At 61.9% G+C, this 113,016-nt stretch carries 106 protein-coding genes, 2 tRNA genes and 1 pseudogene (2 of these 109 only partly in view); 57 read left to right on the top strand and 52 right to left on the bottom strand.

Annotated features, from left to right (window positions below):
- The 5 genes from miaB to lnt all read left to right on the top strand — a co-directional run.
- On the top strand, positions 1-1,401 hold the 3' portion of the coding sequence (miaB, locus tag AB5Y64_RS08025) for a tRNA (N6-isopentenyl adenosine(37)-C2)-methylthiotransferase MiaB (RefSeq protein WP_010673772.1). Its footprint begins 33 nt before the window's first position; the window shows 1,401 of its 1,434 coding nt (coding positions 34-1,434); its start codon lies off the left edge, out of view; it ends in the stop codon at positions 1,399-1,401.
- 50 nt (positions 1,402-1,451) lie between these two features.
- Entirely contained in the window at positions 1,452-2,510 is a 1,059-nt protein-coding gene (locus tag AB5Y64_RS08020; RefSeq protein ID WP_010673771.1) for a PhoH family protein, read from the top strand.
- Positions 2,507-2,971, top strand: a complete 465-nt coding sequence (gene ybeY, locus AB5Y64_RS08015; protein WP_039041101.1) for an rRNA maturation RNase YbeY — start codon at positions 2,507-2,509, stop codon at positions 2,969-2,971. The genes AB5Y64_RS08020 and ybeY overlap by 4 nt, the downstream gene beginning before the upstream one ends.
- A gap of 95 nt (positions 2,972-3,066) precedes the next feature.
- Positions 3,067-3,948: a CNNM family magnesium/cobalt transport protein CorC gene (gene corC, locus AB5Y64_RS08010; RefSeq protein WP_010673769.1), complete on the top strand. Its 882-nt coding sequence runs from the start codon at positions 3,067-3,069 to the stop codon at positions 3,946-3,948.
- A 180-nt stretch (positions 3,949-4,128) separates the two neighbouring features.
- A complete protein-coding gene (lnt, locus tag AB5Y64_RS08005) occupies positions 4,129-5,658 on the top strand; it encodes an apolipoprotein N-acyltransferase (RefSeq protein WP_039041102.1) in 1,530 nt (509 codons plus the stop codon).
- 85 nt (positions 5,659-5,743) lie between these two features.
- Here the strand turns inward: lnt and AB5Y64_RS08000 are convergent, their stop codons facing one another.
- Complete coding sequence (locus AB5Y64_RS08000; RefSeq protein WP_039041127.1) at positions 5,744-6,232, bottom strand: zinc ribbon-containing protein; 489 nt, start codon at positions 6,230-6,232, stop codon at positions 5,744-5,746.
- A 242-nt stretch (positions 6,233-6,474) separates the two neighbouring features.
- On the opposite strand from AB5Y64_RS08000, the gene leuS reads away from it, so the two are divergent.
- The 16 genes and pseudogenes from leuS (at position 6,475) to AB5Y64_RS07920 (ending at position 21,899) form a co-directional block, all read left to right on the top strand.
- Positions 6,475-9,051 (top strand): leucine--tRNA ligase, encoded by a 2,577-nt coding sequence (leuS, locus tag AB5Y64_RS07995; protein WP_039041103.1) that lies wholly within the window; start codon positions 6,475-6,477, stop codon positions 9,049-9,051.
- A gap of 114 nt (positions 9,052-9,165) precedes the next feature.
- Positions 9,166-9,648: an LPS assembly lipoprotein LptE gene (gene lptE / locus AB5Y64_RS07990; protein WP_010673765.1), complete on the top strand. Its 483-nt coding sequence runs from the start codon at positions 9,166-9,168 to the stop codon at positions 9,646-9,648.
- A 27-nt stretch (positions 9,649-9,675) separates the two neighbouring features.
- Positions 9,676-9,783 (top strand): annotated as a pseudogene (locus tag AB5Y64_RS07985) (DNA polymerase III subunit delta); the annotation flags it as partial.
- Positions 9,784-9,818: 35 nt separating this feature from the next.
- Complete coding sequence (gene holA, locus AB5Y64_RS07980) at positions 9,819-10,853, top strand: DNA polymerase III subunit delta (protein WP_039041105.1); 1,035 nt, start codon at positions 9,819-9,821, stop codon at positions 10,851-10,853.
- Positions 10,847-11,500 carry a nicotinate-nucleotide adenylyltransferase gene (nadD, locus tag AB5Y64_RS07975; RefSeq protein WP_039041106.1) on the top strand — a complete coding sequence of 218 codons (654 nt, stop codon included), beginning with the start codon at positions 10,847-10,849 and terminating at the stop codon, positions 11,498-11,500. The genes holA and nadD overlap by 7 nt, the downstream gene beginning before the upstream one ends.
- A gap of 212 nt (positions 11,501-11,712) precedes the next feature.
- A complete protein-coding gene (gene rsfS / locus AB5Y64_RS07970; protein WP_010673762.1) occupies positions 11,713-12,054 on the top strand; it encodes a ribosome silencing factor in 342 nt (113 codons plus the stop codon).
- Between the two features lie 21 nt (positions 12,055-12,075).
- Positions 12,076-12,543, top strand: coding sequence for a 23S rRNA (pseudouridine(1915)-N(3))-methyltransferase RlmH (gene rlmH, locus AB5Y64_RS07965; protein WP_005298242.1), 468 nt, complete (start codon positions 12,076-12,078; stop codon positions 12,541-12,543).
- 64 nt (positions 12,544-12,607) lie between these two features.
- Positions 12,608-14,521, top strand: a complete 1,914-nt coding sequence (mrdA, locus tag AB5Y64_RS07960; RefSeq protein WP_010673761.1) for a penicillin-binding protein 2 — start codon at positions 12,608-12,610, stop codon at positions 14,519-14,521.
- Complete coding sequence (gene rodA, locus AB5Y64_RS07955) at positions 14,518-15,621, top strand: rod shape-determining protein RodA (RefSeq protein WP_039041107.1); 1,104 nt, start codon at positions 14,518-14,520, stop codon at positions 15,619-15,621. Before mrdA ends, rodA begins: the two co-directional genes overlap by 4 nt.
- Positions 15,621-16,619, top strand: a complete 999-nt coding sequence (mltB, locus tag AB5Y64_RS07950; RefSeq protein WP_039041108.1) for a lytic murein transglycosylase B — start codon at positions 15,621-15,623, stop codon at positions 16,617-16,619. The genes rodA and mltB overlap by 1 nt, the downstream gene beginning before the upstream one ends.
- Positions 16,561-17,490: a septal ring lytic transglycosylase RlpA family protein gene (locus AB5Y64_RS07945; protein ID WP_039041109.1), complete on the top strand. Its 930-nt coding sequence runs from the start codon at positions 16,561-16,563 to the stop codon at positions 17,488-17,490. The genes mltB and AB5Y64_RS07945 overlap by 59 nt, the downstream gene beginning before the upstream one ends.
- A gap of 165 nt (positions 17,491-17,655) precedes the next feature.
- Complete coding sequence (locus AB5Y64_RS07940) at positions 17,656-18,885, top strand: D-alanyl-D-alanine carboxypeptidase family protein (protein WP_039041110.1); 1,230 nt, start codon at positions 17,656-17,658, stop codon at positions 18,883-18,885.
- 279 nt (positions 18,886-19,164) lie between these two features.
- Positions 19,165-19,428, top strand: a complete 264-nt coding sequence (gene ybeD, locus AB5Y64_RS07935; protein ID WP_010673756.1) for a DUF493 family protein YbeD — start codon at positions 19,165-19,167, stop codon at positions 19,426-19,428.
- Positions 19,429-19,521: 93 nt separating this feature from the next.
- Complete coding sequence (gene lipB / locus AB5Y64_RS07930) at positions 19,522-20,214, top strand: lipoyl(octanoyl) transferase LipB (protein ID WP_010673755.1); 693 nt, start codon at positions 19,522-19,524, stop codon at positions 20,212-20,214.
- Between the two features lie 85 nt (positions 20,215-20,299).
- A complete protein-coding gene (gene lipA, locus AB5Y64_RS07925; protein ID WP_039041111.1) occupies positions 20,300-21,265 on the top strand; it encodes a lipoyl synthase in 966 nt (321 codons plus the stop codon).
- Positions 21,266-21,410: 145 nt separating this feature from the next.
- Positions 21,411-21,899 (top strand): GNAT family N-acetyltransferase, encoded by a 489-nt coding sequence (locus tag AB5Y64_RS07920; RefSeq protein ID WP_039041112.1) that lies wholly within the window; start codon positions 21,411-21,413, stop codon positions 21,897-21,899.
- Positions 21,900-21,932: 33 nt separating this feature from the next.
- On the opposite strand, the gene nqrE is transcribed toward AB5Y64_RS07920, so the two are convergent.
- The 6 genes from nqrE to AB5Y64_RS07890 form a co-directional block, all read right to left on the bottom strand.
- Positions 21,933-22,532 (bottom strand): NADH:ubiquinone reductase (Na(+)-transporting) subunit E, encoded by a 600-nt coding sequence (gene nqrE / locus AB5Y64_RS07915; RefSeq protein ID WP_010673752.1) that lies wholly within the window; start codon positions 22,530-22,532, stop codon positions 21,933-21,935.
- A 191-nt stretch (positions 22,533-22,723) separates the two neighbouring features.
- Positions 22,724-23,017: a hypothetical protein gene (locus tag AB5Y64_RS07910; protein ID WP_010673751.1), complete on the bottom strand. Its 294-nt coding sequence runs from the start codon at positions 23,015-23,017 to the stop codon at positions 22,724-22,726.
- 306 nt (positions 23,018-23,323) lie between these two features.
- A complete protein-coding gene (locus tag AB5Y64_RS07905; protein ID WP_039041114.1) occupies positions 23,324-23,827 on the bottom strand; it encodes a GNAT family N-acetyltransferase in 504 nt (167 codons plus the stop codon).
- Between the two features lie 39 nt (positions 23,828-23,866).
- Positions 23,867-25,048 (bottom strand): MerR family transcriptional regulator, encoded by a 1,182-nt coding sequence (locus AB5Y64_RS07900; protein WP_368203604.1) that lies wholly within the window; start codon positions 25,046-25,048, stop codon positions 23,867-23,869.
- A 150-nt stretch (positions 25,049-25,198) separates the two neighbouring features.
- Positions 25,199-26,929 (bottom strand): single-stranded-DNA-specific exonuclease RecJ, encoded by a 1,731-nt coding sequence (recJ, locus tag AB5Y64_RS07895; RefSeq protein WP_324032033.1) that lies wholly within the window; start codon positions 26,927-26,929, stop codon positions 25,199-25,201.
- Positions 26,895-27,599, bottom strand: coding sequence for a disulfide isomerase DsbC N-terminal domain-containing protein (locus AB5Y64_RS07890; protein ID WP_039041117.1), 705 nt, complete (start codon positions 27,597-27,599; stop codon positions 26,895-26,897). The genes recJ and AB5Y64_RS07890 overlap by 35 nt, the downstream gene beginning before the upstream one ends.
- A gap of 259 nt (positions 27,600-27,858) precedes the next feature.
- Here AB5Y64_RS07890 and mscL point away from each other — a divergent pair, with 259 nt between their 5' ends.
- A complete protein-coding gene (gene mscL / locus AB5Y64_RS07885) occupies positions 27,859-28,269 on the top strand; it encodes a large-conductance mechanosensitive channel protein MscL (RefSeq protein ID WP_010673746.1) in 411 nt (136 codons plus the stop codon).
- A gap of 72 nt (positions 28,270-28,341) precedes the next feature.
- Here mscL and xerD read toward each other — a convergent pair whose 3' ends face one another.
- Positions 28,342-29,241 (bottom strand): site-specific tyrosine recombinase XerD, encoded by a 900-nt coding sequence (xerD, locus tag AB5Y64_RS07880; protein ID WP_368203603.1) that lies wholly within the window; start codon positions 29,239-29,241, stop codon positions 28,342-28,344.
- 183 nt (positions 29,242-29,424) lie between these two features.
- Between xerD and fldB the strand changes: the two genes are divergently transcribed.
- The 5 genes from fldB (at position 29,425) to AB5Y64_RS07855 (ending at position 33,821) form a co-directional block, all read left to right on the top strand.
- Positions 29,425-29,943, top strand: a complete 519-nt coding sequence (fldB, locus tag AB5Y64_RS07875) for a flavodoxin FldB (protein ID WP_041212516.1) — start codon at positions 29,425-29,427, stop codon at positions 29,941-29,943.
- Positions 29,944-30,453: 510 nt separating this feature from the next.
- On the top strand, positions 30,454-31,854 hold the full coding sequence (locus AB5Y64_RS07870; RefSeq protein WP_039041120.1) for a TldD/PmbA family protein: 1,401 nt from the start codon (positions 30,454-30,456) through the stop codon (positions 31,852-31,854).
- Positions 31,854-31,961, top strand: coding sequence for a hypothetical protein (locus AB5Y64_RS07865; RefSeq protein ID WP_039041121.1), 108 nt, complete (start codon positions 31,854-31,856; stop codon positions 31,959-31,961). Before AB5Y64_RS07870 ends, AB5Y64_RS07865 begins: the two co-directional genes overlap by 1 nt.
- Positions 31,961-33,301 (top strand): TldD/PmbA family protein, encoded by a 1,341-nt coding sequence (locus tag AB5Y64_RS07860; RefSeq protein ID WP_039041122.1) that lies wholly within the window; start codon positions 31,961-31,963, stop codon positions 33,299-33,301. The genes AB5Y64_RS07865 and AB5Y64_RS07860 overlap by 1 nt, the downstream gene beginning before the upstream one ends.
- A 142-nt stretch (positions 33,302-33,443) precedes the next feature.
- Positions 33,444-33,821, top strand: coding sequence for a VOC family protein (locus AB5Y64_RS07855; RefSeq protein WP_010673739.1), 378 nt, complete (start codon positions 33,444-33,446; stop codon positions 33,819-33,821).
- 71 nt (positions 33,822-33,892) lie between these two features.
- Here AB5Y64_RS07855 and AB5Y64_RS07850 read toward each other — a convergent pair whose 3' ends face one another.
- Entirely contained in the window at positions 33,893-34,819 is a 927-nt protein-coding gene (locus AB5Y64_RS07850; protein WP_039041123.1) for a L,D-transpeptidase family protein, read from the bottom strand.
- Between the two features lie 443 nt (positions 34,820-35,262).
- Here AB5Y64_RS07850 and yegQ point away from each other — a divergent pair, with 443 nt between their 5' ends.
- The gene (gene yegQ, locus AB5Y64_RS07845; protein WP_039041124.1) at positions 35,263-36,627 is read left to right on the top strand and encodes a tRNA 5-hydroxyuridine modification protein YegQ; all 1,365 of its coding nucleotides are present in this window, start codon (positions 35,263-35,265) and stop codon (positions 36,625-36,627) included.
- Position 36,628: 1 nt separating this feature from the next.
- Positions 36,629-36,877 carry a YfhL family 4Fe-4S dicluster ferredoxin gene (locus AB5Y64_RS07840; RefSeq protein WP_010675358.1) on the top strand — a complete coding sequence of 83 codons (249 nt, stop codon included), beginning with the start codon at positions 36,629-36,631 and terminating at the stop codon, positions 36,875-36,877.
- A gap of 199 nt (positions 36,878-37,076) precedes the next feature.
- On the opposite strand, the gene AB5Y64_RS07835 is transcribed toward AB5Y64_RS07840, so the two are convergent.
- Entirely contained in the window at positions 37,077-37,469 is a 393-nt protein-coding gene (locus AB5Y64_RS07835) for a DUF1090 domain-containing protein (protein WP_039041125.1), read from the bottom strand.
- A gap of 160 nt (positions 37,470-37,629) precedes the next feature.
- Between AB5Y64_RS07835 and AB5Y64_RS07830 the strand changes: the two genes are divergently transcribed.
- Positions 37,630-37,983: a DsrE/DsrF/TusD sulfur relay family protein gene (locus AB5Y64_RS07830; RefSeq protein WP_010675361.1), complete on the top strand. Its 354-nt coding sequence runs from the start codon at positions 37,630-37,632 to the stop codon at positions 37,981-37,983.
- Positions 37,984-37,986: 3 nt separating this feature from the next.
- Here AB5Y64_RS07830 and AB5Y64_RS07825 read toward each other — a convergent pair whose 3' ends face one another.
- From AB5Y64_RS07825 to rlmE, 16 genes are all read right to left on the bottom strand, one after another.
- On the bottom strand, positions 37,987-39,198 hold the full coding sequence (locus tag AB5Y64_RS07825; protein ID WP_039041126.1) for an MFS transporter: 1,212 nt from the start codon (positions 39,196-39,198) through the stop codon (positions 37,987-37,989).
- Positions 39,199-39,340: 142 nt separating this feature from the next.
- On the bottom strand, positions 39,341-41,479 hold the full coding sequence (gene pnp / locus AB5Y64_RS07820) for a polyribonucleotide nucleotidyltransferase (protein ID WP_029314766.1): 2,139 nt from the start codon (positions 41,477-41,479) through the stop codon (positions 39,341-39,343).
- Between the two features lie 180 nt (positions 41,480-41,659).
- Complete coding sequence (gene rpsO, locus AB5Y64_RS07815) at positions 41,660-41,929, bottom strand: 30S ribosomal protein S15 (RefSeq protein ID WP_010675364.1); 270 nt, start codon at positions 41,927-41,929, stop codon at positions 41,660-41,662.
- 135 nt (positions 41,930-42,064) lie between these two features.
- Positions 42,065-43,015, bottom strand: coding sequence for a tRNA pseudouridine(55) synthase TruB (gene truB, locus AB5Y64_RS07810; protein ID WP_010675365.1), 951 nt, complete (start codon positions 43,013-43,015; stop codon positions 42,065-42,067).
- A gap of 1 nt (position 43,016) precedes the next feature.
- The gene (gene rbfA / locus AB5Y64_RS07805) at positions 43,017-43,451 is read right to left on the bottom strand and encodes a 30S ribosome-binding factor RbfA (RefSeq protein ID WP_010675366.1); all 435 of its coding nucleotides are present in this window, start codon (positions 43,449-43,451) and stop codon (positions 43,017-43,019) included.
- A gap of 55 nt (positions 43,452-43,506) precedes the next feature.
- Positions 43,507-46,209 (bottom strand): translation initiation factor IF-2, encoded by a 2,703-nt coding sequence (gene infB / locus AB5Y64_RS07800; protein WP_039040285.1) that lies wholly within the window; start codon positions 46,207-46,209, stop codon positions 43,507-43,509.
- 20 nt (positions 46,210-46,229) lie between these two features.
- Positions 46,230-47,732, bottom strand: coding sequence for a transcription termination factor NusA (gene nusA, locus AB5Y64_RS07795; RefSeq protein ID WP_039040286.1), 1,503 nt, complete (start codon positions 47,730-47,732; stop codon positions 46,230-46,232).
- Positions 47,733-47,746: 14 nt separating this feature from the next.
- Positions 47,747-48,205, bottom strand: coding sequence for a ribosome maturation factor RimP (gene rimP, locus AB5Y64_RS07790; RefSeq protein ID WP_039040287.1), 459 nt, complete (start codon positions 48,203-48,205; stop codon positions 47,747-47,749).
- Positions 48,206-48,371: 166 nt separating this feature from the next.
- A tRNA-Met gene (locus AB5Y64_RS07785) sits at positions 48,372-48,448 on the bottom strand.
- A 91-nt stretch (positions 48,449-48,539) separates the two neighbouring features.
- Positions 48,540-48,624: transfer RNA gene (locus AB5Y64_RS07780), tRNA-Leu, on the bottom strand.
- Between the two features lie 7 nt (positions 48,625-48,631).
- The gene (gene secG, locus AB5Y64_RS07775; protein ID WP_010633113.1) at positions 48,632-48,958 is read right to left on the bottom strand and encodes a preprotein translocase subunit SecG; all 327 of its coding nucleotides are present in this window, start codon (positions 48,956-48,958) and stop codon (positions 48,632-48,634) included.
- Positions 48,959-49,723 carry a triose-phosphate isomerase gene (gene tpiA, locus AB5Y64_RS07770; RefSeq protein WP_368203598.1) on the bottom strand — a complete coding sequence of 255 codons (765 nt, stop codon included), beginning with the start codon at positions 49,721-49,723 and terminating at the stop codon, positions 48,959-48,961. It abuts the gene before it with no gap.
- Positions 49,724-49,854: 131 nt separating this feature from the next.
- A complete protein-coding gene (gene glmM / locus AB5Y64_RS07765) occupies positions 49,855-51,189 on the bottom strand; it encodes a phosphoglucosamine mutase (protein ID WP_368203596.1) in 1,335 nt (444 codons plus the stop codon).
- An 18-nt stretch (positions 51,190-51,207) separates the two neighbouring features.
- Positions 51,208-52,053, bottom strand: a complete 846-nt coding sequence (gene folP / locus AB5Y64_RS07760; RefSeq protein WP_323920324.1) for a dihydropteroate synthase — start codon at positions 52,051-52,053, stop codon at positions 51,208-51,210.
- A gap of 84 nt (positions 52,054-52,137) precedes the next feature.
- On the bottom strand, positions 52,138-54,090 hold the full coding sequence (ftsH, locus tag AB5Y64_RS07755) for an ATP-dependent zinc metalloprotease FtsH (RefSeq protein WP_042865085.1): 1,953 nt from the start codon (positions 54,088-54,090) through the stop codon (positions 52,138-52,140).
- Between the two features lie 45 nt (positions 54,091-54,135).
- On the bottom strand, positions 54,136-54,765 hold the full coding sequence (gene rlmE / locus AB5Y64_RS07750; protein ID WP_010675375.1) for a 23S rRNA (uridine(2552)-2'-O)-methyltransferase RlmE: 630 nt from the start codon (positions 54,763-54,765) through the stop codon (positions 54,136-54,138).
- A gap of 97 nt (positions 54,766-54,862) precedes the next feature.
- Between rlmE and yhbY the strand changes: the two genes are divergently transcribed.
- Positions 54,863-55,159: a ribosome assembly RNA-binding protein YhbY gene (gene yhbY, locus AB5Y64_RS07745; protein WP_039040291.1), complete on the top strand. Its 297-nt coding sequence runs from the start codon at positions 54,863-54,865 to the stop codon at positions 55,157-55,159.
- A gap of 105 nt (positions 55,160-55,264) precedes the next feature.
- Positions 55,265-55,858 (top strand): PilZ domain-containing protein, encoded by a 594-nt coding sequence (locus AB5Y64_RS07740; RefSeq protein ID WP_039040292.1) that lies wholly within the window; start codon positions 55,265-55,267, stop codon positions 55,856-55,858.
- 47 nt (positions 55,859-55,905) lie between these two features.
- Here the strand turns inward: AB5Y64_RS07740 and greA are convergent, their stop codons facing one another.
- From greA to pomA, 3 genes are all read right to left on the bottom strand, one after another.
- On the bottom strand, positions 55,906-56,382 hold the full coding sequence (gene greA, locus AB5Y64_RS07735) for a transcription elongation factor GreA (RefSeq protein WP_010675378.1): 477 nt from the start codon (positions 56,380-56,382) through the stop codon (positions 55,906-55,908).
- Between the two features lie 145 nt (positions 56,383-56,527).
- Positions 56,528-57,421 carry a flagellar motor protein MotB gene (locus AB5Y64_RS07730; RefSeq protein ID WP_039040293.1) on the bottom strand — a complete coding sequence of 298 codons (894 nt, stop codon included), beginning with the start codon at positions 57,419-57,421 and terminating at the stop codon, positions 56,528-56,530.
- A gap of 8 nt (positions 57,422-57,429) precedes the next feature.
- Positions 57,430-58,188: a flagellar motor protein PomA gene (gene pomA / locus AB5Y64_RS07725; protein ID WP_039040294.1), complete on the bottom strand. Its 759-nt coding sequence runs from the start codon at positions 58,186-58,188 to the stop codon at positions 57,430-57,432.
- A gap of 234 nt (positions 58,189-58,422) precedes the next feature.
- Here pomA and xseB point away from each other — a divergent pair, with 234 nt between their 5' ends.
- The 3 genes from xseB to dxs are packed head-to-tail and all read left to right on the top strand — an operon-like array spanning position 58,423 to position 61,452.
- A complete protein-coding gene (xseB, locus tag AB5Y64_RS07720; protein WP_010675381.1) occupies positions 58,423-58,674 on the top strand; it encodes an exodeoxyribonuclease VII small subunit in 252 nt (83 codons plus the stop codon).
- Positions 58,675-59,565: a (2E,6E)-farnesyl diphosphate synthase gene (gene ispA / locus AB5Y64_RS07715; RefSeq protein WP_039040295.1), complete on the top strand. Its 891-nt coding sequence runs from the start codon at positions 58,675-58,677 to the stop codon at positions 59,563-59,565.
- 21 nt (positions 59,566-59,586) lie between these two features.
- Positions 59,587-61,452 carry a 1-deoxy-D-xylulose-5-phosphate synthase gene (dxs, locus tag AB5Y64_RS07710; protein ID WP_039040296.1) on the top strand — a complete coding sequence of 622 codons (1,866 nt, stop codon included), beginning with the start codon at positions 59,587-59,589 and terminating at the stop codon, positions 61,450-61,452.
- 221 nt (positions 61,453-61,673) lie between these two features.
- Here the strand turns inward: dxs and AB5Y64_RS07705 are convergent, their stop codons facing one another.
- The 14 genes from AB5Y64_RS07705 to glyA all read right to left on the bottom strand — a co-directional run bounded on the left by AB5Y64_RS07705 (position 61,674) and on the right by glyA (position 75,911).
- The gene (locus AB5Y64_RS07705) at positions 61,674-62,615 is read right to left on the bottom strand and encodes an ABC transporter permease (RefSeq protein ID WP_029314771.1); all 942 of its coding nucleotides are present in this window, start codon (positions 62,613-62,615) and stop codon (positions 61,674-61,676) included.
- Positions 62,616-62,618: 3 nt separating this feature from the next.
- Positions 62,619-63,593, bottom strand: coding sequence for an ABC transporter permease (locus tag AB5Y64_RS07700; RefSeq protein ID WP_039040297.1), 975 nt, complete (start codon positions 63,591-63,593; stop codon positions 62,619-62,621).
- A gap of 96 nt (positions 63,594-63,689) precedes the next feature.
- Positions 63,690-65,246 (bottom strand): ABC transporter substrate-binding protein, encoded by a 1,557-nt coding sequence (locus tag AB5Y64_RS07695; RefSeq protein WP_010675386.1) that lies wholly within the window; start codon positions 65,244-65,246, stop codon positions 63,690-63,692.
- Between the two features lie 58 nt (positions 65,247-65,304).
- A complete protein-coding gene (locus AB5Y64_RS07690) occupies positions 65,305-67,029 on the bottom strand; it encodes an ABC transporter ATP-binding protein (protein WP_010675387.1) in 1,725 nt (574 codons plus the stop codon).
- A gap of 645 nt (positions 67,030-67,674) precedes the next feature.
- Positions 67,675-68,163 carry a phosphatidylglycerophosphatase A gene (locus AB5Y64_RS07685; RefSeq protein ID WP_010675388.1) on the bottom strand — a complete coding sequence of 163 codons (489 nt, stop codon included), beginning with the start codon at positions 68,161-68,163 and terminating at the stop codon, positions 67,675-67,677.
- Positions 68,160-69,119 carry a thiamine-phosphate kinase gene (thiL, locus tag AB5Y64_RS07680; RefSeq protein ID WP_039040298.1) on the bottom strand — a complete coding sequence of 320 codons (960 nt, stop codon included), beginning with the start codon at positions 69,117-69,119 and terminating at the stop codon, positions 68,160-68,162. The genes AB5Y64_RS07685 and thiL overlap by 4 nt, the downstream gene beginning before the upstream one ends.
- Before the next feature lie 57 nt (positions 69,120-69,176).
- The gene (nusB, locus tag AB5Y64_RS07675) at positions 69,177-69,590 is read right to left on the bottom strand and encodes a transcription antitermination factor NusB (RefSeq protein ID WP_010675390.1); all 414 of its coding nucleotides are present in this window, start codon (positions 69,588-69,590) and stop codon (positions 69,177-69,179) included.
- A 14-nt stretch (positions 69,591-69,604) separates the two neighbouring features.
- Positions 69,605-70,075 (bottom strand): 6,7-dimethyl-8-ribityllumazine synthase, encoded by a 471-nt coding sequence (gene ribE, locus AB5Y64_RS07670; RefSeq protein ID WP_010675391.1) that lies wholly within the window; start codon positions 70,073-70,075, stop codon positions 69,605-69,607.
- Between the two features lie 133 nt (positions 70,076-70,208).
- A complete protein-coding gene (ribBA, locus tag AB5Y64_RS07665; RefSeq protein WP_039040299.1) occupies positions 70,209-71,318 on the bottom strand; it encodes a bifunctional 3,4-dihydroxy-2-butanone-4-phosphate synthase/GTP cyclohydrolase II in 1,110 nt (369 codons plus the stop codon).
- Between the two features lie 137 nt (positions 71,319-71,455).
- A complete protein-coding gene (locus tag AB5Y64_RS07660) occupies positions 71,456-72,109 on the bottom strand; it encodes a riboflavin synthase (RefSeq protein WP_039040359.1) in 654 nt (217 codons plus the stop codon).
- A gap of 55 nt (positions 72,110-72,164) precedes the next feature.
- The gene (ribD, locus tag AB5Y64_RS07655) at positions 72,165-73,274 is read right to left on the bottom strand and encodes a bifunctional diaminohydroxyphosphoribosylaminopyrimidine deaminase/5-amino-6-(5-phosphoribosylamino)uracil reductase RibD (protein ID WP_039040300.1); all 1,110 of its coding nucleotides are present in this window, start codon (positions 73,272-73,274) and stop codon (positions 72,165-72,167) included.
- Positions 73,275-73,551: 277 nt separating this feature from the next.
- Positions 73,552-74,001 carry a transcriptional regulator NrdR gene (gene nrdR, locus AB5Y64_RS07650; protein ID WP_010675395.1) on the bottom strand — a complete coding sequence of 150 codons (450 nt, stop codon included), beginning with the start codon at positions 73,999-74,001 and terminating at the stop codon, positions 73,552-73,554.
- Between the two features lie 134 nt (positions 74,002-74,135).
- Positions 74,136-74,570 (bottom strand): hypothetical protein, encoded by a 435-nt coding sequence (locus AB5Y64_RS07645; protein WP_052224829.1) that lies wholly within the window; start codon positions 74,568-74,570, stop codon positions 74,136-74,138.
- A gap of 87 nt (positions 74,571-74,657) precedes the next feature.
- On the bottom strand, positions 74,658-75,911 hold the full coding sequence (gene glyA / locus AB5Y64_RS07640; RefSeq protein ID WP_010675397.1) for a serine hydroxymethyltransferase: 1,254 nt from the start codon (positions 75,909-75,911) through the stop codon (positions 74,658-74,660).
- A gap of 341 nt (positions 75,912-76,252) precedes the next feature.
- Here glyA and AB5Y64_RS07635 point away from each other — a divergent pair, with 341 nt between their 5' ends.
- The 11 genes from AB5Y64_RS07635 to AB5Y64_RS07585 all read left to right on the top strand — a co-directional run bounded on the left by AB5Y64_RS07635 (position 76,253) and on the right by AB5Y64_RS07585 (position 87,813).
- Positions 76,253-76,540, top strand: coding sequence for a hypothetical protein (locus tag AB5Y64_RS07635; protein ID WP_010675399.1), 288 nt, complete (start codon positions 76,253-76,255; stop codon positions 76,538-76,540).
- A gap of 149 nt (positions 76,541-76,689) precedes the next feature.
- Positions 76,690-77,358, top strand: a complete 669-nt coding sequence (gene torD, locus AB5Y64_RS07630) for a molecular chaperone TorD (RefSeq protein WP_039040303.1) — start codon at positions 76,690-76,692, stop codon at positions 77,356-77,358.
- A gap of 7 nt (positions 77,359-77,365) precedes the next feature.
- Positions 77,366-77,734, top strand: coding sequence for a hypothetical protein (locus tag AB5Y64_RS07625; RefSeq protein ID WP_039040304.1), 369 nt, complete (start codon positions 77,366-77,368; stop codon positions 77,732-77,734).
- A 106-nt stretch (positions 77,735-77,840) separates the two neighbouring features.
- On the top strand, positions 77,841-79,628 hold the full coding sequence (locus AB5Y64_RS07620) for an EAL domain-containing protein (protein ID WP_039040305.1): 1,788 nt from the start codon (positions 77,841-77,843) through the stop codon (positions 79,626-79,628).
- A gap of 175 nt (positions 79,629-79,803) precedes the next feature.
- Positions 79,804-81,750 (top strand): acetate--CoA ligase, encoded by a 1,947-nt coding sequence (gene acs, locus AB5Y64_RS07615; RefSeq protein ID WP_039040306.1) that lies wholly within the window; start codon positions 79,804-79,806, stop codon positions 81,748-81,750.
- Between the two features lie 283 nt (positions 81,751-82,033).
- A complete protein-coding gene (gene aroQ, locus AB5Y64_RS07610) occupies positions 82,034-82,483 on the top strand; it encodes a type II 3-dehydroquinate dehydratase (RefSeq protein ID WP_039040307.1) in 450 nt (149 codons plus the stop codon).
- A gap of 36 nt (positions 82,484-82,519) precedes the next feature.
- Positions 82,520-82,981, top strand: a complete 462-nt coding sequence (gene accB, locus AB5Y64_RS07605) for an acetyl-CoA carboxylase biotin carboxyl carrier protein (protein ID WP_010675405.1) — start codon at positions 82,520-82,522, stop codon at positions 82,979-82,981.
- A gap of 15 nt (positions 82,982-82,996) precedes the next feature.
- The gene (accC, locus tag AB5Y64_RS07600) at positions 82,997-84,337 is read left to right on the top strand and encodes an acetyl-CoA carboxylase biotin carboxylase subunit (RefSeq protein ID WP_039040308.1); all 1,341 of its coding nucleotides are present in this window, start codon (positions 82,997-82,999) and stop codon (positions 84,335-84,337) included.
- 268 nt (positions 84,338-84,605) lie between these two features.
- Complete coding sequence (locus AB5Y64_RS07595; protein WP_039040309.1) at positions 84,606-84,854, top strand: YhdT family protein; 249 nt, start codon at positions 84,606-84,608, stop codon at positions 84,852-84,854.
- The gene (gene panF / locus AB5Y64_RS07590; protein ID WP_039040310.1) at positions 84,844-86,301 is read left to right on the top strand and encodes a sodium/pantothenate symporter; all 1,458 of its coding nucleotides are present in this window, start codon (positions 84,844-84,846) and stop codon (positions 86,299-86,301) included. The genes AB5Y64_RS07595 and panF overlap by 11 nt, the downstream gene beginning before the upstream one ends.
- A gap of 87 nt (positions 86,302-86,388) precedes the next feature.
- Positions 86,389-87,813 carry a PTS transporter subunit EIIC gene (locus AB5Y64_RS07585; RefSeq protein WP_039040311.1) on the top strand — a complete coding sequence of 475 codons (1,425 nt, stop codon included), beginning with the start codon at positions 86,389-86,391 and terminating at the stop codon, positions 87,811-87,813.
- Here the strand turns inward: AB5Y64_RS07585 and AB5Y64_RS07580 are convergent, their stop codons facing one another.
- Positions 87,814-88,686 carry a LysR family transcriptional regulator gene (locus AB5Y64_RS07580; protein ID WP_039040312.1) on the bottom strand — a complete coding sequence of 291 codons (873 nt, stop codon included), beginning with the start codon at positions 88,684-88,686 and terminating at the stop codon, positions 87,814-87,816. It abuts the gene before it with no gap.
- A gap of 100 nt (positions 88,687-88,786) precedes the next feature.
- On the opposite strand from AB5Y64_RS07580, the gene AB5Y64_RS07575 reads away from it, so the two are divergent.
- The 3 genes from AB5Y64_RS07575 (at position 88,787) to AB5Y64_RS07565 (ending at position 92,037) form a co-directional block, all read left to right on the top strand.
- Positions 88,787-89,803 (top strand): zinc-binding alcohol dehydrogenase family protein, encoded by a 1,017-nt coding sequence (locus AB5Y64_RS07575; protein ID WP_368203589.1) that lies wholly within the window; start codon positions 88,787-88,789, stop codon positions 89,801-89,803.
- A 531-nt stretch (positions 89,804-90,334) separates the two neighbouring features.
- On the top strand, positions 90,335-91,213 hold the full coding sequence (gene prmA, locus AB5Y64_RS07570; protein ID WP_039040314.1) for a 50S ribosomal protein L11 methyltransferase: 879 nt from the start codon (positions 90,335-90,337) through the stop codon (positions 91,211-91,213).
- 275 nt (positions 91,214-91,488) lie between these two features.
- A complete protein-coding gene (locus AB5Y64_RS07565; protein WP_039040315.1) occupies positions 91,489-92,037 on the top strand; it encodes a sugar O-acetyltransferase in 549 nt (182 codons plus the stop codon).
- Between the two features lie 20 nt (positions 92,038-92,057).
- On the opposite strand, the gene AB5Y64_RS07560 is transcribed toward AB5Y64_RS07565, so the two are convergent.
- The 3 genes from AB5Y64_RS07560 to AB5Y64_RS07550 form a co-directional block, all read right to left on the bottom strand.
- A complete protein-coding gene (locus AB5Y64_RS07560) occupies positions 92,058-93,086 on the bottom strand; it encodes a methyl-accepting chemotaxis protein (protein ID WP_324606584.1) in 1,029 nt (342 codons plus the stop codon).
- A gap of 588 nt (positions 93,087-93,674) precedes the next feature.
- The gene (locus AB5Y64_RS07555) at positions 93,675-94,223 is read right to left on the bottom strand and encodes an NAD(P)H nitroreductase (protein WP_010675416.1); all 549 of its coding nucleotides are present in this window, start codon (positions 94,221-94,223) and stop codon (positions 93,675-93,677) included.
- A 107-nt stretch (positions 94,224-94,330) separates the two neighbouring features.
- Positions 94,331-96,358 carry an FAD-dependent oxidoreductase gene (locus AB5Y64_RS07550; RefSeq protein ID WP_368203586.1) on the bottom strand — a complete coding sequence of 676 codons (2,028 nt, stop codon included), beginning with the start codon at positions 96,356-96,358 and terminating at the stop codon, positions 94,331-94,333.
- 321 nt (positions 96,359-96,679) lie between these two features.
- On the opposite strand from AB5Y64_RS07550, the gene sppA reads away from it, so the two are divergent.
- Entirely contained in the window at positions 96,680-98,524 is a 1,845-nt protein-coding gene (gene sppA / locus AB5Y64_RS07545; protein ID WP_039040317.1) for a signal peptide peptidase SppA, read from the top strand.
- Positions 98,525-98,586: 62 nt separating this feature from the next.
- On the opposite strand, the gene AB5Y64_RS07540 is transcribed toward sppA, so the two are convergent.
- The gene (locus tag AB5Y64_RS07540; protein WP_039040318.1) at positions 98,587-99,144 is read right to left on the bottom strand and encodes an NUDIX domain-containing protein; all 558 of its coding nucleotides are present in this window, start codon (positions 99,142-99,144) and stop codon (positions 98,587-98,589) included.
- A complete protein-coding gene (locus AB5Y64_RS07535; RefSeq protein WP_039040319.1) occupies positions 99,141-99,944 on the bottom strand; it encodes a DUF2989 domain-containing protein in 804 nt (267 codons plus the stop codon). The genes AB5Y64_RS07540 and AB5Y64_RS07535 overlap by 4 nt, the downstream gene beginning before the upstream one ends.
- Positions 99,945-100,155: 211 nt before the next feature.
- Between AB5Y64_RS07535 and AB5Y64_RS07530 the strand changes: the two genes are divergently transcribed.
- Both AB5Y64_RS07530 and AB5Y64_RS07525 read left to right on the top strand, forming a co-directional pair.
- Positions 100,156-101,589, top strand: coding sequence for a glyceraldehyde-3-phosphate dehydrogenase (locus AB5Y64_RS07530; protein WP_039040320.1), 1,434 nt, complete (start codon positions 100,156-100,158; stop codon positions 101,587-101,589).
- A gap of 60 nt (positions 101,590-101,649) precedes the next feature.
- A complete protein-coding gene (locus AB5Y64_RS07525; protein ID WP_010675423.1) occupies positions 101,650-101,943 on the top strand; it encodes a YeaC family protein in 294 nt (97 codons plus the stop codon).
- 250 nt (positions 101,944-102,193) lie between these two features.
- On the opposite strand, the gene ansA is transcribed toward AB5Y64_RS07525, so the two are convergent.
- Positions 102,194-103,201 carry an asparaginase gene (gene ansA, locus AB5Y64_RS07520; RefSeq protein WP_010675424.1) on the bottom strand — a complete coding sequence of 336 codons (1,008 nt, stop codon included), beginning with the start codon at positions 103,199-103,201 and terminating at the stop codon, positions 102,194-102,196.
- A 489-nt stretch (positions 103,202-103,690) separates the two neighbouring features.
- On the opposite strand from ansA, the gene gltS reads away from it, so the two are divergent.
- Positions 103,691-104,890, top strand: coding sequence for a sodium/glutamate symporter (gene gltS / locus AB5Y64_RS07515; protein ID WP_039040321.1), 1,200 nt, complete (start codon positions 103,691-103,693; stop codon positions 104,888-104,890).
- A 230-nt stretch (positions 104,891-105,120) separates the two neighbouring features.
- Here the strand turns inward: gltS and AB5Y64_RS07510 are convergent, their stop codons facing one another.
- Positions 105,121-106,992 carry a methyl-accepting chemotaxis protein gene (locus tag AB5Y64_RS07510; RefSeq protein ID WP_039040322.1) on the bottom strand — a complete coding sequence of 624 codons (1,872 nt, stop codon included), beginning with the start codon at positions 106,990-106,992 and terminating at the stop codon, positions 105,121-105,123.
- Positions 106,993-107,244: 252 nt separating this feature from the next.
- Between AB5Y64_RS07510 and prfB the strand changes: the two genes are divergently transcribed.
- Positions 107,245-108,343, top strand: a protein-coding gene (gene prfB / locus AB5Y64_RS07505) for a peptide chain release factor 2 (protein ID WP_102948437.1) whose coding sequence is annotated in 2 segments (ribosomal slippage) — positions 107,245-107,319 and positions 107,321-108,343 — 1,098 coding nt in all. Because the reading frame shifts where the segments join, the coding sequence is not laid out codon by codon here.
- A 77-nt stretch (positions 108,344-108,420) separates the two neighbouring features.
- Positions 108,421-109,899 (top strand): lysine--tRNA ligase, encoded by a 1,479-nt coding sequence (gene lysS, locus AB5Y64_RS07500; protein ID WP_223302609.1) that lies wholly within the window; start codon positions 108,421-108,423, stop codon positions 109,897-109,899.
- Between the two features lie 105 nt (positions 109,900-110,004).
- On the opposite strand, the gene AB5Y64_RS07495 is transcribed toward lysS, so the two are convergent.
- On the bottom strand, positions 110,005-110,817 hold the full coding sequence (locus tag AB5Y64_RS07495; protein ID WP_039040324.1) for a PhzF family phenazine biosynthesis protein: 813 nt from the start codon (positions 110,815-110,817) through the stop codon (positions 110,005-110,007).
- A gap of 198 nt (positions 110,818-111,015) precedes the next feature.
- Here AB5Y64_RS07495 and AB5Y64_RS07490 point away from each other — a divergent pair, with 198 nt between their 5' ends.
- Positions 111,016-112,803: an assimilatory sulfite reductase (NADPH) flavoprotein subunit gene (locus AB5Y64_RS07490; protein ID WP_039040325.1), complete on the top strand. Its 1,788-nt coding sequence runs from the start codon at positions 111,016-111,018 to the stop codon at positions 112,801-112,803.
- Positions 112,803-113,016, top strand: partial view of an assimilatory sulfite reductase (NADPH) hemoprotein subunit gene (gene cysI, locus AB5Y64_RS07485; protein WP_039040326.1) — the 5' end (the start) only. It continues 1,499 nt past the right edge of the window; the window shows 214 of its 1,713 coding nt (coding positions 1-214); it begins with the start codon at positions 112,803-112,805; its stop codon lies off the right edge, out of view. The genes AB5Y64_RS07490 and cysI overlap by 1 nt, the downstream gene beginning before the upstream one ends.

Genomic DNA, 113,016 nt, shown 5'->3' with positions numbered 1-113,016 from the left:
TGCCAGATGAACGAGTACGACTCGTCCAAGATGGCGGACCTGCTGGATGCCAGCAATGGCTACACGCTTACCGAGGAGCCGGAAGAGGCAGATGTGCTGCTGCTCAACACCTGTTCCATCCGCGAGAAGGCCCAGGAGAAAGTGTTCCACCAGCTCGGTCGCTGGAAGAAGCTCAAGGCGAAAAAACCGGGGCTGGTGATCGGGGTGGGCGGCTGCGTCGCCTCCCAGGAAGGGGAGAACCTGCGCAGCCGGGCGCCCTATGTGGACATCGTCTTCGGACCCCAGACCCTGCACCGCCTGCCGACCATGATCAAGCAGGTGCAGGAGGGGCGCGGTGCCCAGGTGGACATCGCCTTCCCCGAAATCGAGAAGTTCGACAACCTGCCCGAACCCCGTGCCGAGGGGGCGACCGCCTTCGTTTCCATCATGGAAGGCTGCTCCAAGTACTGCTCCTTCTGCGTGGTGCCCTACACCCGTGGCGAGGAGGTGAGCCGACCGCTGGATGACGTGCTCTATGAAATCGCCCAGCTCGCCCAGCAAGGGGTGCGCGAAGTGAACCTGCTCGGCCAGAACGTCAACGCCTACCGGGGGCCGACCTTCGACGGGGAGGTCTGCACCTTCGCCGAGCTGCTGCGCCTGGTGGCTGCCATCGACGGCATCGACCGCATTCGCTACACCACCAGCCACCCGGTCGAGTTCACCGACGACATCATCGAGGTCTATCGTGATACCCCCGAGGTGGTCAGCTTCCTGCACTTGCCCATCCAGAGCGGCTCGGATCGCATCCTGACCATGATGAAGCGCCCGCACACCGTGCTGGAGTACAAGTCCAAGATCCGCCGCCTGCGCGCCGTGCGTCCCGACATCACCATGAGCTCCGACTTCATCGTCGGCTTCCCGAACGAGACGGACGAAGACTTCGAGGCCACCATGAAACTCATCGAGGAGATCAACTTCGACATGAGCTTCAGCTTCATCTACAGCCCGCGCCCCGGCACCCCGGCCGCGGACCTGCCGGACGACGTCGACATGGAAGTGAAGAAGGCCCGCCTGACCCGACTGCAAAACCGCATCAATCACCAGTCCATGCTCATCGGCCGCGCCATGCTGGGCTCGGTGCAGCGCATCCTGGTGGAGGGGCCCTCCAAGATGGATCCCATGCAGCTCAGTGGCCGTACCGAGAACAACCGGGTGGTCAACTTCGAGGGGCCGCACCGCCTCATCGGCGGCTTCGCCGACGTGGAGATCACCGACGTACGCCCCTACTCCCTGCGCGGCCGCTTCATCCGCGGCGAGGACGAAATGAACCTGCGCATCGCCACGGCCCCGAGCGAGATCCTCGCCCGTCGTCCTGACAACGTACCCGATGATCTGGGCGTTGCGGCCTTCAGACCCCATTGATGACTCTCTCCCCCGCCCCCTGGCGGGGGAACAACCGATAAGAGGACACCTTGAGCCGACACATCTCCACCCTGAATCTGCATCTGGAACCCGCCGACAACCAGCGCCTCGCCAGCCTGTGCGGACCCTTTGACGACAACCTCAAGCAGCTGGAGCGCCGTCTCGGCATCGAGATAAGCTACCGGGACAACCACTTCCAAGTGATCGGCAAGCAGGCCCAGGTGGAGGCGGCTGCCGTCATCCTCAAGCACCTCTATGTGGAAACCCAGCCCCTCAAGGGGAGCAAGGTGAGCGACATCACCCCCGAGATGGTGCACCTGGCGGTGCAGGAGTCCCGCGTGCTGGAGCAGGACGACGAACCCGCCCCTTCCCTGCCGTATGGCAAGGAGGTCACGGTCAAGACCAAGCGCGGTCTCATCAAGCCCCGCAGCCCGAACCAGGCCCAGTACATCGCCAATATCGTGCGCCACGACATCAGCTTCGGCATCGGGCCCGCCGGGACCGGCAAGACCTATCTCGCCGTGGCCGCCGCCGTGGATGCCCTGGAGCGCCAGGAGATCCGCCGCATCCTGCTGACCCGCCCGGCGGTGGAAGCCGGTGAGAAGCTCGGCTTCCTGCCCGGCGATCTTTCCCAGAAGGTGGACCCCTACCTGCGCCCCCTCTACGACGCCCTGTTCGAGATGCTGGGCTTCGAGCGGGTGGAGAAGCTGATGGAGCGCAACGTCATCGAGGTGGCGCCGCTTGCCTACATGCGAGGCAGAACCTTGAATGACGCCTTTATCATCCTGGACGAGGCCCAGAACACCACCACGGAACAGATGAAGATGTTCCTGACCCGCATCGGCTTCAACTCCAAGGCGGTGGTGACCGGCGACATCACCCAGGTGGACTTGCCTCGCAGCACCAAATCCGGTCTGCGCCACGCCCTGGAGGTGTTGCAGGGGGTCGATGGCCTCTCCTTCAACTTCTTCGAGTCCAAGGACGTGGTGCGCCATCCCGTGGTGGCCCGCATCGTGCAGGCCTACGAGGCATTCGATGCCCAGCAGGCGGCCGAGAAGAGCGCAGCCACTCCCCGCAACGAGAACACCAGCAAAGAGAGTGCCCAATGAGCGTGACCCTGGATCTGCAACTGGCCTGCGCCAGCCCGGACGGCCTGCCGACCGAGGCCCAGCTGCAAGGCTGGCTCGACGGCACCATTCTGGGCTTCCAGCCCGAGGCCGAGGTGACGGTGCGCCTGGTGGACGAGGCGGAGAGCCGCGAGCTCAACCACACCTATCGCGGCAAGGACAAGCCCACCAACGTGCTCTCCTTCCCCTTCGAGGCGCCACCGGGTCTCGAACTGCCCCTGCTCGGGGATCTGGTGATCTGCCGCCAGGTGGTCGAGGCCGAAGCCGTCGAACAGGGCAAGCCCCTGATGGCCCACTGGGCTCACATGGTTGTGCATGGCAGTCTGCATCTGCTAGGTTATGACCATATCGAGGACGAGGAAGCCGAAGAGATGGAGCAGCTCGAGCGCGACATCATGCAGGAACTGGGCTTCGCCGATCCTTATCTGAACGACGAAGAGTAACGAACCGGATGGTCATCGTCTTGAAACAGCCGATGCCCATCCTCATATAGCCACAACGATTTCAAGTGTGTTCATACGAGTAACCAAGAGAGAAAATGACCGACGATCACCCTAGTACCGGCTCGCCGAAGAAAACCTGGCTCGACAAACTCAGCCAACTCTTCCAGGGCGAGCCAAAAGACCGCAACGATCTGGTAGAGGTCATCGCCGATGCCGAAGAGCGGGACCTCATCGATCAGGACACCAAGGACATGATCGAGGGCGTGCTCGAAATTGCCGAGCTGCGCGTGCGTGACATCATGATCCCCCGCTCCCAGATGGTGACCATCGAGAAGTCCCAGCCGGTGGACGAGTTCCTGCCAGTCATCATCGAATCCGGCCACTCCCGCTTCCCGGTGATCAACGAAGACAAAGATCACGTGGAGGGCATCTTGCTCGCCAAGGATCTGCTGCCGTTCGGGTTTGGCGGCCAGCATGCCAGCGAACCGCTCCAGCTGGAGAAGATCCTGCGTCCCACGGTGATCGTGCCGGAGAGCAAGCGGGTCGATCGCCTGCTCAAGGAGTTCCGGGAAGAGCGCTACCACATGGCCATCGTGGTGGACGAATTTGGCGGTGTCTCCGGTCTCGTGACCATCGAGGACATTCTGGAGCTCATCGTCGGCGAGATTGACGACGAGTTCGACGATATCGAGGACGAGCCGGAAGAGATCCGCCGCATCAGCAAGCGAGTCTTCTCGGTGAGCGCGCTGACCGAGATCGAGGACTTCAACGACTTCTTCGGCACCCAGTTCAGCGATGAAGAGGTGGACACCGTCGGCGGTCTGGTGATGCACGCCTTCAGCCACCTGCCCAAGAAGGGTGAAGAGATCGAACTCGACGGCTACCTGTTCAAGGTGATGCACGCCGATCGCCGTCGCCTGCAACAGTTGCAGGTAAAGATCCCCGAGCATCATGCAGCGGCGCAGCCGGAGTCCTGATCCCGCCCAGCCCCACGCATATCACGCGCCCCTCTCGTCAGGGGCGCTTTTTTTACCTCTCTCCCGCCGCGCGACCGCCCCTGGGCCCACGCCGACCGCGAGGCTCGCCGTTGACCCGGTTTGCGGTTAAGATGTCGGCCATTGTGTTTCCATTCAGTCCAATTCGAGCCCCGATCCCCCGTGAAATCGAAACTCCTGACCAGCCTGTTTGCCATTGCCAGCGGCGCCATCGCCGTGTTGGCCTTCTCCCCTTTCGGCTACTGGCCCCTGGTGATCCCCTCCCTGCTCGGCCTTTACGCCCTGCTGGACAAGGCCACCCCCAAACAGGCAGCCTGGCGAGGCTTCGGCTACGCCATGGGTCTGTTCCTGCCCGGGCAGTGGTGGATCCACGTCAGCATGACGGAGTTTGGCGGCATTCCGCTGCCAGCCGCCTTCGTGCTGCTGGCCGGGCTCTGCGCCTATCTCTCCCTCTACCCGACCCTGGCCTGCTGGCTCTTCGCCCGCTTTTTTGCCGGCCGCCACTGGAGCCGCTGGCTGCTCGCCTTCCCGGCGCTCTGGCTGATGGCCGACTGGCTGCGGGGCTGGGTGATGACCGGCTACCCCTGGCTCTGGTTCGGCTACACCCAGATAGACGGCCCCCTCAAGGGCTTCGCTCCCCTTCTCGGGGTGCAGGGCATCACCCTCGCCCTGCTGCTCACCGCCTCCTCCCTCTGGCTGGTATGGCAGCACCGCAAGCCGGCCTGGCTGCTGCTCCCCGTCGCCCTGGTGGGCGCCGCCCAGGGGCTGATGCAGCTCAACTGGGTGACCCGGGGTGAACCGGTCAAGGTCGCGCTGGTGCAGGGCAACATCGAGCAGTCCCTCAAGTGGGATCCGGAGGCCCTGGTGCCGACCGTGCGCAAGTATCAGGATCTCAGCCGCGAGAACCAGGATGCCGACATCATCGTCTGGCCGGAGTCCGCCATCCCGGCCATCGAGAAGGAGATGGGTACCTATCTGGAAAGCCTGGACAAGGCGATGAAGGTGAACGACACCGGCCTGCTGGCGGGGATCATCCATTACGATCTGAAACAGCAGCGCTTCTTCAATACCGTGCTCGGCATGGGGGTACAGGATGCTGAGGGCAAGGAGTCCTACTACTACGAGCACAAGAACCGCTACTACAAGTACCACCTGCTGCCCATCGGCGAGTTCGTACCCTTCGAAGATCTGCTGCGTCCCATCGCCCCCTTCTTCAACCTCCCCATGTCCTCCTTCAGCCGGGGTGACGAGGTGCAGCCGAACCTGATCGCCAAGGGGCTCAAGTTTGCAGCCGCCATCTGTTACGAGATCATCTTCCCGGACGAGGTGCGCCGCAACGTGCAGCCGGATACCGACTTTCTGCTGACCGTCTCCAACGACGCCTGGTTCGGCACCAGCATCGGCCCCTGGCAGCACATGGAGATCGCCCGCATGCGCGCCCTCGAGCTGGCCCGCCCGCTGCTGCGCGACACCAACACCGGCATCACCATCGTCACCGAGATAGACGGCAGCATCATCGCCCAGATCCCGCAGTTCGAGGCTGGAGTATTGCGTGCCGAGGTACGCCCCGCCCACGGCCAGACCCCCTATCTGCGTTTTGGCAGCTGGCCCATGTATGGCCTGGCCGCCGCCCTGCTGGGGCTGGCCCTGTGGCTGCGCCCCCGCGCCCACCCCTGGGCGCGCAAGGGCTAAGACCACACAACCCCGATAAACAAAAGTGGCGCCCTTGGGCGCCTCTTTTTATGGTTTGGCTTATGGCTTGGCACAGTCTGGCGGCTCAAGGAGACAGCGGCTCGCGATGATACTCATCGGCCCCGCACTCGGGGCAGGTGCCAAGCTGCTCCGGGTGCAGCACGGTATGGCGCCACTCGCAGTGATCGCACACCAATACTCCGAGCCCCACCCAGTCGCCGGCCCGGTAGACCCCCTTGTGCTCCAGCTCGTCCGCCAACTCCTGCCACTCCACCTGGGTGCGGTCGGTCACGTCTGCCAACCAGGACCAGGCGGTGTCTTTGAGCGCCAGCATGAAGGCAGACTCCTCCACCTGATCATCCTTGCGCCCTTCGTCATAGTTGCCCAGATCCCGCTTCACATACTCGGCGATCAGCGCCAGCTCGTCCTGGGTCAGATCCCCGGCCGCCTCCAGATAGGCCTGCACCTTGGCGATCATCCGGTTGAGGCGCTCTCCCTGAAACGCTTCCGTCTCTTCCCACTGCTTCTTGAGCTGGGCGATAAAGGCTTCATACCCTTGTCGACGTTTGTCCATGGCCATCACTCCTCTGCTGAATCCCGATCGAGCCAGACCCTGACCTCGGGCTCGGCGGATACGGGCGGCGGTTGCCATTCTCACTTCGTTGCGACTCTCGCGGCTCTGCAAATCCTCGCGGGTACCGGACCTGGCCCGAGACCGGGCGGATGCTGGCGGTTGTTGCCGCCGCAGGATATGGGTATTCTATCGGGATTTCCCAGCCGTTTTATCTATTCATTTCACAGATCCGGATGTCACCAATGCAAGAGCAATACGTTCCCCAATCCATAGAACCAGCAGTGCAGAAGCACTGGGATGCCAAGAAAACCTTCAAGGCGGTGGAGAAAGTAGACAAGGAAAAGTTCTACTGCCTCTCCATGTTCCCCTATCCGTCTGGTCGTCTACACATGGGGCACGTTCGCAACTACACCATAGGTGATGTGATCTCCCGTTATCAACGGCTCAATGGCAAGAACGTGCTGCAACCCATCGGTTGGGACGCCTTCGGCCTGCCGGCAGAAAACGCCGCCATCAAGAACAACACGGCGCCGGCCCCCTGGACCTACGAAAACATCGAATACATGAAGAACCAGCTGAAGATGCTGGGTCTGGGCTATGACTGGGATCGGGAGCTGGCCACCTGCAAGCCGGACTACTATCGCTGGGAGCAGTGGTTCTTCACCAAGCTCTACGAGAAGGGTTTGGTCTACAAGAAGACCTCCTCCGTCAACTGGTGCCCGAACGACATGACGGTGCTGGCCAACGAGCAGGTAGTGGACAACTGCTGCTGGCGCTGTGACACCCCAGTGGAACAAAAAGAGATCCCTCAGTGGTTCATCAAGATCACCGACTACGCCGAAGAGCTGCTGAACGATATCGACAATCTGGAAGGCTGGCCGGAGATGGTCAAGACCATGCAGCGCAACTGGATTGGCCGCTCCGAAGGGGTCAACATCAGCTTCAATATCGACGGTCAGGCCGAGCACCTCGAGGTCTACACCACCCGTCCGGACACCTTCATGGGTGTGACCTATGTGGGCATCGCCGCCGGTCACCCGCTGGCGCTGCAAGCAGCCCAGAACAATCCGGAGCTGGCCGCCTTCATCGAAGAGTGCAAGAACACCAAGGTAGCCGAAGCTGAACTGGCCACCATGGAGAAGAAGGGCATGGCAACCGGCCTCTACGCCATTCACCCGCTGGATGGCCGCAAGGTGCCCGTCTGGGTCGCCAACTTCGTGCTGATGAACTACGGCACCGGCGCCGTGATGGCGGTACCGGGTCACGACCTGCGTGACCACGAATTCGCCACCAAGTACGGCCTCGAGATCAAGCCTGTCATCAAGCCGGTTGATGGTGACGTCGACGTGAGCGAAGCGGCTTATACCGAGAAGGGCGTGCTGTTCAACTCCGGCGAGTTCGACGGCCTCGACTTCCAGGGTGCCTTCGATGCCATCGCCAACAAGCTGGAAGGGCTCGGCAAGGGCAAGCGCACCGTCAACTACCGTCTGCGCGACTGGGGGGTTTCCCGTCAGCGCTACTGGGGCGCCCCCATCCCGATGCTGACCCTGGCGGATGGTACCGTGGTGCCGACCCCGGAAGATCAACTGCCGGTACTGCTGCCGGAAGACGTGGTGATGGATGGCATCCAGAGCCCGATCAAGGCCGACGCAGAGTGGGCCAAGACCACCTACAACGGCCAGGAAGCGTTCCGCGAGACCGATACCTTCGACACCTTCATGGAGTCCTCCTGGTACTACGCCCGCTACTGCTCCCCGGACTACGACAAGGGCATGCTGGATCCGGCGGCTGCCAACCACTGGCTGCCGGTGGATCAATACATCGGCGGCATTGAGCACGCCTGTATGCACCTGCTCTACGCCCGCTTCTTCCACAAGCTGCTGCGTGATGCGGGCCTGGTGAACAGCGACGAGCCGTTCAAGCGCCTGCTCTGCCAGGGCATGGTGCTGGCTGACGCCTTCTACTACAAGGATGAGAAGGGCGGCAACGTCTGGGTCAGCCCCCTCGACGTCAAGGTGGAACGTGACGACAAGGGCCGCATCACCAAGGCGGTCGACCTCGAAGGCCGTGAAGTGATCCACTCCGGCATGACCAAGATGTCCAAGTCCAAGAACAACGGCATCGACCCGCAACTGATGGTGGAGCGTTACGGCGCCGATACCGTCCGTCTGTTCATGATGTTCGCCTCTCCGGCCGAGATGACCCTGGAGTGGTCCGACTCCGGCGTAGAGGGTGCCCAGCGCTTCCTGCGTCGCCTGTGGCGCATCACCTTCGAGCACGTATCCGGTGGCGCCGTTGCCGCACTGGACGTCGCCGCCCTCACCAGCGACCAGAAAGCCGTGCGCCGCGAGCTGCACAAGACCATCGCCAAGGTGAGCGACGACGTGGGTCGCCGTCAGACCTTCAACACCGCCATCGCTGCCATCATGGAGCTGATGAACAACCTGGCCAAACTGGGCAGCGACGCTCAGGATCGCGCCCTGATGCAGGAAGCGCTGGAAGCGGTCGTGGTCATGCTCTACCCCATCACCCCGCACATCGGCTTCGAGCTGTGGAAAATGCTGGGCAAGGAAGGGGACATCGATGTCGCGGCCTGGCCGGTGGCTGACGAAGCGGCCATGGTCGAGACCGAGAAGCTGGTGGTGGTGCAGATCAACGGCAAGATGCGCGGCAAGCTGACCGTGCCGGCCGAGATAAGCCAGGCCGACGTCGAGAAGCTGGCCATGGCCGATGCGTCCGTACAGAAGTTCACCGACGGTCTGACCGTGCGCAAGGTCGTGTACGTTCCGGGCAAGCTGCTCAACATCGTGGCCAACTGATGACGCCTCCCCTGGCGGCGGCCGACGGTCTGGCCGCCAGGGGCTGACGACACACGGATGATGACGGCGGGCCCTGCGCCCGCCGCTCTTCCCTTCATGCAAAGAGGATTTTTTATGGGCACCATCTTCACGCGCTGGATGGCCATCGTGCTGGCAGGACTGTTGCTGCAGGCCTGCGGTTTTCAGATGCGGGGCACCGCCATTCCCCCCGAACTGATGACCATGAAAGTGGTCGGTGACAACAAGAGCGACTTCTACCGACTGGTCACCACCCGTCTCAAGGCCGCTGGCGTGCAGCTCGCCGACAAGGAGGGCATCCCGGTGCTGACCCTGGCCGGGGTACGTAGCCGCAGCCAGGTCGCCTCGGTCGACTCCATCGGCCAGGACCGCGAATACCTGCTCAGTTACAGCACCCAGTTCACCGTGGTCATGCCGGGCAAACCGACCCAGGTCTTCCCCATCACCTTCAACCGCAGCTTCCTGAACAAGCCGGATGCGGCACTCGCCTCCTCCCGCGAGCAGGAGCAGCTGGGCAAGGAGATGCAGGAGCAGGCCGCCAACCTGGTTATTCGCCAGCTCAGTCAGGTCAAGTTCTGATGGGCGTATCTTGATGAGAGGGTGTTGATGAGAGTCTATCCCGAGCAGTTTGCGGATCATCTCAAGGCAGGGCTCAAGCCCTGCTATCTCATTTTCGGGGACGAGCCCCTGTTCAAGAATGAGCAAGCCATCGACCGTGCATCCTTCCCCCTCAACCAGGCCAGGTTCTGATGCGGATTTACCCTGAACAACTCGCGGACCATCTCAAGGCAGGGCTCAAGCCCTGCTATCTCATTTTTGGGGACGAGCCCCTGCTCAAACTGGAAGCTGTCGACGCCGTGCGTCAGGTGGCACGCAAACAGGGCTTCGATGAGCGCCACAGCTTCGTGGTGGAACAGGGGCTGGACTGGAACCAGGTCTACGATGCCTGCCAGGCCATGAGCCTGTTCTCGGCCCGCCAGATCATCGAGCTGGAGCTGCCCGCCAAGATCGACAAGGATCTCGCCGCCCGCATCAGCGATATTGGCAAGCAACTCCACCCCGACCTGCTGCTGGTGCTCTCGGGCCCCCGCCTCAACCAGACCCAGATGAAGGCGGCCTGGTTCGACAAGCTGAGCCAGAGCGGCACCTATGTGCCGGTCAACCACCCCGAGCCCCGCTTCTTCCCGCGCTGGATGAGCGCCCGCTTTCAGCGCTTCGGCCTCAAGGCACTGCCGGATGCGGTCAACTTCATGTGCCACGCCTACGAGGGCAACCTGCTGGCCGCGAGCCAGGAGATCGAGAAGCTGACCCTGCTCTCCCCGCCCCAGCCCATCAGCGTCGCCTATCTGCAGGAGACCATCATCCGCCACGCCCACTTCACCCCCTTCCAGCTCGTCGATACCCTGCTGGAAGGAAAGGTGAACCGGGCCCAGCGCATCCTGCTGGCCCTGCGCGCCGAAGGTACCGAACCCGGCATGCTGGCCTGGACCCTGTGCCGCGAACTGGAGCAGCTCACCGAGCTGGCGCTGGCCGCCCGCGCCGGACAGCCCCTGGTGGAACATTTCAGCCGCCTGCGCATCTGGCAGAGCCGTCAGCAGCTCATCCAGCAGGCGCTGACCCGGCTTCCCTTCCCCAAGATCCGGCAACTCTGGCAACTGATGGCCCAGCTGGACCATGCCCAGCGCCATTTCGACACCGAGCAGGCCTGGCTGATGCTGCAAACCATCGCCCTCGGCTTTCGTGACGGTACCCCGCTCCCCCTGCTGGAGACGGAATCATGCTGACACCGCCCATCGGGATCCTCGGCGGCACCTTCGATCCCATTCACATCGGCCACCTGAGGCCCGCCATCGAGGCACGGGACGCCCTGGGTCTGGCCGAGGTGCGCCTGCTCCCGAACCATATCCCGCCCCACCGGGCCAATCCGCTCTGCTCCAGCGAGCAGCGGCTCGCCATGGTCCGGCTCGCTGCGGCGGACAACCCGGGATTCGTGGTGGATGAGCGGGAGCTCAGGCGCGACACCCCCTCCTGGACCATCGACACCCTTGTCGAGTTGAGGAGCGAGCTGCCGGACACCCCGCTCTGCTTTTTGATGGGGATGGATTCCCTGCTCGGCCTGCCGGGCTGGCACCGCTGGCAGGAGCTGCTCGATTACGCCCACCTGGTGGTGAGCTGCCGCCCAGGCTGGCAACCGGATTATCCCGTCCAGGTGGCCGCGCTGCTGGCCCGCCACCAGACCCGGGACATTCAGGATCTCCATGGCCAGCGCCACGGTCATGTCTGGCTTTGTGACAACCTGCCCGTCGAGCTGTCGGCCACACGCCTGCGTGCCCTGCTCGCGGCAGGCCAGGATCCCAAATACCTGCTGCCCAACCCGGTCGCCGACTATATCCGGCGCCACGGGCTCTACCGCTCATCGGCAACGCAGTAAACGGCGCCACGCAGGCGGATCAGCCGACACGTCCGGGCGCACCGGGCCCGGCCCTGACTATTGCCAAGCCGGGTTGCACACTATAGTGATCGTCAAGGGGCCCCTCCCCCACGGGACGGCTCCCCGGGCAATGCTCCCTTTGCCAGGCTGGGAAACGGGAGTGACCATGATATAATCCGCCGCCCTCTGGCGCCGGAAGATAGGAGAAGACATTGCAAGGCCAAGAATTGCTCGCCTTTATCGTCGACAAGATCGATGACATGAAAGGCCGCGACATCATCACCCTCGATGTGCGCGGCAAATCCAGTATCACGGACACCATGATCATCTGCTCCGGCAACTCCAATCGTCACGTCAGTGCCATCGCCCACAACCTCGCCAGCGAGGCCCGTCATGCGGGGCTCGACCTGCTGAGCGTGGAGGGGGAGCTCACCGGTGAGTGGGTGCTGGTGGACATGGGGTCGGTCATCGTCCACGTGATGCAGGATGAGTACCGCGACTTCTACCAGCTGGAAAAACTCTGGAGCGGCGCCGCCCAGGTCAATTCGCAATAAAGGGCGACAGCGTAACCAAAGATGAAGATCCAGTTGATTGCCGTGGGCACCAAGATGCCTGCCTGGGTAGAGCATGGCTTCGAAGAGTACCGTCGCCGCTTCCCCAAAGACATGCCGTTCGAGCTGGTCGAGATCGGCGCAGGCAAGCGCGGCAAGAATGCCGACATTCCCCGCATCCTGCAAAAGGAAGGGGAAGCCATGCTGGCCGCCGCCGGCCGCTCCCGCATCGTGACCCTGGACATTCCGGGCAAGCCCTGGACCACGGAGCAGCTCGCCGTGCAACTGGAAGCCTGGAAGCTGGATGGCCGGGATGTGGCGCTGCTGGTGGGTGGCCCGGAGGGGCTCTCCCCCGAGTGTAAGGCTGCTGCGGAGCAGAGCTGGTCGCTCTCGCCCCTGACCCTGCCCCATCCCCTGGTGCGGGTGCTGGTGGCCGAGAGCCTCTATCGCGCCTGGAGCATCACCACCAATCACCCTTATCACAGAGAGTGACCCATGCCGACCCTGAGCATGCATTTCTCCTCTCTCACCCGCACGTCAGCCACAAGGTAACGGCATGCTGAAGAATCGCATTGAAATGCGCGATCACAGTGCCGAGGGACGTCTGTTCTTCCGGCGCACCCTGGTCGCCTACATCGGCATGGTCACCCTCATGCTGGTGCTGCTGGCTAACCTCTACTACCTGCAAGTAGAGTCTTACGAAACTTATCAGACCCGATCCAACGACAACCGCATCCGTGTGGTACCGGTGGCGCCGCCCCGTGGCCTCATCTACGACGCCAACGGTGTCCTGCTGGCGGAAAACCGCCCTGTCTACAGCCTGGAGATCGTGCCCGAAGAGACCGAGAACCTGGAGAAGACCGCGGACGACCTCATCACCCTGCTGGCCCTGCCGGAGGGGACCAAGGAGAAGTTCCTGGCCGAGGTCAAACGTCAGCGCCGCTTCAAGCCCGTGCCCCTGTTCGAGAAGCTGACCGAATACCAGGTCGCCCTCTTCTCGGTCAACCAGCACAACTACCCGGGGGCCAGCATCGAGGCCTACCTCAAGCGCTACTACCCGTTCGGCGATACCCTGACCCATGCCCTGGGCTACGTGGCCAAGATCAACACCCGTGACGTGGAGCGCCTCGAGAAGGAGGAGAAGCTCGCCAACTATGCCGCCACCAAGGACATCGGCAAACAGGGGGTGGAGAAGTACTACGAGGATCAGCTGCACGGCGTGGCAGGTTATCAGGAGGTCGAGGTGAACAACCGCGGCCGGGTGGTGCGCACCCTGAAATTCCAGCCCCCCGAGCCCGGCAAGGACATCTACCTCAACATCGACATCCGCTTGCAGTTGAAGGCCCAGGAGCTGCTGGCCGGCCGCCGGGGCGCCATCGTGATGATGGAACCCAACACCGGCGCCATCCTGGCCATGGAGTCGAGCCCGAGCTACGACCCCAACCTGTTCGTGACCGGCATCTCCAGCGCCAACTACTCGGCGCTGCTCAACGATCCCGCCCGGCCGCTGGTCAACCGCACCACCCAGGGCATCTATGCCCCCGCCTCCACCGTCAAGCCCATGATGGCGGTGATGGGGCTCAACGAGGGGGCGATCACCCCCAATTACCGCTACTTCGGCGGGCCCAGCTTCTCCATCCCGGGCACCACCAAGAAGTTCCGGGACTGGCGCCGCTGGGGCCACGGCTGGCTCGACGTCTATCGCGCCATCGAAGTGTCGGCGGATACTTATTTCTACGATCTCGCCTACCGGGTCGGCATCGACAAGATCAACAGCTACATGACCAAGTTCGGCTTCGGCCAGTACAGCGGCGTGGACCTCTATGAAGAGACCCGGGGCGTCATGCCCTCCCGGGACTGGAAGATGGCCCGCTGGCGTCAACCCTGGTACCAGGGGGACACCATCTCCATCGGCATCGGCCAGGGCTACTGGAGCGCCACCCCGATCCAGCTCGCAAAGGCCATCAGCATCCTGACCCAGAACGGTCACGACGTGACGCCGCACCTGCTCAAGAGCACCGCCTCGTCCGATGGCGTGGTCAACGCCCCCATCAACCCGAACGTGGCCATCGCCGCCAAGAGCGATACCTACTGGCAGGTGGCCAAGGACGGCATGTGGCGCGTAATCAACGGCCACGAAGGGACGGGGCGCCGCGCCTTCGCCAATACCCCCTACAAGGCGGCGGGCAAGTCCGGCACCGCCCAGGTGGTGGGCCTGAAAGAGAACCAGGTCTACAACGCGGCCACCACCAAGGTGGAACACCGCGACAACGCCCTGTTCGTCGCCTTCGCCCCCTTCGAGGCACCCAAGGCGGTCGTCGCCCTGGTGCTGGAAAACGCCGGGGGCGGCAGCGCCATGGCGGCACCGGTCGCCCGCCACATGCTGGATGCCTATCTGCTCCCGCCGGAACCCCAGTTGCCACCGGCACCGGAAAAGCCGTCCCAACCGAGTGAGGTCGTTTCCCAATGAGTAATTCTGCCCGCCAGCAGAGCATCTGGTACAAGCTGCACATCGACCTGCCGCTGCTGCTCGGCCTGCTGACCCTGATGGCCCTCTCCATGGTGGTGCTCTACTCCGCCTCGGGCCAGGATCTCGACTCCATCGTGCGCCAACTGGTGCGCGGCGCCCTGGCCTTCGGTCTGATGATCGGCATTGCCCAACTGCCGCCCTCCCTCTATGCCCGCTGGTCGGTGCCCCTGTTTGCGGTGGTGGTGCTGCTGCTCATCGCGGTGGACGTGTTCGGCCATATCGGCAAGGGGGCCCAGCGTTGGCTCGATCTCGGCTTCATGAAGTTCCAGCCCTCCGAGGTGATGAAACTCTCCATGCCCATCATGGTGGCCGCCTGGCTCAGCCGGCACTCCCTGCCGCCAAAGTTCAGCCATGTGATGATCGCCCTGGTGATGGTGCTGCTGCCCACCCTGCTGATCGCGGCCCAACCCGATCTCGGCACCTCCATCCTGGTGGCCGCTTCCGGCTTCTTCGTCATCTTCCTGGCGGGGATCAGCTGGTGGCTCATCGGGCTCGCGGTCTTGCTCATCTGCGCCTTCATGCCGGTACTCTGGTTCTTCCTGATGCACGACTACCAGCGCCAGCGGGTGCTGATGCTGCTGGACCCGGAGAAGGACCCGCTCGGTCGCGGCTATCATATTATCCAGTCCAAGATTGCGATCGGCTCCGGCGGCGTGTTCGGCAAGGGGTGGCTGCAAGGCACCCAGTCCCAGCTCGAATTCCTGCCAGAGCGCCACACCGACTTCATCTTCGCCGTCTTCAGCGAGGAGTTCGGTCTGGTGGGAGTGGCCCTCTTGCTGGTCATCTACCTCTACATCATCAGCCGCTGCCTGTTTATCTCCATGCAGGCCCAGAACAGCTTCGAACGCCTGCTGGGGGGCGCCCTGACCCTGACCTTCTTCGTCTATGTGTTCGTCAACATGGGCATGGTAAGCGGCATCCTGCCAGTGGTAGGGGTTCCCCTGCCACTGGTGAGCTACGGCGGCACCTCCATGGTGACCCTGATGGCGGGCTTCGGCGTTCTGATGTCCATCCAGACCCACAGGCGGCTGCTCGCCTGATGCGGCTCGGCTGGCTGGCTCTATCTCTGTGCACCCTGACGGCGGGTGCTGCCGTCTCGCCGGCCCGGCTCAGCCTGCTGGCCGAGCAGCAGCAGGTGCCGCTGGCAGAGTTGCAGGCCGCCGCCGCCCAGGCCAGCCTGCGCCAGGAGGTACTGGACACCATCCGCCGCCCCTGGGAAGCCAAGCCCTGGCACCGCTACAGGCCGCTGTTCGTCACCCCGGAGCGCATCCGGGACGGAGTGGGATTCTGGCAGCGCCATGCCGCCACCCTGGCACAGGCCGAGCAGACCTACCAGGTCCCCGCCTCCCTCATCGTCGCCATCATCGGCATCGAGACCTTTTACGGTCGACAGATGGGCCGCCATCCGGTGCTCGACAGCCTTTACACCCTGGGATTCCACTACCCCGAACGGGCGGATTTCTTCGCCAAGGAGTTTGCCCAGCTGGTGCTGCTTGCCCGGGAAGAGAAGTGGCCGCTCACCACCCTCAAGGGCTCCTATGCCGGCGCCATGGGCATGGGCCAGTTCATGCCCTCCAGCTACCGCCACTACGCGGTCGACTTCGACGGAGACGGCAAGCGGGATCTCTTCGCCAACCCGGCAGATGCCATCGGCAGCGTGGCCAACTACTTCGCCCTGCACCACTGGCGCTGGGGCGAGCCGGTGGTGGAGCCCGCCTTGATCGGATTGGCGCCAGTAGGTACCCTGCTTGCATCCGAGCCCGAGCTAAGACACCGCTGGGCAGAGCTGGCCGCTGCGGGCATTGAAGTCGCCACACCGCCGTCACCCGAGACGCCGGTAAAACTGCTGGCGATGGAGCAGGCCGAAGGACCGGAATACTGGGTCGCGCGCCACAATTTTTACGTGATCACCCGCTACAATCGCAGCCCTCTCTATGCGATGGCGGTGCATCAACTCAGTCAAGCAATCCAGGACGCTTATGCATTACAGCCACAAACTTCTTCCCCTCAGCCTGACCTTGTTGCTGGCCGCCTGTAGCAGCCAACCCGAACCCCAGCCGCTGCCGCCAGAGCCCGTCCCCCAGGAGAAACCCCAGGTCATCGAGATCCCCCAGGCGACCGGCGCCATTCCCCGCCCCGAACCCATGAGCGAGAGCGGCAACCGGGACTACTGGATCGGCAAGCAGAAGTTTGAGGTGTGGCGCGACATCAAGCACTACAGCGAGGAAGGCACTGCCAGCTGGCTCTCCCGGGATCTGGACGGCAACAAGACTGCCAACGGCGACGTGCAGGACAGCACCCTGTTCAGCGCCGCCCACCGCAACCTGCCCCTGCCAAGCTACGTGCGGGTCACCAATCTGGACAACGGTCTGGAGACCATAGTACGCGTCAATGATCGCGGCCCCTTCGGCAGCGATCGCCTCATCGATCTCTCCCACGCCGCCGCCGCGCAGCTGGAGATGGTGGAAGGGGGTGAGGCCCGGGTGCGCCTCGAACTCATCACCGATCAGCCGGATCAGATGGTGGAGATGGTGCCCATGACCCCGATGACGCCCATGGAGCCTGCGGCGCCAGCAGCCAATTCCTTCGTCAACGAGACGCCGGCCCCCACAGCACCGGCCAAGGCCGCCCCTGCTCCTGCTCCTACCGCCACGGCGACCACCACCGTCTCCTCCCCCAAGGCCGGTGCGACCCAGGGCAAGATGATCCAGGTGCTTGCCAGCGGCTCGCAGGCGCGAGCCGAGGCCATGGGCAAGGTGATGACCCAGCGCTATGGCGTGCCGTACCAGGTGGTGGCACATGGCGCCGTCTTCCGCGTCCTGCTCGGGCCCGTGGCCAGCGACAAGCAGGCCCCCCTGCTCGAGCAGATCCGCCAGGGTGGGTTGGAGCAGGCCTTCATCGTGCCCTGATACCCGCCCCGACCTCGCGCCGGGATACGACGCGAGGTCGGGGACCATCCCATAAAATCCCGTCCAGGTCGCATCTCGGACTATGACCGACACGCACATCTGGTATAGTGGGGCCCGCTTTTTTTCAACTTGGGTACATCCCATCCAGGCACCAGGAATTTCAAGATGTCCAAATTTGCCCGCTCCGTTATTCTGGCCTCCCTGTTAAGCGCCACCGCTCAGGCCAACCAGCCTGTTCCGACCCCGGATTCGGCCCTGCCGAGTGCCCAGCCGGTCCCCACTTTGAACAGCGCCCCCATGGTGGTGCCTGCCGCGCCCGAGATCTCCGCCAAGGCCCATATTCTGATCGACTACTTCTCCGGACAGGTGCTGGCCGAGCAGAACGCCGACGAGCGTCTGCCCCCCGCCAGCCTGACCAAGATGATGACCTCCTACATCGTCGGCGACGAGCTGCACAAGGGGAACATCAAGGGCACCGACATGGTGACCATCAGCCAGAACGCCTGGTCCAAGAACTACTCCGACTCCTCCAAGATGTTCATCGAGGTGGGCAAGCAGGTCTCCGTCGATGATCTCAACAAGGGCATCATCATCCAGTCCGGCAACGACGCCTGCGTCGCCATGGCCGAGCACCTGGCGGGCAGCACCGACTCCTTCGCCAGCCTGATGAACGCCTGGGCCGCCAAGCTCGGCATGAAGGACTCCCAGTTCAAGAACCCCCACGGCCTGGATGAAGAGGGCCACTACAGTACCGCCCGCGACATGGCCCGCCTGGGTCAGGCTCTGATCCACGATCAGCCGGAGGAGTACAAGATCTACTCCCAGAAGTCCTTCGTGTTCAACGGCATCACCCAGCACAACCGCAACCGCCTGCTGTGGGACCAATCCCTGCAGGTTGACGGCATCAAGACAGGCCACGTCAGCCAGGTCGGCTACAACCTGGTCTCTTCCGCCACCAACAACGAAGGCATGCGCCTGATCGCCGTGGTCATGGGGGCCAACAGCGAGGCTTCCCGCGCCGCCGAGAGCAAGAAGCTGCTCACCTACGGCTTCCGCTTCTTCCAGAGCCTGACCCCCTACAAGGCGGGCACCGAACTGGTCACCCAGAAGATCTGGATGGGCGACAAGTCTGAAGTGAAGCTGGGGGTCGACAAGGACGTCTCCGTGCTGGTCACCCGTGGCCAGGGCAACAACCTCAAGGCGGACTTCCAACTGGAGAGCGAGCTGAAGGCGCCCCTGGCCAAGGGCCAGCGCGTCGGCACCGTGTACCTCAAGCAAGGGGACAAGGAGATCAAGCAGGTTCCCCTGGTTGCCCTGGAAGAGGTGCAGGAAGGTGGCCTGATGAGCCGCCTGTGGGATTACCTGGTGATGCTGGTCTCCAGCTGGTTCAAGTAACAGACCCCTCCTCAAGCAGCGGCGCCAACAGGCGCCGCTGCTGTCTTTTGCGGTCTGTCCAGTCAATAACCCTGTAATCTGCAGGTTCCGCCGACTGACGATTTGTGGTAAAAAGCAGCATTTCCACGTCTTGCCACACCGCCGGGTCTTGATCCCGAGGCGGCTCATGCCCATATAGACTGGGAACTGCCCCCTGGGGGCAGATGAGGGGACCGTTTCGGCGGCCCTCAAAGACGTAAAGATGACGTCGCTTCCCGGCGACCCAGAAAGGTGAAGTAGATGAATACCAAGTTTGATGAACTGCTGGAGTTCCCCTGCAAGTTCCCGTTCAAGGTGCTTGGCGTGGCCGATCCCGCCCTGCCCGACATGGTGGTGGAAGTGCTGCAGCAACATGCTCCCGGCACCTACAGCCCGACCGTTCAACCGAGCTCCAAGGGCAACTATCACTCGGTACGGGTGACGGTCACCGCCCAGAGCAAGGAACACATCGAGGCCATGTATACCGCCCTTGGCAAGATCGAGCTGGTTCGTTACGTCCTGTAAGTTGCCTCTCTCGCCCCGCCACCGGGGCGACTGATTATTTGCCGCCCGGTCGCAGCGGCGACCGTACCGACACCGCGCCGCCAGTGAGGAAAGATGTCACTCGAAACGCCCGCCGAGCCACAACCGTCAGCCGGCCAACTGCTCGTCAGACAGCTGGGCCGTCGCCCCTACCAGCCGGTGTGGGACGCCATGAAGGCGTTCACCGACAATCGCACCCCCGACACCCCGGACGAGTTCTGGGTGGTGGAGCATGACCCCGTCTACACCCAGGGTCAGGCCGGCAAGGCCGAACACCTGCTCGCCCCCGGCAACATCCCGGTGGTGCAGAGTGATCGCGGTGGCCAGGTGACCTATCACGGCCCGGGCCAGCTGGTGCTCTACGTGCTGGTGGATGTGCGCCGCAGCAAGCTCTCTGTACGGGAGCTGGTGACCTGCCTCGAAACCGCCATCATCAACACGCTCGCCAAAAGCAATATCGAGGCCTACGCCAAGGCCGATGCCCCGGGCGTCTACGTGAAGAGCGATCTGGGTATGGAAGCCAAACTGGCGTCCCTGGGTTTGCGCATTCGCAAGGGGTGCTCGTTCCACGGGTTGGCCCTCAACGTCAACATGGACATGACTCCCTTCCTGCGCATCAATCCGTGCGGCTATGCGGGCATGGCCATGACCCAGACCAGCGCCCTGGGCGGCCCGCAGAGCGTCGCCGAGGCACAGTCCCTGCTGGTGACGGAGCTGGCCCGCCTGATTGGCTACCAAGAGATCACGAATACCGAAGAGGCGGCATGAGCAACCCCATGCCCCGTGGTCACGAGGGAGCCGCAAGGCCCCTGGTGACCGTCAACCAGACAATAACAAACACCGAGAGTGAATCATGAGCAAACCCGTTCGTATGGAGCCGGGCGTCAAGCTGCGCGATGGCGACAAGATGGCCCTGATCCCGGTGAAATTCATGCCGGATCCCAACGAGGAAGTGCTGCGCAAGCCGGAGTGGATGCGGATCAAGCTGCCGCCGTCGAGCCAGAAGATCGAGCACATCAAGAGCACCCTGCGCAAAAACAAGCTGCACTCTGTGTGTGAAGAGGCTTCCTGCCCCAACCTGGCGGAGTGCTTCAACCACGGCACCGCGACCTTCATGATCATGGGCGCCATCTGTACCCGCCGCTGCCCCTTCTGCGACGTGGCCCACGGCCGTCCGTTGCCGCTGGATCCGGAGGAACCGAAGAAGCTGGCACTCACCATCAAGGAGATGAACCTCAAGTACGTGGTGATCACCTCGGTGGACCGCGACGATCTGCGGGACGGCGGTGCCCAGCACTTCGCCGACTGCATCCGCGAGATCCGCGAGCACAGCCCCCAGACCCGCATCGAGATCCTGACCCCGGACTTCCGTGGCCGGATGGAGCAGGCGCTGGAGGTGTTCCGCGAGACCCCGCCTGACGTCTTCAACCACAACCTGGAAACCGCCCCGCGCATGTACCGGGTTGCCCGTCCGGGTGCCGACTACAAGTGGTCCCTGGAGCTGCTGCGCCGCATCAAGGAGATGCACCCCCACGTGCCGACCAAGTCCGGTCTGATGATGGGCCTTGGCGAGACCAACGAGGAAATCGTCGAGGTACTCAAGGATCTGCGCGAGCACGGCGTCAACATGCTGACCCTGGGCCAGTACCTGCAACCGAGCCGCCACCACCTGCCGGTGAAGCGTTATGTGCCGCCCGCAGAGTTCGACGAACTCAAGGATGTGGCCATGGATCTCGGCTTCAGCCACGCCGCCTGCGGTCCCTTCGTGCGTTCCTCCTACCACGCAGACCTGCAAGCCAAGGGGGAAGAGGTCAAATAAGCCTCTTTTCCTGCTGGCAGAAAAAAGAGCGCCCCTGGGCGCTCTTTTTTTATCGCCGTCACCTCGCAGGCAGCGGTTGTTCCTTTGTGATTGGCGCCGTTCTGGCGTAACGTGGCCACTCCCCTTCTCTGGAGTGCTGTGCCGGATGCCGACTCTCACCGTTCGCCTGATCCCCCTGCGTGACGCAGACTTTCCCGCCTATCGCGACTACTTCATCGAGGATTACGCCCAGGATCTTGCCAGCAACCACGGGATGGCGCTGCCTGACGCCCACCGTCAGGCCGACGCCTCGTTGCAGCAGCTCCTGCCACTGGGTGTCGCCACCCCGGGTCATCACCTGCTCGCCATGGTACCTGAAGCCTCGAACGCGCCGGGCGAGCCTCTGGGCTATCTCTGGCACGCCATCGACGGCGCCGCCGGCACCACCTTCATCTACGACTTCTATGTGACACAGCCCCATCGTGGTCGCGGCCTCGGCAAGGCTGCCATGGCCGCCCTGGAGGCGCAGCTCACCCCCCTAGGCATCCACCAGATCAAGCTGAGGGTGGCCCATGACAACCCGAGGGCACTGGCGCTCTATCAGGCGCTGGGCTTCACCATCACGGGTTACAACATGGCAAAGCGTCTGGATTAAGCACCTTCATTGGGCCACCACCCGGCCCATGGCTCAGAGCGAGATGCCGGAAAAAGACATGAAGCCGAGGGACATCAGCCCGGCCACGATGAAGGTAATGCCGATCCCCCGCAGCCCCTCGGGCACATCCGAATACTTCATCTTCTGGCGCAACCCCGCAATGGCGACGATGGCCAGCAGCCAGCCCAGCCCTGAGCCCGCCCCGTAGACCACGGATTCGATGAAGTCGTAATCCCGCTGGGCCATGAACATCACCCCGCCGAAGATGGCGCAGTGCACCGTCAGCAGCGGCAGATAGATGCCGAGCGCGTGATGGAGCGCCGGGAAATGTTTGTCGAGCACCATCTCCATCACCTGCACCAGCGCCGCCAGCACCCCGATATAGACGATGAAATCGAGAAAGCCCAGATCAAACTCCCCGAGGAAGGTACTCTCGGGACGCAGGATATGGCGGTAGATCAGGTTGTTGAGGGGGATGGCGATCACCATGACCACCAGCACCGTCATGCCCAAACCGAAGGCGGTGTTGATGTTTTTCGAGACGGCCAGGAAGGTGCACATGCCAAGGAAGAAGGCCAGCGCCAGGTTTTCCACAAAGATCGACTGGATGAAGAGATTGACGTAATAGTCCATGAATGAGTTCACCACTTGGTTGCAATAAGAGCATGTCCGCGCCCGGCCAACGGCCAGTCGCGAAGATGACGTTTACAGAGAGAGCTGGCGCAGCACCCGGTAATGACCACGGCAGCCGCCAGACTGCCGAGCAGCCCGGTCAGCGTTACTCAATGACGGGGATCAAACGGGCGGGCGCCCGGCTGGTGAACCTAGTCGCCCTGGCAGAAGCGATATTGCAGGTGGTGGCAGCGAAGCCGCCGTGTGTGCAGAGCGCCGAAGTAATCGGGCCGCTGCCTGAGATAGATGAGAGGCAGGAAAAACAGCAGGCCGCAGAGCAGGCCGAGGATCTCGTGCTGGAACCAGGCCAGCAGCATCTGGTAGAGCTCGGCATGAGCGGCCCCTTCCAGTCGCCGTCCCTGCTCGAAACCGAGCCGCCACTGGGAGGCGGGCGGCAGGCTGACGTTGTCGGCAAGCCCCGGGTTCGCTGGCTCATGGAACAGCATCGGCCGCTCCTGCCCTTGCGTCTCCATTCCCGGCGTTGCAACGACCCCTGCCGCCGCCGCAGCGGCAAGCCAGAGAAGGCAGGCGATGGCAAGCACCATCGGCCATGACGAGGGGCGGCGAGAGGATGACAAGGGGGCGGTCCGTCAAGAAAAATTACAGGTGGAATATATCACAATACCGTCACTTATTGCATTTTCCACCATGAGATATCAGAAAGGTTGATATTAAACACCGCCCCATTTCCTAAAACCGACAAGGTTGCACCACCTTGAGAAAGCGACTTGCATCTTCCTCAAGGTGAGGGCTCACCCCTGCTGGAAGGCCTGGTGGTAGCGCACTTCACCACTGGGCATGGCAGCGCCGAACGAGCGGGCCATGAAGTACTCGGGCGGCACGCCGGGCAGCGTCAACCCCGGCTCGGGCACGAAACCGAAACGGCCGTAGAAGCCAGGATCCCCCAGCACCACGCAGCCAGCCGCTCCCATCCCCTTGAGCTCGGCCAGACCCACCTCCATCAGCCGTGACCCCAGCCCCTTGCCGTGCAGCGCAGGAGAGACCGAAATGGGACCAAGACCATACCAGTGCGGGCAGCCATCGCTGATGGTCACCGGCGAGAAGCAGAGGTGACCGACCACCTGCCCCGCCTGCTCCGCCACCAGCGACAGGCTGAGTGCCCCGGCCTGGCGCAAAGCGCGCACGATCAGCTGTTCGTTGTGATCGGTATGGGGGGCATTGAGGAACGCGGCCACGGTCAGCGCTTCAATGGCGTCGTGATCGGCGCCTGTTTCGGGCCGAATGATGATGTTCATAGGTTTTCTCCGTTTGTTATCTTGCAATGGATGGCCTGATCAGACTGCCTGCAGGCAGCAGATCACATAGCCGTAGCTGCCCAGGTGTTGGCGGTGGATGGCCACTTCCCGGCTCAGATCCTGCCAGGCTGGGCTATCCCCCAGCTCGGCACTGTGGCGCGCCAGATTGCGCTCGATGGGATCCAGATAGTTGTGCCAGGCCCTTTGCGGCAACTCGGTGTGCCACAGGCAGCGATAACCCGCCTCCTTCACCGTTTTGAGCAGGCCCGCCAGGGTCTGCATGGCGGGATAATCCCGCTGCCAGAACGCCAGCGCCTCCTCTGGCGGCGTGTCCGTCAGCCACACCAGGTCGCTCAGCACCAGGCAGGCAGCAGGGCCGGCAAGGTACGGCTGCCATGCCTGCAAGGCGTTGGCCACCCCTATGGTGTAGGCGCTCCCCTCGGCCCAGATGAGATCGGCGGGGGCCAGGTCTGCCGGCAGCGCCGCCATGTTGGCGCACAGGGTAGTGACCTGACTCAGCCCCGCCGCACTGGCCGATCTCGCCACGGCGGCCAGCGCCTCCTCGTCCAGATCGATGGCCACGATGGGGGCGTCCGTCACCTGTGCCAGCGCCAGGGTGGCGGCGCCGCGCCCGCAGCCCATGTCGAGGATCCGGCGAGGCTGGCTGGGCAGCGCGGCAAATTGCTGCTGGGTGAAGAGGCTATCGCCCGGCCCCCAATAGCTCATGCCATCCAGCAGCAGCTTGAAATCCCGGATGTAACGTTCATGTTCATTCATGTCTTTGCTGAGCCACTGGAGGTGGTAACGCTCTTTTTCACTGAATCCCTGCTTCATCACCCAGGCAAAGTAAGCCTGCGGGGCTTGATGCTGCAGTTGCTGCTGCCAGACCTTGAACTCGTCGCCGGAGTGCGCACGCAAACCGGCGAGATCCGCCAGCAGATCACGGGCGCGTTGCATCCGCGCCAGCTCTTCATCCAGCTCCCTGACCCGGGCTTCCAGTGTCGCCTGCTCCAGCTCGCCCGCCAGACAGGCGAGGCACTGCTTGAGGCTGAGCCCGCCGGCCTGCAGGGCCTGTACCATCCGCAGCCGCTGCAGATCGTCATCGTCGTAGTGGCGATAGCCGTTGACGCCCCTCGTGCCCGCAATCACCCCCAGCTTCTCGTAATAGAGCAGGGTGGAGCGGGCCAGGCCGCAGCGCCGGGCCAGTTCGGATATTTTCATGACAACCACTCGCTGAGGGGTCCGTGACCCGATGAAGGGAAGCTTAAACTGTGAAGCAATAGACGGGTCAACGACAACATCCGGGTTCACACCATAAAAAAACGGCCACCCTGAGGTGGCCGTCATCGACAGCAAGAGAGACTCGCGGGATCAGAGGCCGGCGGCTTCCAGATGCTCCACCAACAACTGCACGCTGCGGTTGCCACGCCACTCGTTGACGTCGAGCCGGTAGACCAGTCGCACCCGCTTCACCGAAGCGTCGGGCCAGCGCTGCAAGTCGACGCCAAAGGCGATGGCATCCACCGCGTGACCGGAATCCGTGGTCAGCATCATCTTGAGGTGCTTCTCCCCCACCAGCCGCTGCTGCACCAGCACGAATTCCCCGTCAAACAGCGGCTCGGGAAAGGCCTGACCCCAGGGGCCGGAGGCGCGAATAAGCTCCGCCAGCTCGAGGGTGAGCTCGTCCGGCAGCAGCTCGCCATCGGTGAGCAGCACCCCGGTCAAGAGCTCAGGGGTCACCAGCTCGCCGATGACCGCCTCGAAGGCCCGGCCGAAGGCCTCGATATTGGCCTTGGGCAGGGTCAACCCGGCCGCCATGGCGTGGCCGCCAAACTTGCCCATCAAGCCGGGGTGGCGGGTATCGAGCAGTTCCAGCGCATCGCGCAGGTGCACCCCCGGGATGGAGCGCCCGGAGCCCTTGAGCTCGGTCTCGCTGCTCTCGGCAAAGGCGATGACCGGGCGGTAGTACTTCTCCTTCACCTTGGAGGCCACCAGCCCCACCACCCCCTGATGCCACTCGTTTCGGTGCAGCACGATGCCGGAGGGCACCTCGCCGTCACGAAAACGGATCTGCTCCAAAGTGGCGAGCGCCTCCTGCTGCATCCCCTGCTCGATCTCCTTGCGCTCCTGGTTGAGGCTGTCCATTTCGGAAGCGAGCTGGCGCGCCAGGTTGATGTCCTCGCTCAGCAGGCAGGCGACCCCGAGGGACATGTCATCGAGCCGGCCCACCGCGTTGAGGCGCGGCCCCAGCGCAAAGCCGAGATCGGCAGCGCACAGGCGACGACCGTCGCGGCCCGACACGTCCACCAGCGCCTGGATGCCGGGGCGGCAGCGGCCGGCCCGGATCCGCTGCAAGCCCTGATGAACCAGGATGCGGTTGTTGCCATCCAGCGCCACCACGTCGGCCACAGTGCCGAGGGCTACCAGATCGAGGTAATCCGCCACGTTGGGGGCGCGCAGCCCCTGGCGCTCATACCAGCCGCTCTGGCGCAGATGGGTGTTGAGAGCCGCCATCAGATAGAAGGCGACCCCGACCCCGGCCAGGGACTTGGAGGGGAAGTCGCAGCCATGCTGGTTGGGGTTCACTATCGCGTCGGCGTCAGGCAGCTCCTGACCCGGCAAATGGTGATCGGTAACCAGTACCTGCATGCCTGCCGCCTTGGCCGCCGCCACCCCGGCGATGCTGGAGATGCCGTTGTCCACCGTGATCAGGAACTCGGCGCCGCGGGCCACCGCCAGCTCGACGATCTCCGGGGTGAGGCCATAGCCGAACTCGAAGCGGTTGGGCACCAGAAAATCGATGTGGTGCCCCCCCATGGCGCGCAAGGCCAGCACGCACAGGGCCGAGCTGGTGGCGCCGTCGCAGTCGAAGTCACCGACGATGAGAATGCGTCTTTGCGCCGTCAGCGCCTCGGCCAGCAGCGGCACCGCCTGCGCCATGCCGAACAGACGCTGGGGCGGCAGCAGCTGGTTGGCGCTGCGCTCCAGCAGGGCAGGGTCTTCTACCCCGCGGCTGGCGAAGATCTGGCGAAGCAGCGGGTGCAGGGTGGCGGGCAGATGGGAATCATCAACTCGCGGACGACGACGGATTTGCAGGGGCATTGATGTGATCCAGTATCTTGAGCAGTTGTTCGGGGCTCTGGTAACCGCGCACCAGGTCGCCATTGGGCAGGACCCAGCTCGGTGACGCCTTGATCCCGAGCCATTGGCTCAGGCCGATATGATGGGCAAGGATCGCATTACAGCCGCTCTCAGGCAAACGATCGCTGAAGTTGAGTTCGCGCAGCAGCCCGGGATCGCACCAGCTAGCCTGATCCGAGGCGGCGACAGGCGCAGGCAGCAGTTGCACGCTCACGCCCCTCGCCTGCAAGCGGGGCAACTCCTCCAGCGCGATGCGGCAAGGACCGCAGGCGAGATCGGTAAACAGGGTGAGGCGGTGGCGTTCAGGGGTGGCCTTGAGCCAGAGCCGGGCCTCCCCTATCTGGGAGAGCGCCAGCCTGCGTTGCTGCTGCTGGCTGAGCCGGGTGAGGTTTCTCATGTCGTGGGCCAGATCCAGCATGGAGCCCTGCAGCACATAGTCTCCCCTGGCATCGCTGTAGAGCAGTCCCTGGGCCGTGCCCAGCAGATAGAGGCCCGGCATGGGGGTCTCGTCCACCAGGTAGACCTGCACACCGAGGCGCTGCTCTATGGTCTGTTTCAACACATGGGGGTCCATCCCCGCGCTGGCCGCAAAAGCGCACAGCAGCATCATTCCCAGCAGTAAATATCGCATCAGCTCATTCACTTGGCATGATTGAAGGGTCTCATAAGGTAACCCAGACAATTCCCTCTCCCAAAGACCTTAATTAGTGATCGATTAATAACGTCCGAAAGAAAAAATCACGGGATGACAGGTTGCCAATCGGGCTTGAGCCCCGCAAGCTAATCAGGACGACGGGAGACATCTTTAGTCATCCCTCTGTTTTGCTGATGTTTTATTATTCAAATCGACGTGCGATCAGGTGGCACGTCGTCCATTTCTAGGGGGAAAAATGAGTCTGATTCAAGAGTTCAAGGCCTTTGCATCCAGGGGCAATGTGATCGACATGGCGGTCGGTATCATCATAGGTGCCGCCTTTGGCAAGATTGTCTCCTCCTTCGTGGGAGACGTGATCATGCCCCCCATCGGGCTGATCCTGGGGGGCGTGGATTTCAGCGATCTCGCCGTGACCCTGAAGGCCGCTGAAGGGGATGCCCCTGCCGTGGTCATCGCCTACGGCAAGTTCATCCAGACCTGTATCGACTTCCTGATCATCTCCTTCGCCATCTTCATGGGGCTCAAGGCCATTAACACCCTGAAGAAGAAGCAGGAAGAGGAAGCCGCTGCCCCGGCCGGCCCCACCAAGGATCAGGAGCTGCTGACCGAGATCCGCGACTTGCTGAAATCCCAGCAGGGGAAATAACCGTTTCCTCCCTGTCGTGTGCTGAAAAAAACCGCCTTCGGGCGGTTTTTTGTTGCAAGGCCGATGAGGTGCTCAGGCTCTGGGGTGGTGCTGGCCGTGCAGTGCCTTGAGCCGCTCGTTGGCCACGTGGGTATAGATCTGGGTGGTGGAGAGATCCGCGTGGCCCAGCAGCATCTGCACCACTCGCAGATCGGCGCCGTGATTGAGCAGGTGGGTGGCGAAGGCGTGACGCAGGGTGTGGGGGGAGAGTTCCCCCCTGATGCCGGCTCTCAGGGCATAGAGCTTGATGCGGTGCCAGAAGGTCTGGCGGGTCATCATCCGGGCCCGCTTGGAGGGGAACACCACGTCCGAGCTGGTGCCACCCAGCAGCAGGGTGCGCCCCTCCCGGTAGTAGCGCTCCAGCCAGTGCACCGCCTCCTCCCCCATGGGGACCAGGCGCTCCTTGTTGCCCTTGCCCACCACTCGCACCAGCCCCTGGCGCAGGCTGACGTGTTCGGCGGTCAGCCCCACCAGCTCGGACACCCGCAGCCCGGTGGCGTAGAGCAGCTCAAGCATTGCCTTGTCCCGCAGCTCCAGCGGGTCGTCCACCAGGGGCGCTTGCAGCAGCGCCTCCACCTCGGCTTCGCTCAGATCCGATGGCAGCTTTTTGGGGAGCTTTGGCCCCTCCAGCAGCACGGTGGGATCGTCGCTGCGCAGCTTCTCGCGATTGAGATACTGGTAGAAGCGGCGCAGGGCCGAGAAGAAACGGGCCGTACTGCTGGCCGCGAACTGATGGTCCACCCGCCAGGCGAGGTAGTGCTGGATGTCGTCCAGCCCCGCCAGCAGCAGGGAACCGCCTTGCTCATCGAGCCAGAGGGCAAATTTTTCCAGGTCGGTGCGATAGGAGCTGACCGTGTTGTCGGAGAGCCCCCGCTCCAGCCAGAGGGCGTCGAGAAACGGCTCGATCAGGGGATGGGATTCTGCTTTGCTCATGGTGGGCCGCGCTCAGGGAAACAGGTCGCCATTGTAACGTGCCGACCCACCCGGGCCGCAAGGCAAGGCTGCACATCCCCTCAGGCGGTGAAGAGCCCGGCGCAATCTGCTAGACTGGCGCCCTCCCCCCGGGCGCCGCTGTGCCGGTCACGCCCCTTGCCGACTGCGATCAAGAGAAGAGCGATGAAGATAGGTTTGTTTTATGGCTCCACCACCTGCTACACCGAGATGGCCGCCGAGAAGATCCGCGCCCTCATCGGCCCCGAGCTGGTCGATCTCCACAACATCAAGGATGTGCCCCTCGCCCGCATGCAGGAGTACGACATCCTGATCCTAGGCATCTCCACCTGGGACTTCGGCGAGCTGCAGGAGGACTGGGAATCCCGCTGGGAAGACATCGCCGACCTGCATCTGGAGGGACGCATCATCGCCCTGTTTGGCATGGGCGATCAGCTGGGCTATGGGGAGTGGTATCAGGATGCCCTCGGCCTGCTGCACGATCAGCTGGTCCCCAAGGGGGTCAAGCTGGTGGGCTACTGGCCCAACGAGGGGTACGAGTTTGACGCCTCCAAGGCGCTCATCGACGATGGCCGCCACTTCGTCGGGCTGGCCCTCGATGACGCCAACCAGTACGACCAGACCGAGTCCCGCATCGAGCAGTGGGTCGACCAGATCCTGAGCGAGATCCACGAACTGCTCTGATCCTGGCCGCCTGGATGTTCGACGACGCCAGCCAATGGACGACCAGACCGACCCCGTATCGAGCAGTGGGTCGACCAGATCCTGAGCGAGATCCACGAACTGCTCTGACCCTGGCCGTCTGGATGTTCGACGACGCCAGCCAATGGACGACCAGACCGACCCCGTATCGAGCAGTGGGTCGACCAGATCCTGAGCGAGATCCACGCACTGCTCTGATCCTGGCCGCCTGGATGTTCAACGACGCCGGCCAATGGGCGACCAGACCGACCCCGTATCGAGCAGTGGGCCGACCTCATATAAAACGAGCGCCATGAGCGGCGCCAACCTCCCCTGCCGGTAGCCTGCGCTCGGGCTGCCGGGCGCATAAATCGCACCGATTTTCTCGTTTGGTATCATCGGCTGACGCTATAGCGACTTTTTGCTTCTGGTCTGCAACAATGAGGTCGACACCCCATAACAACACAACGCCGGGTGTCGGAAGCAAACGGACAGACCAGAAAAGGATATTCTATGACTTCATTCTCCCTGTTGGCCCCCGCCATCGCCCGCGACGTGCTCGATCACGCGCTGGCGCTGGGTGCCGACTTCGCCGAGCTGTTTGTGGAGCGCAAGCGCCGCAGCCAGCTCAGCCTGCTCTCCAGCCAGATAGAGAACATCAGCGGTGGTCTCGACTTCGGTATCGGCGTTCGCCTGTGCTACGGCCACAAGGTGCTCTACGGCTACACCAATCTGGCCGATCGCAACGAGCTCTTGCGCATCGTTACCCTGCTGGCGGCCAAGGACAGGCGTGACCCCGTGGTCACCGCCACTGCCTTTGACTTCACCCGCCTGACCGACCGCAACCCCATCGCTCTGCCGCTGTCGGCCGACAAGCTGCTGGAGCAGAAGATCGCCTACCTGCATGCCATGGACGCTACGGCCCGCGCCGAGAACGACAAGGTGAGCCAGTTCTCGGGCAACGTGCTCGGCTGGGAGCAGGAGGTGGAGATCTTCAACAGCGAAGGGGTGCAGGTGAGCGATCGCCGCCACTACAACCGCATCATGGCCCAGACCATCGCCCTGGACGGGGGCGAGCAGAGTGTAGGTTATGAAGCCCCCGGTGCCATGAAGGGATGGGAGCATGCCGAGAGCATCGATCCCCGCGAGCTGGCTCTCACCGCCACCCGCCAGGCACTGGTGAAGCTGGGTGCCGCCCCCTGCCCGAGCGGCAAGCTGCCGGTCATCATGGAGAGCGGCTTTGGCGGCGTCATCTTCCACGAGGCGTGCGGTCACCTGCTGGAGACCACCTCGGTGGCCAAGAAGGCCTCCGTGTTCCACGACAAGATGGGCCAGCTCATCGCCAATCCGGCGGTCAGTGCGGTGGACGAGGGCTTGCAGGGCAACGCCTGGGGCTCCATCAACGTCGATGACGAGGGGATGGCGACCCAGCACACCCAGCTCATCAAGGACGGCGTGCTGACCGGCTTCCTGGTGGACAGAATGGGGGCCCTTCGCACCGGCTACGCCCGCACCGGTTCCGGGCGCCGGGAATCCTACAAGTTCGCCCCTGCCTCCCGCATGCGCAACACCTATATCGAACCGGGCAACTACAGCCTCGACGACATGCTGGCAACCGTGGAGCACGGCATCTATGCCAAGCGGATGGGGGGGGGCTCTGTGCAGCCCGGTACCGGCGAGTTCAATTTCAACGTGCAGGAGGCCTACCTCATCGAGGGGGGCAGGATCACCCGGCCCCTCAAGTCGGCCACCCTGATCGGCACCGGCCCGCAGGTATTGAAGGAGATCTCCATGGTGGGGCGCGATCTGGCCCTCTCCGCCGGCATGTGCGGCTCGGTCTCCGGATCCATTCCCGCCTCGGTCGGCCAACCGCCGCTCAAGGTTGACAGCATTCTGGTCGGAGGGAACGCCTGATGAACATCCATTACACTCTGTGCGGTTCCATCTCCCGCCTCATTCGCGTTTCAGTCAGCCCGTCGCCGCTCAAGGTTGACAATATCCTGGTCGGAGGGAACGCCTGATGAGCCAACTCGACATGAACCAACTGCTTGCCCGTCTATTGGACCAGGTCGCCGATCTGGGTGCCGAGGCAGACGTCATCGCCAATCAGGAGAAGGCCTTCTCCCTCAAGGCCGACAAGGGCGAGCTCAGTGAATACAAGGTCACCAGCAGCCAGCAGATCGGCATTCGCCTCATCAAGGAAGGCCGGGTCGGCATCGCCTATTCCGAGTCCCTCGACGCGTCGGCCCTGGACGCCATGGTGCAGGATGCGCTCGATGCGAGCCGCTTCGCCAAGGTGGACCCGGATCAGCGCATCACAGTGCAGCAGAGCAGGCTCATCACCGACTGCGCCGAGATACATCAGGCCGACACCACGGCGGTGGAAGAGAAGATCGCCCTGACCCTGTGCCTCGAGTCCGACATGCTGGCCCTGCCGGACGTGACCGGCGCCCCCTACAACGGCTTCTTCGAGGGGGAGAGCCGCCTCTGGCTTGCCAACAGCCAGGGCAGCCTCTGTGAACATCAGGAATTCAGCGTCGGCTGCCACAGCTCCGCTCTCATCGAGCGGGAGGGCCGCCAGTCCATGCACTACCAGGGACAGTACGCACGGCGCTTCGACGAGTTGGAGAGCCAGCCTCTCATCCGCCAGATCCACGCCGTGGCCGATGGCCTGCTGATGGGTGAGGCGGTGCCGAGCGGTCGCTACAGCGTCATCTTCAGCACCCACTGCTTTGCCAGCCTGTTTGGCTGCTTCCAGTCCGCCCTGTCTGGCAAGTGGGCCCAGCAGGGGATCAACCCCTGGCGCGACAAGCTGGGCCAAAGCGTGGCGTCTCGCTGGCTCACCCTGGAGAGCCGTGCCTATATGCCGGGGGGCATGAAGATCAAGGCGTTTGACGGCGAAGGAGCCGCCACCTCGGATCTCCTGCTCATCGGCGAGGGGGAGCTCAAGACCCTGCTGCACAACAGCGCCACCGCCCGCCACTTCGGCGTGACGAGCAACGGTGCAGCCGCCCGCAGTGCCCGCAGTGCCCTGGACGTGGCCCCTCGTCACCTGGTGTTCGGGCTCGGCCCCCACGACGAGGCCGAGGTACAAAGCGGTGAGTACCTGGAGCTGGTCAAGCTGGACGGCTTGCACTCCGGGGCCGATGCGGTGAGCGGCGACTTCTCGTTCGGCGCCTCCGGCTTCCTCTGCCGAAATGGCGAGCGCGTGGCGCCGGTACGCGGCATCACGGTGGCAGGCAACTTCTATCGCCTGCTCGGGGAGCTGGAAGCGGTCGGCAACCAGCTGCACCACGACGATGGCAAGGACTTCTATGCCCCGCTGATCCGCTTTGGCGGGCTCAGCATTGCCGGCAAATAAGAGGGGGAGCCTTACTCGGCTCTTCCCCCTTCAAGCGGCGCCATCAGGCGCCGCTTTTTTTATCCATGGCGCCCCCCGACAGCCACTTCTAACCTCAAAGAGCCACCGACCGCGTTGGCCGGGAACTCTGGAGAATACGACGATGGACAACACCCTGGTCTGGGCCGATATTCCGACACGGGATCTGGATCGCGCCATGGACTTCTACTCGGCCCTGCTCGATGTGCAGGTCACCCCCATCCAGGAAGAGACCATGCGCTTTGCCATGCTGCGCCACGACGGCAGCAACGCGGCGGCCTGTCTCGGCCCCATGGACAAATATCACCAGCCCGGCGGTGCCGGTCCCCTCATCTATCTCTCCCTCGGTGACAGGCTGCAGGAGGCGGAGCTGCTGGTCCCCCGGCTCGGCGGGCGGGTGCTGGAGCCTCTGCACAGCATCGGCAGCGGTCATGGCTCCAGAGTCATCATCGAGGATACCGAAGGCAACTGGCTGGCCCTCTATGCCCCACCAGCCAGCTGACGTCCGGATACGCAGAAACAACAACGGCGACCTGATGGTCGCCGTTGTTGTTTAACTGTACTTGCCGGCCATTACGCCTCTGGATTGAGGCGGGTCGGGATGCCGGTACGCTGTTCCAGCACCTGCTTGACCACGTTGGAATCGCTGTCAGCGTGGGCGATGAAGCGGGTGGTCGCCGGGGTCATGGGCAGCGGCACGGAGGCGGTGGAGTTGAACTCTTCCTCGGTGCGCGACAGCGGCTCGTGCACTTCCATGTAGCGACCGCCATCCGGCTCGACCGTGGTCTTGACCGGCTGGTTGACGAACTGGACGCGGGTGCCGACCGGCACGTGATCGAACAGGAACTTGATGTCGTCGGCGCGCAGGCGCACGCAGCCGCTGCTCACCCGCAGACCGATGCCGAAGGTGGCGTTGGTGCCGTGGATGGCGTACAGGTTCCCGATGTAGAGCGCGTGCAGGCCCATGGGGTTGTCCGGGCCGGCCGGCCAGACCGCGGGCAGGGTCTTGCCCTGGGCGGCGTAGCGGCGACGGATATTCTCGGTCGGGGTCCAGGTCGGGTTGGCACGCTTGCGCTCAACCTTGGTGATCCAGTTCTCAGGGGTGTTGACCCCGAGCTGGCCGATGCCGATGGGCAGCACATGCACCACGTTCTTGCCCTTCGGGTAGTAGTAGAGACGCATCTCCGCCACGTTGATGACGATCCCTTCGCGGGGAGCGTTGGGCAGGATCAGCTGATGGGGAATGATCAGCGTGCTGCCCGCCTTGGGCAGGTAGGGGTCGACGCCCGGGTTGGCTTCCATGATGTTGGTCAGACCCAGCTGGAAGTCGGAGGCGATCTGCTCCAGCGGACGGTTGTCTGCGGGCACCACGTATTCCTGGTTCTCACCGATCAGGCGGCTGTTGGCTGCAGGCAGCTGGTATTCAACGGCGGCGGCCTGCTGGCTGACCAGCGCCAGCGTACATAAAAGAGCCGAAGCGGCAATGCGAAGGGGATTCATAAAATTCCTGTATGGTTTCCTGTTCCTGTGGGCCTTTGCCCTGCTCATCATCGGTCTCTTGTGGGCCCGTCACCGGGGACCAACAACCGAGCGCGCATTCTTTCCCGAGCAGGGCAAAATTTCAACTTGGAGATGGTCTTTTTCGCCGAAAAGATCCATTTCACAGCCAACTCGGGGGCATCTTTCACCCCTTGCACTCTAGCAACCCCAGTCTGAGCGTAAAATGAACATGGCGCAGGCATGCCAAGGCCGCCCCAAATTGCATGACGAGGCGGTCACGAGTACAATCTCGCACCCCGTATATCCGGAGTATCGAGTCACCTCCTGCTCCGATGTACCCCCATCGGATGGGCGTGCGTCGAAGACGGTCGCGCCACCGATGAACCCACACGACGCCATCAGGTGGCGCCGTCCTGATTTGCAATCAGATAAAAGAGTCCAACATGTTCAGACCAGAATTGCTCTCCCCTGCCGGGACCCTCAAGAACATGCGCTACGCCTATGCCTATGGCGCAGACGCCGTCTATGCGGGCCAGCCGCGCTACAGCCTGCGGGTGCGCAACAACGAATTCGATCACGAGAATCTGCAGCTCGGCATCAACGAGGCCCATGCCCTCGGCAAGCAGTTCTATGTGGTGGCCAACATCCAGCCCCACAACTCCAAGCTCAAGACCTTCATCCGCGACATGCGCCCCGTGGTGGAGATGAAGCCGGACGCCCTCATCATGTCCGACCCCGGCCTCATCATGATGATGCGCGAAGCCTTCCCCGACATGCCTATCCACCTCTCGGTGCAGGCCAACGCGGTCAACTGGGCCACGGTGAAGTTCTGGCATCAGATGGGCCTGACCCGTGCCATCCTCTCCCGCGAGCTGTCTCTCGACGAGATCGAGGAGATCCGCATGCAGGTGCCGGAGATGGAACTGGAAGTCTTCGTCCACGGGGCGCTGTGCATGGCCTACTCCGGCCGCTGCCTGCTCTCCGGCTACATCAACAAGCGTGACCCCAACCAGGGTACCTGCACCAACTCCTGCCGCTGGGAGTACAAGGTGCACGAGGGCAAGGAAGATGACGTGGGCCAGATCGTCCACCGCCAGGAGCCCATCGCCGTACAAAAGGTGGATCCGACCCTGGGCGCAGGCAAGCCGACCGATGCCCTGGTGCTGCTGGAGGAGTCCAACCGCCCGGGCGAGTTCATGACTGCGTTTGAAGACGAGCACGGTACCTACATCATGAACTCCAAGGATTTGCGCGCCGTCGAGCACGTCGAGCGCCTGACCAAAATGGGCGTTCATTCCCTGAAAATCGAAGGCCGTACCAAGTCCTTCTACTATTGCGCCCGTACCGCCCAGGTCTATCGCAAGGCCATCGACGATGCGGTGGCTGGCCGTCCGTTCGATCCGACCCTGATGGGCACCCTCGAGAACCTGGCCCACCGCGGCTACACCGAGGGCTTCCTGCGCCGTCACAACCACAGCGAATACCAGAACTACGACTACGGTTACTCCGTCTCCGACACCCAGCAGTTCGTCGGCGAGATCACCGGTCGCAACGGTGACATGGTCGAGGTCGAGGTGAAGAACAAGTTCCTGCTGGGCAACAGCCTGGAGCTGATGACCCCCCAGGGCAACCTCAGCTTCAACCTGGAGCAGATGCAGAACCGCAAGGGCGAGCTCATCGACACCGCACCGGGTAACGGCCACGTGGTCTACGTGCCGGTTCCCAAGGAGATCGACGTGAATTACGGCATCCTGCTGCGCAACCTCGGCGAGCGCGAGGATACCCGTCAACCTCACTCGGCGGCCTGAGATGGCACTGCTCATCACCGACAAGTGCATCAACTGTGACATGTGCGATCCGGAGTGTCCGAACCAGGCCATCACCCTGGGGAGCAAGATCTACGAGATAGACCCGGATCGCTGCACCGAATGCGTCGGCCACTATGAGAAGCCGACCTGCATCAGCGTCTGCCCTATCGACTGCATCATCTGGGATCCCGCCCATGTGGAGACCGAAGATCAGTTGATGGAGAAGTTCGTGCGGATGCACAGGCAGTAGCTGTAGCACCTGCATCAGCGTCTGCGCCCCATGGACGGCATCCTCCGGGATCCCGTCCATAGGGTGGAGACCGAAGATCAGTTGATGGAGAAATTCGTGCGGATGCACAGGCAGTCAGGGTCTGACACTCGTGGTGTGCATTATCCAGAAATAGAAAAAGCCGGGCATGCCCGGCTTTTTCTATTGCGCTGCCCTTCCCTCAGGGTTTGACCAGTTTTTGCAGCGCCTCGAGTTCGCGCTGGGCTTCCAGCAACTCGGCCTGGGACTCCTCCAGCTTGGACTGCTTCTTGGCAATCTTGTCCGGCTTGCCCGATACCCGTGCGCTCTGCAACTCGGCCAGCCGCTCTTCCACTTCTTCCCTCTGCTTGACTACCTTGCGTTGCTGCTCCTCAAGGAGCCCGGCATCGGTACAATGGGCCTCCAGGTTGCGCAGTGCCCGCTCAAGGCCGGCTACCTGCTCCTGGTTGTTGTGCGCCCTGGCGAACGCAAGCTGATCCGTCACGGCCTGCTGTCTGGCCTTGCAGCCGATGTTTTCACTACCATAGGCTTGTCCGGCCAACAACAATAAGCCTATTCCGGCGATCTTCCACATAACAACCTCTTTGTTCTGTCATACTGGATGGCCGTCCATGAGACCTGACTCCCTGTGTGAGGTCAAGACACACGGTGCCGGGCTACGACAGAGTGTGCTCTGCATCATGCCGGGCCGCTTTCGCCGAGGCTACAATGGCCCTTTCAATCAGGAGAGCCACATGACCCAACACATTCTCATCATTGCCAACGGCGCCCCCTATGGCAGCGAGTCCCTGTTCAATGCCCTGCGCCTCGGCATCGCCCTCAAAGAGGAGGGAAAGGTAGACCTCAACCTCTTCCTGATGTCGGATGCCGTCACTGCGGCCCTCGCCGGGCAGGCTCCGGCCGAGGGCTACAACCTGCGCCAGATGCTGGAGATACTGCTGGCTCAGGGCACCCGGATCCGGCTTTGCAAGAGCTGCACCGATGCGCGCGGCATCACCCCGCTACCCCTTGTCGAGGGCATAGAGATAGGCACCCTCCCCTTGCTGGCCCAATGGACTCTGGCCGCCGACAAGGTGCTGACCTTCTAGCCGTCAGGGCCCGGCCCGGACCAGCGCAGGGCGCGAGGTCCGGGTACTCAGACCATAGAGCATCAGGATCACCAGGCAGAGCAGCGCCATGAGGGCGTAAAGCCAGCTCCCGCCCCAGTGGGCCAGCACCCAGCCTCCCAGCAAGGCCCCCATGGCCACCCCGAGTCCGGAGACGGAGGCCGCCCCGAAATAGCTCCCCTTCAAATGACCAGGCGCCATCTGATCGATCAGCACATTGAGCAAGGGGAAGAGGATGCACTCCCCGACGCTCAGGAGGATCACCGCCACTATCCAGTGCCACCAGATGGCGGTATCCCCCAGCGCAAACTGCAACTGGGCGCCGAGAAAGAGCGCCACCCCGAGTTGCAGCTTGCGCCGCGTGGACCAGCGGGCAGTCAGGTGCAGCAGGGGGAACTGCAGCATCACTATGGTCAGCGCATTGGTCGTCACCAGCCAGCCGATGAGCCGCTCCACCTCCGGCGTCCCCGCGCGGGTCAGATACTGGATGAGGGGCGACTCGAACTGGGCGTAGACCAGCATCAGCAGCAGATTGGCCATGATCAGCAGCAGAAACCCCCTGTCCTGCCAGAGCACCCGCAGCACAGCACGCATGCCGGGCCCGGCCGCCTGGCTGGTGTGGCAACCCGCCAGCCTGAACCCGATGACAAAGACGATACCAAGCAGCAGATAGCTGGCACTGAGCAACAGGAAGGTCTCCTGACGCGCGCTCAGGCCATAGGTGACGCCGAGCAGAGGACCGATGGCCGCCCCCAGGTTGAGCAGGAAATAACGCAGGTGCAGCGCCAGCTCACGGGCTTTGGGCTCGGCCAGATTGTCGGCCATCAGTGCCTTGCCCGGTGAGTCGATGAGACCGTAGGAGAGTCCGCTGCCGATCACCCCGAGTGCCAGCCAGCCCACCTGGTGGGAGAGGCCGAGCAGGGCCACGCTGGCGGCGGAAACCAGGCAGCCGAACAGCAGGATGTTGCGCCGCCCCCATTTGTCCGAGAGCCAGCCGCCATAGAAGCTGACGAGAGTGGAAAGCGCCGCCGTGGCCCCCAGGATGGCGCCTATCAGGGTCGCCGAAAGTCCGTAGTCACGGTAGAGCAGGATGGAGAGAAAGGGCCAGACCATGAAGAAGGTGGTACGCACCATGAAAGTGCCCAGGATGACGATCCAGACCAGGGAAGGAAACTGTCTGAGGTAGGCCCATGACATGCTGCAATTCCTTTTGCCAACGAAGCGGGGTCGTCCCTTATATCAAGGGGCGCCAAAAGGAACAAGGAGACAATCTGCGCCATGCCGGGCGACAGGCACAAAAAAGCCGACCCAAGGGTCGGCTCTTTCACATACGGCAGCCTTATTCGGCAGCCGGCTCTTCGACGGCAACGGCAGCAGGAGCAGCAGCCGCTTCGGTCGGTGCGTTCGCTTCCTTGATGGAGAGACGCACACGGCCCTGACGGTCCACTTCCAGTACCTTCACCTTCACCACGTCACCGATTTTCAGGAAGTCGGCCACGTTCTGCACGCGGGCATCGGTGATCTGGGAGATGTGCACCAGACCGTCTTTACCCGGCAGGATGTTGACGAAGGCGCCGAAGTCAGCCAGGCGCACGACCTTGCCTTCGTAGATGCGGTTCACTTCGATCTCGGCGGTGATGGCCTCGATGCGGCGGATCGCTTCCATGGCGGCTTCGTTGGCCACGGCGGAGATGCGAACGGTACCGTCATCATCCAGCTCGATGTTGGTGCCGGTCTCTTCGGTCAGTGCACGGATCACGGAACCACCCTTGCCGATCACGTCCTTGATCTTCTCAGGATTGATCTTGATGGTGTGGATGCGCGGTGCGAAATCGGAGATCTGAGCACGGGGAGCCTGGATAGCTTCGTCCATCACTTTCAGGATGTGCAGACGAGCGCCACGAGCTTGCTTCAGGGCAATCTCCATGATCTCTTTGGTGATGCCTTCGATCTTGATGTCCATTTGCAGCGCGGTCACACCTTCGCTGGTACCGGCTACCTTGAAGTCCATGTCGCCCAGGTGATCTTCGTCACCCAGGATGTCGGACAGCACGACGAAACCTTCTTCTTCCTTCACCAGACCCATGGCGATACCGGCAACGGAGGCCTTGATCGGCACACCGGCATCCATCAGCGCCAGGGAGGAACCACAGACAGACGCCATGGAGGAGGAGCCGTTGGATTCGGTGATTTCAGAGACCACGCGCACCACGTACGGGAACTCGGCGGCGCTCGGCATCACGGCAGCAACGCCGCGCTTGGCCAGACGGCCGTGACCGATCTCACGACGCTTCGGGCTGCCCATCATGCCGGTCTCGCCGACGCAGTAGGGCGGGAAGTTGTAGTGCAGCATGAAGCGATCGGCGCGGTTGCCGGTCAGCTCGTCGATGTTCTGGGCGTCACGCTCGGTACCCAGCGTGGCCACCACGATGGCCTGAGTTTCACCACGGGTGAACAGGGCAGAACCGTGGGCACGGGGCAGGATGCCGGTACCGACGGAGAGGGCGCGGATCATTTCCGGATCGCGACCGTCGATACGCGGCTCACCACGTACTACGCGACCACGGACGATGCGGCTCTCCAGGCTGTGGAACTCTTCGCCGATCTTCTTGGCATCTTCTTCCACGCCGGATGCGATGACTTGCTCGACCACGCGGCCCTTGATGGCTGCGATGGTTTCGTAACGAACAGCCTTCTCGGTGATGCGGTAGGCTTCACCCAGTTCAGCTGTGGCCAGTTCGGCAACTTTGGCTTTCAGCGCTTCGTTGACGGCAGGCGGGGTCCAGTCCCAGGGCTTGGTACCGACGTCGGCAGCGAATTCGTTGATGGCGTTGATCACGGTCTGCATCTGCTCGTGACCGTAGACCACGGCGCCCAGCATCACCTCCTCGGAGAGGATGGCCGCTTCGGACTCCACCATCAGCACCGCATTGGCAGTACCGGCAACCACCAGATCCAGATCGCTCTGGGGCAGTTCGGTGGTGGTCGGGTTCAGCACGTACTGGCCGTTCATGTAACCCACGCGGGCTGCACCGATCGGGCCGCCGAACGGGATGCCGGAGATGGCCAGGGCCGCGGAGGCACCGATCATGGCAACGATGTCGGGAGAAACGGCCGGGTTCACGGACATGACGGTGGCAACCACCTGAACCTCATTGAGGAAGCCTTCCGGGAACAGCGGACGGATGGGACGGTCGATCAGACGGGAGATGAGGGTCTCACCCTCGCTCGGACGGCCTTCACGACGGAAGAAACCACCCGGGATACGACCAGCAGCATAGGTACGCTCCTGATAGTTGACGGTCAGCGGGAAGAAATCACGGCCGTGATCGGCCTCTTTCTTGCCAACGACAGTCACGAAGACACAGGTATCGTCCATGCTGACCATGACGGCCGCAGTGGCTTGACGGGCCATCACACCGGTTTCCAGTGTGACGGTGTGTTGACCGTACTGGAATGACTTTACAATAGGATTCACGTGAGTTTCCTTTTAACAATTTGGCGCTTTAAATTCGCGTGCAAGTATACTTGATTCGCATCAAAAGGTAAGCGCGGACGTCAATTCTGTGAGGCAGGCAACGGCCTGCATCCTGTTTGAAACGGGCAATAAAAAAGGGGAACCTCGCGGTTCCCCTTTTTTGCGAAATCTGATGGTCGATTAACGACGCAGACCCAGCTTGGCGATCAGAGCAGCGTAACGCTGAACGTCTTTACGCTTCAGGTAGTCCAGCAGCTTACGACGCTGGGAAACCATGCGCAGCAGACCGCGACGACCGTGGTGATCCTTGGCGTGCTCCTTGAAGTGACCTTGCAGATGGTTGATCTGGGCAGTCAGCAGGGCAACTTGCACTTCGGGGGAACCGGTGTCGTTGGCGCCACGAGCGTTGTCGGCAACGATTTGAGCTTTGATCTCAGCATTTAGAGACATGGTATTACTCCAGTAGAGTGTTTAAAGGTTCACAGCCAATCTCTAATTCAGCCGTGAAATGAGGGCGGTATCATAATCGTCCCCGCCCCTTTTCGCAACGGGAAAGACGCGTGACAGACCGATACCGCCTGAGGATCACTCCTCGTCGTGGTAGCGAACCAGACGCTTGGGCGCCACGCGCCCCTCGTCATCGATCTCGCCAACCCCGATGAATTCGCGCTCCGGGCCAACCGTCATGCGGACCTGGCCACTTTGGGGGCTACCTGCCACCTGCACGGCCTGACCCTGGTTCACATAGGCGGCCACGGCGACCAGCATGTTCACCTCGGGCAGAGAGGCCACGGCGGTGTCCATCGGCAGCAACAGGGGATCCAGCTGCTCCCGCGGCGGAATGCTTTCGGCCTTGGCCTGCTCGAAGATACACTCGAGCTGCTCCAGGGTCAGCATCCGCTCATAGGGGTAGCTCGCCACCTGGGTGCGACGCAGCTGGGTGACGTGAGCGCCACAGCCCAGCACTTCCCCCAGATCGTCCACCAGGGAACGGATATAGGTACCCTTGCTGCAATGCACTTCCAGCTTCACCTCGTCCCCCTCGAAGCCGAGCAGTTTGAGTTCGAAGATGGTGATGGGACGGGCTTCCCGCTCGATCTCGATCCCTTCACGGGCATATTCGTAGAGCGGGCGGCCGTTGTGCTTGAGGGCGGAGTACATGGACGGCACCTGCATGATGGGGCCGCGGAACTGGTCCAGCGCCTCGATCAGGGTACCCACGGCCACATTCACCGGGCGGGTGGAGACCACCTCGCCGTCGGAGTCGCTGGTATTGGTGCGCTCGCCCAGCTTGGCGGTCACCTCATAGCGCTTGTCCGCTTCCAGCAGATACTGGGAGAACTTGGTGGCCTCCCCGAGGCAGATCGGCAACATGCCGGTGGCCAGGGGGTCCAGGGCGCCGGTATGGCCAGCCTTGGCGGCGTTGTAGATCCGCTTGACCTTCTGCAACACATCGTTGGAAGTCAGGCCGGTCGGTTTGTCCAGCAGCAGGATGCCGTGTACGTCACGGCCTTTGAAACGACGTCTACGAGACATCTCAGGCGTTATCCTCAGTCGTGTCATCCGGTGCGGATTGCTCTTCGTCACGACCGGCTTCAGTCATGCGACGCTTGTCTTCACGCACAGTGTTGGTCACCAGGTTGGAGAGGCGCATCCCCTCGACCAGGGTCTGGTCGTAGTAGAAACGCAGCTCGGGCACCACCCGCAGACGCATGGCGCTGCCCAGCAGGCTGCGGATGTAACCGGCAGCCTCGGTCAGGCCCTTGAGCCCTTCCTTGATGCGCTCGGCGTCATTCTCCAGTTGCAAGAAGGTGACATAAACCTTGGCATAGTTGAGGTCCTTGGAGACCTCCACGTCGGAGACGGTCACCATGCCGATGCGCGGGTCTTTCACCTCGCGCTGCAGGATCAGCGCGATTTCACGCTGGATCTGCTGTCCGACCCGACGGGTCCGGCTGAATTCTCTGGCCATATTCTATCCTGCGATAAAAGGGGGCCGCGGCCCCCTATTTTGTCTAACGCTCGGCTTACAGAGTCCGTTGGATTTCAACGGTCTCGTACACCTCGATCTGGTCGCCTTCGCGCACGTCGTTGTAGTTCTTGACCGCGATACCACACTCGTAGCCGTTGCGAACTTCGTTGACGTCATCCTTGAAGCGGCGCAGGGATTCCAGCTCGCCTTCATAGATAACCACGTTGTCACGCAGAACGCGAATGCGGTTGGAACGCTTGACCACACCTTCGGTGACCATACAGCCGGCAACGGCGCCGAACTTCGGCGACTTGAAGACGCTACGCACTTCAGCCAGACCGATGATCTCCTGACGATACTCAGGAGCCAGCTTGCCGCTCATGGCCTGCTTCACTTCGTCGATCAGGTCATAGATGACGGAGTAGTAACGCAGATCCAGGCTCTCGGATTCGATGACCTTGCGCGCAGAAGCGTCGGCACGGACGTTGAAGCCCACCAGAATGGCGCTGGAAGCCGCGGCCAGGGTCGCGTCGGTTTCGGTGATGCCACCTACGCCGGAACCCACGATCTTCACCTTCACTTCGTCGGTGGAGAGTTTGACCAGCGCATCGCAGATCGCTTCCACAGAGCCTTGTACATCGGCCTTGATCACCACGTTCACTTCGGACACTTCGCCCTCGGTCATGTTGGCAAACATGTTTTCCAGCTTGGCCTTCTGCTGGCGAGCCAGCTTGACTTCGCGGAACTTGCCCTGACGGTAGAGCGCCACTTCACGGGCTTTCTTCTCGTCACGCACGACCGTGGCTTCGTCACCGGCAGAGGGAACACCGGACAGACCCAGAATTTCCACTGGCAGAGAGGGACCTGCTTCCTTGATCTCGCGACCCAGTTCGTCACGCATGGCGCGAACCCGGCCGTATTCGAGACCGCACAGCACGATGTCGCCCTGACGCAGAGTACCTTCCTGTACCAGCACGGTGGCAACCGGACCACGACCTTTATCCAGGAAGGATTCGATCACGACGCCGTTGGCCATGCCGTCAACCACGGCTTTCAGCTCCAGGACTTCGGCCTGGATCAGGATGGCTTCCAGCAGGTCGTCGATGCCTTCGCCAGACTTGGCGGAGACGTGCACGAACTGGCAATCGCCACCCCAGTCTTCGGACATGACGTTGTAACGGGCCAGCTCGGTCTTGACGCGATCCGGATCCGCTTCAGGCTTGTCGATCTTGTTCACCGCAACAACCAGCGGCACACCGGCCGCCTTGGCGTGCTGGATAGCTTCGATGGTTTGCGGCATCACGCCGTCGTCAGCTGCAACAACCAGCACCACGATGTCGGTCGCCTTGGCACCGCGAGCACGCATGGAGGTAAACGCCGCGTGACCCGGGGTATCCAGGAAGGTGATCATCCCGCTGTCGGTCTGTACGTGGTACGCACCGATGTGCTGGGTAATGCCACCGGCTTCGCCCGCGGCGACCTTGGCTTTACGGATATAGTCCAGCAGCGAGGTCTTGCCGTGGTCGACGTGACCCATGATGGTCACGACCGGCGCACGCGGCTTGGCTTCGGAGGTCTCGTCACGATCGCTAAGTACCGCCTCTTCCAGCTCGTTCTCACGGCGCAGCACTACCTTGTGACCCATCTCCTCGGCGACCAGCTGAGCGGTCTCCTGGTCGATCACCTGGTTGATGGTGGCCATGGCACCCATCTTCATCATCACCTTGATGACTTCAACGCCCTTGACGGCCATCTTGTTGGCGAGCTCCGCCACTGTGATGGTCTCGCCGATGACGACGTCACGGTTGACCACGGCAGCCGGCTTGTTGAAGCCGTGTTTCATGGCATTCGGCATGGCCATCTTGCCACGCTTGCCTTTGCGGGCACGGGGATCGCGGGAGTTGCGGTCATTGCGGTCGTCTTCGCGACGGCCGACTTTCTTCGGCGCCTTGGCAGCGGCAGCCGTGCGACGGCTGGTCTCTTCCTTACGATCCAACTCATCTTCGGCCGCTTGCGCGTGCTTGTTGGTGGTCAGATGGTAATCGCTGCTCTCTTTGGCGCGAGCCGCTTCTTCTTCAGCCCAGCGGGCCGCATTCTGTTCCGCCATGATGCGAGCCTCTTCGGCTTTCTTCGCGGCGAGTTCTTCAGCTTTTTGCAAAGCTGTCTGTTCCTGTTGGCGCTTCAGTTCTTCTGCTTCGCGCTTGGCCATCTTTTCTGCCTCTTGCTGAGCTGTGCTACCGGCTGCTTTGGCGGGCTGTTGAGCCTGTCGAGCCTTCTGTTGTGCCTCGATCCGCGCCTTTTCCTCAGCTTCACGACGAGCCTGCTCAGCCTCACGGCGAGCCTTCTCTTCAGCGTCGAGGCGGGCCTTCTCTTCGGCCTCGCGACGAGCTTTTTCTTCTGCTTCCAAACGCGCTGTTTCCTCGGCTTCCGCCTGGCGCTGTTCATCTTCCAGCGCCGAGCGTCTTACATAGGTGCGAGACTTGCGCACTTCTACCTGCACTTCCTTGTTCTTGCCACCAGACCCCTGAACACTCAGAGTGCTCTTGGTCTTGCGCTGCAAGGTCATGCGAGCAGGTGCGGTGACCTCGTCACCTCCATGCTGTTTCTTCAGATGTGCCAGCAGAGTCTGTTTCTCAGACTCGCTGACCATGTCGTCGGCCTTGCTCTTCACGATGCCGGCATCGACAAACTGCTGGAGAAGACGATCAACCGGCGTGTCGATGTCAGTGGCAAGTTGCTTAACTGATACTTCTGCCATTCATTTTCCTCCGTTTGACCTTATTCAGACTGCTCTTCTCCGAACCAACAGATATTGCGAGCAGCCATAATGAGCTCACCAGCCTTCTCGGCGGTCAACTCTTCGATGTCGGCAAGGTCATCGATACCTTGCTCTGCCAAATCTTCCAGGGTGCCGACACCGCGAGCGGCCAGGGCATAGGCCATTTCACGGCCAAGGCCGGAGAGATTGAGCAGTTCTTCGGAAGGCTCGACGCCTTCAAAGGATTCTTCTTTGGCCAGGGCCTTGGTGGTCAGGGCATCCTTGGCACGCTTGCGCAGCTCTTCGACCATGTCTTCATCCAGACCGTCGATGGCCAGCAGCTCGTTGACCGGGACGAAGGCGATCTCTTCCAGGGTGGAGAAGCCCTCTTCCATCAGCAGGCCGGCGAAATCGTCGTCGATATCGAGGGTGCTGGTGAACAGCGTCAGGATGCGGTCGTTCTCGGCCTGGTGCTTGGCACGCATGTCCTCGACGGTCATCACGTTCAGTTCCCAACCGGTCAGCTGGGAGGCCAGACGCACGTTCTGACCGTTGCGGCCGATGGCCTGGGCCAGGTTGGCGGCTTCCACGGCGATGTCCATGGTGTGGTTGTCTTCATCAACGATGATGGAAGCCACATCGGCTGGCGCCATGGCGTTGATCACGTATTGGGCCGGGTTGTCATCGTACAGCACGATGTCGGCACGCTCACCGCTCAGCTCGGCGGAGACGGCCTGAACGCGGGCACCACGCATGCCGATACAGGCACCGATCGGGTCGATACGACGATCGTTGGTCTTGACCGCGATCTTGGCGCGGGAACCCGGATCACGGGCGGCGCCCATGATTTCGATCATCTCTTCGCCGATTTCCGGCACTTCGATGCGGAACAGCTCTTTCAGGAAGTCCGGGCTGGAGCGGCTGACGAACAGCTGGGAACCACGGGCTTCCGGACGCACGGCGTAGAGCAGGCCACGGATACGATCGCCGGGACGGAAGGTCTCACGGGGCAGCATGTCGTCACGGAAGATCACGGCTTCGGCATTGCTGCCCAGATCCAGGATCACGTTGTCGCGGTTGCTCTTCTTGACCACGCCGCTGATGATGGTGCCTTCCTTGTCCTTGAACTGGTCAACGACCTGGGAACGCTCGGCCTCGCGCACTTTCTGCACGATGACCTGCTTGGCGGTCTGGGTGGTGATACGGTCGAAGGTCACAGAGTCAATCTGGTCTTCAACATAGTCGCCGATCTGGATATCCGGCTGCTCGATCTGAGCGGCTTCGAGAGTGATTTCCCCGTACGGGTTCTCCATGGAAGCCTGATCGGCCACCACGACCCAACGGCGATAGGTGTCGTAGTCACCGGTCTTGCGATCGATCTCGACACGCACTTCAATCTCGCCTTCGTATTTTTTCTTGGTCGCAGTCGCCAGCGCAGTCTCCAGAGCCTGGAAAATCTTCTCGCGGGGGACAGCCTTCTCGTTGGACACAGCGTCAACGACCAGCAAAATCTCTTTATTCATATCCGATAGCCTCGTTAACCAAAGTTCGGCACTATGTTCGCTTTTTGGATATTGGTGAAAGCCAACACCTCGTTCTTACCATCTACCGTCAGAGTGATCATGTCCCCCTGCACGGCTTTGATTACGCCTTTGAACTTGCGGCGGTTGTTTGTTGCCATCCGAAGCGTTACCGCCGCCTCCTGGCCAACGTATTTTTCGAACTGGGCGACCTTGAACAGTGGACGATCCAGACCCGGGGAAGACACCTCAAGGTAGTACTCCTCGGTGATGGGATCTTCGACATCCATGATGGCGCCGACCTGGCGGCTCACCTCGGCACAGTCTTCCACCGTCACGCCTTGCTCCGAGTCGATGAAAACGCGCAAGGTCGAGTGCTTACCCGCACGGATAAACTCGATACCCCACAGTTCAAAACCCAAGGCAACGACCGGAGCCTCGAGCAGATCGGTCAAACGTTGTTCCAACGTAGCCAAAGTCACCCTCCGAAAAACGAAAAAAGGGCATATAGCCCAGATAGAAATAGATTCAGAGTAAATTGCACATAACAAAAAGCCCCGATGTCAAATCGGGGCTTGGCGCTTTACCCTGATTGTCGCCTCGCAGCGACCGCCTTCCTGAGCGTAGGAAATGCGTGAAATTTGGTTGCGGGGGCCGGATTTGAACCGACGACCTTCGGGTTATGAGCCCGACGAGCTACCATGCTGCTCCACCCCGCGTCCGAAATCGTGCGAGATTATAGCCACTTCACTCTCGTGAGACAAGACTCAGCGGCTATAACATCCCGGTTACCCGGGTTCACTGCTTAATTGGTGCCGTGGGCGGGACTCGAACCCGCACACCCTAGAGCACTACCCCCTCAAGATAGCGTGTCTACCAATTCCACCACCACGGCAAAACTCTTATTCGGGAACGTCAGTATCTTTCTTCACTGGCGCTTTGCTCTGTTCAACTTGTTGAGTCTGTTGCAGATTTTCCCATTCACTACCCTGCTTGACCTTGTTGCTGGACATGGAACCCAGAACCAGACTAATCAAGAAAAACAGAGTAGCCAAAATCGCTGTTGTGCGGGTCAGGAAGCTGCCTGAACCACCGGAGCCGAACACTGTGTTCGATGCCCCTGCGCCGAAGGAGGCGCCCATATCAGCCCCTTTACCTTGCTGAATCATCACCAGACCAATCAGAGCCAGCGATACCAGCAGATAAACGACCAAAAGAATCTCGTACATTTAACTTGCACCCTTTGCCGCTTCAACTATTCCTAAAAACGCCTTGCCATCAAGACTTGCCCTGCCTATCAGACCGCCATCAATATCGGGCTGCGCAAACAAATCTTGTGCATTGGTCGGTGTCACGCTCCCACCATAGATGATTCTGACTTTTTCACCTATTACCGGAGTATCCTCCGCCAAGCGACTGCGAATAAAGGAATGAACCTCTTGTGCCTGCTCGGGTGTGGCGCATTTACCTGTACCTACAGCCCAGATTGGCTCGTAGGCGATGATAGCATTATCGAAAGCCATCGCGCCATTTTTCTCTATGACGATGTCCAGTTCCTCGGCAATCACCTCAAAGGTTCTTCTTGCCTGCCTCGCCGCGCCTGACTCACCCAGACAAAGTATGGGTATCAGACCTGCTGCTCGGACTGCCGCAAACTTCTCTGCGACGATAAAACTGGTCTCACCAAAGAGACGCCTGCGCTCGGAGTGGCCAACAAGTACATATCGGCAACCTGCCTCGACCAGCATCTCACACGAGATTTCACCCGTATAAGCGCCCTGTCTGTGCTGACTCACGTTCTGAGCCCCCAGCTTCACTCTTCCCTGCTCACCGAGCAGTTCGGCCGTGAAACCGAGATGCACATGGGATGGACACAAGACCACATCTACGTCTTCATCAATGCGCTCTGTGCATTGACTCGTAAACTGCTCTAACTGCGACCTACTACCGTGTAACTTCCAGTTGGCTGCTACAAACGGCTTGCGATGTCCCATCGGCAACTCCCTTGCGAAAGCGGGGCTGATAATATCCAGAGGATGCTCAGCTGACAAGTGCTATTTTCAAATTTTCGAATCGTTTGAACAAGATACAACCAAGGCGGCTAAAAAGCCGCCTTGGTTGTTCATTAAAACGCCGATTCGACCTGTTTGGCGATGCGCTCTGCCATATCGCGCACCTGCTGTTCGTGTTCACCTTCGACCATGACCCGGATCAGGGGCTCGGTGCCGGATTTGCGCAACAGCACCCGGCCACGGCCGGCCAGTTCCAGCTCCACTGCCGCCACTTCCTGCTGAACGGCACTGGAGGTCAGCGGATCCTTGCCTTCGGCGAAGCGCACATTGACCAGCACTTGCGGGAACTTGCTCATGCCCGAACGCAATTTGGCCAGCGGCATCTCGGCACTGCGCATGGCCGTCAGCACCTGCAGGGCGGCGACGATACCATCCCCCGTGGTGGTCTGATCCAGGCAGATGATGTGACCGGAGTTTTCGCCCCCGATGCGCCAGCCCTTCTCGTTCATCATCTCAAGCACGTAGCGGTCACCCACCTTGGCACGGGCAAAGGGGATACCCAGGGTCTGAAGCGCCAGCTCCAGCCCCATGTTGGCCATCAGGGTGCCCACCACACCGCCCTTGAGGCGGCCATGGCGCAAGGCATCCCGGGCGATGATGTAAAGGATCTCATCCCCGTCGATGATGTAACCTGTGCTGTCCACCATCACCAGACGGTCGCCGTCACCGTCGAAGGCGACGCCGAGATCGGCCTTGCATTCTTGGACCTTGGCGGCCAGCGCCTCCGGTGCGGTGGAACCGACGCCGTCATTGATGTTGAGCCCATCCGGGCTGCAGCCAATGGCGATGACTTCGGCACCCAGCTCGCGGAAGACGGAAGGGGCGATGTGATAGGTGGCGCCATGACCGCAATCCACCACCATTTTCAGCCCTTCCAGGCTCAGATTGGAGGGGAAGGTGCTCTTGCAGAATTCGATATAACGACCGGCCGCATCATCGATGCGCAGCGCCTTGCCAAGCTCCGCGGACTCTACACACTTGAGTTCGTTGTCGAGCTCGGCTTCGATGGCCAGCTCGACATCATCGGGCAGCTTGGTGCCGTCGGCGGAGAAGAACTTGATGCCGTTGTCGTAATAGGGGTTGTGGGATGCACTGATGACGATACCGGCTTCGGCACGGAAGGTGCGAGTCAGGTAGGCAACCGCCGGGGTGGGCATGGGTCCCATCAATATGGCTTTGAGACCGGCGGCGGAGAGCCCCGCCTCCAGTGCCGACTCCAGCATGTAACCGGAGATACGGGTATCCTTGCCGATCAGCACCTTCTTGGTCCCTTTCTTGGAGAGCACCTTGCCGGCGGCCCAGCCCAGTTTCATGACGAAATCCGGGGTGATCGGGTATTCACCCACCTTGCCGCGCACGCCGTCGGTGCCGAAGTACTTTCTGGTCATTGTCTGTTTCTCGTTTTTCTATTTGGATATGAAATCTTGTCCCGTCATGGTCATCCAGCCTGTACGCAAGACATCCATGGTGGCCCGCACGTCGTGCACCCGGATGATCCTGGCGCCATGTTGCAACCCGATCAGGGCACAGGCCAGACTACCAGCCAACCGCTCGGCTACCGGGCGGTCAAGCAGGTTGCCTATCATAGACTTTCGTGACATGCCCACCAAGAGCGGAAGTTGGTAATCGAGCAGTGACGCCTGCTGGGCCAGCAGCTGATAGTTGTGCACCAGCGTCTTGCCAAAGCCATAGCCTGGATCCAGTACCAGATGCTCACGCGGGATACCGGCCCCCAGACAAGCGGCAATCCGCTCGTCAAAGAAGGCTCTCACCTCCCCTACCAGATCGTCATAGTGCGGCTCCACCTGCATGGTGCGGGGCTGCCCCTGCATGTGCATGAGGCATACCGGTACGCCAGCCTCGGCGGCTGCGCCCAGCGCTCCCGGCTCTTGCAAGGCGCGGACATCATTGATGAGGTGACCGCCTGCTGCACAACCCTCCCGCATGACAATCGCCTTGGAGGTATCGAGGGAGATCATCACATCCAGCTCGGCGACCATGCGCTCCACCACGGGGATGACCCTGTCCAGCTCTTCTTGTTCGCTGACGTCGGGGGCACCGGGGCGGGTCGACTCGCCACCTATATCGATAAGGGTGGCCCCATCGGCCACCATGTCGCGGGCATGACCCAACGCCAGATCGATCTGCTTGAAGCGGCCACCATCTGAAAAGGAGTCCGGCGTCACATTGAGAATCCCCATGACATGGGGACGGTCGAGAGAAAGGGTACGTCCCTTGCTGATTAACTGCATTGCTTCAACTACCTCCAACAAGAGCGGCAAACTCTTCGTGCAAAGAAAAACCCCGGGCAAGCCCGGGGTTTGTATCATGGCAACTTATTTGGCCGGAACATCGTTCGCCTTGTCGATGTCGCTCAGAGGTGCATTGCCCTCTTCAGCCGGCGCCTTGGCCTCCGGCCCGTTGTTCACGCTGGCACCACCTTGCGGGGTGTCACCGTGCTCATCATGCCAGTTGCTGGGAGCACGGACCTCGCGACGCGCCATCAGATCATCGATCTGCTTGGCATCGATGGTCTCATACTTCATCAATGCATCTTTCATGGTGTGCAGCACATCCATGTTGTCCAGCAGGATCTGCTTGGCACGATCGTAGTTGCGATCGATGACCTGCTTGACCTCGGCATCGATGATGCGGGCGGTATCGTCAGACATGTGCTTGGCCTTGGCCATGCTGCGGCCGAGGAAGACTTCACCGTCCTCTTCTGCGTAGAGCATGGGGCCGAGACGCTCGGACATGCCCCACTGGGTCACCATCTTGCGGGCGATGTCGGTGGCACGTTCGATGTCGTTGGATGCACCGGTCGATACCTTCTCGGCACCGTAGATCAGCTCTTCCGCCAGACGACCGCCATACAGGCTGGAGATCATGGACTCCAGATGCTGCTTGGAGTGGCTCCAGCGGTCCTGCTCCGGCAGGTACATGGTCACACCCAGCGCACGGCCGCGCGGAATGATGGAGACCTTGTAGACAGGATCATGATCCGGCACCACGCGACCAATGATGGCGTGACCCGCTTCGTGATAGGCCGTCATCTCCTTCTCGGACTCTTTCATCACCATGGAGCGACGTTCTGCCCCCATCATGATCTTGTCCTTCGCCTTTTCGAACTCCAGCATGGAGACCACTCGGCGGCTCTCGCGAGCAGAGAAGAGGGCAGCCTCGTTCACCAGGTTGGCCAGATCGGCACCGGAGAAACCAGGGGTACCACGGGCAATCAGCGCCGGATTGACATCATCCGCCAGCGGCACCTTGCGCATGTGTACCTTCAGGATCTGCTCACGACCGCGAACATCCGGCAAGCCGACCACGACCTGGCGGTCGAAACGACCCGGACGCAGCAGCGCAGGGTCCAGTACGTCGGGACGGTTGGTGGCGGCGATGACGATGATGCCTTCGTTGCCTTCAAAACCATCCATTTCAACCAGCATCTGGTTCAGGGTCTGCTCACGTTCATCGTGACCACCACCCAGACCGGCGCCACGCTGGCGACCGACCGCATCGATCTCATCAATGAAGATAATGCAGGGGGAGGATTTCTTGGCCTGTTCGAACATGTCACGCACCCGGGAGGCACCGACACCCACGAACATTTCCACGAAGTCCGAACCTGAAATGGTGAAGAACGGCACCTTGGCCTCGCCTGCAATGGCTTTGGCCAGCAGGGTCTTACCGGTACCAGGAGGACCTACCAGCAGGACGCCGGTCGGGATCTTGCCACCCAGCTTCTGGAATTTGGTCGGGTCACGCAGATAGTCGACCAGCTCCTTGACCTCTTCCTTTGCCTCGTCACAACCGGCTACGTCGGCAAAGGTAGTCTTGATCTGATCTTCGCTCATCAGGCGAGCCTTGCTCTTGCCGAACGACATGGCACCCTTGCCGCCACCGCCCTGCATCTGACGCATGAAGAAGACCCAGACACCGATCAACAACAGCATCGGGAACCAGGAGATGAAGATGGACGTGATCAGGGACGGTTCTTCCGGCTTCTCACCCATCACCTTGACGTTATGGTTGAGCATGTCGTTGAGCAGTTGGGGATCCGGCGCAGGAATGATGGTGGTGAAACGTTCACCGGTGCGCTTGACGCCATTGATGACCTTGCCATCCATCCGCACTTCACGGATCTGCTCCTGGGTCACTTCTTTCACGAAGCTGGAATAGTCCAGCTGGCGACTGGTGGTATCGCTGGGGCTGAAGCTATTGAACACCGACATCAGCACGACGGCGATGACCAGCCACAGGATTAGGTTTTTCGCCATGTCACTCAAATCAATGACCTCGCAGACTGACAGTTAACGATGAGGGTTAGGGTACTACAGTTTAAAACCGGTAGCCACAATGTAGACTTCTCGTGAACGGGCACGGGACGAGTCTGGTTTTCGAATCTTGACGACAGAGAAAAGTCTACGTATTTCATTGAGATAGGCATCAAACCCCTCCCCCTGGAACACCTTGACTACAAAACTGCCATTACTGCTCAGGACCTGATTGCACATGTCCAGCGCCAGTTCCACCAGGTACATGGCACGGGCCTGATCCACCTGCTGGGTGCCGCTCATGTTGGGCGCCATGTCCGACATGACGACATCCACCTTGTCGGGGCCGACTCGCTCAAGCAAGGCGCCGAGTACAGTTTCCTCCCGAAAGTCCCCTTGCAGGAAATCGACACCGGCAATGGAATCCATCGGCAAAATATCGCACGCAATGACGCGCCCCTTGTCACCGACCTGGTCGATGGCAAATTGGGACCAGCCACCGGGAGCAGCCCCCAGGTCCACTACCGTCATCCCCGGCTTGAGCAGCCGGTCTTTGCCCTGGATCTCATCGATCTTGAAAACGGCGCGAGAGCGCAGTCCCAACTTCTGGGCTTTCTTGACGTATTGGTCGTCGAAATGTTCTTTTAACCAGCGGGTTGAACTGGGGGAACGTTTTTTCTGGGTCATGATTGTCGACTTTAAAAAACCACAAGGGTTATTAGTATTAAGGGCTAAGTGGGGGTAGAATACGCCCCTTTCAACCCTGACTTATGAAGAAATTGCCATGATTCTCAACAATAAACAGAAACAGTATCTCAAGGGCCTGGCCCACAGTCTGAAGCCGGTCGTCCTGCTGGGACAACACGGTCTGACCGAAGGGGTGCTGGCCGAGATCGATCTGGCCCTGAACCACCACGAGCTGCTCAAGGTTAAGGTTGCGTCTGAAGATCGTGAGATGAAACAGCTGGTGATGGATGCCATCGTTCGCGAGACCGGCGCCATCAAGGTACAGAGCATGGGCCATGTACTGACCATCTACCGTCAGGCCAAAGAGCCCAAGATCCAGTTGCCGCGCAAGTAACAGGAAAGAGCATTCGCTCTTTCCTTCATTTCCCTTCTTCCCAAGTCGCTTGCCAAAATAGTGGTCAGGCCCTTAACCTGCGATGAATAGTCGCGGACACCCACTATGGACAAGCATCAGCTCCTCACCGATGAAGAACTGGCCATGCTGCGGGACCTGGGAAACGATGAAGACATTGCCACCAGCCAATACCTGCGCGGCATCCTGCCCCTTCCTCTCCAAAGCCTGTTGCAGCGAGCCAAGCCTCTGACACTCGAAGCCCGCATCGCCGGCTACCAATTGCGTTTCCCGCTCCACTGCACCCAGGCAGAGGAGGGCCATACCGAGCTGCGCATCGCCGCGCCGACCATTACCGAGCTGGGCTCACCCCATCTGCGCGCCTGGCGACTCGACGAAAAGGCCGTGCTCTGCACCGAAGACGCGGAGTACGAGGTATACAGCCTCTCCCTTGGCGGTCTCATCGTGGCCGGCTTGCCGGACTCCTCTGCCAAGGGAGATCCACTTGGCGGATACCTTCGCATCGAGGGTCTCCCTCCCCTGGCCATGACAGGCACCCTCATCAGGCACGTGGATGCCAATCAACATCACCATGACTGGGCCGTCCAGTTCCGACTGGGCAAGGAGGATCAGGAACAATTGCGGGACTGGCTCTTCCAGCGCCACCAGGACGCCTTCGTCCAGGCCTATCAGGGTGACTAAAGACAACAGGGGAGCCCGGCTCCCCTGTCTCTTTCCCCGACGTTCAATCAGAGATAGGCAACTTCCAGGATCTCGTACTCCACATCGCCACCCGGCGTCTTGACGATGGCAACGTCATCCACTTCCTTGCCGATCAGGGCGCGGGCAATGGGGGAGTTCACGGAGATCATGTTCTGCTTGATGTCCGCCTCGTCGTCTCCCACGATGCGGTAGACCACTTCCTCTTCCGTTTCACTTTTGAGCAGGGTCACGGTTGCACCGAAGATGACGCGGCCATTGTTGGCAATCTTGGTGACATCGATAATCTGGGCATTGGAGAGCTTGCCTTCGATTTCCTGAATGCGGCCTTCACAGAAACCCTGCTGCTCGCGGGCGGCATGGTATTCGGCATTTTCTTTCAGATCGCCATGTTCACGGGCATCAGCAATCGCTTCGATAATCTGGGGACGCAGCTCGGTCTTGAGATAATCGAGCTCTTGACGCAGCTTTTCAGCGCCGCGAACAGTCATCGGAGTATGATTCATAGTCGAAACCTGGGTTGCTTTATAAAGAGAAGCTGCGGCAATCAAAAGAGAGCCGCAGCTGTCGGTTCGGATGGGGCATCTTAATATGAAGCCGCCACAAAATCCATGTCAGCCCCTGCGAGCGGGATCCCGCTTTGGGCCAGCGTTACTTGGATTCCGAGACGCCAAGCGGAGCCGACACCGTCGGTTTGCCCTGCATGATGGCGATCTCGACACGTCGGTTCATGCGCCGATTCTCCGGGCTGTTGTTGGGCACCAGCGGCTGGGAATCCGCCATCCCTTGCACCACCAGACGATTGCCGTCAAAACCGGGCACCTTGATCATCTGGTGGGCAACCGCCACCGCCCGCTGGGATGAAAGCTCCCAGTTGGACTGGAACAACTCGTCCTCGGTGGCCACATTGTCGGTGTGGCCGGAGACGGTGATCTCCCCCGGCACATCCTTGAGCAGCGCAGCCACCTTGCGGATCACCGGCCAGAACTGGGGTTGCAGGAAGGCGGATCCCGCCGGGAACGCCGCTTTCTCGCGAATGCGAATGATGATCTGCTGACCCAGCGCCTCTATCTCGATGGCCCCGTCCTGGATCTGGGCCTGCATCTGTTCGGCCAGCGCCTTGGCCAGGGTATTGGACTGCTCCTGCGCCTTCTGGGCCTGCTGGGCGGTGTCACCACCGCTCTGCTGCCCTTCGGTCTTGTCATGCCCCCCCGCCTTGTCCGCATCCCCGGGCTGAAAATCCAGCTCGGTCTGGGTCATGTCGATGGTCTGCTGCATGATGGTGTCGATGGGCGTAGGTTCAGGCCGGCCGGGGCGAAACTCCTGGGCGATGACCGAGGTCCCCTTGGGAATATCCTTCACCTCCAGGATATTCTGCACCCCGAACGCCTTCTCCATGGAGCCGGCGATCTGCTTGAACTTCTGCACATCCATCTCCGCAAAGGAGAGCAGCAGCACGAAGAAGCACATCAACAGGGACATGAGATCGGCGAAGGTACCCATGTAACCGGGCAGGCCGGGGGGCGGACACTTGCACTTTGCCATGGGGCCTCCTATTCGACCCCGTTGTTGCGTTTGGACTGGCTCAGGTAGTTCTGCAGCATCGCCTGGATCACGCGGGGGTTCTGGCCATCCTGGATGCCCATGATGGCGTCGAGTATCAGGGTGCGACTCAGTTGCTCCTCACCGCTGCGCAGCTCCAGCTTGTCGGCGATGGGGATGGCGATCATGTTGGCCTCGATGGCGCCATACAGGGTCGTCAGCAAGGCCACCGCCATGGCCGGGCCGATGGACTTGGGATCGCTCATGTTCGCCAGCATGGCCACCAGCCCCACCAGGGTACCTATCATCCCCATGGCGGGGCCGAGATCGCCGAGGGAGCGGAACACCTTGACGGCGATGACGTGGCGCTCCGAGGTCAGTTCTATGTCTTTTTCCATCACGGCCCGCACCACGTCCGCGTCATGGCCGTCCACCAGCATGTCGATGCCCTTCTTCATGAAGGTATTGGGGATCTCTGCCGCCTCCAGGGCCAGAAAGCCCCCCTTGCGGGCCGCATCCGCCAGTTCCACCGCCTTGGTGATGAGATCGTCGAGCTTGTCCCCCTTGTACATGAAGGCCTTGCCCGCGACCTTGAAGGCCATCAGAAACTGGCTGAGGTTGAATTTCATCATGCAGATGAACACGGACCCCAGTATGGTGATGTAGACCGATGGCATGTCCACATACATGCTCATGGGGCCGCCCAGCAACATGCCGTACACCACGACCCCGAACCCCAGCACTAAGCCTATCAGACTCCCTAAATCCACATCCCTACTCCTGTCGCCGAACGTGCCGTCTCATTATATTGCGTTGAATTTTCTGCTATTGCGTCCCCGGCAGCAAGCCCGGTACACCGCAATCGCCGATCGGCAATGCGTGGTTGCATGCCCGTTCTTATCGGCCAGGGTCAGGATAGTTTGAGGACGCCGCGTTTTTCTGCCTCCCCCCTGTGGCCGGTCGATGTTAAGATGAGCCGTTTTTTTCAATCCCCGAGGATGGACATGGCCAGTAAAAAAATCGACCGTCTGAGTTTTGATGCCACCCTGGAAGAGCTGGAAACCATAGTGCATCAACTCGAACAGGGCTCGCTCCCCCTCGAGGAGGCACTCAAACAATTCGAACAGGGCATCCATCTGGTGCGTGCCGGCCAGCAGAAGCTGGAACAGGCCGAACAGAAGATCCAGATCCTCCTGACCCAGGCCGATGGCAGCGAGCAAGCGGTCCCCTTTCGAGCAGAACAAGGAGAGGAGTGAGTGACCCTGGACGATTTCTCCCGCCTGCATCGGCGCCGCATCGACGACTGCCTCTCGGCACAGCTTGACGCCCTGCCCGCCATGGCGCCACGTCTGCGGGACGCGATGAAATACGGCCTGCTGCTCGGTGGAAAACGGGTGCGCCCCTTCCTGGTCTATGCCGTCGGCGAGATGCTGGGCGTCAAGAGCGAACTGCTGGATGGCCCCGCCGCCGCCGTGGAGTGCATTCACGCATACTCCCTCCTGCACGACGACCTGCCCGCCATGGACGACGACGATCTGCGTCGTGGTCAGCCCACCGTACACAAGGCCTTCGATGAAGGCACAGCCATCCTGGCGGGCGATGCCCTGCAGACCCTGGCGTTTTCCATTCTGGCCGACCACCCCATGCCCGATACATTGATGGCCAACCGGGTGCGGATGCTGAGTGCCCTGGCCCGCGCGTCCGGCTATCTCGGCATGTGCGGCGGTCAGGCACTGGATCTGGACGCCGAAGGGCGCCGGATCAGCCTCGCCGAGCTGGAGCAGGTGCACCGCCACAAGACCGGGGCCCTCATCGAGTGCGCCGTGACCCTCGGCGCCCTGTGCAAGGCTGACGTGGAACCCGCCACCCTCACCGCCCTGCAAACCTTTGCCGCCGCCATCGGACTCGCCTTCCAGGTGCAGGACGACATCCTCGACATCACGGGCGATACCGCCACCCTGGGCAAGCCGCAAGGCTCGGATCTGGCGCTGGAAAAGAGTACCTATCCGGCCCTGCTCGGACTCGACAATGCCCGTGAGCTGGCTCGCGAACTGCATGACAAGGCCTTAACAGCCCTGCAATCCTTGCCCTACAATACCGACATTCTGGAAGCGTTTGCCGATTACATCATCGAGCGAACCCACTAAACGCTGGATAACAGTAACAATATGAGCGTTGATATTAGCGATTTCCCCAACCTGGCCCTCGCAGACACGCCGGTCGATTTGCGATCCCTCCCCTTCGAGCGGCTGCCCGTGGTGTGCAACGAGCTGCGCGAGTATCTGCTGCGCTCGGTGAGCCGCTCCAGCGGCCACTTCGCCTCCGGCCTTGGCACCGTCGAGCTGACGGTCGCCCTGCACTATGTCTACAACACCCCCTTCGATCGGCTGGTGTGGGACGTGGGCCACCAGGCCTATCCCCACAAGATCCTGACCGGACGACGGGAGCGCATTCACACCATTCGCCAGAAAGATGGCCTGCACCCCTTCCCCTGGCGGGAAGAGAGCGAGTACGACGTGCTCAGCGTGGGCCACTCCAGCACCTCCATCGGAGCGGCGCTCGGCATGGCGGTGGCGGCCGAGAGCGAAGGGCTTGGCCGCAAGGTGGTCGCGGTCATCGGTGATGGCGCCATCACCGCCGGCATGGCCTTCGAGGCCCTCAATCACGCCGGCGATGTCCACAAGGACATGCTGGTGGTGCTCAACGACAACGAGATGTCCATCTCCGAGAACGTGGGAGCCCTGAACAATCACCTCGCCAGGCTGATGTCCGGCAAGCTCTACACCACGATTCGCGAGGGGGGCAAGAAGGTGCTGGCGGGGCTGCCGCCGGTCAAGGAGCTCGCCAAGCGGGCCGAGGAGCACCTCAAGGGCATGGTGGTACCGGGCACCCTGTTCGAGGAGTTCGGCTTCAACTACATCGGCCCCATCGACGGTCACGACATCCATGCCCTGGTCGAAACCCTGCGCAACATGCGCAATCTCAAGGGTCCCCAGCTGCTGCACGTCAAGACCAAGAAGGGCAAGGGCTACGAGCCAGCGGAAAAAGATCCCATTGGCTATCACGCCGTCCCCAAATTCAACCCGGATGACTGTGCCCTGCCCAAGAGCGCCGGTGGCAAACCCACCTTCTCCGCCATCTTCGGTCAGTGGCTGTGCGATATCGCCGCCAAGGACGAGCGCGTGGTCGGTATTACCCCCGCCATGCGCGAAGGCTCCGGTCTGGTGAAATTCAGCCAGCAATATCCGGATCGCTACTTCGACGTGGCCATCGCCGAGCAACATGCGGTCACCTTCGCCGCCGGTCTCGCCATCGCCGACCAGAAACCCGTGGTCGCCATCTATTCGAGCTTCCTGCAACGGGCCTATGACCAGCTGATCCACGACGTGGCGCTGCAGAACCTGCCGGTGCTCTTCGCCATCGACCGGGCCGGTCTGGTGGGGGCCGACGGCCCGACCCATCAGGGGGCGTTCGACATCAGCTTCCTGCGCACCGTGCCCAACATGGTGGTGATGACCCCGTCCGACGAGAACGAGTGCCGCCAGATGCTCTACACCGGCTATCTGTGCAACGGGCCAGTGGCGGTGCGCTACCCCCGTGGCAGCGGCACCGGTATCCAGGCCGAGAGCGAGATGCAGGCCCTGCCCCTCGGCAAGGGACGCGTCGTTCGCGAGGGCAAGGGGACCGCCATCCTGGCGTTTGGCACCCTGCTGCAACAGGCCAGAACGGCCGCCGAGGCGCTGGATGCCACCCTGGTGGACATGCGCTTCGTCAAACCCATGGACGAGGCGCTGGTGCTCTCTCTGGCCGCCTCCCACGATCAGTTCGTCACCCTCGAGGACAACGCCATCATGGGCGGTGCAGGCTCTGCGGTGAACGAGTTGCTGATGGGCTGCAAGCAGTGCAAACCGGTGCTCAACCTCGGCCTGCCGGACCGCTTCATCGAGCAGGGCACCCAGGATGAGATCTACGCCCTGCTGGGGCTGGACAGCGTGGGCATTCAGACCCGCATCGAGAGCTGGCTGCAGGCCTGACAAGGGTTATCGCAAGCAATAAACAAGGGCGCCTGATGGCGCCCTTTTTTGTTAATCACTGTGCCAGACCAAACCTGTTCACGCCCTGTCGCGAGAAGGCCGTCAACAAGGTTACAAGCCGCTCAGGAACCGAGACATACGTGAGCACTCCTTGGTTCCACATAAGCGAGCAGCACATGAACCTTGATCACGGCCTCGCAGCCAGTTCGTGGAGAGGTTTATCAGCCCTTGTAGATCTTCGGGTTGAACACATCCCGCAGCCAGTCACCCAGCAGGTTGATCACCAGCACCAACACCACCAGGCAGAGGCCCGGGAAGGCGGTGATCCACCAGGATCCGGAGAAGATGTAGTTGAAGCCCACGCTGATGAGCGACCCCAGGGACGGTTGATCAACCGGCATCCCCAGACCCAGGAAGGAGAGGGCCGCCTCGCTCATGATGGCGTTCGCCACCTGCACGGTGGAGATGACCAGGATGGGCGACAGGCAGTTCGGCAGAATGTGGCGGAACATGATGCGCGGGGCGCGGAACCCCATCACCTGAGCCGCTTCCACATACTCCTTCTTCTTCTCCGCCAGCACGGAGGCGCGCACCGTCCGGGCATACTGGGGCCACTCGGCGATACCGATGATCACCACCAGCATCAGGATGGCGAACTTCGAGTAGAACTCGGAGCCAAAGGTCGCCTGGAAGATGGCGGAGATGATGATCGCCACCATCATGGTGGAGAACGACAGCTGCACATCGGCAAAGCGCATCAGCAGGTTGTCGATGCGACCGCCAAAGTAACCGGCCATCAGACCGATGACGATACCGAGCACCAGCTGCAGCCCCACCGCGAACAGACCAATGGTCAGCGAGATGCGGGCGCCATAGAGGATGGTGCTCCAGATGTCGCGTCCCTGGTTGTCGGTCCCGAGCCAGAAGCGGGCCTCGCCCCCTTCCAGCCAGGAGGGGGGCAGCTCCGCATCCATCAGATCGAAGCTGGTCTGGTCATAGACGTTGTGCGGTGCGATCCAGGGTGCCAGCAGAGCCGCCAGCACGAAGACCACAAACACCGCAAAGCTGAACATGGCTACCTTGTCCCGCAGGAAGTAGTAGACGATGTCGGAATTTTTAAAACGTGCCCAACGGCTTGGGCTTGCAGTTACAGCGTTAGTCATCTGTTACCCCTTGGCGGTCAGGTTGACGGTCGGGTTGATCAACCCGTAGAGCAGGTCGACCAGGGTATTGGTCACCACGAAAATGAGGCCGACGAAGATGACGTAGGCAGTGATCAGCGGCGTATCGACCCGGTGGATCGCCTCAAGGAAGAGGAAGCCTGTCCCCGGCCACTGGAACACGCTCTCGGTCAGGATGGTGTAGGCCACCATGGTCCCGATCTGCACACCGCCCACCGTGATGACCGGCAGCATGGTGTTCTTCAGGGCGTGCTGGTAGTAGACCTTGTTGTTGTCCAGCCCCTTGGCACGGGCAAACTTGACGTACTCGGAGGAGAGCTGCTCCAGCATCTCCGAGCGCACCAGCCGGATGAACAGCGGCAGCATGATGGAGGAGAGGGAGACAGCTGGCAGCACCAGGTGCAGGATACCGTCCCAGGTGAAGAAGCCCGACTCCCAGCCCAGCAGGTTGTAGGTCTCGCCACGGCCATAGGCCGGCAGCCAGCCCAGCTGGATGGAGAAGAGGTACATCAGCATGATGGCGGTCAGGAAGACCGGGATCGAGATGCCGATGCTGCTCACCGCCATGATGACTTTGGTGAGGATGCTGCGCGGTCTTATCGCCGAATAAACCCCCAGCGGAATGGAGACCACGACGATGATGAGCGCGGCGGCAAACACCAGCTCAAGGGTAGCCACCAGCTTGTCGAGGATAACCTCGAGGGCTGGTCGCTTGAAGAAATAGGAAGTGCCCAGATCCCCGTGTACCGCGTTCTTCAAGAAGCGGCTGTATTTCACGAGGAAGGGATCATTGAGTCCCATCTTGTCGCGCAGCTCCTGGCGCACGGACTCGGAGACGGATTGTCCCACCAGCTCGCGCAGCGGATCCCCCAGGTTGTCCTGGATGGAGAAGGCGACCAGGCTGATGACGAACATCACTATCACGGCCTGATAGAACCGTTTCAGCAGGAATGTAAACATGCTTGTCCTTCTACGTGGCCTGTGTCTTGGCACAGGCTTCTGTTAATGGCGGGGCAACCATGGGTGCCCCGCCGGGTCCTTCCTTAAACGCTTCGCTTACTTGTTGACCACCAGGTCACCCAGGTAAGGGAAGTTCATCACGTTGACCACCGGCTTGATGTCGACGTTCTTCTTGGCGCCATAGGCCAGGTCTTCCCAGTGCAGCGGCACATAGGCGGCGTCGTCGATCAGCATGGCTTCCACCTTCTGCAGGATGGCGGCACGCTTGGCAGGATCGGTCTCGGTGTTGGCTTCCATCACCATCTTGTCAGCTTCCGCGTTGGCATAACCGCCGCAGTTGTACTGACCCATGCCGGTCTTGGCATCCTTGGTGAAGGTCAGGAACTCGAAGAAGTTCGCACTGTCTTCGGTGTCGGAGTGCCAGCCGATCAGCTGCATGTCAGCGGCGCACTTGTCAAACTCCGGCCAGTACTGGGCCACCGGCATGGTCTTCAGATCCACCTTGATGTTGATCTTGGACAGCATGGCGGAGACAGCCTGGGCAATCTTGACGTCGTTGACGTAGCGGGCAGCCGGGGAGATGAAGCTCATCTTGAAGCCCTTCTCGTAACCGGCTTCCTTCATCAGCTCCTTGGCCTTGGCCAGATCATACTGGGGCTTGAGCGCCTCGTTGTAGCCTGCGTAGCCTTTCGGGCTCAGCTGGCCGGCCGGGGTACCGAAGCCTTTGTTGATCTTGTCGACGATGCCCACCTGGTTGATGGCGTAGTTGATCGCCTGACGCACGCGCTTGTCTTTCAGCGCCGGGTTGGTGTTCTGGTTCAGCTCGATGATGATGGCACGGGTACCGGACAGGGTGACCAGCTGGGAATCCTTGCCGTTCTTCACGCGCTCCAGATCGTTCGGGGCAACCGGGTAGATCATGTCCACGTCGCCGCCCAGCAGGGCTGCAACACGGGTGGCGTCTTCCTTGATCGGTACCACGGTCAGGTTCTCGACGTTGCCCTTGGAGGCCTTGTCCCAGTAGTTGGCGTTGCGCACGTATTCCAGCTTCACGCCCTGCTCGCGGAACTTGACGCTGAACGGACCGGTACCGGAGACATTGGTGGAGGCGAAGGAGTCACCGTTCTTCACGATCTCGGCCTTGTCCTTGCCCGCCTCGGTCTTGCCGCTATAGAACTTGGAGTCCATCGGGAAGATGTAGGTGACGGTCTGCAGCACCAGCGGGAACGGCTTGGCGGTGACGAGATCCACGGTGAAATCATCCACCTTCTTGGCTTCGGCGATGGGGTCGAAGATCGCCTTGAAGTCCGGGGAGGCCTTCAGACGGTTGACGGTCCATACCACGTCATCGGCGGTGAAGTCGTTGCCGGAGTGGAACTTCACACCCTTGCGCAGGTGGAAACGGACGGTCTTGTCGTCGATGCGCTCATACTTCTCGGCCAGACGCGGCTCGAACTGCAGATCCTGGGTGTAACGCATCAGGGGGTCGAACACCAGGTGAGACATCTCCAGGGTCTGACCGGAGAGCTGCTCCTGCGGGTCCAGCGAGGTGGCGTCGGACGCGACGGCGACCTTGATGTCGGCAGCAGAAACGTTGAACGCGAGACCAGCGGCGAACAGCGCCATGGCGATCTTGGATAATCCTTTCTTCATGTCTTTCTCCATGCTTTTGGCTTTTTATTGACAGACAAACCGGCGAACCGGTGCTTTCCTAGCTTGCGATTTCCAGCCCCTCGCGGGACATTCCCTTGAATTCCGGCATGAGGGAGATCAGCTTGCGGCTGTACTCATGCTCGGCATTGGTGAACAGTTTCTCGGTCTCGGCCACTTCCACCAGATGACCGTGCTGCATCACACCGATGCGGTCGCACATCTGGCGGATGACCGGCAGATCGTGACTGATGAACAGCATGGTGAGCCCAAGCTCCTGTTGCAAGTCTTTGAGCAGGTTGAGGATCTGGGCCTGCACCGAGACATCCAGCGCCGAGGTGGGCTCGTCGCAGATGAGGAAGCGCGGGCGGGTTGCCAGGGCGCGGGCAATGGAGATGCGCTGGCGCTGACCACCGGAGAACTCGTGGGGATACTTGACCCCGGCGCCGCGGCCCAGGCCCACGTGATCCAGCAGGTCCCCGACGATCTGCTCTATCTGCCGCTCGCTCTCGGCGAGGCGGTGGAAGCGGATCGGCTCGGCGATGATGTCACGCACCTTCATGCGCGGGTTCATCGAAGAGTACGGGTTCTGGAACACCATCTGCATCTGGCGGCGCAGGGGGCGACGCTCGTGCTCCCCTTTCAGGGCGGTGAGATCGATCCCCTCGAAGACAATCTTGCCGGTATCGGGCGGATAGAGCCCGGTGATGGCACGGGCGATGGTGGATTTGCCGGAGCCCGACTCCCCCACCAGACCGAAAGTCTCACCCTCGAAGATTTCGAAGCTGATGTTGTTGCAGGCCCGCACGTACTGGCGGCGGCTCGGGAAGATGGAATCCTTGGTGACGAACTTCAGATCCACGTTCTCCACCCGCAGCAGCGCGCCTTCATAGGTGCGCTCGTCCTGACTCTGGCCGAGCCAGTGGGTCTTGAGATCGATGCTGGTATCCGCCGCACCGGCATCCTCGATATAGGAGACCAGGGGGAAGCGTACCAGCTTCACATCCGAGCGGGGCACCGCCGAGATGAGGCTGCGGGTATAGGGGTGATTGGGGCGGCCCAGCACCTGTTCGGTGGTGCCGAACTCCACCAGATCGCCGCGGTACATCACCGCCACCTTGTCGGTGACGTTGGAGACCACACCCATGTCATGGGTCACCAGCATGCAGCCTACCTGGCGCTCTTTGCACAGGTTGCGGATGAGCTGGAGGATCTGATCCTGGATAGAGACGTCCAGCGCCGTGGTCGGCTCATCGGCGATGATGAGCTCGGGATCCCCGGAGAGGGCGATGGCGATCACCACCCGCTGGCGCATGCCACCGGAGAACTGGTGAGGATACTGCTTGATGCGCACGTCCGGGTTCGGGATCCCCACCGCCCCCATCAGCTCGAGGGCCTTGGCAAAGGCCGCCTCGCGGGACAGGTCGGTGTTGGCGAGGATGGTCTCCACCAGCTGCTGCTCCACGGTGAACAGCGGATTGAGGGAGGTCATGGGATCCTGGAAGATGAAACCGATGCGCGAGCCGCGAATGGCCCGCATCTCGTTCTGGCTCTTGCCGGAGATGAGCTCGCCGTTGAGGTAGATATCGCCACGGGCGATGCGACCGGGCGGGCTCAACAGATCGATGACGGCGTTGCCGATGGTGGATTTGCCAGCGCCGGACTCACCGACGACGCCGACGATCTCGCCCTTTTCAACAGAAAAAGAGAGATCCTTGACCGCGGCAAGCACCCCGTAGCGGGAGGGGTACTCGATCCGCAAGTTTTTGACTTCAAGCAAGGACATGGTTACCTCTGCGGGGGACATCCGTCCCAAATAATTCGTCCGTAAATCAGCCGCAGATGCTGGTTGTGCCTTGGTACTGCTCGAGAGCCGTTGTTGTGTAATTAACGCTCAATCCATGAGGCAGCCAAACCAGCGATCCGGGCGGGTTTTTTGCATTTTTTTGGAATAACCCGCGAGTAAGTTAGTCGGTTTGCCCGCGGGTGTAAATGATCCAGTTATACAATTTCGCAATACTTTGCCCAGAGAATGCCGGCACCCTGGGGTTAAAATGTCGATAAAAGTCACATTACCAGAGATTACGCTGGCAATGCGAGACCATCAACCAATTATGTTTCAACAAAATAGCAACAAACCATCTTATTCACTATCAGCATTATGCTGACCAGCTTCGAATGAGTAGTGAATATTTATGTGAAATGATTTTTTGACGGCAGCATATCCGGAGTAAGGAAAAATAGGCAGAGCTAAATAGGGACAATGCAGAAGGATCAACCTGGGCCACAGGCCCGCCGGCACGGCAAGCCGGGAGGGATTGCATACAAAAAAACGCAGGCCCCTCAGGGCCAGCGTGTGCGGTATATCCGGCCTCTTTGCAAGAGGAGATGAGTGAAAAACAGCGAGAGGGCGTTCGGGAGCCGCCTCCCCTCACCAGTGGGCAAGCAGTTGCATGCAGGCCAGGGCGAACAGGCCGGCGATGAGATCGTCCAGCATGATGCCAAGCCCGCCGTGAATGCGGCGATCGAACCAGGAGATGGGCCAGGGCTTGAGCACGTCGAACAGGCGAAACAGCACGAAGCCCGCCAGCACCCACTCCCAGCCGGCCGGGGCCGCAATCATGGTGACCCCGAATCCGATGACCTCGTCCCAGACGATGGCCCCGTGATCCGGCATCCCGATGGCGTCGGTGGCGCTCTGGCAGATGCGGATGCCCGCCACGAAACCCACCACCAGCAGGGCGATGAACCAGGAGGTCGGCAGCCCGCTCACCAAGAGATAGAGCGGGATGGCTGCCAGGGTCCCCATGGTGCCCGGCGCCTTGGGGGAGAGGCCGGAGCCAAACCCCACCGCCAGAAAGTGGAGCGGGTTTTTAAGGTTCAGCCGCGTCAGCTCGGGCTTTATCTTGAAAGACATCATGCGAAGTGATCCCAGCCCTTGAGGTGCAGTTCGACGGGTTGTTCGTCCTGCAGGTAGTCGATGCCAGGCTCCCCGGCCAGGATGCGACCGATGCGGGTGAACTTCACGCCACAATTGGCCAGCGCCGTGTCCAGGGCGCCGTGATGCTCCTGGGGCACGGTGAAGCAGAGCTCGTAGTCGTCGCCCCCGGCCAGAGCCAGCTGCCAGGCATCCATGGCCGGCACCGCATCCTGCAACACGGGGGAGAGGGGCAGCAGGTTGAGATCGATCTGGGCTCGCACGCCGGACGCCTTGAGGATATGGCCGAGATCGGACGCCAGGCCGTCGGAGAGATCCAGGGCGCTGCTGGCCAGCCCGCGCAGGGCCTGACCGGCCAGGATGCGGGGATGGGGATGGTCGAGGCGCGGCAACACGGCCGCCAGTTGGTTCTCGTTGAGGGTGCGCTTGCCCAGCAGGTGGGAGAGCGCCAGGGCGGCATCTCCCAGGGTACCGGTCACGTAGACCCCGTCACCGGCCTTGGCGCCGCTGCGCATCAGGGCGCGACCTGCCGGGACCGATCCTTTCACCGAGACGGTGATGGAGAGGGGTCCGCGGGTCATGTCTCCCCCCACCAGCGCCACGTTGTAGTACTCGGCGAGCTCGAGGAACCCTTCGGCGAAACCGGCGACCCAGCGCTCGTTGATGGCGGGCAGGGTCAGGGCCAGGGAGACCCAGCGCGGCTCGGCACCCATGGCGGCCAGATCGGAGAGATTGACCGCCAGCGCCTTGTAGCCGAGATCCACCGGATCCATGTCGGGGAAGAAGTGCACGCCGCTCACCAGGGTGTCCGTGCTCACCGCCAACTGGGCGTCGGGGGGCAGGGTCAGCAGGGCACAGTCATCTCCAGGGCCCATCACCACGTCCTTGCGGGCGTGGGGGACCTTGAAGTACTTCTCAATCAGCTCAAATTCACCCATACAGTAAAAAGCCAGCAATAAGCTGGCTCCTCTCTTAATTGCTGACGGACAGCAGGATCAGCGCTTGGGCAGCGTCTTGATCACCTTGTCCAGGACGCCGTTGACAAACTTGTGGCTGTCATCGGCGGCGAAGGCTTTGGCCAGCTCGATCGCTTCGTTGATCACCACGCGCGGCGGCACATCTTCACGACGGGTCAGCTCGTAGGTCGCCAGACGCAGGATCGCCTTGTCCACCATGTCCACTTCTTCCAGCGGACGGGAGAGGAAAGGCGCGAACACCTTGTCCAGCTCGTTGCAGTGGACCGCAACCCCGAACAGCAGATCGCGGAAATAGTTCAGGTCCACACCCTTGGTGTCCTGATCGATCTTGAACTGCTCTTCGATGTCGCCCACGTTGGCCTGGGTCATCTGCCACTGGTAGATGGCCTGGGTGGCGCAATGGCGGGCCTTACGGCGCTCGGACGGTTTCAATGCATTTCTCCTCGTTACACGTCCAGTTGTTTCAGGACGTTGATCATTTCGAGCGCGCTCAGTGCAGCCTCTGCACCCTTGTTACCCGCCTTGGTACCGGCGCGTTCGATGGCTTGTTCAATGTTTTCGGTGGTCAGCACGCCGAAGGCAACGGGAATGTCGTATTCCATCATTACCTGGGCCAGACCCTTGCCGTTCTCGCTCGCTACCAGTTCGAAGTGGTAGGTACCGCCGCGGATGACGGTGCCGAGTGCGACGATGGCGTCGTATTGACCGCTCTTGGCCAGCTTCTTGGCCGCCAGGGGAATTTCGACGGCCCCCGGTACGCGCACCAGGGTCAGATTGCTCTCCTGGACCTGACCTTGACGCTTCAGCACGTCCAGCGCGCCGTTCACCAGGCTGTCATTGATGAAGCTGTTGAAACGGGCAACGACAATAGCAACACGCGCCTCGGGAGCGGCGATATTTCCTTCGATAATCTTCATTGGAAATCCTGTCTCTGTGCAATCAATTAGGGGCCGGGCTCAAAAGTGCACGCATTCTAGCACAACAGAGCCGCGACAAAAAACCATGGCCGCAACGGGCGGCCATGGTGATGAATTCAACCGTACGCAGCGCTTACTCGCCGACGTACTCCACCACTTCCAGACCAAAGCCACCGAGGGCATGGTACTTCTTGGGAGAGCTCAACAGGCGCATCTTGCCGACCCCCAGCGCCTTGAGGATCTGGGAACCGACGCCGACCCGGCGCGAGGTGCCCTGCCACTTGGCCCCTTCCGGTGCCAGCCCCTTGTCGGCGGCTTCAAAACCCTTGACCCGGGCCAGCAGCTCGGCGCCATGGGCTTCCGCCCCCAGGATCACCAGCACCCCGCCCTCGTCGGCGATGCGGGCCATGGATTTGGGCAGCGGCCAGCTGCGGGCGCTGTGGCGGTCGGTGAGCAGCAGATCGCTCAGCACGTCGTGCAGGTGCACCCGTACCAGGGTCGGCTGGTCGGCCTTCACGTCCCCTTTCTTCAGGGCGAAGTGCACCTGGTTGTCGATGGTGTCGCGGAAGGTGACGAGGTCGAACTCGCCGTATTCGGTGGGCAACTTGCACTCGGCCACCTTCTCTACCGTGGTCTCGTGCTGGTTGCGGTATTCGATAAGGTCGGCAATGGTGCCGAGCTTGATGCCGTGCTGCTCGGCGAAGATCTCGAGATCCGGGCGCCGGGCCATGGTGCCGTCTTCGTTGAGGATCTCGACGATGACGGAGGCAGGCTCGAAGCCGGCCAACCGGGCCAGATCGCAGCCCGCTTCGGTGTGGCCGGCGCGGGTCAGCACACCGCCATCCTGCGCCATCAGCGGGAAGATGTGGCCGGGCTGCACCAGATCGGCGGCCTTGGCATGGGGCGCCACCGCAGCCTGCACGGTGACGGCGCGGTCGGCGGCGGAGATGCCGGTGGTCACCCCTTCCGCCGCCTCGATGGAGACGGTGAAGGCGGTGGAGAACTGGGCATTGTTGCGATCGACCATCAGCGGCAGCGCCAGCTGCTTGCAGCGATCCCGGGTCAGGGTCAGGCAGATGAGGCCCCGACCGTAGCGCGCCATGAAGTTGATGTCTTCCGGGCGGACACAGGAGGCGGCCATGATCAGGTCCCCTTCGTTCTCCCTGTCTTCGTCATCCATCAGGATCACCATCTTGCCAGCCTTGATATCGGCAATGATTTCCTGGGTCGTGCTCAGCGCCATGGGCTACTCCATCAACATGCTTGGGGATTGAGCCAGTCGGCTCGACTTGATACTGCGTATTGTGCTCTAGATGGGGGCACGCGGCCCCGTTTCAATCCGCGCGGGATCACAGAACCGCGTTTTCCCGTCAAAACGGCTCACAAGAATCCGGACTGGGCCAGCTTCTCCAGGGTCAGGGTAGAGGCACTGCTCTCCTCGCGCTTGCCCGTCATCAGCCGCTCCAGATAGCGGGCTATCTGGTCCACCTCGAGATTGACCCGGTAGCCGGGTTTCCAGCGGGCGATGGTGGTCTCCTGGGCGGTGTGGGGCACTATGGTCAGCCGGAACAGATCCCCCTGCACGGCGTTGACGGTGAGGCTGATGCCATCCACTGCAATGGAGCCCTTCTCGGCGATGTAGCGGGAGAGCTCCCCCGGCGCCTTGATCCAGTATTCGATGGCGCGGCCGCTGGACGATTTGCTCTTCACCTCGCCGATGCCGTCCACGTGGCCGGAGACCAGGTGGCCGCCGAGGCGGGAAGTGGGCATCAACGCCTTTTCGAGGTTGACCGGATCCCCCACCTTGGCGGCAGAAAAACCGGTGCGGGAGAGGGTCTCCAGGGAGACATCGGCGGTATAGCTGTGATCCCCGAGCGCCACCACGGTGAGGCAGACGCCGTTGGTGGCGATGGAGTCGCCTAGCTTGACGTCACTGAAGTCCAGGGTCGGCGCGTGCACGGTGAGGGCCATGTCCTCCCCCTGGCGACGCAGCTCGGCCAGGGTTCCCACCGCTTCGATAATTCCGGTAAACATGCAGATCACCTTGCTGATGACGGGGGCGACGGATGCCCCCGTGAACATTGAAAAATCAGGCTATTTTCGCAGTGATGCGAATATCCTGGCCAAGCATGCGCACATCCTTGAGGTTGAGTTTGGGGGCCTGGAACAGCCGGGTCAGCCCCGGCAGATGGAACAGGCCGCGCCCCTCATCCCCCATCAGTTTGGGCGCCTGATAGAGCACCAGCTCGTCCACCAGCCCCTTCTCCAGCAGGGCGCCGCACAGCCGCGGCCCCGCCTCCACCAGTACCGAGTTGACATTCTGTTTGGCCAGCAGCATGAAGAGGCTGACCAGATCCAGCTTGCCATCCAGCAGCGGCACTTCCAGCTGCTGCACCCAGGCGGGCCACTCACCGGATGCCTTGTGGCGGGCCAGCAGTACCGGGCTCTCGCTCTGGAACAGGGGCAGATCCGGGGTGAGCCGGTTTTGCGAATCCACGATGACCCGCAGCGGCTGGCGCAGGGTCTCTTTGGGATAGACCGCCTTGACCGAGGGGGGCAGCTCGTCCCAGCGCACGGTGAGGGAGGCGCCATCCGCCAGCACGGTTTCGGCGCTGGAGAGCACCGCATCGTGACGGGCCCGCAGCCGCTGCACGTCCCGGCGCGCCTCCGGAGAGGTGATCCACTGGCTCTCGCCACTCGCCATGGCGGTGCGACCATCCAGGCTCGCCCCCAGCTTGACCGTCACCAGCGGAAACGCGGTGCGCATCCGCTTGAAGAAACCAGGATTGAGGGCCTCGGCTTCTGCGGCCAGCAGGCCGAAATCGGTCTTGATCCCCGCCTCGGAGAGCATCCGCAGGCCACGCCCGCCCACCTGGGGATTGGGATCCACCATGGCGGCGACCACCCGGGTCACCCCGGCCTTGATGAGCGCTTCGGCGCAGGGGGGCGTGCGACCATGATGGGAGCAGGGCTCCAGGGTCACATAGGCGGTGGCACCGCGGGCCTCTTCCCCTGCCGCGTGCAGAGCATAGACCTCGGCATGGGGCTCACCGGCCCGCTTGTGCCAGCCCTCCCCCACCACCACGCCGGCCTTCACCAGCACGGCACCGACGCAGGGGTTGGGGGCCGTGGTGTAACGGCCGCGCCGGGCCAGTTCGAGGGCCCGGCTCATCCATTGGTAATCGTCTTGACTAAACATCCGGGCTCCTGTGTCCAGCAACCTGTCCCCGGTGGCACGGCCATCCGATGGGACAAGAAAATAGGGTGTACGCGCTTGCCGCACGCCTTCTCGGGCAGATCGGCCATGGCATCTGACGCCATGGCGACGGGCACACACATCGCAGGATGCGGCCGCACGCCCTCATACTTTTTCACCAGTGCAACGATGCGCTGTCTAGATGTCTCACTGGTGTAACAACTGGCGCTGCCGCAACGGCAGCCCCTCTCTGATTCACATAGGGAGCCGCAGGCCGGCGTTACTTCTCCAGCTTGGCGATCTCTTCCCCGAATTCGCGAATGTCTTCAAAGCTGCGGTAGACGGAGGCAAAGCGGATGTAGGCCACCTTGTCCAGGCTCTTGAGCTCATCCATCACCAGATTGCCCACCAATTGGGAGGCGACTTCACGCTCACCGGTGGCCCGCAGGCGGGACTTGATGTGGTTGACCGCCTTCTCGATGGCCTCCATGCTCACCGGCCGCTTCTCCAGCGCCCGCAGAATGCCGGCCCGCAGTTTGTCTTCGTTGAAGGGCTCTCGGGAGCCGTTGGACTTGATGACGCGGGGCATGACCAGTTCGGCCATTTCGAAGGTGGTAAAACGCTCGTGACAGAGCAGGCATTCGCGACGGCGGCGCACCTGATGGCCCTCGGCCACCAGACGGGAATCGATCACCTTGGTATCAACGGCACTACAGAAAGGGCAATGCATCTGACCTCCGGCGTGGATGAAAATGGGCGCGGGCCCCGGGGGCTGGCGCTAGGCCGGCCAGTGTAACACGGCCATCCAGAGCCGGTAAAAGCCCATGAAAACAAGGGACAACCTGCCAGGCCTTCGGGCAGGACTCAGTCGTCATAGGGCAACGCCTCGGGGTCGCAATCCTGGTAATCGGGGGCAGGATCCGCCGCGAACCGGCGAGCAGCCACATGGCTGTGACCCAGCATCAGCGCCTTGCCCACCCGGTGCATGCCATCCATCACCCGACCGGCGCTGTCGAGCAGGATGGGATAGGCGAGATCCGCCGCCATCATGAGCTGGCAATGCGCCACCACGCTGCGCACCGTGGGCGTGGCGTCGCCATGGCCGTACCAGTGGTCGCGGTCAAGCTCGGCAATCTCGCCGAGTGCCACCGCCTGCACCGGCAGGTTGCGGCTCAGCCGGATCAAGCGGCGCACATCCCAGGCCAGCAGCCCCTGTTCGCTGGCGCGAAAGTGGTACTGGGCGCGAACCGTCTGCCGCAGTGACGCCTCCAGCACGTCCTCTTCCATGTCATCGCACATGATCACCTCTGTCTCATATTGCCAGACGCTGCAAAAAACAATGCCACCCGAGGGTGGCATTGGTCTTCAACCTGAAGGTCAGGCTGATTATGCGTAGACCGGGAAGCGGCGGCAGATATCCAGCACCTTCTCGCGCACAGTCGCCAGCACTTCTTCGTTGTCGTGGCTGTCCAGCACGTCGCAGATCCAGTTGGCCAACTGGATGGACTCGGCTTCCTTGAAGCCGCGGCGGGTAATGGCCGGGGTGCCGATACGCACGCCGGAGGTCACGAACGGGGAACGCGGGTCGTTCGGTACGGAGTTCTTGTTGACGGTGATGTTGGCCTTGCCGAGGGCTGCGTCGGCATCTTTGCCGGTCAGCTCGCGACCGATCAGGTCAACCAGCATCAGATGGTTGTCGGTACCGCCGGAGACGATCTTGTAGCCGCGCTCGATAAAGGTCGCCGCCATGGCCTTGGCGTTCTTCACGACCTGGGCCTGGTAGGTCTTGAACTCGGGCTCCAGCGCTTCCTTGAAGGCCACGGCCTTGCCGGCGATGACGTGCATCAGCGGGCCACCCTGACCACCCGGGAAGACGGCGGAGTTCAGCTTCTTGTACAGATCTTCGTCGTCGGCGGCGGAGAGGATCAGACCACCGCGCGGACCGGCCAGGGTCTTGTGGGTGGTGGAGGTGACCACGTGAGCGTGGGGCACCGGGTTCGGGTAGACGCCGGCGGCAATCAGACCGGCTACGTGGGCCATGTCCACGAACAGGTAAGCACCGATCTTGTCGGCGATCTCGCGCATGCGGGCCCAGTCGACGATGCCGGAGTAGGCGGAGAAGCCGCCGATCATCATCTTCGGCTTGTGCTCAACGGCCAGGCGCTCCATCTCGTCGTAGTCGATCTTGCCGGACTCGTCGATGCCGTAGGGGATGATGTTGTACAGCTTGCCGGAGAAGTTGACGGGGGAGCCGTGGGTCAAGTGACCGCCGTGGGCCAGGTTCATGCCGAGCACGGTGTCGCCCGGTTGCAGCAGGGCCATGTAGACGGCGCTGTTGGCCTGGGAGCCGGAGTGCGGCTGCACGTTGGCGTAGGTGGCACCGAACAGCTCTTTGGCGCGCTCGATGGCCAGGGTTTCAACCACATCCACATACTCGCAACCGCCGTAGTAACGCTTGGCCGGGTAGCCTTCGGCGTACTTGTTGGTCAACTGGGAGCCCTGGGCTTCCATGACGCGGGGGCTGGTGTAGTTCTCGGACGCAATCAGCTCGATGTGCTCTTCCTGACGACGGGTCTCGTCTGTGATGGCCTGCCACAGCTCTGGATCATAGCCGGCGATGGTCATGTCACGTTTCAACATCCGTTTATCTCCTGAAAATCGTTTGCGCGATAGGTGAAGTGGGCCCGCGCATTGTAACGTGAGCTGGATCAAAGAGACAGTCCAACCACCCAAAAAATTGTTTATAAAATGTAAAATACGTCGCAAATTTCGAATCCCGCCCCCTGGCTTCGCTCATCCCCCCGACCTCCCCACACCCGCAATCCGGCTCCAGCGATCGTCCCCGCTTCCCGGGCAAGGCGATAGAAACCAGAGCCAGATCATGGATATAGCATTTACTAACAGATAACATCTTTAGGCCATGGGACATCTGCACGAGCGGGTGTCGCTCCCTGCCATCCCGGAACACAAGGGGAAACGCCATGATGGATCATCTGATGCTGTTCGTGATTGTCGCGGTCTTCGCTCTCTTCTACTGGGTCTACTACACCGCCAGCCGCAAGGGTGCCTGCACCGCCAACTGGGAGACACTTCCCACCCGGGAGCAGTACCTGGCGGCCCATCCCGGCGCCGCCGACGGGGATCTCATCTTCTGCATCCATTGCGGTCACCATCAGCAGCGGGAGGTCGGCCTGGTGCACCAGATGGATTACCGCCGCCAGCACATCTGCCCCCGTTGCAAGCAGGTGCTCTATCGCGTCGAGGAGTAGGTCGGCCTCCTCGTCGCCCACGGTGATCCCGCGAATGCGACACCTCTCCTGGCGCTATCCGGCCAAAAGGCCCCATGAGTTTCCTTTATTTTTAAAGTCGTTAGAATCGGGGGCCATCAAGGCTCCCGATTGTCATCCACGGAGGAAAAATGCAGGAATTCATGGCGACCAGCGAACGCCGGGCCGAGCTTTATTGGTGGTTTTCCACCCTGTTTGCTGCCGAACTCAGTGATGCACAGATCGCTGAATACGACACCTATGACGTGCGCAGCTTCTTGAAGAGCCTCTCTACTCTCGACCCCATGCGCGAAGCCGTGGCCGAGCTCAACGACGCCATCGCCCGCCTGCTGGTGCGCCCCGAGCGCCAGACGGCGCTGGCCGCCGACTTCGCCGGCCTGTTCCTGAGCGCTCCCGGGCAGGGTGCCCTGCCCTACGAATCCCTCTACCGGGGCGAAGGCAAGCAGCTGATGCAGGCCCCCATGACCGAGATGCAGGCACGCCTCGATCGCCTCGGCATCAATGTCAGCGACAAGTACAATGAGCCTGCCGATCATCTGGCCATCGAGCTGGATCTGATGGGCAGCCTCATCATCCGCGCCGCCGAGTCGACCACCGCCGACCAGCGCGAGGCGTGGCTTGGCGAGCAGGAGTCCCTGCTGCACGGTCACCTGCTGGGCTGGTTCGAGCGCTTCGAGCAGGCCTGCCGGGCCGCCGACACGTTTGGCTTCTACGGTGCCAGTGCCCGCCTGCTGGGAGTCTTCCTCAAGATGGACGCCAACTACCTCTCCTTGGTCAAACCGGCACCGTCCGCCGACTGAGCCCGGCATGAAGACAGCCCTGCTTCTTATCGCATGCTGGCTGCTGGCCCTGATCCCGCTGGATCAGGGTCTCACTCCCCTCGTGACGCTGCTGTTCAACCCGGACCGCGCGCTCTACGGCACCGCCCAGCTCACCGGCTTTGCCGGCATCCTGCTGACCCTCTACCTCGCCAATCTCGGGGTGGAAGTGGTGCTGCGTCGCCGCTTCCAGATAGCGGGCATGCTGGCCCTGCTCGCCGCCTGGATAGATTTCATCAACAGCAGCGGCACCGAGAGCCACTGGCTGGTGCTCTACGCCATGGCGTTGCCGTTTCATCTGGTGGGCTGGCTGGTATTTGTTCGCGGGATCCAGGCGTTTGGCCGCCAGAAAGGCTGACATCTCGTTGATTTCACACCCTTCTCACACTTTCTTTCTCTCCTGACACTTCCTGCCATACTGACACAGTCGTCCTAATGACAAAGCAATCAATTCAGGAGCCTCCATGGAAAAAGTGCTGCCCGAATCGGTTCCGACACGGCATTTGTCAGGCCCGCTCTCTCCCTACGAGTTGCAACAGCTGTTCGCCCAGGCGCCCGTCGGGATTGGGGTCTTCGATCACGAATTAAGGTGTCGCGACGTCAACGGACGCTTTGCCGAACTGACCGGCCTCGCGCGGGCAGAGCACCCGGGCAAGACGCTATACGACATTGTCCCTGCCCAGACTCCCCAGCTGCTCCCGCTGTTTCAGCAACTGCGACAAGGTCCCCCCCGATGCACATTTGAGGTGGAAATGGTCGGTCTCTCCCGCGCGGCCTCCCCCGCACGCTGGCAAGTGAGCGTCAGCTCCGTGCTGGATGAGGAGGGCACCTTCAGCGGCATCTTCCTCGTGATGAGGGAGTCCGTACAGACAAGCACCCACCTCGACGCACCCGCGTCCCCCGGCCTGCAGGAGATGGCCCACCGCCATGCACTGCGTCTCTATCAGGCCGAAGCCCGCTTGCAGCACCTCTCCTATTACGATCCCCTCACCGATCTCGGCAATCGCCATCTGCTGCAAGAGCGCCTCACTCTGGAGATAGAGACGGCCAGGGTGAACCGCCACGTCCTGGCGCTGCTGTTCATCGATCTCGACGGCTTCAAACTCATCAACGACAACCTGGGGCACAGTGCCGGCGATCTGCTGCTCAAGCTGTCGGCAGACCGCATTCGCCACTGCCTGCGCCCCGGAGACATCGCCATCCGGCTGGGGGCAGACGAATTTCTGGTGTTGCTGCCCGCCATCAGAGACACCCAGGATCTGCTGGGTCTCATCGAGGGGTTGCAACGCAGGCTGCACGATCCCGCCGACATCGGCCAGGAGCGGGTGAGGCTCTCCGCCAGCATCGGCATCTCCCTCTATCCGGAGCATGGCCAGACCCCGGACAGCCTTATCAGCGCGGCGGACAACGCCATGCATGAAGCCAAGCGCCGTGGCCGCAACGGCTATCTGTTCCACTCCCCCGACATGACGGCACAGACCAGGGAGCGGATGCTGCTGGAGCAGGGATTGCTCAAGGCCATTGAGCAGCAAGAGTTTCGCCTGCTCTACCAACCCATGGCGGATCTGGCGGATGGTCATCTCAGCGGCCTGGAGGCCCTGATCCGATGGCAGCATCCCAGCCTTGGCATGATATCCCCGGACCGTTTCATTCCGGTGGCAGAGGAGTGCGGTCTCATCGAACCGCTGGGCGAATGGGTGATGCGCACCGCCTGCCGGCAAGGGCAGCAGTGGCTGGCCGAAGGGCTCGCCGTGCCCAGGCTCTCGGTCAATGTGTCGGTCAGGGAGATGCGCTCCCACGACTACGTGGAGCGGGTGACAGCCATTCTGGCCGAGACCGGTTTTCCTGCCGAGCGGCTGGAGATCGAGGTGACCGAGAGCATCATCCAGAGCGTGGATCACAGTCTGCGGCTCTTCACCCGTCTCAAGGCGCTGGGGGTACAGATCGCCATCGACGACTTCGGCACCGGTTTCTCCTCCCTGAGCCTGCTCAGGAGCCTGCCCATCGATCGCATCAAGATAGACAGGGCCTTCGTCCAGGCGTTGCCCGACGACAAGCACAGCCGCGAGCTGTGCCGTACCATAGTCCAGCTAGCCACCTCCCTCGGCATGGCCGTTACGGCGGAAGGGATAGAAACCCAGCCCCAGCGCCAGTTCCTGCAATCCCTGCGTTGCGAGGAGGGACAGGGCTACCTGTTCAGCCATCCCCTGCCAGAACCCCAGCTGCCTTCCCTGCTCCCCGTCCGCCATTGAGCCTTGGCCGCGCCACCACGAAAGCAAAGAAGGGAGCCCATGGCTCCCTTCTTTGCTCTCAACGTGTCCTCTCACCTGCTATCTTCGTCGCTATCCAAAAGTCTAATTGCCCTCGGGAACCAAAGGTATAAGTTGTTACTCAATCATTAAGAAAATGTATTCACAGGAGTGAGAGATGAGCGAGAGCAAGGTCTACCCGGTCAAGGCCCACATCGGCAACGGCGCCCTGCTGGACAAGGAAGGTTATGAAGCCATGTATCAGGCATCGGTGCAGGATCCGGACGCCTTCTGGGGGGAGCAGGGCAAGATCCTTGACTGGATGACCCCCTACACCCGCGTCAAGAACACCTCCTACGATCCGGGCCACGTCTCCATCAAGTGGTATGAGGATGGTCTGCTCAACGTCTCGGCCAACTGCCTGGATCGTCATCTGAGCGAGCGCGGCGACAAGGTCGCCATCATCTGGGAAGGGGACAACCCGGCCGAAGATCGCAAGATCACCTATCGCGAACTGCACGCCGAAGTGTGCAAGTTTGCCAACGTGCTCAAAGCCCAGGGGGTCAAGCGTGGCCACATGGTCTGCCTTTATATGCCCATGGTGCCGGAGGCGGCCATCGCCATGCTGGCCTGTACCCGCATCGGGGCCGTGCACAGCATCGTCTTCGGCGGCTTCTCGCCGGAGGCGCTCTCGGGCCGCATCATCGACTCCGGCGCCTCCGTCGTCATCACCGCCGACGAGGGGTTGCGAGGCGGTCGCCCCATCCCCCTCAAGAAGAACGTGGATGAGGCCCTTACCCACCCGGATACCAAGGTCAGCAAGGTGATCGTCCTCAAGCGCACCGGTGGCAACGTGGCCTGGCACGAGCACAGAGACATCTGGTGGCATGATGCGGTCAACGCCGCCAGCCCGGATTGTCCGCCCGAAGCCATGGGCGCCGAAGATCCCCTGTTCGTGCTCTACACCTCCGGCTCCACCGGCAAACCCAAGGGTGTGCTGCACACCACGGGCGGCTATCTGGTCTATGCCGCCCTCACCTTCAAATACGTGTTCGATTACCACGAAGAGGACATCTACTGGTGTACCGCCGACGTGGGCTGGGTCACCGGTCACTCCTATCTGGTCTACGGGCCGCTGGCCAACGGCGCCACCACCGTCATGTTCGAAGGGGTGCCCAATTACCCGGCCACCAACCGCATGAGTCAGGTGGTGGACAAACACCAGGTCACCATCCTCTATACCGCCCCCACCGCCATTCGCGCACTGATGGCCAAGGGCAAGGAGGCTGTCGAAGGCACTTCCCGCACCAGCCTGCGCATCATGGGGTCGGTGGGTGAACCCATCAACCCGGAAGCCTGGGAGTGGTACTACCGCACCATCGGCGACGAGCGCTGCCCCATCGTCGACACCTGGTGGCAGACCGAGACCGGCGGCATCCTCATCACTCCGCTGCCCGGCGTCACCGCGCTCAAGCCCGGCTCGGCCACCCGTCCCTTCTTCGGAGTACAGCCTGCTCTGGTGGACAACCTGGGTGAGCCGCTGGAGGGCGCCACCGAGGGCAACCTGGTGATCACCGACTCCTGGCCCGGCCAGATGCGTACCGTGTTCGGCGATCACGAGCGCTTCGAGCAGACCTACTTCTCCACCTTCCCGGGTCGCTACTTCACCGGCGACGGTGCCCGTCGCGACGAGGACGGCTACTACTGGATCACCGGCCGGGTGGATGATGTACTCAACGTCTCCGGCCACCGCATGGGCACCGCCGAAATCGAGTCCGCTCTGGTGGCCCATCCGAAAATCGCCGAAGCGGCGGTGGTGGGCGTTCCCCACGAGATCAAGGGACAGGGCATCTACGCCTATGTCACCCTGATCGCCGGGGAAGAGCCGAGCCGCGAGCTGCACAAGGAAGTGAAGGAGTGGGTGCGCAAGGAGATTGGCGCCATCGCGACCCCGGACGTGATCCACTGGGCCGAGGGGCTGCCCAAGACCCGTTCCGGCAAGATCATGCGGCGTATCTTGCGCAAGATCGCCACCGGCGAAACCGACAGCCTGGGGGATATCTCCACCCTGGCGGATCCGGGGGTCGTGGACAAGCTGATCCGCGAGAAGTCGGAAGCGGCGTGAGTCTCTTCCCCACGTCAACAGAGCCGGCCACGTGCCGGCTTTGTTGTCTTCGGGATCCGGACAGAGCAGAGTTCGGTGGCAGGCAGGGCTTGCGGGCAAACCAGGCCGATAAATAGCCAGATGTAGAGATTAGACCAGTAAAATGCTGCTAATTTTCACGAAATCAATATAATTGCGAAATCTGTGTGTCAGGGCACACCGATTTGTGCAAAAATCGGCTAGATTTTTGGTAGTCCAAAGATAGCTGATAGATAGCAGCATAATCATCGAGGATGTACTCAATATGTCGCAACATCACCGAATCCTCCTGCTTAACGGCCCCAATCTGAATTTGCTGGGCAAGCGGGAACCGGGAATCTACGGCAGCAAGACGCTCGATGAGATCGTCGCCGATCTGACGCGCAGCGCCAGCGAACTCGGTGTCACCCTGGAACATCTGCAATCCAATGCCGAGCACGAGCTGATCGGCCGCATCCATCAGGCCATGGGCCAGGTGGATTTCATCATCATCAATCCCGCCGCCTTCACCCATACCAGCGTTGCCCTGCGCGATGCCCTGCTGGGTGTGGCCATCCCCTTTATCGAGGTTCACCTGTCAAACGTTCATGCCAGGGAGCCCTTCCGTCATCACTCCTATCTGTCTGATGTCGCCAAGGGGGTGATCTGCGGGTTGGGTGCCGATGGTTACCAATTCGCTTTAACCGCGGCCGTGCATCAGTTGCGCGCGGCTTGATAATCACTGATCAGATAAAGAAGAAAGAGAATGCTAATGGATATCCGCAAAATCAAGAAGCTGATTGAACTGGTTGAAGAGTCCGGCATCGCCGAGCTGGAAATCTCCGAAGGGGAAGAGTCCGTTCGCATCAGCCGTAATTTCTCCGGCCAGGTTAGCGTTGCCCCGCAGATGATCATGCCCCAGGCCGCAGCTCAGGTTGCCGCACCGGTTGCCGCTGCTCCGGCAGCAGCCGCTGCACCTGCTGCCGATGCCGCCCCGAGCGGTCATCTGATGCGCTCCCCCATGGTGGGCTCCTTCTACCGCTCCTCCAGCCCGGAAGCCAAGCCGTTCGTGGAAGTCGGTCAGCACGTCAATGTCGGCGACACCCTGTGCATCGTCGAAGCCATGAAAATGATGAACCAAATCGAGTCTGACAAGGCCGGCGTGATCAAAGCGATCCTGGTTGAAAATGGTCAGGCCGTCGAGTTTGACGAGCCGCTGTTCATCATCGAATAAGGGAAAATGCCACCCATGTTGGACAAAGTAGTCATCGCCAACCGCGGTGAAATTGCCCTGCGGATCCTGCGCGCCTGCAAAGAGCTCGGGATCAAGACAGTGGCCGTTCACTCCACTGCCGATCGGGAGCTCAAGCATGTGCTCCTGGCGGACGAAACCATCTGCATCGGCAAACCTGCCAGCGGTGAGTCCTACCTCAATGTGCCGGCCATCATCGCCGCCGCCGAGGTGACCGGTGCCGTCGCCATCCACCCGGGCTACGGCTTCCTCTCCGAGAATGCCGACTTCGCCGAAGTGGTCGAGAAATCCGGCTTCATCTTCATCGGCCCGCGCGCCGAGACCATTCGCCTGATGGGTGACAAGGTCTCCGCCATCGAGGCGATGAAGAAGGCGGGCGTGCCCTGCGTACCCGGCTCCGACGGCCCGGTGGACAACGATGCCAAGCGCAACGCCGCCATCGCCAAGCGGATCGGGTATCCGGTGATCATCAAGGCCGCCGGTGGCGGTGGTGGTCGCGGCATGCGCGTGGTGCGCAACGAGGCCGAACTGGCCTCCGCCATCGCGCTGACCAAATCCGAAGCGGGCCAGTTCTTCAAGAACGACATGGTCTACATGGAGAAGTACCTGGAGAACCCGCGCCACATCGAGATCCAGGTGCTGGCTGACGGTCAGGGTACCGCCCTCTATCTGGGTGAGCGGGACTGCTCCATGCAGCGCCGTCACCAGAAGGTCGTGGAAGAGGCGCCGGCCCCCGGCATCACCGAGGAGATGCGCAAGTTCATCGGTGAGCGCTGTGTGCGCGCCTGTCTCGAGATCGGCTACCGCGGTGCGGGTACCTTCGAGTTCCTGTACGAGAACGGCGAGTTCTATTTCATCGAGATGAACACCCGTATCCAGGTGGAACATCCGGTCACCGAGATGGTCACCGGCGTCGACCTCATCAAGGAGCAGCTGCGCATTGCCGCCGGTCAGCCCCTGTCGATCACCCAGCAGGACATCCGCATCCGTGGCCATGCCATCGAGTGCCGGATCAATGCCGAAGATCCGGCCACCTTCCTGCCCTCTCCCGGTCTCATCCAGCGCTTCCACGCGCCGGGCGGCCTGGGCGTGCGCTGGGAATCCCACATCTATGCGGGTTACAAGGTCCCCCCCTACTACGACTCCATGATCGGCAAGCTGATCTGCTACGGGGAGAACCGCGACGTGGCCATCGCCCGCATGCGCCACTCCCTCGACGAGCTGGTGGTGGAAGGGATCAAGACCAACATCGCCCTGCAAAAAGAGATCATGAAGGACGAAAACTTCCAGCACGGTGGCACTAACATCCACTACCTGCACAAGAAGTTGGGTCTGTAATGGCTTGAGGCCCGACCCATTGAGCAAGGTGGCCGCATGAGCAGCCACTACCTGCACAAGAAGTCGGGTCTGTAATAGCTTGAGGCCCGACCCATTGAGCACGGTGGCAGCACAGAGCGGCCACCACCTGCACAAGAAGTCGGGTCTGCAAAGACCCCTTTCATCGGGATATTACGCGATCCACCCGGATCGCCAACGTAAAAAAGGGCCATGGCGACATGGCCCTTTTTTGTTATTCTTGCGCCCCGCTCACTCGTCGGAGGCCACAGTGAACCGTTTCGCACTCGCCCGTCGGGAAGCAGCCTTCTGCCTGCTGCTGACCCTGCTCTACTTTGTCGCCTGGTATGGCTCGGCGTATTTCATCCCCGAGGATCTCGAGCTGTGGGACCTGCCTCTCTGGTTCCTGCTCAGTTGCATCCTGATGCCGCTGCTGTTCATCGGCCTCTGCGCCCTCATGGTGGATCGCCTGTTCGTCGATATTCCCCTGGATAGCGAGGTACCACCCCATGAATCTTGAGCTGATGCTGCCGCTCTGCATCTACCTGGTGCTGGTACTGGGGGTCGGTTTCTGGGCCAGTCGCCACCGGACCGGCGGCAACTTCATGCAGGAGTACTTCATCGGCAACCGCAGCATGGGGGGGCTGGTGCTCGCCATGACCCTGGTGGCCACTTATACCTCTGCATCGTCCTTCATCGGCGGGCCGGGAGCCGCCTACAAGGTCGGCCTCGGCTGGGTGTTGCTGGCGATGATCCAGCTGCCCACTGTCTGGCTCACCCTGGGGGTGCTTGGCAAGAAGTTCGCCATCATCGCCCGCCGGGTCAACGCGGTGACCATCAACGACATGCTGTGGGCCCGCTACCAGAGCAGGGCGGTGGTCGTGCTGGGTTCGGTCACCATCATCCTCGCCTTCATCGCCACCATGGTGGTGCAGTTCATCGGCGGCGCCCGCCTGCTGGAAACGGCGACCGGCCTCAGCTATCAGCAGGGGCTCTTCCTGTTTGCCAGTTGCGTGCTGCTCTACACGGTGATCGGCGGCTTTCGCGCCGTGGTGATGACGGATGCCCTGCAGGGCATCGTCATGCTCATCGGCACTGGCGCCCTGCTGGCGGGCATCCTCATCGCCGGTGACGGGTTGCCGAATCTTGTCCACCAGCTCAAGGAGATAGATCCCAAGCTGGTGAGCCCCCAGGGGGCCGGCGACATGCTGACCCAACCCTTCATGCTGAGCTTCTGGGTGCTGGTCTGCATCGGGGTGGTGGGCTTGCCCCACTCGGCGCTGCGCTGCTTTGGCTACCGGGACAGCAAGGCGCTGCACCGGGGCATCCTCATCGGCACCATCGTCTGCGCCCTGCTGATGTTCGGCATGCACCTGGCCGGGGCGCTGGGCCGCGCCATCCTGCCCGGCATGGACAGCCCGGACAAGATCATGCCCTCCCTGATGATGGAGGTGCTCCCCCCCTGGCTGGCCGGGGTCTTCCTGGCGGCCCCCATGGCGGCCATCATGTCCACCATCGACTCCCAGCTGATCCAGGCCTCCGCCACCCTGGTGAAAGATCTCTACCTCAATTACCTCAACCCCAGGCAGGAGAAGCTGGAGGTCCGGGTGCCGCGCCTCTCCCTGCTCTGCACCCTGATCCTGGGTACCCTGGTGCTGCTGGCGGCGCTCCAGCCCCCCGAGATGATCATCTGGCTCAACCTGCTCGCCTTCGGCGGCCTGCAGGCGGTCTTCCTCTGGCCCCTGGTGCTCGGCCTCTACTGGTCCAGGGCCAACGGCCCGGGAGCCCTGGCCAGCATGGTCTGCGGCATCCTCTGTTACGGTACCTTGAGCCAATGGGGGATCAAGGTGGCCGGCCTGCACGCCATCGTCCCGAGCCTGGTCCTTGGCCTCGCGGCCTTTGTCCTAGTCAGCCTGCTCACTCCTGCCCCGGATCAGCGTGTCCGTCGATTGTTTGATCAAAATTAAGAAAAGGATCAATAAAGGAAGGCTCGCCTATTCCCAAATGGGGGCTCACGGGTAAAATGTGCGCCACGTCACAAATACCGTGCCCCCATGCCAGTCCAGAACGCCAGAAAGATCCTGACCCAGTCCCTGCAGCGCCTCGGCTATGCCCTGTTGCTGCCCGTCTCCATCCTGCCCCTGGCCGCCCTGCTCCACCGGCTCGGCCAACCGGACGTGCTGGATCTCGCCGTGCTCTCCCTCGCCGGTCGCGCCCTCTTCAGCCAGATGCCGCTCATCTATGCGGTGGCCATCGCCTTCGGGTTGAGTCGCCAGGGGCAAGGAGCCCAGGCGCTCGCCGGTGCGGTCAACTTCCTGCTGCTGAGCTCGGCGCTGGGCACCCTGGTGCCCGGGCTGCATGCGGACATGATCTGCGGCCTGCTGGCCGGGCTCGTCACCGCCATGGTCTGCTCCCGGGCCCGCGCTCTGCGGCTGCCGGGCTGGTTGCTCCCCCTGCAGGAAGATCTGCCGGGCATGTTGCTCTCGGCGCTGACCTGCCTGCTGCTGGTGATCCCCCTCTCCATCCTCTGGCCGCTGCTAGAACAGGGGCTCACCCTGCTCGCCTCCGATCTGCTCACCACGCCATTTGGCGCCTTCTGCTACGGCGTGCTGAACCGGCTGCTGATCCCCCTCGGTCTGCACCAGGTGCTGGGCAGCCTCATCGGGCTCGGGGAGAGCAACCTGCAAGCCCTCTCGACCGCCCAGCCACTGCATGAAGGCTATGTGGCCGGGCTCTATCCGGTCATCATGTTCGGCCTGCCCGGCGCCTGTTTTGCCATCTGGATCCATCGCCAGCGGATGCAGCAACTGCCCCAGGGAGGGCTGCTGCTCACCCTGGCGCTCACCTCGGCACTGGTGGGCATCACGGAGCCCATCGAGTTCCTGTTTGCCTTCACCGCTCCCTGGCTGTTTCTCGCCCATGCCCTGCTGACCGGTCTGTCGCTGGCCATCTGCAGCGGGCTCGACATCCAGGTGGGCAGCTACTTTTCTGCCGGATTGCTGGATCTGGTGCTGAGCTACCACGCCGGTCTGCACAGCTTCTGGCTCATCCCCCTGGGCATCCTCTTCTTCGTCGTCTATGCCCTGCTCTTCTCCCGGCTGCTGGAACACGCCCCCCTCAGTCTGCCGGGCAAGCCTATCACCGAGGATCTCTCCCGGCTCGCGACCGTGGCCCCCACCGATCCCCAGATGCTGGCTATCCAGTACCTCAAGATGCTGGGGGGCATGGACAACCTGCAGGCCATGAGCGTCTGCCTGACCCGCCTCAGCCTGCGGGTTCGCGACATGGCCCTGGTGGATCAATCCTGCCTGGCCAGACTGGGCTGCCTCTCCTGGGTCGTGCTCAACGAACATCAGCTGGTGCTGGTGCTCGGCCCCCATGCCGGCCTCATCGAAGGGCAGATCCGCATGCTGGCGGAACGCCAGTCGGTCCCGCTCGGTCTCGAACCGGCTCAGGCTCCCCTTGGCCAGCACCAGTGATCAGGCGAAGGGAAGACGTTCGGCCACGAAGTCCATCAGGCTGCGAAGGGCGGGGGCCAGGTGTTCCCGGCTCGGGTAGATGAGATAGAAGGGGTTCACCGGAACCAGGAGATCCGGCAGCACCTTGAGCAGTCGCCCCGCCGCCAGATCGTCGCCGCAGACATGGGCCGGCAGCAGGGCAATCCCCCCGTCATGGAGTGCCAGCTCCCGCAGCGCCAGCAGGCTGTTGCTCTGGCAGGCCCCGCGAGGGCGCCAGCCCCCCTCCTGCAATGGCCACACCGGCAAGGAGCCATGTACCAGGCAGGCGTGTCCGGCCAGCTCCGAGAGTTGGAGCGGCGTCCCGTTGGCCGCCAGGTAACCGGGAGATGCCACCAGATGGCGCGCCACCTGGCCGATGCGCCGGCAGATGAGGCTGGAATCTTTCAGCGGCGCTGCCCGCAGCGCCAGATCGTAACCTTCCCCCACCAGATCCAGCTGTTCATCGCAAAGGGTCAGCTCCAGCACCACCTCGGGATAGAGGGCGCGAAATTCGGCCAGTATCCGACCAAGCAGCAAGGTTCCCGTGGCTTCGGGAGCAGTGATCCGCACCCGCCCTCCAGGAGCCTCGCGCAACCGCGCCATCGCCAGGTTGGCACTACGCGCCAGTGCCAGCAGCTCCTGACAATGGGTCACATAGACCTCCCCCTGGGGCGTCAGGCTGAGCCTGCGGGTGGTGCGTTGCAGCAACCTCACCCCGAGCCGGGATTCGAGGCGCGAGATCTTCTGGCTCACCGAGGACTTGGGCATGCCGAGCACCTCGGCCGCCCCGGTGAAGCTCCCCTGCTCCACCACGGTGGCGAACAGCCCCATCAACTCCAGTTCGACATTGTTCATATATTCAAACAGTCTTTACCAATTACCCATCTTAATCTTGATAATTATCCAGACTAGAGTGAGTGGCAATCCCGAACACTGCTATTTGAAAGGAAAAGCCATGAAAGCCATCGCCCTGACTCACTATCTGCCAAGCAACCACCCCCACTGCTTCATCGAGAGCGATCTGCCCGATCCGACACCGGGCCCGCGGGATCTGCTGGTACGGGTCAACGCCACCTCCATCAATCCGGTCGACACCAAGGTACGCGCCCCCAAGGACAAGGTCGAAAGCAGCCCCCGCGTGCTGGGCTGGGACGCCGTGGGCGAAGTGATCGCCGTCGGTAGCGACGTCACCCTGTTCAAGGCCGGTGACAGGATCTGGTATGCCGGCGACATCAGCCGCCCGGGCAGCAACAGCGCCCTGCAACTGGTGGATGAGCGCATTGCCGCCATCGCCCCAGTCACCCTGACCGATCTGGAAGCCGCCGCCCTGCCGCTCACCGCCATCACCGCCTGGGAAACCCTGTTCGAGCGCATGAGCCTTACCCGAGAAAGCACCGGGCGACTGCTGATCATCGGGGGCGCCGGCGGGGTCGGTTCCATCGCCATCCAGCTCGCCCGCCAGCTCACCGGGATGGAGGTGATCGCCACCGCGTCGCGCCCAGAAACCCGGGAATGGTGCCTGGACATGGGAGCCCACCAGGTGGTGAGCCATCACCATCTGCAGGCGGAGCTCAAGGCACTCGGCATCAGCGAGGTGGATGCCATCTTCTGCACCAACGCCACCGAGCAGCACTGGAACACCATGGCCAGCCTCATCCGTCCGTTTGGTCACATCTGCACCATCGCCGAGTCCAGTGACCCCTGGGATCTGGGTCTGCTCAAACCAAAGAGCGTCACCTTCAGCCAGGAGTTCATGTTTACCCGCTCCCTGTTCCAGACCCCGGACATGATAGAGCAGCACAACCTGCTCGGCCGGGTCGCGGCCCTGATCGATGAAGGGGTGCTCAAGACCACCCTCAGCAAGGTGGTGCCCGAACTGACGCCCCTCACCCTGGCCCGGGCTCATGCCGAGCTGGAAGCGGGTCGCATGGTGGGCAAGCTGGTGATCGACATGAGCGGCTTCCATCGCTGAGGCGCCGCCAGAGCGGGTATCGTCGTCCTGACTATTCCCTTGTAGGTAAATAAATGCACCATCATGGGGTGAAATCACCAGTGACAAGCCCCAAGAGTGCACAGCCCCGCAGGTAACCTTTGTCCCTGACGGGGCATCTCCCCCGAAAAAACCATAAAAAAGAGGCCATCCCGTCGGGATGGCCCTAAAAACCTGAACGTTGGGGTAACAATCACACACATATCCTTATGCAGGACATCTGTAACTTTGCAGATAGCGTGCCAATCTCTGCTTTTCCCTCCCAATTAACCGCTTTTCAGCGCGCCGGCATAAAAAAAGCCACCCGAAGGTGGCTGAAAAAAGATGACGGAACTTCATAGAGCAAAGCATTCAGCGGGAACAAGTTGCTTCCCGTCACCCATGAAGGAATACATTAACCGTGCCAACTTGGCAGGGTTGCCTCCCTTCCCCATGAGGCCATGGTCAAACCACGACAGCACGGGTCCATGATGATAGAATCCCGCGGTTTCACATTTATGAAGAGCCGACGCCATGCCCTGGATACAAATTCGAATCAACGCCACTGCCAAGACCGCAGACAAGGTGAGCAACATGCTGCTGGGGCGTGGGGCCCAGGCGGTGACCTTTATGGATGCCAAGGATGTGCCCGTCTATGAGCCCATGCCCGGTGAAACCCCGCTCTGGGGCGAGACCGAAGTAATGGGACTGTTCGATGCCGAAACCGATCCGGCTCCCACCATCGCCTTCTTCCAGCAGATCTTCGGTGAAGACGTGGGCTACAAGGTCGAACAGCTGGAAGACAAGGACTGGGTGCGCGAGTGGATGGATCACTTCCACCCCATGCAGTTCGGCGAGCGGCTCTGGATCTGTCCGAGCTGGCGCGACGTGCCGAACCCCGATGCGGTCAACGTCATGCTGGACCCGGGCCTGGCCTTCGGCACCGGTACCCACCCCACCACGGCGCTCTGCCTGCAGTGGCTGGACGGGCTGGATCTGGCCGGCAAAACCGTGGTCGACTTTGGTTGCGGCTCAGGCATCCTCGGCATCGCCGCCCTGAAACTGGGGGCCGCCCGGGTCATCGGCATCGACATCGATCCGCAGGCCATCCAGGCCAGCCGTGACAACGCCGAGCGAAATGGCGTTGCCGACCAGATCGAACTCTACCTGCCGGCGGATCAGCCGCAAGACGTCGAAGCGGACGTGGTGGTCGCCAACATCCTGGCCGGCCCGCTGCGGGAACTGGCGCCGCTTATCGCCGGCCACGGCAAGGCGGGCAGCCTGATGGCCCTCTCCGGCGTGCTGGAAAGCCAGGCGCCAGAGCTGGAGACCATCTATGGCCAGTGGTTCGAAATGGACCCGACTGCGGTGAAGGAAGAGTGGTGCCGCCTCTCCGGCCGCAAATTCGGCTGATAAACAACAAGCCACGGTGGCTGCCAACCCATCAGCCACACACTCGGCTGATAAACAACAAGCCACGGCAGTTGCCAACCCATCAGCCGCACACTCGGCTGACAAGCAACAGGCCATGGCGGCAACACTTAGGTCGCTGAACGACAAGGGCACCCCAGGGTGCCCTTGTCGTTTCCGGACGCCCGTTCTCCTTCTGCCCACTCTGGGGAGAGCCTCACGCTTCTCTGCCCCCCGATGGCTTATCCTCTCTTCCTCCACCCCATCGAGGCCCAGTCATGACCGAATACGAGAAGATGATCGCCAGCCAGCCTTACAACTGCATGGCACCAGAGCTGGATCTGTTGCGCCGGGAGACGGCCCGCCTGTACCGCCGCTTCAATCGCAGCGACGAGGAGGATGAACAACTGGCGCTGCTGCAGCAGATCGTCGGCGAGCTGGCCCAGGGTGCCTTCATCTGCCCGCCCCTCTACTGCACCTATGGCCGCCACATCCACCTTGGCAAGGGCAGCTACATCAACATGGGGGCCACCCTGCTGGACAATGCCACCATTCGCATCGGCGCCGAGGTAATGATTGGGCCGAACGTGCAGATCTACACCGCCGCCCATGCGCTGGACGCCGATGAGCGCATTCAGGGGGTTGAGACGGCGCTGCCGGTCACCATCGAAGACAGGGTCTGGATAGGCGGCGGCGCCATCCTGCTGCCCGGCGTCACCATAGGGCGGGAAGCCGTCGTGGGTGCGGGCTCGGTCGTGACCAGAGATGTCCCGGCCGGTGCCAGGGTGGCAGGCAACCCGGCACGGCTGCTGCCAGTCAAAGGTTGAGCGGAAGGCCCGAGGCTCGCTCAGGCGCTTTCCAGCAAGCGGTCGATGCAGTGCACCACCTGCATGCTGGCGTTTTCCATGGTCTTGAGCTGCTCGACCATGCTTTTGATATCCCCCTGCTCGCGCGCGTGCAGGGCGGCCTTGCCGCTCTCGTGGACCCGCTTGTGGGGCCCGTCCAGTTCACGAAAGCCCGGCTTGTGGGCGAAGAGCTCCGCACCCTGCCCCTCGAAATACCATTTGCCCAGCCTGCACTGAGCGTGGTCGCTCACCGGCTCGTGAAAATGCTGCTGATCGATGAGCCGATAGATGGTGTTCTTCCAGACGGCGTGATCCAGCTTGGTGGTATTGAGGAAGGAGGTGGAGGCCGCACTGTGGATCACCTGCTGCATCCGGCCTGATTGTGCCAGCACCTGGGTCACCACCACATCGATCTGGGAGGAGGACGTCGCCACCTCGGCGGCACTGGCCTGATTGTCATCGATGATGGACTTGATCTCCTGCGCCTGGGCCACTATTTGCCTGACCAGCACCTCGATCTGGCTGCTGGCCTCATGAGCCTTGCTCGCCAGCTGACGCACCTCATCGGCGACCACGGCGAATCCTCGACCAGCTTCACCGGCCCTGGCCGCCTCGATGGCCGCATTGAGTGCCAGCAGGTTGGTCTGATCCGAAATGCCCTGGATGGCGGTCACGAACTGGTTGATGGCGGATGTACTGGCATCGAGCTGATGGACGGCTGCGAGGCTGCGAGCCGCCTCATCCGTGATGGCATGGGCGCGACCGGAGAGACGAGTGATGGCGCCCCGGGTCTGGGCAAAGAGCTGATCCAGCTCGCAAAGCGCTCCCTTTTCAGCCATCAGGTGCTCGGCACTGCCAGCCAGCGCTTCCCGCACGCTCTGCAGCATCTCACCTCCCTGGTTCTGGCAGGTGATAACCTGATTGAAGAGATCGCCACGCTCCCGGCTGGTGCGCTGCATGTGCTCGTATTCACCGATGGTGGCGCGCAATTCGGCCAGTTCGCTCTGGTGCTGCTGCTCTTTGAGAAGCATCGTCTCCCTGAGCTGTTGATTCTCTTTTTCAAGCTTGCGGTTGAACCACATATGGCCTCCGGATGGCAAAGGTGCGGGCAGTCGACATTGAAGGGAAGCCTCTGGCTCTCTTGTCTCTGCCGATGCTGGCTGATCCCGGGCCGGATTTCACCTGCAAATGCAGGATATTTGACCCTGATCCTGATTCCAATCGAGACCACATCAATGGCTGTGCAAAAGATCGCCGGAAAGAGACAAGGTGAGGTAGAGAAGAGGCAGAGGAGAAAGAACGCTGACGTGCCGATCCCGCAAAAATGAAGCCCAATGTCATCAAGACGTTGGGCTCTAAAAAGGTGCTACGGAATTGCGACTCTCATCGCAGAAAATTAGAAGGGGTCACCTTCTAAACTGGCAGTGGGATAATAACGCGGCGCAAACGTTTTACATAGCGTAATAAACCAGGAGTGAGAAGAATCTCTCACAATTCAAAAAATGTCCGGCCAACCCCCTTCTACCCTCTTGGCAAGTGCGCATTTATCAGTACAGCCTGACGGCTCTGTCAGAAAACAAAAAAGCCCTGAATAATCAGGGCTTTTGGCGTTCTGTGCTTCAGAAGCTGCGCACGAAGTCCTGGATGGGCAACTCGCGCAGCTTGCGGGCCTCCAGCATGGGGGTACCAAGGTAGAGGAAGCCCACCAGTTGATCCTCCGGTGCCAGCCCCAGTGCACCATGGATCTGCTCGTCGAAGATGAACCAGCCGGAGCGCCAGATGCCGTTGAAGCCCTGGGCCTGGGCCGCCATCTGCATCGCCATCAGGGCGCAACCGGCAGAGAGCTCCTGCTCCAGTTTCGGTACCTTGGGGTGCGCCTGATAACGGGTCGCCACCGCGATCACCAGGGGAGCACGCAGTGGCGCGGCGCGGCACTTCTCGACACTGTCCGCATCCTCGCCACGGGCATGGGCGGCATCGGCCAGCAATGTCCCCAGACGCTCACGCCCCTCCCCTTCAAACAGGATGAACTGCCAAGGGGTCAGGGTGCCGTGATCCGGCGCCCGCAGCCCGGCCTTGAGGATATTGTCGAGCACTTCGCCACTCGGGGCAGGCTCGGCCAGACGACCACAGGAGTGGCGATTGAGTAACAGATGGAGGGCATCCATGGGGCAGTTCCTTGTCAAAGGCGATGATGGCGCTACCTTAGCACAGCACCAGATGAAGAAAACCCCTGAGGTTCAGGGGTTTGTCAGGATACGAAAGGGCCGGGAGGCTAGATGACGGCAGCCAGCTCCGCCCCTTGACGGATGGCGCGTTTGGCATCCAGCTCGGCGGCCACGTCGGCACCGCCGATGATGTGCACCGGCTTGCCAGCAGCCTGCAGACCGGCCTGCAACTCCTTGAGGGGCTCCTGTCCGGCACAGATGATCACCTGATCCACCGGCAGGCACTGCTGCTGGTCGCCCACCTGGATGTGAAGCCCAGCATCGTCGATACGCAGGTACTGGACGCCGGAGAGCATCTGCACCTTGCGATTCTTGAGCACGGTGCGATGGATCCAGCCGGTGGTCTTGCCAAGGCCGTCGCCCACCTTGCTCTCCTTGCGCTGGAGCAACCAGATCTGGCGCTCGGGGGCATCGATCTCGGGGGTAGTCAGGCCGCCGCGCTCACCCAGTTGCTTGTCGATACCCCACTCCTTGAGCCAGTGATCGCGATGGCTTTCAGCATCCGGCGCTCCTCTCTTCTCCACCAGGTATTCGGCCACGTCAAAGCCGATGCCGCCGGCGCCGATCACCGCCACCTTCTCGCCCACCGGCTTGTGATCACGCAAGACATCGAGGTAGCTCATCACCTTGGCATGCTCGATACCCGGAATGTTGGGAGTGCGCGGGCGGATGCCGGTGGCGAGGATCACCTCGTCAAAACCGCCGCCCAGCAGGCTCTCGGCACTCTGGCGCTGGCCCAGATAGAGCTCGACGCCGCACTTCTCCATCCGTTTGGCGAAGTAGCGCAGGGTCTCGTGAAACTCCTCCTTGCCCGGGATCTGCTTGGCAAAGTTGAACTGGCCGCCGATTTCGCTCGCCTGATCGAACAGGCTCACCTGATGGCCCCGCTCGGCGGCGTAGCAGGCAAACGCCAGCCCCGCAGGACCCGCCCCCACCACCGCCAGCTTCTTGGGTTGGGGCACCCGGCCAAACGTCAACTCGGTCTCGAAACAGGCGCGGGGGTTGACTAGGCAGGAGGCACGCTTTTGCTTGAACACGTGGTCGAGGCAGGCCTGGTTGCAGGCGATGCAGGTGTTGATCTCGTCCGCCCTGTCTTCAGCCGCCTTGATGACGAACTCGGGGTCTGCCAGGAAGGGGCGCGCCATGGAGACCATGTCCGCCTCCCCGCCCGCCAGGATGCGCTCTGCCACCTCGGGGGTGTTGATGCGGTTGGTGGTGATGAGGGGCACCTTGAGGTGCTTTTTCAGCTCGGCGGTCACCCAGCTGAAGGCACCGCGCGGCACGCTGGTGGCGATGGTGGGAATGCGCGCCTCGTGCCAGCCGATACCGGTGTTGATGAGGGTGACCCCCACCTGCTCCAGTGCCCGGCCAAGTGCGATCACTTCCTCAAGGGAGGAGCCCTGCTCCACCAGGTCCAGCATGGAGAGGCGGAAGATGATGATGAAATCCGTGCCCACCCGCTCACGGATGGCGCGGACAATCTCCACCGGGAAGCGCATGCGGTTTTCACTGCTGCCGCCCCAGCTATCGGTGCGCTTGTTGGTGCGTTCGCAGATGAACTGGTTGATGAGATAGCCTTCCGACCCCATCACCTCGACCCCGTCATAACCGGCCGCCTTGGCCAGCGCCGCAGTGGCGGCGAAGTCGCGAATGGTGCCGCGGATCTGCCGCTCGCTCATGGCCCGCGGCTTGAACGGGGAGATGGGAGCCTTGAGGGCGCTCGGCGCCAGGCTGAACGGATGGTAGGCGTAGCGGCCCGCATGAAGGATCTGCAGCGCTATCTTGCCCCCTTCCTGGTGCACTGCCTCGGTCACCTTGCGGTGTTTGGCTACCTGCCAGGGAAAGCTCAGCTGGGAGCCGTGGGGCACCAGCCGCCCCCGCAAATTGGGGGCGATACCGCCGGTCACGATGAGACCGACCCCGCCACGGGCCCGCTCACCATAGAAGGCGGCCAGCTTGTCAAAGCCCCCCTTTTCCTCCTCGAGGCCGGTGTGCATGGACCCCATCAGTACGCGGTTGCGCAACTGGGTAAAACCCAGATCGAGGGGGGTCAGCAGCGTGGGATAACGGCTCATGATGCACTCCTTGTCGAGGTCGATGTGCACGGGGTCATGCTCCAGCCTTCCTGGCTGCCTCGGGTGACGGGCAGTAAAAAGAAGAGGTAGGTGGAGGTGGGGCCGGCTCATCGGGCCTTTCAGTTAATTTTTTGTTATCAAACTGGAGCTAGAGTAAAGAATCGAAAACTCTTTTTCAAACAAATGTTTGGACATTTTTTCAGCGAACAGCTGTGTTCCGAAGTGGCGGGGAGGCAGTCGACTCAAGGGGAAATGGCAATTGGCTGCGCAACTGGTTAATAATGGCTGCTCTCAACCCATTAACAGGGCGACAACGCAGCTATGTCTATTTTCAAAGGTCTGGGATGGCTCTTTCGCAGCCTCTGGCGCCTGCTCAACTTTACCCGCTTGATGCTGGTCAATCTGCTGTTTCTCGTCGTGGTCTTGATCATCGTCTTCAGCGTCAGCCAGAAAGAGGCCCCCAGCGCCCCCATCGAAGGGGCTCTCACCCTCAATCTCTCCGGCGTACTGGTGGAACAGCGCACCCAGACCGATCCCACGGTGCAGCTGCTGCGCCAGGTGGACAACAGCGACGAACTGCCCAGCGAGATCGTCCTCTCCGATCTGCTGTGGGCCATCAAGAACGCCAAGGATGACGATCGCATCAAGGCGCTGGTGATCAAGCCCCAGGGTCTGCAAGGGGCCAGCCTCTCCAAACTGCAGGAGGTGACGGCCGCCATCGACGCCTTCAAGGAGAGCGGCAAGCCGGTCATCGCCATGGCGGACTACTACAGCCAGGGGGCCTATCTGCTCGCCGCCCACGCCGACCACGTGCTGCTCAACCAGAGTGGTGCCGTGCTGATCGAGGGGCTGGGTGTCTACCAGACCTACTTCAAGTCGGCACTGGAGAAGCTCAACATCACCCCGCACGTCTTCAAGGTCGGCACCTACAAGTCCTTCGTCGAGCCCTACACCCGGGACGAAATGTCCCCCGAGAGCAAGGAGGCGAACCAGCGCTGGCTGGATCAGCTGTGGCAATCCTATGTGGCCGACGTGGCGGAGCAGCGGGAGATCGAGCCGGATGCCGTCGCACCGAACAAGGATCACTTCCTCGAACTGCTGCGCAAGGCCGGCGGCAATGCGGCCAGCTACGCCCTCGACAACGGTCTGGTGGATCAGCTCGCCACCCGCGACGAGATGACCCAGGCGGTGATCAAGGAAGTGGGCGAGGCCGATGATCACGGCTGGAAGGGCGTGGGCCTGAAAGAGTATCTGGCCGCCATCCCGGAACAGTACCCCCAGAGCGGCAAGGATGAGGTTGGCCTCATCACCGCCAGCGGCGCCATCATGGATGGCGTCCAGCCTGCCGGCACCATCGGCGGCGACAGCCTTGCCGATCTGCTGGCCGAGGCCCGCCGTGACGATCAGGTGAAAGCCGTGGTGCTGCGAGTGGACAGCCCCGGCGGCAGCGCCTTCGCCGCCGAGCAGATCCGCGCCGAACTGCTGGCCCTGAAACAGGCGGGCAAGCCGGTGGTCATCTCCATGGGCAGCTACGCCGCCTCCGGTGGCTACTGGATCTCCGCCGATGCAGACAAGATCTTCGCCTCCCCCACCACCCTCACCGGTTCCATCGGGGTGTTCGGCATGTTCGCCACCATCGACAAGGCGCTCTCCCAGTACGGGGTACACACCGACGGCGTCGGCACCACCGACTTCGTGGGGGTCGGGCTGACCCGTGCCCTGCCGGATCACGTGGGTGAAGCCATTCAACTGAGTGTGGAAGACACCTATCAGCGCTTTGTCGGCCTGGTGGGCAAGGGCCGGGGCCTTAGCCCGGAAGAGGCGGAAAAAGCCGCCGAAGGCCGGGTCTGGACCGGGCAGGATGCCAAGGCACTGGGGCTGGTGGACGAGTTTGGCAATCTGGATGACGCCCTCAAGGCGGCCGCCGATCTCGCCAACCTCAAGAGCTGGCAGGTCACCCCCATCGCACCGGAAGAGTCGGCCAGGGACAAGTTCCTGCGCGAGCTGTTTGACAGCAGCGCCCAGGCGCTGGCCCCGCACCTGCAAAGCTGGCTGCCCGCCGGGCTTGGCAAGGCGCTGCTGGAGATGAACCGCACTCTGGACCCGCTGACCCGCTTCAACGATCCCCAGGGCACCTACGCCTTCTGCCCGGTCTGTCTCCCCTGACGCCGGGGACAGCCATAAAAAAACCGCCGACAGGCGGTTTTTTTATGGGGCAAGCGGCCTTGTCAGGTCAGCAAGCCGGACGCTTGCCAGCGGTGCAACTCTGCCAGCACCCGGGTCTCTCGCGCCGTCCACTGGGGACAGGGACCCGCCAGCTGGGTCTTGTTGGTTTGCAGGGCCTCGGCCAGGGGGAACCAGCCCGGCGTGAAGCCGAGGCGGATCTCGTAGGGCTGGGGGCGCGGCGCACTCCAGTCCTCCCCGACCCGGCAGAGGTAATAGGACGATCGGATGCAGTAGGCATCGTAATCCGGCTCGCGCGCGGCACGATACTCCCGGGTCTCTCCCAGCAGGGGGCCCACGGCCACCAGCTCCGCGCCACACTCTTCCCGCAGCTCCCGGGCCAGGGCCGCATCGTGCGCCTCCCCGTGCTCGATGCCGCCACCGGGGAACATGAGATCCCCGTTGACGCGGGAGTGCACCAGCAGCAGTCGATCACCACGCATCACCACGGCCCTCACCGTGGCCCGTTCAAGCACCCTGTCCTCGCCGCGGATCTGGCCGTGGACGAGGCGGATATCGAAGGGATGGACCCACTCCCGGGCTTCTGACAGGGTCGGATTCATGGTGTGTGGTAGCTCCCCTGCCTGAGTGCATCGACGATGGTGGCCGCCTGGTCGTCCAGCGTCTCCTGCTCCTCCTTGCCGATGGCATGGTAAATGCCGAGCCGGGTGGCGGAGACCTCGGGGCTCTCCTGGAATGACTCGCTCACCTTGCCCCACAGATAGGCCTGATCAAATCGCTTCTGCCCCATGTAGAGGGTGCTGAGGGCGGTGAGGATCCGGCTGTTGACCTTGTCCCCCTCCCGATAGAGGGAGAGCGCATGGTGCATCAGCCTGATGGCCTTCTCGGGCTCGCTCTTGGCATAGATGCCGCCGAGCGCCAGTTGCAGCTCGGGCTCCTCGAGGCTCGGCGTCCCCTCCTGCGCGAGGAAGCTGGCGCGGGCCTCGGGACTGGTGTTGTTGGTCCAGTGCCAGAGCAGCAGGTAGGGATCCTGGGAACCCCGGGTCTGAGCGTCCAGTTGCTCCAGTTGACGGCCGGCGGCCAGCATCCCTTCCACTCTGGGGCTCTTCTGCTCCCTGGCCCGCTTGTACTCAATGTTGGTGGAGTGCTCGGCGCACTGCAGATAACGCTCCAGGCCGCGCATCAGATCGTACTTGCGCCTGTCCGTCCCCTCTTCCTGGAGATAGTAACGACCGCGAATGACGTCGCTGCGCTCATAGCGACACCAGCCGTCGTCCACCAGGTCCGCGCACAGGGCGGGATATTGGGAGCAGATGTTGTGGATCCTGTCGTCGTCGCAGGCCGTCAACGTCAGGCAACAAGCGAGGGAAAGCAGTAACGGACGCTGTGAGAATAGGGTCATGGTTCACATCTGGTTGATAACAATCGCAACCCGCACCGGCCACCGCCAACTAGCAAACAGGCTACATATCCATTACAATGCGCGCGCCGTATAAGGCCGCGATTGCAGAATAATATAACGAAACCATCAGCCCTACACTGATCTGCCTTCGACGAATTTCAATTTGCCCAGGCAACTTGCTTCAACAACGTGAAATAAAAGGATCTGGTTAATGACCCACGAGCACTACTTGCAGGCGTGGCAGGAGAGCCAGGAGCTCGCCGAAGCCATGCAACCCTTGATAGGTCGCCTCTACCGACAGCAAGGGATAGAGATCACCCTCTACGGACGCCCCCTGCAAAACGCCTCCACCATCGATATCCTCAAGGCCCACCGGGTCGTTCGCCGCCACCAGGGCACCCCGCTGCCCATCCAGCAAAGCTTCCCTCTCCTGCGCACCATCGTCGCCCTGAACCCCACCGCCGCCGAAGTCGATCTCGGCAAACTGGCCGTGGGCTACTGGCAGGATCACGAGGATGAAGCCGGCATCGAAGATTATCTGCGTGCCAAGCTGGCACCGGCACTGAACCGCAGTGCCGTGCCCGCCCCGACCGACGTGGTGCTCTACGGCTTCGGCCGCATCGGCCGCCTGCTGGCCCGTCTGCTCATCGAGCGCACCGGCGCCGCCAACTCCCTGCGCCTGCGCGCCATCGTGGTGCGCGGCGGTCGCGACGGGGATCTGGAGAAGCGTGCCAGCCTGTTGCGCCGCGATTCGGTGCACGGCCCCTTCAACGGCTCCATCGAAGTGGATAGTGATCGCAGCGCCATCATCGCCAATGGCACCTTCATCCAGGTGATCTACGCCAACAGCCCGGCCGACATCGACTACACCGCCTACGGCATCGACAATGCGCTGATCGTCGACAACACCGGCGTCTGGCGTGACGAGGCGGGGCTGTCCGAGCACCTCAAGGCCCGCGGCGCCGCCCGGGTGCTGCTGACCGCCCCCGGCAAGGGGGAAATGAAGAACGTGGTGTTCGGGGTCAACCACGAGGTGATAGGCCCGGATGACAAGATAGTCTCCGCCGCCTCTTGCACCACCAACGCCATCACCCCGGTGCTCAAGGTGATGCAGGACAAGTACGGCATCCGCCACGGCCACGTGGAGACAGTCCACTCCTATACCAACGATCAGAACCTCATCGACAACTATCACAAAGGCGAGCGCCGCGGTCGCAGCGCAGCCCTCAACATGGTGATGACCAGCACCGGTGCCGCCAAGGCGGTGGCCAAGGCGCTGCCGGAGCTCAAGGGCAAGTTGACCGGCAACGCCATCCGGGTGCCCACACCCAACGTGTCGCTTGCCATCATCAACCTGTCGCTGGAACAGACCACCGATCGGGAGAGCCTCAACGCCTATCTGCAGCAAATGGCACTGAGCTCGGCCCTGCATCGCCAGATCGACTTCAGCGCCAGCACCGAGCTGGTCTCCTCCGACATGGTGGGCTCCCGTTTTGCGGGCATCGTCGACTCCCAGGCCACCATCGCCGAGGGGGATCACTGCGTGCTCTACGTATGGTATGACAACGAGTTCGGGTACAGTTGTCAGGTAGTACGGGTGATGGAGCAGATGGCCGGCGTAGTTCGCCAGGATCTGCCGGAATAGTCCGACAGGATCTGCCCGCCTGACCCCGTGTTCATGGCTCAATTTTCAAGGAGAGGCCGGATGTCGTCTCAGCAAGTGACGTTTCAACAAGCGATAGCGCAGATGCCCAAAGAGGTGTACGAGCGGCTCAAGACTGCGGTCGAGCTCGGCAAATGGCCGGATGGCAAGCCCCTCACCGAGGAGCAGAAGGCCACCTCCCTGCAGGCCGTGATGGCCTGGCAGGCGATGCACCTTGAGAACCCCGAGCACATGAACATCGGCCGTGACGGCGAGATCGTGATGAAGAGCAAGAGCGAGCTCAAGCGCCAATATCGCGATGAGGAAGAGATAGTGCGGGTCGACCTTAGCCACTGAGGCAGGCCGCACGTCACCTATCGCGGTAACGAAACGAAAGAGGGGAGCCATTATGGCTCCCCTCTTTTTTCCTCTCTATGCAGGATGACTCATCCCCCTCATCCCCGGCCCTTCTCCCACCAGGGGAGAAGGGAGCTGGCACGCACCTGCGAGCAGTCAGCGGGCCACCTGCCGGCGATCTTCATGGCAAACCTCGCCACCTCGATCTATCCCCTCTCCCGCTGGGAGAGGGTTAGGGTGGGAGGGAAAGTCAGGGGGTCAGTTCACCCCGCAGGGACTGCTGCATCAGCTCGCGGATGCGCGGCGCCGGCAGATCCTGGCTCAGCAGGAAGTGCAGCTTGGTGAGCGCCGCCTCGGCTGTCATGTCGAAGCCCGAGATGACTCCCGCACGGGAGAGGGCGTTGCCGGTGGCATAGCCCCCCATGTTGACCTTGCCGTGCAGGCACTGGCTCAGGTTGACGATGATGACGCCCCGGGCAGATGCCTCGGAGAGCAGCGCCAGCATGGCCGGGTTCTGGGGCGCATTGCCCACCCCGAAGGAGAGCAGGATCAGCGCACGCACCGGCTGTTGCAGGATGTTCGCTATCACCTCAGCCGATATCCCCGGGTAGAGGGTCACCACCCCGATGGGCTGGGGGGTGATGTCGTGCAGCACCAGGGGGCGATCGCACGGCACGCCCAGCTCACCTGCCTCCAGGGAGATGGCGATACCGGCATTGAGCAGGGGCGGGTAGTTGGGCGAGTCGAAGGCGTGGAAGCCGTCGGCATGCACCTTCTTGCTGCGGTTGCCGCGATAGAGCTGGTTGTTGAAGAAGAGCGTCACCTCGTGGATCGGGTAGTTGGCCGCGATATAGAGGGCGTTGAGCAGGTTCTGCTGACCGTCCGAGCGCAGCTCGGCCAGGGGGATCTGGGAGCCGGTGATGATGACCGGCTTGTGCAGATCTTCGAGCATGAAGGAGAGCGCAGACGCGGTGAACGACATGGTGTCGGTACCGTGCAGAATGACGAAACCGTCGTACTTGTCGTAGTTGCCCTTGATATCCTCGGCGATGCGCTGCCAGTCTGCCGGCGTCATGTCGGAAGAGTCGATGAGGGGGGCATATTCGTGGATATGGTAATCGGGCATTTCCGGTCGATGGAACTCGGGCATCCGTGCCAGACAGTCCTCCATGAAGCCCGCCATCGGTACATAACCGTGGTCGGAACGCTGCATCCCTATGGTGCCGCCTGTGTAGGCAATGTAGATGGACTTCTTCACACCCTCTCCTCTCTCTGGACTGGAAACCGGCAAATCAAACAGGGCTCAACCGATACAGCCCCCGTCCTTCAGATGGTGCGGGCGGGCTCAATATCGGTCATCAGCAGACCTCTTGAGGGTCTGTGTCCTCCCGTGGGGGCGGAACCGGGCGAATTATAAAGAGTGCCGCTGCAAATGACAGCCGCAGCAGCATTGTTGCGATCCGGAGCACACTCGGCGAGGCAGTTTTAAATGCCATGTTAACACCATGTTTTAATCATTAATGTGACATATGTGGATGTACTTGGTGTTTTTTGCTAGTATCCGGCGGATTTTTCACAAATCTCATCTGGACGCCCGACGAACACGGGCTCGTGTCGACCCCCTCTTTTGCAGAGGGACGGGGCTGCGGCCCCTCTGTCACTGGCGCGTTCGCCACTCTGTTTCATCCCGGCTGGATCCGTGAGTCTTTCTCGCCAAAGACACAGCCGATCAACATGGGAGCACTGAATGCTACAACTTGATGCCTACGCCACCCTGGTCGCCGCGACCCTGGTGCTGCTGCTTGGCCGCCTGCTGGTCAACAAGATAGGACCCCTGCGCACTTTCAACATCCCCAAACCCGTGGCCGGTGGCCTGGTGGTTGCCCTGGTGCTGCTGGTGCTGCGTTCCACCCTGCAGATCGAACTGCAATTTGATACCAGCCTGCAGACGGCCCTGATGCTGACCTTCTTCGCCTCCATCGGCCTCTCCGCCGATCTGGGCAGCCTCAAGCGCGGCGGCAAGGCGGTGGCCACCTTCCTGCTGGTGGTCACCGGCCTGCTGCTGGTGCAGAACAGCCTGGGGGTGGGTCTGGCCACCCTGCTGGGGCTGGATCCCCACATGGGGCTGCTGGCCGGCTCCATCACCCTCTCCGGCGGCCACGGCACCGGGGCGGCCTGGGGCTCCATCTTCACCGAGAAGTACGGCGTGCAATCCGCCGCCGAGCTGGCGATTGCCTGTGCCACCTTCGGCCTGGTGCTGGGGGGCCTCATCGGCGGCCCGGTTGCCCGTTATCTGGTGAAGAAGGTGCAGGTGCCCGGTGAGGAGCACAACCGTGACGGCGCCCCCCAGGGCTTCGAAATGCCGGACATGGAGCGCCCGCTCACCACCTTCAGCCTGATCGAGACTCTGGCACTCATCGCCATCAGCCTGAAAGGGGGCGAAATGCTGGCCCTCTACCTCAAGGGCGGCGTCTTCGAGTTGCCGATCTTCGTCTGCGTGCTGTTCGTCGGCGTGCTGCTGCGCAACCTGCTCACCCTGCTCAACTGGCACGAAGTGAGCGACCGTGAGGTCTCCCTGCTCGGCAACGTCAGCCTGTCGCTCTTCCTCGCCATGGCGCTGATGAGCCTCAAGCTGTGGGAGCTGGCAAGCCTGGCCCTGCCCATCTTCATACTGCTGGCCGTGCAGACGGTGGCCATGGCGCTCTACGCCATCTTCGTCACCTTCCGGGTCATGGGGCGCAACTATGATGCGGCCGTGCTGGCGGCGGGTCACTGCGGCTTCGGCCTCGGCGCCACCCCCACTGCCATTGCCAACATGCAGGCCATCACCCAGCGCTTCGGCCCCTCCCACCTGGCCTTCCTGGTGGTGCCCATGGTCGGTGCCTTCTTCATCGACATCATCAACGCCGTGGTGATCAAGCTGTTCCTGGCCCTGCCCTTCCTGTGATCCCGGACGCAGGCCCCGTATGACAGAGCCCACCTTGCGGTGGGCTCTTTGCTTGCTGGCCCCTGGACGCTGCCCCGACCCCCACCAAGGGGCCGACGGCAGGCAACAAAAAGCCCCGCACCAAGGTGCGGGGCTTTTTACTGACGCCACGGTAGGTAGGACTGCGGCCTGACCTTTCCTTACAGAATGAAGGCCAACACCAGCTGGTTCAAATTGCGGCCTGACCTTCCTTACAAAATGAAGGTCGACACCTGCTGGTTCAGGTTGGTGGCACGCCCCTTGAGGTTGTGCGCCTGATCCAGGTCGCGCATGGCGGAAGCGGTGATCTCGTCGCTCACATCCTTGATGGCGGTGGTGTTCTGGGTTATTTCACCGGTCACCTGGGTCTGCTCCTCGGCGGCGGTGGCGATCTGGCCCGCCATGTCGGAGATGAGGCTGACGGCCTGGGTGATCTCCTCCAGAGCCGCAGCGGCAGCGTCAGCATCCTTCACGCTGTTGTCCGCCAACCCCTGGCTGGTCTGCATCAGGCTCACCGCGCGGGCCGTGGTCTGTTGCAGGGTTTCGATGGTGGACTGGATCTCCTGGGTGGAATCCTGGGTACGGCGCGACAGCACCCGCACCTCGTCCGCCACCACGGCGAAACCGCGACCCTGTTCACCGGCCCGGGCCGCTTCAATGGCCGCGTTCAGCGCCAGCAGGTTGGTCTGCTCGGCGATGCCCTGGATGGTGGAGAGGATGCCGGAGATGGCCTGGGCGTGACGGCTCAGCTCACCGATGACGCCGGTCGCCTGCCCCACTTCCTCGGCCAGGTTGTTGATGGATTGGCGAGTCTGGTTCACCAGGATCTTGCCCTGTTCACTGCTCTGGGCGGATTGCTGGGCGGCGGCAGCGGTGTTCTCGGCGTTGCCCGCGATCTCCATGGTGGCACTCGCCATCTCGGTGACGGCGGTGGCGACCATGGTCACCTCCTGTTGCTGGCGCTGCAGCTCTTCCACCGCGGCCTGGTTGGTCACCAGACTGCGTTCGGCATCGGCGTTCAGCTCGTTGGCAAGCTGACGGATGTTGGCGATGAGCTGATGCTGGCTGCCCACGAAGCGGTTGAAGCTGCCGGCGAGCTGGCCCACTTCGTCATTGGCGTCGATCTTGATACGCTGGGTCAGATCGCCGTTACCGTCGGCGATGCGGGCCAGGGCCTGGGACACCTTGGTGAGGGGACCGAGCAGCAGGCTGACCAGCCAGGAGATGGCGAGGATGCTGCCCACCAGCACCAGCAGGGCCAGGCCGAGCTGGGTCATCAGCAGGGAGGAGAGCGGCGCCTCCAGGGTGCTCTTGTCCAGTACCAGCACCAGCTCCCAGTCGGTGTCCGGAATGTCCGTCGCCCACAGCAGCTTGTCACGCCCCTCGTTGTCGAAGAAAGCAGGCACCAGACTGTTGCTCGCCTTGCTCTGATCGATCAGGGCATTGGTCAGATCGTTGTCGATCTCGCTGGCCGGCTTCATCGCCTTGGCCGCATCCTTGTAGGCGATGACGGTGCCATCCTTGTGCATCAGGATGGCGAAGCCGTCCGCTGGCAGCTTCATCTTGGTGATGTCATCCACCAGGGAGGCGATGGAGAGATCCCCCCCCACCACGCCGCCCTGGGCAGGCTGGGCCAGGGTCACCACCAGAATGTTGTAGGCCACGTCAAGGTAGGGTTTGGTGACGATCATGCCGCCCTTGGCCATGGCTTCCTGATACCAGCCACGGGAGCGGGGATCGTAACCGTCGCGGTTGATGGAGGGGTCGGAGTCGTTCATCTTGCCGCTGCCCTCACCGAAATAGGTGAGCTGGAAACGGCCGGACACCTGGGCCTGTTGCAGGGCGTTGAGGGGCTCGGCACCGGCCTTGTTGCCAAGGGCCTGGATGACGTCACGACGGGCGGCAAGCCAGTCGCTGACGCTGGCGGCCTGCTGGCTGCCAAGGCGCTGCACCTGTTCCTGACTGCCTTGCAGCAGCATGGACTTCTGGCTGGTGTAGCTCTGCCAGGAGAGCAGCAGGATCACCAGTGACAAGGCGATGACCACAGACAACAGTATCTTCTGCTTGAGTGATAGGTTTTTCATCGTGTTTTCTTCTTGTGGGGGTCGGGAACAGGATCAATCGGGAGTGCGTGGCACTGTGTGTTGTTAGCGGCCAATCTGCGCAAAACTGAAGCGGAGAATGGCGTGAGTGACGATATTTTACGCGGAAATTTTAAAAATGCTGCGGAAAATTGGAGCAGGAAAAAGAGCGGGGCCAGCCAACCCTGTTTATTCCTTCTGCAATTGGCTAGAATATCCCGTTTTTAAATCACATCGACCCCGAGAGTTTTCACGATGTTTGAAGTCAATCCTGTATTAAACAAGCTTAAGGAGCTGTCTGAGAGGACCGAGCTGCTTAGGGGGTACCTTTGACTATGACGCCAAGAAAGAGCGTCTAGAAGAGGTCAATGCCGAGCTGGAACAGCCGGATGTCTGGAACGAACCCGAGCGCGCACAGGCGCTGGGCAAGGAGCGCGTCTCCCTGGAGAACGTCGTCAGCACCATCGATACCCTGACCCAGGGCGTCGATGACGTCGAGATGCTGGTCAGCCTGGCCGTCGAAGGCGAAGACGAAGAGACCTTCAACGAAGCCGTGGTCGAAGCGGACGAGCTGGAGGCCAAGCTGGTGGATCTCGAGTTCCGTCGCATGTTCTCCGGTCAGCACGACGGTTCCGACTGCTACATCGACATCCAGTCCGGTTCCGGTGGCACCGAGGCCCAGGACTGGGCCAACATGGTGCTGCGCATGTACCTGCGCTGGGGCGATGCCCACGGCTACAAGCCCGAGCTCATCGAGTGCTCCGAGGGCGACGTGGCCGGCATCAAGTCCGCCACCATCAAGTTCACCGGCGAGTATGCCTTCGGCTGGCTGCGCACCGAGACCGGCGTGCACCGCCTGGTACGCAAGTCGCCGTTCGATTCCGGCGGCCGTCGCCACACCTCGTTCTGCTCCGTGTTCGTCTACCCCGAGATCGATGATGACATCGAGATCGAGATCAACCCGGCTGATCTTCGCATCGACGTCTACCGCGCCTCCGGTGCCGGTGGTCAGCACGTCAACCGGACCGAGTCCGCGGTGCGTATCACCCACGTGCCGACCGGCGTGGTGGTGCAGTGCCAGAACGACCGTTCCCAGCACAAGAACAAAGATCAGTGTATGAAGCAGTTGAAGGCCAAGCTCTACGAGCTGGAAATTCAAAAGCAGAACGCTGAGAAGCAAGCCCTCGAAGAGACCAAGTCTGACATCGGCTGGGGCAGCCAGATCCGCTCCTACGTACTGGATGATTCCCGTATCAAGGATCTGCGCACCGGCGTCGAAACCCGCAATACCCAATCGGTACTCGACGGCGACTTGGACAAGTTTATCGAAGCCAGCCTGAAATCAGGCCTGTAAACAGAGCAGCAGGAATCACCATGTCTGAACAAACCACCACCCCGGAAGTCGACCAGACTCTCGAACTGAACAACGAGATGCTTGAGCGTCGCTCCAAGCTGGCCGCCTTGCGCGCCCAGGGCAACCCCTTCCCCAACGATTTCCGTCGTGACAGCCTCTCCGGCGATCTGCACGCCGAATTCGGCGACAAGAGCAATGACGAGCTGGTCGCCCTGGGTAAACAGGTGAAGATTGCCGGTCGCATCATGACCCGCCGGATCATGGGCAAGGCGTCTTTCGCGACCCTGCAGGACATGGCTGGCAAGATCCAGATCTACGTGACCCGTGACGACCTGCCGGAAGGCTTCTACAACGAGCAGTTCAAGAAGTGGGATCTGGGTGACATCGTCGGTGTCGAGGGCACCCTGTTCCGCACCAACGCCGGTGAGCTCTCCGTACACGTCTCCACCATCCGCCTGCTGACCAAGGCCCTGCGCCCGCTGCCCGAGAAGCACAAGGGTCTGACCGACCAGGAAGCCCGCTGCCGCCAGCGTTACCTGGACCTGATCGCCAACGAAGAGTCCCGCAAGACCTTCGTGACCCGCACCAAGGTGGTGGCAGGCATTCGCAAGTTCCTGAATGACAAGCGCTTCATGGAAGTGGAAACCCCCATGATGCAAGTCATCCCGGGTGGCGCCTCCGCACGTCCCTTCATCACCCACCACAATGCGCTGGACATCGACATGTACCTGCGTATCGCTCCGGAACTCTATCTGAAGCGTCTGGTGGTCGGTGGTTTCGAGCGTGTCTACGAGATCAACCGCAACTTCCGCAACGAAGGCATCTCCGTTCGCCATAACCCCGAGTTCACCATGCTCGAGTTCTATATGGCCTACGCCGATTACATCGATCTGATGGATCTCACCGAAGAGATGCTGCGCACTCTGGCGCAAGACATCCTGGGCGACACCAGGATCCGTTACGCCAAAGAGGGCGAAGAGGGCCTGACCATCGATTTCGGTCAGCCGTTCCAGCGCCTCTCCATGGTCGACTCCATCCTGAAGTACAACCCGGGTGTGACCCGTGACGATCTGGCCACTCTTGAGAAGGCCACCGCCGTCGCCAAGGGTCTGAAGATCGAGCTGATGAAGAGCTGGGAGCTGGGCCACGTGATCACCGCGATCTTCGAAGAGACCGTGGAACACATGCTGCTGCAACCGACCTTCATCACCGAGTACCCGGCCGCCGTCTCCCCGCTGGCCCGCCGCAACGACCAGAACCCGGACGTCACCGACCGCTTCGAATTCTTCATCGGCGGCCGCGAGCTGGCCAACGGCTTCTCCGAGCTGAACGATGCGGAAGATCAGGCCGAGCGCTTCCAGGCCCAGGTTGACCAGAAAGCCGCAGGCGATGACGAAGCCATGTTCTACGACGCCGACTTCGTCACCGCGCTGGAGCACGGTCTGCCGCCGACCGCCGGTCAGGGTATCGGTATCGACCGTCTGGTGATGCTGTTCACCAACAGCCACACCATCCGCGACGTCATCCTGTTCCCGGCCTTGCGTCCACAAAAGTAAGCGCCGCAGAAACAGGGCCGCAGCAAAACGCTGCCGTCCATGGCAATCAAAACGCCCCGCAATTGCGGGGCGTTTTTTATGCAGAAGTCACACTGTGACGAGCGGTCATCGGTCCGCTGGTGCGACAGGCGGCAGCAGCCACTCCCCCTGCCACAGGGTCAGTGCCCGGCCCGCCATCAGCACCCGCTCCTCCTGCAATTCCAGCCTGAGATCCCCACCCCGGGCCGAGATCTGGCGGGCCCGCAATTGCCGTTTGCCGAGCCGCTCGGCCCAGAAGGGCACCAGGGCGCAGTGGTTGGAGCCGGTCACCGGATCCTCGTCCACTCCGACCCAGGGGGCGAAGTAGCGGGAGACGAAGTCGTCCTCCTTCCGGCTCGATGGCGCCGTCACCATGATCCCCCGGCCCGGCAGAGCCCGCAGGGCGTGAAAATCGGGGGTGAGCGCGCGGACCTCTTCCTCGCTGGCGAGCTCAAGCAGGAACTTGGCCCCGGCCGCCAGGGTTTGCAGCGGCCGGCAACCGACCGCAGCCCCATAGGCCGGATCCAGAATGAGCGGCGCCAGGGCAATGCGCGGAAAATCGAGCCAGATCCACTCCCCTTCCCGCCGGGCAACCAACTCGCCGCTGCGGGTCGCGAAGCGGATGGGCTGAGCTTCGGCCACCTCCCCCGTCTGCCACAGCACATGGGCCGCCGCCAGGGTGCCATGGCCGCACAAGTCCACCTCCACTTGCGGGGTGAACCAGCGCAATCCGTAATGCCCCTCTCCCAGTTGGGTCAGAAAGGCGCTCTCAGAGAGGTTGAACTCCGCCGCCATGGCCTGCAGCTCGGCGTCGGGCCGCGCTTCCCCCAGCACCACCACGGCGGGGTTGCCTGCGAAGGGGTGATGGCTGAAGGCGTTGACATGAAAGAGACGGGACATGGTTGCTCCTTGGGGCATGAGAGATCCCCGGGACAGGGGGCTCGGCAAGGCCATTTTTATATCACGGGCGCCCCGGGGCTGAGATGGATTTTGGCTTTATAAATTCATAAATCGCATAAAGAAGATATTTTTATTCTTTGTTGTTATTCATTACACCCCTTACCCTGACCAAAAATCAGACCATGGAAGACATGTGTGATGCCATTGACAGCCCCCACCCTGAGCCCGCTCTCTGACGAACAGCAGCGCCAGCTCAACCAAGTTCTCACCACCCTCAATACCCAGCAACTGGCCTGGGTCAGCGGTTATCTCTACGGCCTCTCCCAGGCGGGCGTCCAACCCGTGGCGAGCGCAGGTGCAGAAGTCGCGGCTCCCGGCGGCAGCCTGACCATTCTCTATGGCTCCCAGACCGGGAATGCCAAGGGCGTGGCCAGCGCCATCAAGGCCCAGGCCGAGGCCCGCGGCCTGCCGGTGACCCTCACCTCCATGGCGGACTACAAACCCAAGCAGCTCAAGAAAGAGAGCCACCTGCTGGTGGTAGTGAGCACTTACGGGGAGGGGGAGCCCCCCGAGAGCGCCGTCGATCTGTTCGAGCAGCTCAAAAAGGGCAAGGTCGGCAAGCTGGAAGGGCTCAAGTTTGCCGTGCTGGGGCTGGGTGACAGCTCCTATGAGTTCTTCTGCCAGACCGGCAAGGATTTCGATGGTTTCCTCGCCAAAGCGGGGGCAGAGCGCATCCATGAGCTAGCTAGCCTCGATGTGGATTATCAGGATGCCGCCAAGGCCTGGGGCGAGCAGGCCGTTGCGGCGGTCGCCGCCACCCTCTCTGCCGGCGCCGCGACCGCCAGCGTGGCGGGCTCGGTGCAGGCCGCCGTCGGCCACAGCCAGTACAACAAGGAGAACCCCTTCCCCGCCAGACTCTCGGTGAACCAGAAGATCACCGGCCGCGACTCCACCAAGGACATCCGCCACATCGAGATCAACCTGGAAGAGTCCGGCATCACCTACCAGCCGGGGGACGCGCTCGGCATCTGGTTCGACAACGACGCCGATCTCGTGGGGGAAGTGCTGGCCCTGACCGGTCTGACCGGTGATGAGGCCACCCCCCATGGCAGCCTGCGCGAGGCGCTGACCCGTCACTACGAGCTGACCCGGCTGCACGGGGGCCTGATCACTGGCCTCGCCGAGATCACGGACAACGCGGCGCTCAAAGATCTGGCCGGTGACAAGGCCCAGGTCAACGCCCTGGTGGCCAGCGCCCAGGTGGTGGACGTACTGAAACGCTTCCCGGCTTCCTTGAGTGCCGATCAACTGATCGCACTGCTGCGCCCCCTCACCCCCCGCCTCTACTCCATCGCCTCCGCCCAGAGCGAGGTGGAAGAAGAGGTGCACCTGACCGTCGGCGTGGTCCGCTACCGCCAAGAAGATGGCACAGTGCGAAGCGGCGGCGCCTCCTCCTATCTGGCGGACCGTCTGCCGGAAGATGCCGAGGTCCGGGTCTTCGTGGAGCACAACGACAACTTCCGACTGCCCGCCAATCCCGACACCCCCGTCATCATGGTGGGCCCGGGCACCGGCATTGCCCCGTTCCGCGCCTTCCTGCAGGAGCGGGAAGCACAGGGGGCAGAGGGCAAGAACTGGCTCTTCTTCGGCAATCCACACTTTACCCAGGATTTCCTCTATCAAGTGGAGTGGCAGCGTTATGTGAAATCGGGCCTGCTGTCCAAGATCTCCCTGGCCTTCAGCCGGGATCAGGCCAACAAGATTTATGTGCAGGACCGCCTGCGCGAGGCAGGGCTTGAGCTCTACCAGTGGCTGGAAGCAGGCGCTCACTTCTATGTGTGTGGCGACGCCAACCACATGGCGAAGGATGTGCAGGAAGCCCTGCTGGAAGTGATTGCGGAACACGGCCACAAGAGCCGTGAGGAAGCAGAAGAGTATCTGAGCGAATTGCGTCGTGCCAAACGTTATCAAAGGGATGTCTATTGATGAGCAAACAACTTATTCCGGGACCGGTCGAAGGGCCGCTGGCTGACAACGAACGCCTCAAGCGCGAGAGCAACTTCCTGCGCGGCACCATCGCCGAAGATCTGCAGGACCCGCTCACCGGCGGCTTCAACGGCGACAACTTCCAGCTGATCCGCTTCCACGGCATGTATCAGCAGGATGACCGCGACATCCGCCCGGAGCGCGCCGCCCAGA

The organism is Aeromonas sp. R5-1 (assembly GCF_040908265.1).
In the GTDB taxonomy this organism is placed as follows: Bacteria; Pseudomonadota; Gammaproteobacteria; order Enterobacterales; family Aeromonadaceae; genus Aeromonas; species Aeromonas caviae.
Note: the sequence above shows the minus strand (reverse complement) of the source record. Positions and strands in the feature narration are given on the sequence as shown.

Excerpts from the sequence above, each read along its gene's own strand:
- ybeY (WP_039041101.1), top strand. The coding sequence starts at position 2,507 with ATGAGCGTGACCCTGGATCTGCAACTGGCCTGCGCCAGCCCGGACGGC.
- corC (WP_010673769.1), top strand. The coding sequence starts at position 3,067 with ATGACCGACGATCACCCTAGTACCGGCTCGCCGAAGAAAACCTGGCTC.
- AB5Y64_RS08000 (WP_039041127.1), bottom strand. The coding sequence starts at position 6,232 with ATGGACAAACGTCGACAAGGGTATGAAGCCTTTATCGCCCAGCTCAAG.
- leuS (WP_039041103.1), top strand. The coding sequence starts at position 6,475 with ATGCAAGAGCAATACGTTCCCCAATCCATAGAACCAGCAGTGCAGAAG.
- lptE (WP_010673765.1), top strand. The coding sequence starts at position 9,166 with ATGGGCACCATCTTCACGCGCTGGATGGCCATCGTGCTGGCAGGACTG.
- holA (WP_039041105.1), top strand. The coding sequence starts at position 9,819 with ATGCGGATTTACCCTGAACAACTCGCGGACCATCTCAAGGCAGGGCTC.
- nadD (WP_039041106.1), top strand. The coding sequence starts at position 10,847 with ATGCTGACACCGCCCATCGGGATCCTCGGCGGCACCTTCGATCCCATT.
- rlmH (WP_005298242.1), top strand. The coding sequence starts at position 12,076 with ATGAAGATCCAGTTGATTGCCGTGGGCACCAAGATGCCTGCCTGGGTA.
- mrdA (WP_010673761.1), top strand. The coding sequence starts at position 12,608 with ATGCTGAAGAATCGCATTGAAATGCGCGATCACAGTGCCGAGGGACGT.
- rodA (WP_039041107.1), top strand. The coding sequence starts at position 14,518 with ATGAGTAATTCTGCCCGCCAGCAGAGCATCTGGTACAAGCTGCACATC.
- mltB (WP_039041108.1), top strand. The coding sequence starts at position 15,621 with ATGCGGCTCGGCTGGCTGGCTCTATCTCTGTGCACCCTGACGGCGGGT.
- AB5Y64_RS07945 (WP_039041109.1), top strand. The coding sequence starts at position 16,561 with ATGCATTACAGCCACAAACTTCTTCCCCTCAGCCTGACCTTGTTGCTG.
- AB5Y64_RS07940 (WP_039041110.1), top strand. The coding sequence starts at position 17,656 with ATGTCCAAATTTGCCCGCTCCGTTATTCTGGCCTCCCTGTTAAGCGCC.
- ybeD (WP_010673756.1), top strand. The coding sequence starts at position 19,165 with ATGAATACCAAGTTTGATGAACTGCTGGAGTTCCCCTGCAAGTTCCCG.
- lipB (WP_010673755.1), top strand. The coding sequence starts at position 19,522 with ATGTCACTCGAAACGCCCGCCGAGCCACAACCGTCAGCCGGCCAACTG.
- lipA (WP_039041111.1), top strand. The coding sequence starts at position 20,300 with ATGAGCAAACCCGTTCGTATGGAGCCGGGCGTCAAGCTGCGCGATGGC.
- AB5Y64_RS07920 (WP_039041112.1), top strand. The coding sequence starts at position 21,411 with ATGCCGACTCTCACCGTTCGCCTGATCCCCCTGCGTGACGCAGACTTT.
- nqrE (WP_010673752.1), bottom strand. The coding sequence starts at position 22,532 with ATGGACTATTACGTCAATCTCTTCATCCAGTCGATCTTTGTGGAAAAC.
- AB5Y64_RS07910 (WP_010673751.1), bottom strand. The coding sequence starts at position 23,017 with ATGCTGTTCCATGAGCCAGCGAACCCGGGGCTTGCCGACAACGTCAGC.
- AB5Y64_RS07905 (WP_039041114.1), bottom strand. The coding sequence starts at position 23,827 with ATGAACATCATCATTCGGCCCGAAACAGGCGCCGATCACGACGCCATT.
- AB5Y64_RS07900 (WP_368203604.1), bottom strand. The coding sequence starts at position 25,048 with ATGAAAATATCCGAACTGGCCCGGCGCTGCGGCCTGGCCCGCTCCACC.
- recJ (WP_324032033.1), bottom strand. The coding sequence starts at position 26,929 with ATGCCCCTGCAAATCCGTCGTCGTCCGCGAGTTGATGATTCCCATCTG.
- AB5Y64_RS07890 (WP_039041117.1), bottom strand. The coding sequence starts at position 27,599 with ATGCGATATTTACTGCTGGGAATGATGCTGCTGTGCGCTTTTGCGGCC.
- mscL (WP_010673746.1), top strand. The coding sequence starts at position 27,859 with ATGAGTCTGATTCAAGAGTTCAAGGCCTTTGCATCCAGGGGCAATGTG.
- xerD (WP_368203603.1), bottom strand. The coding sequence starts at position 29,241 with ATGAGCAAAGCAGAATCCCATCCCCTGATCGAGCCGTTTCTCGACGCC.
- fldB (WP_041212516.1), top strand. The coding sequence starts at position 29,425 with ATGAAGATAGGTTTGTTTTATGGCTCCACCACCTGCTACACCGAGATG.
- AB5Y64_RS07870 (WP_039041120.1), top strand. The coding sequence starts at position 30,454 with ATGACTTCATTCTCCCTGTTGGCCCCCGCCATCGCCCGCGACGTGCTC.
- AB5Y64_RS07865 (WP_039041121.1), top strand. The coding sequence starts at position 31,854 with ATGAACATCCATTACACTCTGTGCGGTTCCATCTCCCGCCTCATTCGC.
- AB5Y64_RS07860 (WP_039041122.1), top strand. The coding sequence starts at position 31,961 with ATGAGCCAACTCGACATGAACCAACTGCTTGCCCGTCTATTGGACCAG.
- AB5Y64_RS07855 (WP_010673739.1), top strand. The coding sequence starts at position 33,444 with ATGGACAACACCCTGGTCTGGGCCGATATTCCGACACGGGATCTGGAT.
- AB5Y64_RS07850 (WP_039041123.1), bottom strand. The coding sequence starts at position 34,819 with ATGAATCCCCTTCGCATTGCCGCTTCGGCTCTTTTATGTACGCTGGCG.
- yegQ (WP_039041124.1), top strand. The coding sequence starts at position 35,263 with ATGTTCAGACCAGAATTGCTCTCCCCTGCCGGGACCCTCAAGAACATG.
- AB5Y64_RS07840 (WP_010675358.1), top strand. The coding sequence starts at position 36,629 with ATGGCACTGCTCATCACCGACAAGTGCATCAACTGTGACATGTGCGAT.
- AB5Y64_RS07835 (WP_039041125.1), bottom strand. The coding sequence starts at position 37,469 with ATGTGGAAGATCGCCGGAATAGGCTTATTGTTGTTGGCCGGACAAGCC.
- AB5Y64_RS07830 (WP_010675361.1), top strand. The coding sequence starts at position 37,630 with ATGACCCAACACATTCTCATCATTGCCAACGGCGCCCCCTATGGCAGC.
- AB5Y64_RS07825 (WP_039041126.1), bottom strand. The coding sequence starts at position 39,198 with ATGTCATGGGCCTACCTCAGACAGTTTCCTTCCCTGGTCTGGATCGTC.
- rpsO (WP_010675364.1), bottom strand. The coding sequence starts at position 41,929 with ATGTCTCTAAATGCTGAGATCAAAGCTCAAATCGTTGCCGACAACGCT.
- truB (WP_010675365.1), bottom strand. The coding sequence starts at position 43,015 with ATGTCTCGTAGACGTCGTTTCAAAGGCCGTGACGTACACGGCATCCTG.
- rbfA (WP_010675366.1), bottom strand. The coding sequence starts at position 43,451 with ATGGCCAGAGAATTCAGCCGGACCCGTCGGGTCGGACAGCAGATCCAG.
- infB (WP_039040285.1), bottom strand. The coding sequence starts at position 46,209 with ATGGCAGAAGTATCAGTTAAGCAACTTGCCACTGACATCGACACGCCG.
- nusA (WP_039040286.1), bottom strand. The coding sequence starts at position 47,732 with ATGAATAAAGAGATTTTGCTGGTCGTTGACGCTGTGTCCAACGAGAAG.
- secG (WP_010633113.1), bottom strand. The coding sequence starts at position 48,958 with ATGTACGAGATTCTTTTGGTCGTTTATCTGCTGGTATCGCTGGCTCTG.
- tpiA (WP_368203598.1), bottom strand. The coding sequence starts at position 49,723 with ATGGGACATCGCAAGCCGTTTGTAGCAGCCAACTGGAAGTTACACGGT.
- glmM (WP_368203596.1), bottom strand. The coding sequence starts at position 51,189 with ATGACCAGAAAGTACTTCGGCACCGACGGCGTGCGCGGCAAGGTGGGT.
- folP (WP_323920324.1), bottom strand. The coding sequence starts at position 52,053 with ATGCAGTTAATCAGCAAGGGACGTACCCTTTCTCTCGACCGTCCCCAT.
- rlmE (WP_010675375.1), bottom strand. The coding sequence starts at position 54,765 with ATGACCCAGAAAAAACGTTCCCCCAGTTCAACCCGCTGGTTAAAAGAA.
- yhbY (WP_039040291.1), top strand. The coding sequence starts at position 54,863 with ATGATTCTCAACAATAAACAGAAACAGTATCTCAAGGGCCTGGCCCAC.
- AB5Y64_RS07740 (WP_039040292.1), top strand. The coding sequence starts at position 55,265 with ATGGACAAGCATCAGCTCCTCACCGATGAAGAACTGGCCATGCTGCGG.
- greA (WP_010675378.1), bottom strand. The coding sequence starts at position 56,382 with ATGAATCATACTCCGATGACTGTTCGCGGCGCTGAAAAGCTGCGTCAA.
- AB5Y64_RS07730 (WP_039040293.1), bottom strand. The coding sequence starts at position 57,421 with ATGGCAAAGTGCAAGTGTCCGCCCCCCGGCCTGCCCGGTTACATGGGT.
- xseB (WP_010675381.1), top strand. The coding sequence starts at position 58,423 with ATGGCCAGTAAAAAAATCGACCGTCTGAGTTTTGATGCCACCCTGGAA.
- dxs (WP_039040296.1), top strand. The coding sequence starts at position 59,587 with ATGAGCGTTGATATTAGCGATTTCCCCAACCTGGCCCTCGCAGACACG.
- AB5Y64_RS07705 (WP_029314771.1), bottom strand. The coding sequence starts at position 62,615 with ATGACTAACGCTGTAACTGCAAGCCCAAGCCGTTGGGCACGTTTTAAA.
- AB5Y64_RS07700 (WP_039040297.1), bottom strand. The coding sequence starts at position 63,593 with ATGTTTACATTCCTGCTGAAACGGTTCTATCAGGCCGTGATAGTGATG.
- AB5Y64_RS07695 (WP_010675386.1), bottom strand. The coding sequence starts at position 65,246 with ATGAAGAAAGGATTATCCAAGATCGCCATGGCGCTGTTCGCCGCTGGT.
- AB5Y64_RS07690 (WP_010675387.1), bottom strand. The coding sequence starts at position 67,029 with ATGTCCTTGCTTGAAGTCAAAAACTTGCGGATCGAGTACCCCTCCCGC.
- AB5Y64_RS07685 (WP_010675388.1), bottom strand. The coding sequence starts at position 68,163 with ATGATGTCTTTCAAGATAAAGCCCGAGCTGACGCGGCTGAACCTTAAA.
- thiL (WP_039040298.1), bottom strand. The coding sequence starts at position 69,119 with ATGGGTGAATTTGAGCTGATTGAGAAGTACTTCAAGGTCCCCCACGCC.
- ribE (WP_010675391.1), bottom strand. The coding sequence starts at position 70,075 with ATGAAGATTATCGAAGGAAATATCGCCGCTCCCGAGGCGCGTGTTGCT.
- ribBA (WP_039040299.1), bottom strand. The coding sequence starts at position 71,318 with ATGGCGCTGAGCACGACCCAGGAAATCATTGCCGATATCAAGGCTGGC.
- AB5Y64_RS07660 (WP_039040359.1), bottom strand. The coding sequence starts at position 72,109 with ATGTTTACCGGAATTATCGAAGCGGTGGGAACCCTGGCCGAGCTGCGT.
- ribD (WP_039040300.1), bottom strand. The coding sequence starts at position 73,274 with ATGTTTAGTCAAGACGATTACCAATGGATGAGCCGGGCCCTCGAACTG.
- nrdR (WP_010675395.1), bottom strand. The coding sequence starts at position 74,001 with ATGCATTGCCCTTTCTGTAGTGCCGTTGATACCAAGGTGATCGATTCC.
- AB5Y64_RS07645 (WP_052224829.1), bottom strand. The coding sequence starts at position 74,570 with ATGTGCGATGACATGGAAGAGGACGTGCTGGAGGCGTCACTGCGGCAG.
- glyA (WP_010675397.1), bottom strand. The coding sequence starts at position 75,911 with ATGTTGAAACGTGACATGACCATCGCCGGCTATGATCCAGAGCTGTGG.
- AB5Y64_RS07635 (WP_010675399.1), top strand. The coding sequence starts at position 76,253 with ATGATGGATCATCTGATGCTGTTCGTGATTGTCGCGGTCTTCGCTCTC.
- torD (WP_039040303.1), top strand. The coding sequence starts at position 76,690 with ATGCAGGAATTCATGGCGACCAGCGAACGCCGGGCCGAGCTTTATTGG.
- AB5Y64_RS07625 (WP_039040304.1), top strand. The coding sequence starts at position 77,366 with ATGAAGACAGCCCTGCTTCTTATCGCATGCTGGCTGCTGGCCCTGATC.
- AB5Y64_RS07620 (WP_039040305.1), top strand. The coding sequence starts at position 77,841 with ATGGAAAAAGTGCTGCCCGAATCGGTTCCGACACGGCATTTGTCAGGC.
- acs (WP_039040306.1), top strand. The coding sequence starts at position 79,804 with ATGAGCGAGAGCAAGGTCTACCCGGTCAAGGCCCACATCGGCAACGGC.
- aroQ (WP_039040307.1), top strand. The coding sequence starts at position 82,034 with ATGTCGCAACATCACCGAATCCTCCTGCTTAACGGCCCCAATCTGAAT.
- accB (WP_010675405.1), top strand. The coding sequence starts at position 82,520 with ATGGATATCCGCAAAATCAAGAAGCTGATTGAACTGGTTGAAGAGTCC.
- accC (WP_039040308.1), top strand. The coding sequence starts at position 82,997 with ATGTTGGACAAAGTAGTCATCGCCAACCGCGGTGAAATTGCCCTGCGG.
- panF (WP_039040310.1), top strand. The coding sequence starts at position 84,844 with ATGAATCTTGAGCTGATGCTGCCGCTCTGCATCTACCTGGTGCTGGTA.
- AB5Y64_RS07585 (WP_039040311.1), top strand. The coding sequence starts at position 86,389 with ATGCCAGTCCAGAACGCCAGAAAGATCCTGACCCAGTCCCTGCAGCGC.
- AB5Y64_RS07580 (WP_039040312.1), bottom strand. The coding sequence starts at position 88,686 with ATGAACAATGTCGAACTGGAGTTGATGGGGCTGTTCGCCACCGTGGTG.
- AB5Y64_RS07575 (WP_368203589.1), top strand. The coding sequence starts at position 88,787 with ATGAAAGCCATCGCCCTGACTCACTATCTGCCAAGCAACCACCCCCAC.
- prmA (WP_039040314.1), top strand. The coding sequence starts at position 90,335 with ATGCCCTGGATACAAATTCGAATCAACGCCACTGCCAAGACCGCAGAC.
- AB5Y64_RS07565 (WP_039040315.1), top strand. The coding sequence starts at position 91,489 with ATGACCGAATACGAGAAGATGATCGCCAGCCAGCCTTACAACTGCATG.
- AB5Y64_RS07560 (WP_324606584.1), bottom strand. The coding sequence starts at position 93,086 with ATGCTTCTCAAAGAGCAGCAGCACCAGAGCGAACTGGCCGAATTGCGC.
- AB5Y64_RS07555 (WP_010675416.1), bottom strand. The coding sequence starts at position 94,223 with ATGGATGCCCTCCATCTGTTACTCAATCGCCACTCCTGTGGTCGTCTG.
- AB5Y64_RS07550 (WP_368203586.1), bottom strand. The coding sequence starts at position 96,358 with ATGAGCCGTTATCCCACGCTGCTGACCCCCCTCGATCTGGGTTTTACC.
- sppA (WP_039040317.1), top strand. The coding sequence starts at position 96,680 with ATGTCTATTTTCAAAGGTCTGGGATGGCTCTTTCGCAGCCTCTGGCGC.
- AB5Y64_RS07540 (WP_039040318.1), bottom strand. The coding sequence starts at position 99,144 with ATGAATCCGACCCTGTCAGAAGCCCGGGAGTGGGTCCATCCCTTCGAT.
- AB5Y64_RS07535 (WP_039040319.1), bottom strand. The coding sequence starts at position 99,944 with ATGACCCTATTCTCACAGCGTCCGTTACTGCTTTCCCTCGCTTGTTGC.
- AB5Y64_RS07530 (WP_039040320.1), top strand. The coding sequence starts at position 100,156 with ATGACCCACGAGCACTACTTGCAGGCGTGGCAGGAGAGCCAGGAGCTC.
- AB5Y64_RS07525 (WP_010675423.1), top strand. The coding sequence starts at position 101,650 with ATGTCGTCTCAGCAAGTGACGTTTCAACAAGCGATAGCGCAGATGCCC.
- gltS (WP_039040321.1), top strand. The coding sequence starts at position 103,691 with ATGCTACAACTTGATGCCTACGCCACCCTGGTCGCCGCGACCCTGGTG.
- AB5Y64_RS07510 (WP_039040322.1), bottom strand. The coding sequence starts at position 106,992 with ATGAAAAACCTATCACTCAAGCAGAAGATACTGTTGTCTGTGGTCATC.
- lysS (WP_223302609.1), top strand. The coding sequence starts at position 108,421 with ATGCTTGAGCGTCGCTCCAAGCTGGCCGCCTTGCGCGCCCAGGGCAAC.
- AB5Y64_RS07495 (WP_039040324.1), bottom strand. The coding sequence starts at position 110,817 with ATGTCCCGTCTCTTTCATGTCAACGCCTTCAGCCATCACCCCTTCGCA.
- AB5Y64_RS07490 (WP_039040325.1), top strand. The coding sequence starts at position 111,016 with ATGCCATTGACAGCCCCCACCCTGAGCCCGCTCTCTGACGAACAGCAG.